Origin of the sequence: Streptomyces sp. NPDC047974 (assembly GCF_040653375.1) — a bacterium.
GTDB lineage: Bacteria > Actinomycetota > Actinomycetes > Streptomycetales > Streptomycetaceae > Streptomyces.
Map to the genome: position 1 here is coordinate 1 of NZ_JBEZNU010000024.1, position 112433 is coordinate 112433.

A 112433-nucleotide genomic window follows, 5' to 3' on the forward strand; every position below is an offset into this window, starting at 1 on the left:
GCCCCGCTCCAGACCCTCGAACTCCCGCCGGTCCCGGACCTGTCCCGCCCGCCGTACGCGCTCCGCGCGTTCCTGCTGGGCGACGGGGCCGGAGCTGTACGCCTCGAAGAACCCGCCCTCACGACCCTGGTGGTGCGCTGACATGACGACGGTGATCTGCCCCTACTGCTTTCACCGCACACAGGCCGCCCGGCTGCCCTACCGCTGCCTGATGGCGCGGACCGGGCTGCGCGGCGGCACGCCCTGCGACCCCGAACGGGACGACGTGTGGGCGGGCTTCACCGGCTCGACCCGCGCCCCCGCCGCGTACATGCGGGGACCGGTCTTCTCCCCGCCGCGCGGCCTCGGCGGGCTGCGCGGGCCCGGACCGCGCGCCGAGTGCCCGCACTGCGGGGTGCCCACCCCGGTCCGGGTCTGCGCCAACTGCCACAGCGACCTGCCCAGCGACTACTGCGAGCAGGACAGCCGGATCATCGCCCTGGTCGGCGCCAAGGCCTCCGGCAAGAGCACCTACGTGTCCGTGCTCGTCAACGAACTGCGCCACCGGGTCGGGCAGGCGTACGGCGCGGCGCTCGCCGCCATGGGCGACGAGAGCCAGCGGCGCGACCGCGAGATGGCCGAGGACCTGTACGACCGGATGCGCCTCCCGGACGCCACCATCCCGTCCGCCGCCGGCTTCAACGACCCGCTGCTGTACCGGCTGAGCCTGCCCCGCAAGGGCTTCGGCCGCGACGGCAGCCGGCACACCGCGCTGGTCTTCTTCGACGCGGCCGGCGAGGACCTCAAGTCCGCCGAGGCGATGAACCTCTACACCCAGTACCTGAGCGCCGCCGACGGTATCGTGCTGCTCGTCGACCCGCTCCAGCTCGGCGCCGTCCGCGACACCGTCGGCGACCGCGGCGGGCCGGTGCCCGCCCGGGACACGCCCGCCCTCCAGATCGCCGCCGAACTCGCCACCCAGCTCCGCTCGCACGGGCGGGCCGGCTCCCGGGGCCGGGTCGCCACCCCGCTGGCCGTCGCCGTCACCAAGACCGACACCGTGCGCGGCCTGCTCGACCCGCACTCCCCGCTGCACGGCAACGCCCCGCACACCGGCGGCCGTTACGACCACGCCGACCGGCTCGCCGTCCACGAGGAGACCCGCTCGCTCCTGGAGGGCTGGGGCTCCGGCTCGCTGTGGCGCCAGCTCGAACGCGACTTCTCCGAGGTGTCGCTCTTCGGGATCTCCGCGCTCGGCGCGCCGCCACCCGACGACTCCCCCGCCGACGCGCCCGCCACCGGCCCCCAGCCCGTGCGCGTCGAGGACCCGCTCCTGTGGCTGCTCGCCCGGCGCGGCCTCGTGCCCGTCGCCAAGCCGCCGCGCGAGAACGGCAAGGGGGTGCCGGTCGCATGAGCCTCCTCCAGATGCACTACACCTCGGCGCCGCCGGGACCCGACGGCTCCGGCTTCCGCTTCACCGCCGTCAGCCCCGGCGTGCCGCACGCGGTGCTGCGCGAGGCCGAACAGCTCGTCGGCTACGAGCCGCCCCGCGACGCCCCGGCCCGGCCGACCGAGGACGAACTCGGCGCCTTCCCCGAGATGTTCGGCTTCACCCGGCTGTCCGACGGCAGCGGCCTGCTGAGCCGCACCGTCTACACCGGCGCCGACTACAGCGGCCGCTGGGGCAACTTCCACGCCCACGCGCTGCTCGTGCCCGCGGGCGAACCGCTCCCCGACGACCTGCCGCCCATCGCGCTGTGGGGCGCCGCCGAGTGGACGGACCGCTCGCCCGAGGGCGGCGCGCCGCCGCCCCTGGAGCGGCTCACCCCGGGGCTGCCGCACGGCCTCGGGCCCACGCTCACCGCCTTCGCCGCCGACGCCGGACCCCGGCTCGCCGCCCTCCTCGCCGACCTGCGGCGCCTCGCCGAGGACCCGCAGGCCCCGCAGGTCGTCATCGCCGAGCAGGACACCCGGGACGTCGCCCACTGGCTGATCGTCGCCTGCGCCGCGCTCCCCCGGGACGTGGCCCGCGACCTCACCTTCACCACCTACACCCGGCGGCCCCAGCACGCCCGCCAGCAGGTCGTCGGGGTCCGCCCCGAGGACGCGCGGGCCGTCACCGGGCAGCCCCACCGGTACGCCGTCCACGACCGCTCCGACCCCCGCGCCGCACCGCCCGCCACCGACGACGTGTGGGCGCTGACCGCCGCCGCCGTCTGGGCCGCCGGGGCCAACGCGCTCTTCAAGTCGGCCCGCGACCTGCCGGACGCCGGGCCCTTCGCCGCCGGTCCGCTCGCCGCGCTCGCGCTCGCCGGGGGCGTGCCCGTCCCGGCCGGCGCGGTCGCCGAGGCCGCCCGGTGGGCCGCCGCCCATCCCCGCGCCCTGGACGAGACCGCCCTGGAGACCTTCCTCCGGGCCGTCTGCGAGGAGGGCCGGCCCGGCGCGCTCGCCCCCGACGCCCTCGCCGGGCTGCTCGCCGCCTTCCGCGACACCGTCCCGCTCGCCGTCACCGCCCCGGTCACCGCCCGGCTCGTCGCCGCCGCCGTCCACGACCGGGCCGCCACGCCCCCGCCGCTGCCGCCCGGCGCGCTCCCGGAGCCGTACCGCACCCGGCTCACCGGCGAACTCGGCGAACCCCTCCGGGCCGGGATCGCCACCCCCACCACGCCGCTGCGGCGGGTGGGCGGCCTCCTCGCCACCGCGCGGGCGCTCGGCGTCGAACACGAGGACCTGCTGCCGGGGCTCGCCGAACGGCTCTGCCGGCGGGTCCTCGACCGGGCCGGCGCCGGCCCCGACTCCGTACGGGACGTGCCGGACGTCCTGGCCGGGTCCGAATCGCTGCGCGTCCGCCTCCTCGACCTCCTGAACACCCGGGCCGCCGACGATCCGACGGCCGTGGCCCGCGCGCTGCGCGCCGTACCGCTCCCGCTCGACGGGCCCGGGGACCGGTCTCACCTGCGACTGTGCGCGGCGGCCGTGGAGCCCAGGCCCAGCACGAAGAACCGGACGGTGGTCCTGCGCGAGCTGCTCCGGGCCGCCGGACTCGACGGCGCCCCGCCCCCGCCGATGGTGCTGCGGACCGCGCTGGCCCTCGTCTGGCCCGACCGCACCCAGACCGCCGCCGAGGCCACCGCCCTCCTCGACGACGGGGCCGCCCTCCACCAGGCCGCCGGCACCTGGAACGACCTGGTGGCCGCGGCCATCGAGGCGCCCGCGACCGACACCGGCGCCCCGCTCCTGGCCAAACGGCTCCTCGCCGAGGGCGTCGAGGCGCTCGGCCGGTCCGTCGTCGCCGACCTGAAGCTGCTCTCCCTCGTCCACGCCCTCCAGCACCCCGACGGCGACCCCAGCGTCCCCCACGGCGGCCTCGTCCACCGGGTCCTCGGCCTCTCCCACAACGCCCGGCCCGCCGTCCAGACGCGGGCCGCGCACGCCCTCGCGCTGCTCCTGCTCAGGCCCCAGCGGCCCGCCGAGGAACTGAAGGCCTTCGCCGAGAGCAACAACCCGACACTCATCGACGCCTACGACAAGGCGGCCCGCTCGCCCGTCCTCACCGACTTCCTCGCCGCGCCGCACCGGCTCGCCGACTGCTACGTCGTCTGGAACTCCCACACCCACGTCGGCCCGCTGTGGGAGCTGACCCGCACGGGCCTCCTCGAAGACGTGCTGCGGCCCGTCGTGCGCCGACTGCCCGACGACCAGATACAGGCGGCGGCCGAGCTCGTCGCCCGGCAGGCGCCGTCACGGCGGGCCGCCTTCGAGGAGTGGTGCCGGCCCGCCGGCGGGATGAAGCAGCTCTTCCGCCGCCTCGGCGGACGCAGGACCGACAAGGCCCAGGAACCCCGCTGGGGCGACGTCCGGCCGCCGCGCGAAGGCGGGAGGTGACCGCGTGGACGGCGGACGACTGACCGAACTGGTCCTCACCCTGCTCGTGGTGCTGTGGGCCGTCACGGCCCTCCTGGTCTGCGTCGGCAACGCGTTCTGGAAACTGCTCGCCGCCGCCACCAAGGCCGTCGTGGTCGAACTCGGCCCCTTCGACGCGGGCCGCTCCGACCAGCGGGTCATCCCCATCGACGCCGAGCCCGCGCACCCCTCCTACTGGGCACGGCAGCTGTGGGTCGACACGGCGGGCGTCCTCGGCGCCGGACTGCGGGCGCCCTGGCGCCGGTGGCGGAGCCACTGGATGGCGACCGTCGCCGCCCGCCTCCTCCAGCGGCGGCGCCCCTCCACCGGCGTGCGCGGCGGCAACCCGATCACCCGGCTGTGGCTGCTGCTCATGGCCCCCGGCACCGCGCTCGGCGCCACCCTCGCCGTCCTGCTCGTCGCCGTCCTGCACGGCGCCGCGCTGCTCCTCTTCGCCCTGCTCGTCACCGCCGTGTGGAGCGGCTGGCTGCTCGCCGTCGGCGTGCTGCGCGGGGCCGAACGGGCCTGGCTGCTGACCTTCCGCATCAGGACCGTGTGCCCGCACCCCGGCTGCCACCGGCCGGTGCCGCTGGCCGCCCACCGCTGCCCCCAGTGCACCAACGAGGTCCACCGGGAGCTGCGGCCCGGACGGTACGGCGTCTACCGGCACGCCTGCCGGTGCGGGGCCAGGCTCCCGTCCTCGCTGTTCACCGGCCGGGCGCTCGTCCCCGCCGAATGCCCCGCCTGCGACCGGCCCCTGCCGCCTTCGCTCGCCACCACCCGGGTGGTGCACGTCCCCCTGATCGGCGCCTCCTCCTCCGGCAAGACCATGCTGATGGCCGCCGTCGTCGCCGGACTGCGCTCCTGGGCCGCGAGCGGGGCGCTCACCCTCGACTACGCCTCCGACGCCGACCGGCACGACGGCGCCCTCCTCGACAAGCGGCTGCGGGACGACGACTGGGCGCTGAAGACCCAGGGCGACCAGCGGGCCTGGATGATCCTCGTCGGCCGGGGCCGGCGGCGCCGGCTGCTCTACCTGTACGACCCGATGGGCGAGGCCCTCCAGGGCGCCGACCGGCTGCGCGAACAGCAGTACCTCGCCCACGCCGACGGGGTCCTCTTCGTCGTCGACGTCCTCGCCGACCGGGAGGTCCGCAAGAAGATCGCCGAGGCCGACGGCGGCACCGTCGCCGACGCCCGGCCCGCCGCCCAGGGACCCGTCGACACCTTCGACGGGCTCAGCGGCGAACTCACCGCGCTCGTCGGACGGAGAGGAAGACTGCCCGTGGCCGTCGTCGTCACCAAACGGGACGTGCTCGACCGGATCCCCTCCCTGCCGCCCGCGGGCGCGCAGGTCGACGGCTGGCTGACCACCATCGGCCTCGGCGGACTCGTCCTCAACTTCACCCACCAGTTCGAGACCGCCCGCTACTGGTCCGTCAGCGCCTACACCGCCACCGGCACCGGCGCCCTCGACCCCGAGGGCCGCCGGGCCGCCGAACCCGTCCTGTGGCTGCTCGCCCGCTCCGGCCTCCGCGTCGACGCGCTGGTCGACGCCCGCCCCGGCGGAACGGGGGCGCGCGGCCGATGACCGTGGTCACCCCGCGGGTCGCCCGCTCCCGGAAGGCCGTACGCGCCCTGCTGACGACGGCCACCGTCGTCGTCCTCGCGGCGGCGGCGCTCGGCGCCGTGTACGGGGCGCCCGGGCTGCTCGACGCGATCCTCCGGCTCGCCGAGTCCGTCCCCGCCTGGTGGGAGGAGCTGACGGCCACCACGCCCTGAACCACTCCCAGACCGTCCCCGAACCACCCACTCCCCGACTCCCCGACTCCCCGACTCCTCTGGAGGAAACCGTGTCCGACCTCCCCGGCGGCGCCATGTCGAACCGCCCGGTGCACTTCATCTGGCTGCTCGACACCTCGTACTCGATGTCCGGCGAGAAGATCGGCCAGCTCAACTACGCGATCCGGGAGGCGATCCCGGAGATGCGCTCGGTGGCCGACGACAACCCGGCCGCCCAGCTCCTGCTGCGCACCATCACCTTCTCCACCACCGCCCGCTGGCACCACAAGGACCCGGTGAAGGTGCACGACTTCACCTGGCAGGACGTGGCACCCGACGGCACCACCAACCTCGGCGAGGCGCTGACCCTGGTCGCCGGGGAGCTGCGCACCCCGCCGATGCCGGAACGGGCCCTCAAGCCCGTGATCGCGCTGGTCTCCGACGGGGCGCCGACCGACGACTGGCGGGCCGGGCTCCGCGCCATCGAGGCGACGCCGTGGGGCCGCAAGGCCGTCCGGGTGGCCATCGCGATCGGCGCGGACGCCGACCGGGGCGTGCTCCAGGAGTTCCTGGCCAACCCGGAGCTGCGGCCGCTGGACGCCAACAGCCCCAAGCAGCTGGCCGCCGCGATCCGCTGGGCGTCGACGGCCGCCGTGAAGGCCGCCTCGCAGCCCGTCGCCGGGGGCAACGGCTCGGGCGACGGCCCGACCAAGCCGGCCGCGCCGTACGCGCCGCCGGTGCTCGCCACCGACGACGACGACGTGTGGTGAGCGCCCTGCCGACCTGGGAAGTACTCGACACGAGCGTCATCGGCTACGGCAAGAAGCTCAACCAGGACTGGGCGGAGACCGGCGGCACGGGAGCTGCGAACGACCCCGTGATCCTGACCGTCGCCGACGGGCACGGCTCCGCCTCCTACCCGCGCAGCGACGTCGGGGCGAAGTTCGCCGCCGCGCTCTTCGCCGCGAAGGGGCGGGAGTTCGGCTCGCTCGTCCGCCCCGGCCGGCTGTCCTGGCTGCGCGACTACGCCCGCTACGAGCTGCCCGAGCAGCTGGTGCGGGACTGGCAGGCCAGGGTGTGGGAGCACTGGGCCCGCCAGCCGGGGCCCGAGGGCGCGGACGCGCCCCGCGAGGAGGTCCTGAGGATGTACGGCTCCACGCTCATCGGAGCCGTACTCGCCCCCGGCCTCTTCGTCGCCTGGCAGCTCGGCGACGGCGAACTGACCGTCGTGGACGCGGACGGGCGGGTACGCCTCCCGCTCGCGCCCGAGCACGCCGAACTCGGCGACGAGACCGCCTCCCTCTGCCTCCGCAAGGCCTGGCACCTGGTCCGCGTCCACTGGGAACCCCTGCCCGAACCGGCCCGGGCCCCCCGGCTTGTCACCCTCTCCACCGACGGCCTCTCGAAGAGCTTCGCCTCGGACGCGGGCTTCACCGAGTTCACGGCCGGCCTCTACGAACGGCTCGCCGCCCGGGGCCTCCCCGGGATCGAGCAGGACGTCCCGCGCTGGCTGGAGGCGGCCTCCCGCCACTCCGGCGACGACACCACGCTGGCGCTGGCCCACCGCGCGGAGCCCGGGGGCGAAGAGGAGCGCGGGGACGCGGAGCCTGAAGGCTCGGAGCCTGAGGGCGGGGAGCGCGGGGGGCGCGGGGGCGCGGAGCCCGGGGGACAGGAGCCTGAGGGACAGGAGCCTGAGGGACAGGAGCCTGAGGGACAGGAGCCTGAGGGACGGGAGCCTGAGGGACGGGTGGCGGGGGCCGACCCGCGGGAGGCGTGGGCGCGGGCTCCGGAGCCGGCGCGGCCCTGGGGGGCCGGGGCGGACGTGGATCCAACATCCGATCTCTCGGATCCAACCTCCGATACATCGGATCCAACATCCAAGCTCCCGGATCCACCGTCCAGCCTTTCGGATCCAACATCCAAGCTCCCGGATCCACCATCCAACCTCTCGGATCCACTATCCGAGAGATCGGATCCAACCGGCGGCACGAGGAACGACGACGAGGAGACCGAACGACCATGAGCGGCATGCTCGACAACGGGGACACGCTGACGACCGGCACCGGGGAGACGCTCGTCGTCGACCGGCTGCTCGGCCAGGGCGGCCAGGGCGAGGTCTACCGGGTGACGCTTCCCGACGGCTCCGCCAAGGCGCTCAAGTGGTACTACCCCGAGAGCGCGACCCCGCAGCAGCGGCGGGTCGTCGAGGACCTGGTGGAACGGGACTTCGACGACGAGCGGTTCCTGTGGCCGACGGCGTTCGTCGACGCGGCACCGGACCGCTTCGGCTATCTGATGGACGTGCGCCCCGACCGCTTCCGGGGTCTGCCCGAGCTGTTCCGGCGGACGGTCACCACCAGCTTCCGGGAGCTGCTGACCGCCTGCCTGTACACGGTGGAGGCGTACCAGGCACTGCACTCGCGCGGCATCGCCTACCGGGACATTTCCTGGGGCAACATCTTCTTCGACCCGGCCACCGGCGACGTCCTGGTCTGCGACAACGACAACGCGGTGGTGGAGGGCGACCAGAGCGGCATCTCCGGCACCATGGGCTTCATGGCCCCGGAGCTGGTGCGCGGCGACCCGGGGGCCATGCCCGGCACCCAGAGCGACCTGCACTCGCTGTCGGTGCTGCTCTTCATGTTCCTGGTGAACCACCACCCCTTCAAGGGGGCCAGGGAGCTGGCGATCCGCTGCCTGGACGAGCACGCGGAGCGCAGGCTGTACGGCAAGGACCCGCTGTTCGTCTTCGACCCGGACGACACCGACAACCGACCGGACCCGGTGGAGCACACGACGGCGCGGGTGCTGTGGCCGCTGGTGCCGCCGTCGCTCCAGAAGCTGTTCACGCAGAACTTCACGGTGGGACTGCGGGAGCCCTCGGCCCGGGTGCGCGAGTCCCAGTGGCGCGACGCCCTGCGGGCGGCCCGTGACGCGATCGTCGAGTGCCCGAACTGCGGCCGGCCGAACATGACCGAGCCGGGCTCGGCGGCGCCCGGGACCTGCTGGAAGGACGGCGCCCCGCTGGTGCTGCCGCCCCGGCTCGTGGTGACCACCCCGCCGCCCCGGTCGGAGCGGCACATCATGCTGGGGCGGGCGGCCCGGATCCACCGCCACCACCTGACGGCGGAGCCGACCCGGCACGACTACTCGGACGGCAGCCTCGTCGCCGAGCTGGTCGAGCACCCGCAGAAGCCGGGCCGGTACGGGCTCGCCAACCGCTCGGCGGAGGCGTGGACCGGCACCCGTTCGGACGGCACCAGCCAGCGGATCGTGCCGGGCCAGACGGTGCCGCTGCGCGCCGGCCTCGCCCTCGAACTCGCCGACGGCGCCCGGGCCGAGGTGCGCGCCCGCTGACCCGGGGCGGCCCCGGCGGCCCCGCCCGCGCCGGCCGCCTCAGCCGCCGAAGAACGCCAGGATCCCCTGGAGCAGGGCCATGCCGCCGCTGCCGACCGTGACGTACGGCTCGACGGCGGCGAGCGCGGTGCGCACCCGGCCCTCGTCGGCGGGGCGGTTCTCCCGCTCGGCGGCGGCGAGTTCGTCCCGTACCGACTCCGCCGGGGCGAGCGCCGTGGTGGCGGCGGGCTGCTCGCGCAGCAGGGTCACCAGCTGCTCGGCGAGGGCGCGGGCGGTGACCGGCTCGGCGGGCTGGTGGTATTGGTTGTTGGTGACGGTGTTGTCGTTGCCGAAGGCGTTGCCGCTCACCGGGCCGTTGAAGTTGAAGGTGTTCACGGGGTCCCCTTTCCTTGTGCCCACTGGCCGCCGGGGCCGGGCTGTCCGCCGCCGGCCCCGGGCTGGCCGGGTGTGTTCTGGACGACGTTCTGGTGGCCGAAGGCGTTGCCCTGCACGATCCCGTTGAAGTTGTACGTCGGGTTCGAGTTGATGATCTGCTTCGTCGAGTCGAAGGACGCGCTGTCGATGTGATGGTCCTTCAGGAAGCGTTCGGTGGCGATGAGGATGCCGCCCTGGAGGCGCTGGAGGTAGTCCTGCGCGTCGGCGGAGTCGCTGAAGAGCATCTGCTCGGGGTCCGAGACGCGTTCGCGGACGCTGTCGGTGGCGCCGTGGTCGTGCAGGGTGTTGCGGCGGGTGATGTCGCGGCGGTCGCGCCGCAGGGCGCGCTCGCGGCCGCGGCGCAGGGAGGCGCGGCGGGCGGTGCGGGACCAGGAGCCGGTGAGGCAGCGCCACCAGATGGAGTTGGTGCCGCCGAAGAGCATCCGGAACCGGTCGAAGCCCTGGGTGGGGAGGGTGGTGACGGTGGAGAAGCGGGCGGCCGGCGGCGGGATCACGAAGATCATGAACTCCCAGGAGAGGCTGGGGGGATGGAGCCGCGCGCGCATGTGGACGGAGACGACGACCCGGCCGCCGTCGCTGATCCGCTCCAGGCTGAGGTAGGTGCGGGTGCCGGCGCCGGGCTTGATCAGGCCGGTGCGGACGAGGTCGGGGGAGATCTGGGGACGGGGGCGGCCGACGCGCGAGTCGAGGAGTTCGCCGACGAGGTACGGGACGTGGTCGCCGGAGACGTACAGGCGGTTCCTGGCGCGCAGCCCCTCCAGGCCGGATATGGTCTCCATCTCGCGGGCGACGAAGGTGTGCAGGTCGACCGCGTCGAAGGGCCGTACGGCGAGTTTCCGTCCGGGGTTGGCGGGGTCGTCGGCGGGCTGGGAGACGTCGACGGGGTGCCAGACGACGTCCTTGACCTTCTCGCCGTGGCCGACGAACGGGTCGTGGTGGCCGGCGGAGGCGGTGTACGGCAGGACGTTGGCGCGGGCGAGGGCCCGCAGCCGGTCCTCGGCGTCGCTCTCGACGGCCGGGGCCTGCTCCTCCGGCCGGGTGTCCTCCTGGAAGACGCGCTGGGCCTCCCGCCAGGAGACGGCGAGGTCGTGGTGGGTGGCCCACCAGCCGCCGAGGAGGGCGGCGAGCCCGATCACGGCACCGGTCCCGCCGAGGAAGGGGTCGACGGCGAGCCCGAGGGGGAGGAGCGCGACGCCCGCCCAGAGCAGGAGGAAGAGCAGCGACAGGGTCCGGTCCCTGGCCCGGACCCTGCGGGCGGCCACCCGCGCGTGCCGCGCGAGCGCCACGAGGTTGACCCCGAGCGGCAGCCCTATGGCGGTCAGCCGGTCGCCGGTGAGCTCGACGTCCATGTCGTGGGCGAAGGCGTCGTCGAGATAGACGTGCGCGCAGAGCTTCCTCGTCACCGCGTCCTTGCGGTAGGTGGGAAGCGGAGCTAAGTTCCGGCCGGCCATGCGGTCCCCCTGAGTCCGTCACCGGACACCCTAGGGGGACCGCGGCGCCGTGTCAGTCGTCCGCCGGCTTCAGCCTCAGCGAGATCGAGTTGATGCAGTAGCGCTGGTCCGTGGGGGTCGGATAGCCCTCGCCCTCGAAGACGTGGCCGAGGTGGGAGCCGCAGCGGGAGCAGCGGACCTCGGTGCGGATCATGCCGTGGGAGGTGTCCGCGATCAGCTCGACGGCCTCGCTGTCCTTCGGGTCGAAGAAGGACGGCCAGCCGCAGTGCGACTCGAACTTCTCGTGCGACGTGAAGAGCTCGGCCCCGCAGGCGCGACAGGAGTAGACGCCCTCTGTCTTCGTGTCCGTGTACTCACCGCGGAAGGCGGGCTCGGTGCCGGCCAGCCGGAGCACCTGGTACTCCGACGGGGTCAGCTGCGCCTGCCACTCCGCGTCCGACTTCTCGACCTCGTACGCCATCGTCCGTCCACTCCCTCAGTTCGCCAGGTGGGCGAGGATCGCCGGACCGAGGTCCGTGACGTCGCCCGCGCCCATGGTCAGAACGAAGTCGCCCGGCCGCGCCATTCCCGCGATCACCTCGGGGACGGTCGTCTTGTCGTGGACGGGGGTGACCTCGGCGCCGGCGGCGCGGGCCGCGTCGAGGATGAGCTCGCTGGTGACGCCGGGGATCGGGTCCTCGCGGGCCGGGTAGATGTCGAGGACGACGGAGCCGTCGGCGAGCGCCAGGGCGTCGCCCATCTCCTTGCCGAGCTCCTGGGTGCGGGAGAAGAGGTGCGGCTGGAAGACGACGAGCAGCCGGGAGTCGCCCGCGGCGCCGCGCATGGCCTCCAGGTCGGCGGTCATCTCGGTGGGGTGGTGGGCGTACGAGTCGATGACCTGGACGCCCGCGGCCTCGCCCTTGAGCTGGAGGCGGCGGCCGACGCCGGTGTAGGCGGTGAGCGCCTGGGCGAGGGCGTCCGGGTCGAGGCCCGCGCGGGCGCCGGCGGCGAGGGCCGCGGCGGCGTTGTGGGCGTAGTGGCGGCCGGGGACGGAGACGGTGAAGGTGTGCTCGGCGCCGTCGAGGGCGACGGTGACCTCGCTCTTCATCCCGTTCGGGACGATCTTGAGGATGTGGGCGTCGGAGCCCTCGCCCTCGCCGACGGTGACGATCTCCAGGTCCTCGCGGCCGGCGGCGGCGACCCGGGCGGCCAGCTCGCGGGCGCCGGAGTGCTCGCCGACGACGAGGGTGCCGCCGGGGCGGAGCTTGGCGGCGAACTTCTCGAAGGACTCGTAGATCTCGTCCATGGAGGCGTAGTTCGCGTGGTGGTCGAGCTCGACGTTGAGGACGATCGCGACCTGGGGGTCGTACTTCTGGAAGCTGCGGTCGCTCTCGTCGGCCTCGGCGACGAAGACCTCGCCGGCGCCGTGCCGGGCGTTGGTGCCGGGGCCCGCGAGGTCGCCGCCGATGGCGTACGAGGGGTCGAGGTCCAGCTCGGTGAGGGCGACGGCCAGCATCGAGGTGGTGGTGGTCTTGCCGTGGGTGCCGGCGACGGCGATCGCGGTGAGGCCGTCCATGAGGGAGGCGAGCGCGTCGGAGCGGTGCACGACGGGGATGCCGAGCTCGGCGGCGCGGGCCAGCTCGGGGTTGTCGGCGCGGATGGCGCTGGAGACGACGACGGCGGAGGCGTCGTCGGCGAGGTGCTCGGCGGCGTGGCCGAGGTGGACGGTGACGCCGTGGGCGCGCAGCGCCTCGGCGGTCGGGGAGTCCTTGGCGTCGCTGCCCGCGACCTTGGCGCCGCGCTGGGCGAGGATCTTCGCGATGCCCGACATTCCGGCACCGCCGATGCCGATGAAGTGCGGCCGTTCCATGGCGGCAGGGATGGCGGGTGCCATGCGGTTCTCTCCCCGGGTGTGCGTGAGACGTGTCGGCTCCAGCCTAGTGGCTGCGGCCGGAGGGCCCGGGGACGCAGCGCGTCCCCGGGCCCTCCGCCCCGCCGTCACTCGCTGTGCGCGAAGAGCTTCAGGACGGGGACGCCCACCTTGTGCCGGGCGCGGGAGGCCCAGTCCCGGTGGAAGAACTCCTCCACGTAGTGGGGGGCGGTCAGGACGATGACCTCGTCCGCCCCGGCCTCCTCGACGACCGCCTTCATCTTGTTCAGGGGGTGGTCCTCGACCACCTGTCCGACCGCCTCGCAGCCCGCCTCTCTCAGGGCCCGGAGCGAGTGCTCCAGGGCCAGCTCGGCCGGTTCTCGGGCGGCCTTGCCCTCCGGTTCGTCCCCCTCCCGGGCCGCCTCCTTGAGTTCGCCCAGCGCGACGTCGTCGATGGCGCGCAGCAGTACGTCGGCCTGATCACCGCGCGGCTGCATCAGCACGATGAAGGACACGCCCTCGTCGCCGTGCAGGGTGGTGACGAATTCCACGTCCACGGACGTCAGGGGCTTCTCGATCATCAGAACGCTTGTGAACACCTCAGGAGCCCTTCTGCGGAAACCATCCTTCCCCGTGACCGCACGGGGACTGCGACTGTGATTGTGCCCAGCAGACGCTAAGCGGAACGGCAAATTCCGCTGATTGTCAGATCCGACGGTAGCGGCTGAAGAGGAAGCCGTCCTGCTCCAGCAGAGAAGCCAGCCCAAAGCGTGTCGGAAGGGCGACCGAAGGCCCGTGGGCGATCCGCTGGGCATCACCCGCTGTCATCGTCGGGGAGAGCGTCAGGCACAGCTCGTCGAGCACCTGTGCGGCGGTGAACTGGCCGAGCAGCCGGGGCCCGCCCTCGGTGAGCTGGCGGCGCAGCCCCCGCCCGGCGAGCAGGGCGACCGCGCGGGCCGGGTCGACGGCGGCCCCCTCGCCGGCGAGGAGCACCTCGACCCCGGCCTCCCGCGCCGCGGCGATCCGCTCGGCGGGCGCCCCGGCGCCGGTCAGGACCAGGGTCGGGACCAGCGGGGCGGCGAAAAGCGGAAGGGTGAGGTCCAGGTCGAGCGAGGCGGTGACGACCGCGATGACGGGGGCGGGGCCCTGGCCCGCGGCGGCCCGGCGCGCGGCGAAGGCCTCCCGGGCGCGGGCGGGCCGGTACCCCTCCTGGCGTACCGTTTCCGCACCCACGACGACCACGTCCGCGAGCCCGCGGAGGGTGCCGAAGACCCGCATGTCGGTGTCGGAGGAGAGCGGCTGCGAGCGGCCCTCGTGCTGTCCGGCGCCGTCGAGCGAGGAGACCATGTTGGCCCGCAGCCAGGTCTCGGCCTCTGCCGGATAGGCATAGGCGTCGGCCAGCTCGTCGAGGGACCACTCCCGGTCCACCGCGTTGACCTGGGCGTTCGGGGCTGTCATGTCCGTCACAGGGAAGAGCTGTCGCATTCTCGCAGTCTGACACGGCCCTTACAGTGGAGAACTGTGTCGACCCGTGCCCTGAACGAAGCCGCCCCCGCAGCGGCGACCCCGCTCTCGCTCTGCTCCCGAGAGCCCCGCGTCCCCGCAGACCGCCTGGTCGCGGAGATGGTCCCGCCGCCGCGCTTCGACTCGGTGCGCTTCGACACCTACCTCCCGGACCCGAACCAGCCGAGCCAGTGCGAGGCCGTCAAGGTCCTCTCCGGCTTCGCCGAGGGCCTCGGCGGGGCGCACGCGACCGGCGCGGGCCGGCGCCGCTGGTTCGCCCGCAAGCCCGCCGCCCCGGCCGGCCCGCGCGGCGTCTACCTCGACGGCGGCTACGGCGTCGGCAAGACCCACCTGCTCGCCTCGCTCTGGCACGCCACCCCCGCCGAGCCCGCGCTGAAGGCCTTCGGCACCTTCGTGGAGCTGACGAACCTGGTCGGCGCGCTCGGCTTCCAGGAGACCGTGCGGACGCTGAGCGGGCACCGCCTCCTGTGCATCGACGAGTTCGAGCTGGACGACCCGGGCGACACCGTCCTCGTCTCCAGCCTGCTCGGCAAGCTGGTCGAGGCCGGCGTGGCGCTCGCCGCCACCTCCAACACGCTCCCGGGCAAGCTCGGCGAGGGCCGCTTCGCCGCCGCCGACTTCCTCCGCGAGATCCAGGGCCTCTCCGCGCACTTCAGGCCGCTGCGGATCGACGGCGAGGACTACCGCCACCGGGGCCTGCCCGAGGCCCCCGCGCCCCACTCCGACCAGGTCGTCACGGAGACCGCGTACCGGACCCCGGGCGCCTCCCTCGACGACTTCCCGCACCTGCTCGAACACCTGGCCAGGGTTCACCCGAGCCGGTACGGCGCCCTCACCGACGACCTGACGGCGGTCTGCCTCACCGACGTCGGCCCGGTACCCGACCAGTCGACGGCGCTGCGGCTCGTCGTCCTCGCCGACCGCCTCTACGACCGCGAGATACCCGTGCTCGCCTCCGGGCTCCCCTTCGACAAGCTGTTCAGTGACGAGATGCTGAACGGCGGCTACAAGAAGAAGTACTTCCGCGCCATCTCCCGGCTCACCGCGCTGGCACGGGACGCAAAGGGGCTCGTGGCGCAGTAGGTTGGGGCCCGCACCCCACCGAAAGGGAACCATCATGGCCACCACCCGTACCGCTCACACCGAGTGGCAGGGCAACCTCCTCGACGGCTCCGGCGTCGTCACCCTCGACTCCTCCGGGCTCGGCTCGTACGACGTCTCCTGGCCCGCCCGCGCCGAGGCGCCGAACGGCAAGACCAGCCCCGAGGAGCTCATCGCGGCCGCGCACTCCTCCTGCTTCTCGATGGCCCTCTCGCACGGCCTGGCCGGCGCGGGCACCCCGCCCCAGAAGCTGGAGACCAAGGCGGACGTCACCTTCCAGCCGGGCGAGGGCATCACCGGCATCCACCTCACCGTGATCGGCACGGTGCCCGGTCTGGACGCCGAGCAGTTCCAGGCGGCCGCCGAGGACGCCAAGAAGAACTGCCCGGTCAGCCAGGCCCTCACCGGCACCACGATCACGCTGACGGCCGAGCTCGCCTGAGACCCCGTCACCCCGGTTCCCGGGGGCGACTTTGCGCCATCCGAGGCGCCGTGGACCCGCGTCATGGCATCACGCACACCACCGCGTGGTACATGAAGCGGGTCCACACCTGTTCCGGCGGGAAGGCCCCCCTCATGGCAGTCACGCGACGTCAGATCCTGGCCGGCACCGGCGCCTCCGTCGCCGGGATCGCCTTCACCGGCATCCTCGCCGACCTCTTCACCGGCACCCCCGCCGTCGCCGAACCGCGCGGCGGCTACGGCCCGCTCCTCCCCGACCCGGCCGGTCTGCTCGACCTCCCGGCCGGTTTCTCCTACCGGGTCCTCTCCCGCGAGGGCGAGCCGCTCCGCTCCGGCGAGGGGCCGGTTCCCGGCCGCTGCGACGGCATGAGCGCCTTCACGGGGCGGCGCGGCGGCGTCCGGCTCGTCCGCAACCACGAGAACCGCCCCGACGCCCGCCATCCCGTCCCGCTCGTCCCCGGCCTGGTCTACGACCGGGGCGGCAAGGGCGGCTGCACCGTCCTCGGCCTCGACGCGGACGGCACGGTCCGCTCCGAGCGCGTCGGCATCGCCGGCACCGCCGTCAACTGCGCGGGCGGCCCGACCCCCTGGGGCACCTGGCTGACCTGCGAGGAGACCGAGGACAAGGCCGGGACCAAGGGGTACGAGAAGGACCACGGCTTCGTCTTCGAGGTCGACCCGGCCGAGCCGCACCGCAGCGGCGCCGTCCCGCTCACCGCCCTCGGCCGCTTCGCCCACGAGGCCGTCGCCGTCGACCCGCACACCGGGATCGTCTACGAGACGGAGGACGCCTTCGACCACCCCTTCGGCCTCTTCTACCGCTTCCTGCCCGAGCGCCCGCACGGCGGACCCGGCTCGCTGCGCGCGGGCGGCACCCTGGAGGCCCTGCGGGTGCCCGGCGTCCCCGACCTGTCGGTGGTGCGGGAGGCCGGGACGGTCTTCGAGGCCGTGGAGTGGGTGCCGGTGCCGGACCCGCAGGCCACCTCGACGCCCATCCGCTTCCAGGACTTCGGGCGCGGCGGCATCACCCACGCGCAGAAGCTGGAGGGCTGCTACTGGGGCGGCCGCGCCGTCCACTTCGTCTCCTCCTTCGCCCGCGCCTCCGACGGCTCCGGCGCCACCCACTTCGGGCAGGTGTGGAAGTACGAGCCGGCCGCCCGGCGCCTCACCCTCTCCGTGGTCTTCGGCCCCGACACCGACGTCCGGCTCCCCGGCGAGTCCCCCGACAACATCTGCCTGGCGCCCACCGGCGGCCTGATGGTCTGCGAGGACGGCGGCGGGGCGCAGCACGTCTACGGCGTGGACCGGCGGGGCGAGGTGTACGCGGTGGCGCGCAACCGGCAGGACGTGGGCGGGCCGGGCGCCCCCGAGTGGGGCGAGTTCGCCGGCGTGACCTTCTCCCCGGACCACTCGACGATGTACGTGAACTGCTACGACCCCGGCACCACCTTCGCCGTCACCGGCCCGTGGCGCTGACCCCGGGCAGGGCCGGAAGGAAGGGACGCACGGTGGCGGAGGAGCACGACGTGACGCGGGACGGGACGGACGGGGGCGGGGGCCGGGCCGCGCCCCTGAGCGCGGCGCTGCGGCTCCCGCCGGGCGGGCGCGTCGACCTCTCCGCGTACGACCCCCGGGCCACCCCCGGCGGTCCGGACGGCGCGGACGGTCCGGGCGGCAAGACGGCCGGGCGCGCCGCCACCGCGCTCCTCGCGCCACGGCTCGCCTCGCTCCAGGAGCGGCTGTTCGCGGCGAGCACGGCGGGCGACCGCAGACGGCTGCTGCTGGTCCTCCAGGGCATGGACACCAGCGGCAAGGGCGGCACGGTCAAGCACGTCATCGGCCACTTCAACCCGTCCGGCTGCCGGATCCGGGCCTTCAAGGCACCCACCGAGGAGGAGCGCGCCCACCCGTTCCTGTGGCGGGTCACCCGGGCGCTGCCGCTGCCCGGCGAGATCGGCATCTTCGACCGCTCCCACTACGAGGACGTCCTCATCGCCCGGGTCAGGGAGCTGGTCCCGCGCGCGGAGGTGGAGCGGCGCTACGAGGAGATCGACCGCTTCGAGCGGGCTCTCGCCGAGGACGGGGTGACGCTCGTGAAGGTCTTCCTGCACCTCTCGTACGAGGAACAGCGCGAGCGGCTCCTGGAGCGCCTGGACAACCCGGAGAAGCACTGGAAGTTCGACCCGGCCGACATCGAGGACCGGACCCGCTGGCCCGCCTACCGGGAGGCGTACGAGCTGGCCCTGGAGCGCTGTTCGTCTCCGGAGGCGCCCTGGTACGTGGTCCCGGCCGACCGGAAGTGGTACCGGAACTGGGCGGTGAGCACGCTGCTCCTGGAGCACCTGGAGGCGCTGGACCCGCGCTATCCGCCGGGCGGCTTCGACGTGGCGGAGTGCCGCAGGCGGCTGCTCGCGACCTGACGGGTGACGGGACGGCGCCCCTCCGGGGGTGTGACGGCGAGCCTCCGAGTTCGATCGGATAGCTTCCGTTCGTGACCATTTCTGTACGTAAAGTGGCGGCGCTCGGTCTGCTGGGCGCCGTACTCGTCGGCTGCGGCGGGGGCGCCGGCACCCCCGCGGCGGGACCGGCGACCACGGCCTCCGCCCCGGCGGCGAAGCCGACCGCCGCCCCGGGCCCGAAGAAGCCCGCACCCGCCGCGCCCCCCACCCTGGCGGCCGGCCCCCAGGGCCGTACCCCCGTGTACGAGCGGCGGACCGGCCGGAGCGCCGAGAAGGTCGTCGCGCTCACCTTCGACGCCGACATGACCGCCGACCAGGGCCCCCGGGCGGCGCGCGGCGAACGCTTCGACAACCCGGAGCTCATCGCCACGCTGCGCCGCCTGAAGGTGGACGCCACGATCTTCATGACGGGCCGCTGGGCGGAGGAGTACCCGGACCAGGCCCGCTCGATCGGCAACGACCCCCGCTTCGAGATCGCCAACCACTCCTACAGCCACTACGCCTTCGCCGAGCCCTGCTACGGCCTGCCGACGGTCGCCGCACCGGACATGGCGGCCGACGTCAAGCGCGCCTTCGACTCCTTCCGGGACGCCGGGGCGGTCCACGTCGTGCCGTACTTCCGCTTCCCCGGCGGCTGCTACGACGACACCGCCCTGCGCTCCCTCGCCCCCGCCCGGGTCACCGCCGTGCAGTGGGACGTGGTCGGCGGCGACGCCTTCGCGAAGGACCCCGACGCGGTGGCCGAGCAGGTCCTCTCCGGCGTCCGCCCGGGCTCCGTGGTCGTCCTCCACTGCACCCGCAGCGCCGCCCCGGCGACCGAGCGGGCCATGCGCCGCGTCGTCCCCGAACTCCGGGCACGCGGCTACCGCTTCGTGAAGGTCTCGGAGCTGATGCGGGAAGGCTGACGGGGCCGTGCCTCAGCCGGAGCAGGCGGTGCGCTGGGCCTCCTGCCATTCGCAGACCGGGCACAGCACGATCCCCTTGACCGACTCCGCGTACTCGGTCGGCTCCAGACACAGCACGCAGCGCGCGTACGGCCCCTCGGTGGCCCTGGGCGGCCGGGGCGCGGGCTCGGGGGCGCAGTACGCGGCGGATTCCGTGGTCATGACACCGAGGCTACTCCGGTACGGCTCCGGCCTCACTCCCGTCGCGCACCGGCCCGGCAGGAAACGGCCGCCGTCACCACGGCCAGGAGCACGGCGGCGGCGCAGGCGGCCCACGGCGGGCGGGCCGCCCCCTCGGCGGCGACCAGGGCGGTGACCGCGTGCTTCGCCGGCGAGCCGGTGGTCACCAGGGCCAGCAGCGAGCCGAGCAGCAGCCCGGCCACCGACCAGCCCGGCGCCCTCACGAACGGCCGGGACGCGAGCGCGCCGACGGCCCCGCCGGTGAGCGCGCAGGCGGTGGTGGCCAGGAGGCCGGCGAGCAGGGCGGCCGGTCCGCCGGTCCCGGCGAGGTCGCCCGTGCCGGTCACCACGAAGGCCGCGACCGCGCCCGCGAGGACGGGCCACCCGGCCCCGGTGAGCAGGGCGGCGAGGTGCGCGCGGGACCGCCCGCCGGCGGCGGCCGTCACGGCCCGCGCGGCGGCCGCCTCCTGCGTCAGACAGATCCGCACCGACCAGGCGGCGACCGGCAGCAGCCCGGCCGCCGCGATACCGAGCGAGCCGAGGACGGGATCCCCGGGCCGGACGCCGACCGCGACCAGCGCCGCGTACAGGAGCAGCGGGGCGAGCCACCGCTGGGAGCGCAGGAACAGGGCGGAGTGGTACCGCAGCAGCGCCGTCACGGGCGTTCCCCCTCCGCCCCGGCCCGGTGGGGTCCGACGCGGTGGACGTGCCAGGCGGCGGCGAGCAGGGCGCGCAGCAGGTCGTCGGAGTGCGACGCGGCGACGCGGAACACCACGGACCCGTCGGCCGCGCACGCCTCCCCGACGGCTCCACCGGGAAGGGGGTCGGGCAGGGGCCGGGCGCCGGAGGCGACGACCCGGACGGCGGCGGGGCCGGGCGGGTACGGGTCCGGGCGGACGCGGCCCTCCGCGAGGGTCGGACCCGCGTCGGGCTCGCCCGCGAGGCCGTGCGGGGCCGGGCGGACGCGGCCCTCCGCCACGGTCAGGGTCGTGCCGGGTTCGCCCGCGAGGCGGCGCGGGTCGTGGTCGACGAAGAGGGTGGTGGCGCCGGCCGCGACGCGCTCGCGGACCGCCGCGTCGAGTTCCGCGCGGGCCTCGGGGTCGAGGCCCGTCCATGCCTCGTCCAGGACGAGGAGCTCGGGCTCCGCGAGCAGCGCCTGGGCGACGGCCACCTTCTGCGCGGTGCCCTTGGAGAGGGCGGCCAGCGGGGTCCCGGCGTACCCGCCCGCGCCGAACCGCTCCAGCCACTCCCCCGCCCCGGCCCGGGCGGGACCGGTCCGCAGTCCCTGGAGGCGCCCCAGGTGCACCAGGTAGTCGAGGGCCGTGAACGGCAGGGCGGGCGGGAAGCGTTCGGGCACGTACGCCGTCCTGGCCGGGCGGCCGGTGATCCGGCCCTCGGCGGGCGCGTCGACCCCGGCCACGAGCCGCAGCAGCGTCGACTTGCCGGTGCCGTTCGCTCCGGTGACCCGGACGAGCCGGCCGGCGGGCAGCTCCGCGTCGACGCCCCGCAGCACCCACGGGCCGCGCGGCCCGTACCGGCGCCCCACCCCCGCGAGCCGCACCGGCTCCCGCGCTCCGACGATCGTGCTCATGGGCGGGATCCTCGCCCGGCCACGGGCCGGGCCGCAAGATCCGGCTCCCGGGGGCCGGTGGCAGACTTGCCGGGTGAGCAGCAACGACACCGATCCCCGCGACGAGAAGCCGCAGTTCGTCCTGCCCCTGGTGGTACGGATCGAGCGCGACGCGCCCCCGGCCCGTACCGACGCCCTGGAGACCGCGGCCCGCGCCGTGCTCCGCCTCCTCACCGACGAGCGGTCGCTCGGCGACGGCGAGTGGGCCGCGGCCGTCGCCGACTGGGAGGACGCCCGCATCCGCAAGGTCGTGCGGCGGGCGCGCGGCGCGGAGTGGCGGCGCGCCGGGGCCCTGCCCGGCATCACCGTGACCGGCGAGACCGCGGAGGTACGCGTCTTCCCGCCGGTCCCCCTGGACGGCTGGCCCAAGGACCTGGCCAAGCTCCAGGTCTCCGGCACCGACCTCGACGACCCGGCCGCGCCGGGACCCGTGCCGGAGGGCGCGGCGGTGCTGTGGACGAACCCGGGCCTCGGCATGTCGGCCGGCAAGGCGATGGCCCAGGCCGGGCACGGCGCCCAGCTGCTGTGGTGGGCGCTGGACGACACCGCCCGCGCGGCCTGGCGGGAGGCGGGCTTCCCACTGGCCGTGCGCACGGCGCCGGAGGCCGAATGGCCCGCGCTCGCCGCGAGCGGCCTGCCGGTGGTCAGGGACGCGGGCTTCACGGAGATCGCGCCGGGCAGCGCCACGGTCGTGTCGGCGTACCCCGGCGTCCTGGCCGTGGCGCCCGGGAACCTCAAATGAAGCTCTGAACCTCTCCCTCCTTGGGTTCGACCGGCTCCGCCGGGGTCATCACGTGGATGACTGAGGACCGAAGGAGGGGGACATGACGGAACTCGGCATCGGCATCGGCTGGCGTCCCGAGATCGCGGACGCGGTCGAGGGGCTGTCCGGGGTCGACTGGGTGGAGGTCGTCGCGGAGAACGTGTGCGCCGACCACCTGCCCGACTCGCTGGCCCGGCTGCGGGCCCGGGGCGTCACGGTCGTGCCGCACGGGGTGTCGCTGGGGCTCGGCGGGGCGGACCGGCCGGACCCGGAGCGGCTGGCCGCACTCGCGGCGAAGGCGGAGGCGCTGGGGGCGCCGCTCGTCACCGAGCACATCGCGTTCGTCCGGGCCGGCGGGCCGCTGACCGCCACCCCGCGCCTGGAGGCCGGGCACCTGCTGCCCGTCCCCCGCACCCGCGACGCCCTGGACGTGCTCTGCGAGAACGTGCGGATCGCGCAGGAGTCGCTGCCGGTGCCGCTGGCCCTGGAGAACATCGCCGCCCTGTTCTCCTGGCCGGACGAGGAGCTGACGGAGGGCCGGTTCCTGGCGGAGCTGGTGGAGCGTACGGGGGTACGGCTCCTGATCGACGTCGCGAACCTCCACACCAACCACGTCAACCGCGGCGAGGACCCGGCGCGGGCGCTCTCCGAACTGCCGGTCGAGGCCATCGCGTACGTCCACGTGGCGGGCGGCCTCGAACGGGACGGCGTCTGGCACGACACCCACGCCCACCCGGTCCCGGAGCCGGTCCTGGACATCCTCGCCGACCTCGCCGGCCGGGTCGCCCCGCCGGGCGTCCTCCTGGAGCGCGACGACCACTTCCCGCCCGCGGCGGAACTCGCCGCGGAGCTCTCCACGATCCGCGCGACGCTGACGACGCCGACCCGCCGACGGCCGGCGCGCCCCGCGCCCGCCGCGGGGGACGCGGCGGACGCGGCGGACGTCGGCGCCGCCGCGGGCGCGGCCGACACCCTCGCCGCCGGGGAGCCGGCGGACATCGACGCCACCGGAGACCCGGCGGACGTCCTCGCCTCCGCGGGCGCGGCCGACACCCTCGCCGCCGGAGACCCGGCGGACACCCACGCCGTCGCGGGCGCGGGCGACGTCCACGCCGTTCCGGTGGCGGGCCCGCTCGCCGCGCGCCACGGCGTCGGCGCCGCCGCGCTGCGCGCGGGCCGTGCCCTCGCGGGCCGCGAGCCGCTCCACATCGGCGCCGGCGCCCGCGTCTCGGGCGGCCCGATGCCGGCCACCCGGCCGAGCGCCCCGGCCCCGGAGCCGGAGCCGGAGGGGTCCGGCCCGGCGGCCGGGCCCGCGACGGCGCGCCTCGACGGCGCGCTGGCCGTCCTCTCCCGCCCCACGGCCGACGCCGTGCCCTCCGCCGTGGCCGGAGACCGTACGCGGGCCGGGGTGGGCGCCCAGGCCCCCGAGGCGGTCGGGGACGTCACCGACGCGGCACGGCAGCGCGTCGGAGTGGGACAGGCCGCGGTGCTGTCCGCGCTGGTCGCGGGGACTCCGGTGCCCGAGGGCTTCGACGTGCGGCGGATGCGGGTGCAGAGCCGGGCGCTCGCCGCCAAGCGGGCCTCCGTCGTGGCGCGGATCGCGCCCGAGCTGCCGGAGATCCTCGGCGACGGCTTCCGGCCCGCGTTCCTCGCGTACGCCAGGACCCGGCCCATGCCGGGGAGCTACCGGCGCGACGCGCTCGACTTCGTCGAGGGGCTGCTCCTGGAGGACCGGCCCGAACGGCGGGAGCTGACCCACTGGTGGCGGGAGCGGGCCGAGAGCCGGCCGGCCGGCGGGGTCGTGGGGCGGCTGGCCCGGCGCCTCCTCGGGGGGCGGTGACCGGCATGAACCCGCTCCTCCTCGTGCTCCACCTCGCCGCCGCCGCCGTGCTGGTCCGTCTCTTCGTGCTGGCCCGCCGCGTCCGGGTCGGTCCGGGCGGGCCGCTCCAGGACGTCTACGAGGCCGCGTTCCTCGGCGGCGGTCCCGGCAGGGTCGCCGACACGGCGCTCGCCGCCATGCACCTGGACGGCCGGATCGTCATCGGCGGCCCCGGGGTCGTCGCGGTCGTCCACCGGATCGCCCACGACCCGGTGGAGCGGGCGGTGCTGGACACCCACGCGACCGCCCCCAGCGGCTCCCTGCGCGCGCTGCGCCTGGGCGTGATGACGCACCCGGCCGTGCAGGAGATCGGCGACGCCCTCGCGGACCGGGGCCTGGTGACCCAGCCGGGCCCGCGCCGCACCCTGCGCCGGTGGTGCGTCGGGCTCGTCGTCGGGTCCTTCCTGCTGTTCCCGCTCGGCATCGTGGTCACCGTCGCCGAGTTCGCGCTGGACGGGCCGACCGTGCCGTTCTTCGTGAAGCTCCTGCCGCTCTTCCTCGTCTGCTTCGTGACGGCGCTGGTCTGCGGCACCACGTACACCCGCCAGGTGAGCGCGGCGGGCCTCGCGTCGCTCTCCGCCTACCGGGGCGCGTACGGCCACGGGGGCGTGAACACGGTCGCGCTCGGCGGGATCCGGGCGCTGCCCGACCGCGAGCTGTGGGAGCGGCTGCGGGACGCGGCCCGGCCCGACGGGCCGGTACGCGGGGGCCGGAGCCGGGACGCGTACCGGGACTCCTCCGACACGAGCGCCGCCGCGGCCGTGGTGATGTGGTGCGCGGGGGCGGCGGAGGGCGGCGGCGACGGCTGGGGCTCCGACTCCGGGTCGGGCGGCTCGTCCTGCGGCTCCTCGTCCTCCTCCTGCGGGTCCTCGTCCTCGTCCTGTGGTTCCTCGTCCTCCTCCTGCGGCTCCTCGTCCTCGTCCTCGTGCGGCTCCTCGTCGTCGTCCTCCTGCGGGTCCAGCGGCTGAGCCGTTCGGGTGGCGGGGCCGGAGGTCCTGGCGTACAACTCGATCATGGTGTGGATCCCGCTGCTCCTCGTCGCCGGCGTCGTGACCGCCCTCGCCTGCGCCCGGCTCTGCCGGGCCTCGATCGCCGCCGGCGGGCCCCCCGCGGGGGCGGGCGGGGGCGGCGAACTGACCCTGGGCGAGGCCGCGTTCCTCGCCGGGGGTCCCGGGCGGGTCGCCGAGCTGACGCTGGTGTCGATGCACCGGGCCCGGCGGCTGCTGCTCGCGCACACCGGCTGGGCCACCGTCGTGGACGACTCGGGCGGCGGGGACGAGCTGGAGCGGGCGGTGCTCGGCGCGATCGGACCCGAGGGGCAGGCGCCGGTGCCGGGGCTGCGTCCGGCGGTCGCCGCCGCCGCGTGCGTACGCCGCATCGAGGAGGGTCTGGTGGAGCGGGGGCTCGCGGTGCCGGCGCCGGGGCGGCGGGAGGTCGCGGCCGGGCTGCGGGCGGTGCGGGGCGCGTTCCTGCTGGCGCTCGCCCTGGGGGCGGTGGCGGTGCCGCTGGTGCCGGAGGCGGAGCGGACGCGGGCGGTGGCCGGGTTCGTGCTGCCGCTGACGGTCTCGGGGCTCTGCCTGCTGATCGGGCGGGCGGAGTCGTATCCGCACAGCCCGTGGGCCTCGCACGCAGGTCAGCGGCTGCTCGCGGGGCTTTCGGCGGAGGACCCGCTCACCGCGCTCGCCACCCGGGGGCCGGCGGTCCTGGAGCCGGAGCTGAGGGCCGCGCTGGGGACCCCGTAAGGAATCCCCGGGAAGGGAAGGGACGCCGGTGCGGCGCGCTCGCGCGCGCCGCACCCGGTGCCGGACCCGGTGTCGCTGGAGCGGCCTGCCATGGCGTGGCGGCCGTCTGATCTTCCGGGTCGAGGGGCGAACGCCCCGGCTGGGAGCCGGGGCGCCGCCAGGTTCACGGGGCGGCCGTCAGGCCAGGCCCGCCACCAGGTCCGCGACGCTCTTGCGGCGGCCGGTGTAGAAGGGGACCTCCTCGCGGACGTGCATCCGGGCCTCGGAGGCGCGCAGGTGGCGCATGAGGTCGACGATGCGGTACAGCTCGTCGGCCTCGAAGGCGAGGATCCACTCGTAGTCGCCGAGCGAGAAGGAGGCGACCGTGTTGGCGCGGACGTCCGGGTAGCCGCGGGCCATCTTGCCGTGGTCGGCGAGCATCCGGCGGCGGTCCTCGTCCGGCAGCAGGTACCAGTCGTAGGAGCGGACGAAGGGGTAGACCGAGACGTAGTCGCGCGGGGTCTCGTCGGCCAGGAAGGCCGGGATGTGCGACTTGTTGAACTCGGCCGGGCGGTGCAGCGCCATGTTCGACCAGACCGGCTCCAGGGCGCGGCCCAGCTTGGTGCGGCGGAAGAGGCTGTACGCCTCCTGGAGCTGGTCGCTCGTCTCGGCGTGCCACCAGATCATGACGTCGGCGTCGGCACGCAGACCGGAGAGGTCGTACGTGCCCCGGATGGTGATGTCCTTCTCCGCGAGCCGGTCGAACAGCTCCTTGACCTCGTCGGCGTAGCCGCTCCGGTCGGCGGGCAGGACGTCGCGCAGCTTGAAGACAGACCACAGGGTGTAGCGGATGACCTCGTTGAGGTCCTTCGCCTTCTTACCGGCGTTCGGGATCTTTTCGGGCGCACTCATACGCCTATTCTCGCCCGTCACGAGGAGTGCCCCGCACCGGGGTGCCCCGTTTCCGACGTGGCGATGATCTCGTCGGCCAGGGCGTCCGCCGCGCGGTGGGCGGAGGCGACGCAGGCGGGGATGCCGACGCCGTCGTAGGCGGCGCCCGCGAGGCGCACTCCGGGCAGGTCCGCGAGGGCGGCGCGGGCCCGGGCGACCCGGTCCAGGTGGCCGACCGGGTACTGCGGCAGGCCGCCGGTCCAGCGGGTCACGGTGGTGGCGACGGGCCGGGCGGCGAGGCCGGTGGCGGCGCCGAGGTCCTTGAGGGAGGCGGCGACCAGGTCCTCGTCGTCGCGGTGGAGCTGGGCCTCCTCGCCGTACCGGCCGACGGAGGTGCGGAGCACGAAGAGCTCGGGGGCGGCCTCGCCGACCCAGCCCCACTTCCGGCTGGAGAAGGTGGAGGCCTTGATGGTGTGGCCGTCGACGGGCGGCACGAGGAAGCCGGAGCCGGGCAGCTCGGGGACCTCGGAGCGGCGGAAGGCGAGGGTGACCAGGGCCATGGAGGCGTACTCGATCGCGCCGAGGAGCGCGGCGGCCCCGGGGGCGTGGCCGCCGAGGAGCGCGGCGGCGACGGGCGCGGGGGCGGCGAGGACGACGGCGTCCGCGTCGAGGGTCCGCTCCGGGGTCTCCACCCGCCAGCCGGTGGCGCCCGCCCGGTGCAGGGCGGTCGCCGGGGTGCCCGTGAGGATCGTGCCGCCGGCGGCGCGGACGGCGTCGGCGACGGCGCCCGGCAGGGTGCCGATGCCGCCGGAGATCCCGGCGAAGACGGACCCGCCGAGGCCGGTGGCGGCGCCCGCGACGTCGGCGGGGACGGTGGCGCCCGCAGCCTGGACGGCGCGGACGGCGGCGGTGAGGCTCGGGTGGCGGCGGGCGGCCTCGAAGAGCGCGGGGACGGCGGCCCTCATCGAGATGCGGTAGGCGTCCCCGGCGTAGACGCCGCCGAGGAGGGGCTCGACGAGCCGGTCCACGACCTCGTGGCCCATGCGCTCGGCGACGTACGCGCCGATGGCGATGTCCTCGCCGATCTCGGTGGGGGGCAGCTCGGGGTCCCGGCCGATCCGGCGCAGGGCCTCCTCGGAGAGGAGCCCGGCGACGGCGCCGGCGTCGCCGGGGACGCCCATGACGTGGCCCTTGGGCATGGGCACGAGCCGGCCCCGGGACCAGACGGAGGCGGTGGTGGTGCCCGGCGCCCGGAGCCGGTCGCCGAGGCCGACGGCCTCGGCGAGGGCGATCGCCTCGGGGCGGCGGGCGAGCAGGGACTCGGCGCCGAGGTCCACGGGGGCGCCGGCGATCTCCCCGGCGAGCAGCTTGCCGCCGAGCCGGCCGCCGGCTTCCAGGAGGGTGACGCGCGCACCGGCGGCGAGCAGCCGGTGGGCGGCGGCGAGGCCGGTGATGCCGCCGCCGACGACGACGGCGTGCGGTCCGGCGTGGGGTCCCGTGGTGTCCGCGTTCATGGGACCACTCTCTCAAATCGCCCGGGCCGCCCCGCCCCGAGGCGGGCCGTAGCGTGGGCGCATGAGCGAACGACTGGTGATCATCGGCGGGGACGCGGCGGGCATGTCCGCCGCCTCGCAGGCGCGCAGGCTCAAGGGGCCCGGGGAGCTGGAGATCACGGCCTTCGAACGGGGCCGCTTCTCCTCGTACTCGGCCTGCGGCATCCCGTACTGGGTCGGCGGCGACGTGGCGGGGCGCGAGGAGCTGATCGCCCGCTCCCCGGAGGAGCACCGGGCGCGCGGGATCGACCTGCGGACGCGGACCGAGGTGACGGAGATCGACCTGGCCGGGCAGCGCGTTCTGGCCAGGGACCTGGCGGTCGGTACGGAGGCGTGGACGGGCTTCGACAAGCTGGTGATCGCGACGGGGGCGCGCCCGGCCCGGCCGGCGGTGCCGGGGATCGACGCGGCGGGCGTGCACGGGGTGCAGACCCTGGAGGACGGGCAGGCGCTGCTCGACTCGCTGGCCGGGACGGCGGGGCGGCGGGCGGTGGTCGTCGGCGCCGGGTACATCGGCGTGGAGATGGCCGAGGCGCTGCTGAACCGGGGCTACGAGGTGACGGTCCTCAACCGGGGCGAGCAGCCGATGGCGACGCTCGACCCCGACATGGGGCGCCTGGTGCACGCGGCGATGGACGGGCTCGGGATCCGTACGGTCGGCGCGTCGCCGGTGACGGGGATCCTCACGGGTGACGACGGCAGGGTCCGGGCGGTGGCCACGGACCGGGACGAGTACCCGGCGGACGTGGTGGTCCTGGGGACGGGTGTGGTGCCGGAGACCTCGCTCGCGGGGGCGGCGGGGCTGCCGCTCGGCGCGCACGGCGGGCTGCTGACGGACCTGTCGATGCGGGTGCGGGGGCAGGAGAACGTGTGGGCGGGCGGGGACTGCGTGGAGGTCCTGGACCTGGTGTCGGGCCGGGAGCGGCACGTGCCGCTGGGGACGCACGCGAACAAGCAGGGGCAGGTCATCGGCTCGAACGCGGGCGGTGACTACGCGACCTTCCCCGGGGTGGTGGGGACGGCGGTGTCGAAGGTCTGCGACCTGGAGATCGCCCGCACCGGGCTGCGGGAGAAGGACGCGCGCGAGGTCGGGCTGCGGTACGTGACGGTGACCGTGGAGTCGACGAGCCGGGCCGGGTACTACCCGGGGGCGGCACCGATGACGGTGAAGATGCTGGCCGAGAGGCGGACCGGGCGGCTGCTCGGGGTGCAGATCGTGGGCCGGGAGGGCGCGGCGAAGCGGGTGGACGTCGCGGCGGTGGCGCTGACGGCCCGGATGACGGTGGAGCAGATGACGGCGCTGGACCTGGGGTACGCGCCGCCGTTCTCCCCGGTGTGGGACCCGGTGCTGATCGCGGCCCGGAAGGCGGTGGCGGCGGTACGGGCGGCGGGCTGACCCCGCCGCCGTACCGCGCGGACCGTCGGGTCAGACGGCGGTGCGCTCGTGGACGTAGGCGACGAGGCGGGTGAGGGCGTCCGGGTCCATGGACGGCATGACGCCGTGGCCCAGGTTGAAGACGTGCCCCTCCAGGTCCTTCGCGGCGGCCAGGACCTCGTCGGTCTTGGCCTCGACGACCTCGGTGGAGGCGAAGAGGACGGCCGGGTCCAGGTTGCCCTGGAGGGCCTTGCCGGGGCCGACGCGGCGGGCGGCCTCGTCGAGCGGGACGCGCCAGTCGACGCCGACGACGTCCGCGCCGGCCTCGCCCATGAGGCCGAGGAGCTCGCCGGTGCCGACGCCGAAGTGGATGCGCGGGACGCCGTAGCCGGCGACCGCGTCGAAGACCTTGGCGGAGGCCGGGAGGATCGAGCGGCGGTAGTCGGCGGGGGCGAGGGCGCCGACCCAGGAGTCGAAGAGCTGGATCGCGGAGGCGCCGGCCTCGATCTGCACCTTCAGGAAGGCGGAGGTGATCTCGGCGAGGCGGTCGAGCAGGTCGGCCCAGAGCTGCGGGTCGCCGTACATGAGCGCCTTGGTGTGCTCGTGGTTGCGGGACGGGCCGCCCTCGACGAGGTAGCTCGCGAGGGTGAAGGGCGCGCCGGCGAAACCGATGAGCGGCGTGTCGCCGAGCTCCTCGGTGAGCATGCCGATGGCCTCGGTGACGTAGTGCACGTCGTCGGGGGTGAGGTCGCGCAGCCGGTCGAGGTCGGCGCGGGTGCGGATCGGGTCGGCGACGACGGGGCCCACGCCGGGCTTGATGTCGAGGTCGACGCCGATGGCCTTGAGCGGGACGACGATGTCGCTGAAGTAGATCGCGGCGTCGACCCGGTGGCGGCGGACGGGCTGGAGGGTGATCTCCTTGACCAGCTCGGGCCGCATGCAGGACTCCAGCATGGGGATGCCCTCGCGGACCTTCAGGTACTCGGGGAGGGAGCGCCCGGCCTGCCGCATGAACCAGACGGGAGTGTGCGGCACGGGCTCGCGCCGGCACGCCTTGAGGAACGCGGAGTCGTACGTCCGCGACTGCTGCTTCGTCTGCTGGCCCGTCGGGCTGTTCATGGCGCTCACGCCCAAATCTTCGCATGTGGCCGGAAGCCGCTCGTGCCGGGCGGGTGTCCCTCCCCGCATGGCGGCCCCGTTCCGCCTACTCTTCCCCGCATGGCTGCGGCTCAGGGACATTTTTCCGATCATTCCGACGGCATTCGAGGGACGGGCGACAAGGCGGAGAGTACGGCGGGGACCCCGGTGCCGGCGGCGTTCCGGAGGGCGGTGGAGGCACTGCGGACGGCACGGCTGCGGTCCGAGATGGAGGTCGAGCCGACCCGGCCGCCGCAGCGGCTCGCGCCGTACGCGTACGCGGTGGAGGCGGCGGTCGTGGACGGCGAGGAGGACCTCGCGGACGGGCGGCTCGTGCTGCTGCACGACCCGGCGGGCCACGAGGCCTGGAAGGGCACCTTCCGCCTGGTGACGCTGGTGCGGGCGGAGCTGGAGCCGGAGATGGCGGCGGACCCGCTGCTGCCGGAGGTGTGCTGGTCCTGGCTGACCGGGGCCCTGGAGGCGCGCGGGCTCGCGTACGGGGAGGCGAGCGGGACGGTCACGATGGCCGGCTCGCACTACTTCGGGGGGCTCGCGGAGCGGCGGCCGGCCACCCAGATCGAGATCCGGGCGTCCTGGACGCCCCGCGAGGGGCTCGGCGGGGTGCCGGACACGGCGGCCCACCTGGCGGCCTGGTCGGATCTCCTCTGCCAGATCGCGGGCCTGCCGCCGGCGCCGGCCGATCCGCCGGGGCCGACGGGTCCCTCGGGGGCGACGGGCCCGGCGGGGACGGTGTCGGGGGCGGGGGTCGTCTCGCTGCCCCAGCGGCGGGGGCCGCAGGGCGCCTGAGCGGTCCGGACAGGTGTGCGGCGGGACGGATGTCCAGGGGGCCCTTCGGGGCCCCCTCGGCGTTCGTACGGGGGGTCCCTCGTGGGGGTGAGGGAGCGGGGGCCGCTCGTAGGATGATCGATCGCGCGTCCGAATTGCCCTAATTGTTACTCACTAAATCGTGATCTTTCCCTAAAGGCGGGCGGCCCTGCTGCCGAAGGAGTCAATGACCCCTTCAGAGCACGGGTTCGCCCCCGGCTTCTTCCCCGAGCCGGCTCCGTCCCGCCCCTTCCCCCAGGAGGCCGAGTGTCCGTTCTGCTCGAGCAGCCCGCTAGCCTGGTCGCCTACCGCCCGAACAAGCCGACGGCCATGGTCGTCGTGGCCGACCCGCGCGTCCGCTCCACCGTCACCCGCCACCTGTGGGCGCTCGGCGTACGGGACGTGATCGAGGCGTCGTCCATCGCGGAGGCCCGTCCCCGCGTCGGCAACCCGCGCGACATCTGCGTGGCCGACGTCCACCTTCCCGACGGCAGCGGCCTCACCCTGCTGTCCGAGACCCGCGCCGCCGGCTGGCCCAACGGCCTCGCGCTCTCGGCCGCCGACGACATCGGCGCGGTGCGCAACGCCCTCGCCGGCGGCGTGAAGGGCTATGTCGTCACCGGCACGAGGACCAATATCGGCCACCCGACGCGTCCCGGCGCCGCGCCCATCGGCGCCGCGGCCGCCCGGCTCGGCCACCGCCGCCCCCCGGGTGCCCCGAGCCACCCGGGCGGCTACCGGGAGCTCTCCGGCCGTGAGGTCGAGGTGCTGCGGCTCGTGGCGGAGGGCCAGTCCAACAAGGCCATCGGCGTCTCCATGGGGCTCTCGGCGCTCACCGTGAAGAGCCACCTCGCCCGGATCGCCCGCAAGCTGGGCACCGGCGACCGGGCCGGCATGGTCGCCGTCGCACTGCGGACCGGGATCATCCACTGAGCCGGTCCTGACGGAAACGCGGCGCCTGCCGACGGAACGTTCCGTCGGCAGGCGCTTGCCGTCGGCGGATACCCTTGACAGGTGACCGACGCCCAAGAGACCGCGGCAGACACCGCACCGCGCACCACCGGGGGCGGCCCCCCGGACGAAAACGTCCCTGCGAACGGGCTTCCGATCCCGCTGCTGGAGCCCCGCGAGGGCATCCCGCCGGTCGTCGCGAGCGACGAGGCCCTCGCCCGGGTGATCGCCGCCTTCGCCGCCGGGCACGGGCCGGTCGCCGTCGACGCCGAGCGGGCCTCCGGCTACCGCTACGGCCAGCGCGCCTACCTCGTCCAGCTCCGCCGCGAGGGCGCGGGCACCGCGCTGATCGACCCGGTCGGCTGCCCGGACCTCTCCGGGCTCGGCGAGGCCCTCGACGGCACCGAGTGGATCCTGCACGCCGCCACCCAGGACCTCCCCTGCCTGCGGGACATAGGCATGCGCCCCTCCTCGCTCTTCGACACCGAGCTGGCCGGCCGGCTCGCGGGCTTCCCGCGCGTCGGCCTCGGCGCCATGGTCGAGTCCGTCCTCGGCTACGCCCTGGAGAAGGGCCACTCGGCGGTCGACTGGTCCAACCGCCCGCTGCCCGAGCCCTGGCTGCGCTACGCGGCCCTGGACGTCGAGCTCCTGGTCGACCTCCGCGACGCGCTGGAGAAGGAGCTGGACCGGCAGGGGAAGCTGGAGTGGGCCCACGAGGAGTTCGAGGCCATCGCCACCGCCCCGCCGGCGCCGCCGCGCAAGGACCCGTGGCGCCGCACCTCCGGCATGCACAAGGTCCGCCGGCGCCGCCAGATGGCGGTCGTACGGGAGCTGTGGACGGCCCGCGACCGGGTGGCCCAGCGGCGTGACGTCTCCCCCGGCAAGGTGCTGAGCGACGCGGCGATCGTCGAGGCGGCGCTCGCCGTCCCGGTGAACGTGGCCGCGCTGACCGCCCTGCCCGGTTTCGGGCACCGCATGGGCCGGCGCCAGCTGGAGCAGTGGCAGGCGGCGATCGACCGGGCCCGGGCCCTCCCCGAGAGCGAGCTGCCGCAGCCCGGGCAGCAGCCGGCCGGACCTCCCCCGCCGCGCGCCTGGGCTGACAAGGACCCGGCGGCCGCCGCCCGGCTCTCCGCCGCCCGCGCCGGGGTCACGGCCCTCGCCGAGGAGCTGCACCTGCCGCAGGAGAACCTGATCACCCCGGACACCGTCCGCCGCGTCTGCTGGGAGCCCCCGGCCCGCGGGGACCGGGACGCCGTCGTGGCCGCCCTCACCGCCTACGGCGCCCGCCGCTGGCAGGTCGGCCTGGTGACCCCGCTCCTGGTGGAGGCCCTCTCCGCGAAGGCGTGACCCGTGTCCCGCCCCGCGCGTCGAAGCCCCCGGCACCCTCCCCGGTGCCGGGGGCTTCCCCGTACGCCGGGGTGTGACCTTCGCCGCTTGGCCCCCAGGGGGTGGGCAGCTTGGTTACCCGCAAGTAGCATGGGGGGAAGCAAGCGCACGCTTAGTGGTGCGCCGCAGCAGTGCCGTCCCGCACCTGGAGGAGAGCCATCGTGCCTCGTACCGTCAGGGACGTCGTCTTCGTCGACGGCGTCCGCACCCCGTTCGGCAAGGCGGGCCCGAAGGGCATCTACCACGAGACCCGCGCCGACGACCTCGTCGTGAAGGCCATCCGGGAGCTGCTGCGCCGCAACCCGGCCCTCGACCCGGCGAAGATCGACGAGGTCGCGATCGCCGCGACGACCCAGATCGGCGACCAGGGCCTCACCCTCGGCCGCACCGCCGGCATCCTCGCGGGCCTCCCGCAGTCCGTGCCCGGCTACTCGATCGACCGCATGTGCGCCGGTGCGCTCACGGCCGTGACGAGCGTCGCCGGCTCCATCGCCTTCGGCGCCTACGACGCCGTCATCGCCGGCGGTGTCGAGCACATGGGGCGTCACCCCATGGGCGAGGGCGTGGACCCGAACCCGCGCTTCGTCAGCGAGAAGCTGGTCGACGAGTCCGCCCTCTTCATGGGCATGACCGCCGAGAACCTGCACGACCGCTACCCGAGCATCACCAAGCAGCGCGCCGACGAGTACGCCGTGCGCTCGCAGGAGAAGGCCGCCAAGGCCTACGCGGACAACAAGATCCAGCCCGACCTGGTGCCGATCTCCGTCCGCCGCACCAACGCCGAGGCGGGCGAGACCGGCTGGGGCCTGGTCACCGCCGACGAGCCGATGCGCCCGGGCACCACGCTGGAGTCGCTGGCCAACCTGAAGACGCCGTTCCGCGTCCACGGCAACGTCACCGCGGGCAACGCGGCCGGCCTGAACGACGGCGCCACCGCCTCGATCATCGCCTCCGAGGACTTCGCCCGGGCGAACGACCTCCCGGTCAAGATGCGCCTCGTCTCGTACGCCTTCGCCGGCGTCGAGCCCGAGGTCATGGGCTACGGCCCGATCCCGGCGACCGAGAAGGCCCTGGCCCAGGCCGGCCTCTCGATCGACGACATCGGTCTCTTCGAGATCAACGAGGCCTTCGCCGTCCAGGTCCTCGCGTTCCTGGAGCACTACGGCATCGCCGACGACGACGCGCGCGTCAACCAGTACGGCGGCGCCATCGCCTACGGTCACCCGCTGGCCTCCTCCGGCGTCCGTCTGATGACGCAGCTGGCGCGCCAGTTCGAGGAGAACCCGCAGGTCCGTTACGGCCTCAACACCATGTGCGTCGGCTTCGGCATGGGCGCGACGGTCATCTGGGAGAACCCCCACTGGGAGGGCAAGTGAGCACCACCGCCGAGCTTCTGAAGGGCGCCGCCGAGCTCTTCCCGGACGAGGTCGTCACCTCGGCCCACGTGCGCCACTTCGAGCTGCCCTTCGGGGCCGGCCGTTTCGCGCTGATCACGCTGGACAACGGCTTCGACCACACCAAGCCGACCACCTTCGGCCCGCAGTCCCTCGCCAACCTGAACACGGCGATCGACCAGGTCGAGGCCGAGGCCGCGAACGGCGAGATCGTCGCCGCCGGCCTCACCGGCAAGCCGTTCATCTTCGCCGTCGGCGCCGACCTCAAGGGCGTCGAGCTGCTGAAGAAGCACGACGAGGCGCTCGCCATCGGCAAGGGCGGCCACGACGTCTTCAAGCGGCTCTCCGCGCTCGCCGTGCCGACCTTCGCGTACTACAACGGCGCGGCCATGGGCGGCGGCGTCGAGGTCGGTCTGCACTGCACCTACCGCACCGTGTCGAAGGCCCTCCCGGCCTTCTCGCTCCCCGAGGTCTTCCTCGGCCTGGTGCCCGGCTGGGGCGGCTGCGCGATCCTCCCGAACCTGATCGGCGCCGAGAAGGCCGTCCAGGTCATCATCGAGAACTCGCTCAACCAGAACCGGCAGCTCAAGGGCAAGCAGGTCTTCGAGCTCGGCATCGCCGACGCGCTCTTCGAGGGCGCCGACTTCCTGGAGCAGTCGCTCATCTGGACCGCCGGCGTGCTGAACGGCTCCGTCGCCGTCGAGCGCCCGGAGATCGACCGGGGCGAGGGCTGGGACGCCGCCGTCGCCAAGGGCCGCGCGGTCGCCGACTCCAAGGTGCACGGCGCCGCCCCGGCCGCCTACCGCGCCCTCGACATCATCGAGGCCGCCAAGGACGGCGACCTGCAGAAGGGCTTCGACGCCGAGGACCAGGCCCTCGCGGACCTGATCATGGGCGGCGAGCTCCGCTCCGGCATCTACGCCTTCAACCTGGTGCAGAAGCGCGGCAAGCGCCCCGCCGGCGCCCCGGACAAGTCCCTGGCGCGCCCGGTCACCAAGGTCGGCGTCGTCGGCGCCGGTCTGATGGCCTCGCAGCTCGCCCTGCTCTTCCTGCGCCGCCTGGAGGTCCCGGTCGTCCTGACCGACATCGACCAGGAGCGCGTCGACAAGGGCGTGGGCTACGTCCACGGCGAGATCGACAAGCTGCTCGGCAAGGGCCGCATCAACCAGGACAAGGCCAACCGTCTCAAGGGCCTGGTCTCCGGTGTCCTCGACAAGGCCGAGGGCTTCGCGGACGCGGACTTCATCATCGAGGCCGTCTTCGAGGAGATGTCCGTCAAGCAGAAGGTGTTCGCGGAGGTCGAGGCGGTCGCCCCGGCGCACGCGATCCTCGCCACCAACACCTCCTCGCTGTCGGTCTCCGAGATGGCGTCCAAGCTCCGGCACCCGGAGCGCGTGGTCGGCTTCCACTTCTTCAACCCGGTCGCGATCCTCCCGCTCCTGGAGATCGTCCGCGGCGAGCAGACGGACGACGCCTCGCTCGCCACCGCCTTCGGCGTGGCGAAGAAGCTGAAGAAGACCGCGGTCCTCACCAAGGACGCCCCGGCGTTCGTCGTGAACCGCATCCTGACCCGCTTCATGGGCGAGATCCAGAACGTCATCGACGAGGGCACCTCGGTCGAGACGGCCGAGAAGGCCATCGAGCCCCTCGGTCTGCCGATGTCCCCGCTGGTCCTCCTGGAGCTCGTGGGCCCGGCCATCGGCCTGCACGTCTCCGAGACCCTGAACCGCGCCTTCCCGGAGCGCTTCACCGTCTCCCCCAACCTGAAGGCGGTCGTCGAGGCCGGCAAGCGCGGCTTCTACGTCTACAAGCCGGAGAACGGCTTCAAGCCGGAGCTCGACCCCGAGGTCGCCGCGCTGCTCAAGCAGGGCGACACCGTCCTCACCGAGCAGCAGGTCCGCGACCGCGTCCTCGACGCGGTGGCGCAGGAGATCGGCCTCATGCTGGAGGAGGGTGTCGTCGCCGAGGCGCAGGACATCGACCTCTGCCTGATCACCGGCGCCGGCTGGCCCTTCCACCTGGGCGGCATCACGCCGTACCTGGACCGCGAGGGCGTCTCCGAGCGCGTCAACGGCAAGCGTTTCCTGGCGCAGGGCGTGGCGAGCGTCCCGGCGTAAGCGGTAGCGCGTACCGAGGTCCGGCATCCCTCCGCGGGGTGCCGGACCTCGGCGTTTCCGGGGGCCGCGGGGGTCAGCGCGGGCCGGTGCGCTCCAGCCGGGCCAGCAGCATCGCGTGGTCCGACTCCGGGAAGTCCCGGACGAGCGTGGTGCCGGAGCCGAAGTGGCGGCGGTCGGCGAAGACGTAGTCGATCTTCCGCCCGTCCGCGGTGGGCGCGTCCGTCCGGTCCGCCTCCAGGAAGCGGGTGCGGAACCGGTCGACGGCGGGCGCGTCGGGCGGCAGGTTGAGGTCGCCGGCGACGATCAGCGGGGTTCCCGCGGGGAAGCGCGACTCGTCGGCGGTCCAGGCCCGGATCTCGTCGAGCTGCCCCGGGACCGCCGCGTAGGTGTGCGCGGTGCAGACGGTCAGGGGGCCGTCGCCGTGCCGGGTCCGCGCGCAGAGCAGGCCCCGGTGGACGGGCTCGGCGCGGCCCGCGTTGCGGTAGGTCTCCCCGCCGGTGTCCGTGAAGGCCCGGAACTCGGGGGCCCCGTCGCGTACCGGCTCACGGCTGAGGACGGCGGTGCCGAAGCCGCCCGAGGGGCCACAGGCGGGCACGTTGGTGAGCCCGCCCTGGAAGGTGCCGTCCATGGGCGCCCCGGCGGCGGCGAGCCGCTCGCGCAGGGCGGTGTACTGGGTGCGGCAGACCTCGTTGAGGGTGATCACGTCCGGCCGGGAGCTCCGGGCCTCGGTGACGATCCGGGCCACCGAGGTGCCCCGGCCCCATCCTCCGGCGTTCCACGGGCAACCGGTCGCCGCGCCGCACATGTTGTAGTGCAGGACGGAGACCTCCCGCGCGCCGTCCCGGTCCCGGCCGGTGTCCCCGGCCGGGCCGGGGACACCCGGGAGCAGGAGGCCGGCGAGCAGCGCCCCGAGGAACACCAGGCCGGAGAGGGGAAGCCAGAGACGGACGTCGCGGAACGGGGGCACGTCCTACCAGTCGCCGGTGAACGGCCGGTGCCCGCAGACCTCGCCGCAGTCGTGGACCCGGGAGCCTCCGGCCGAGCGGATGGGGCTGTCCTCCGGGATGCCGACGACCGTGAAGGTCCGCTCCGCGGGCGCGGACTCCTGCGCGCCGAACAGGGCGATGGCCTGGACCGTGTGGGTGCCGGCCCGCCAGGCGTGGCCGTGGGTGAAGCCCCACTTGCCGTCGTCGCCGACCGCCGTGGCGCCGATGAGGACGCCGTCCTCCATCAGCACGATCTTGGTCGTGCCGGGCTGGGCGGTGCCCGTGAAACGGGGCCGCGGACTCGCGTACGCGCCCGCCTGCGGAGCGGTGATCACCGGCGGCTCGACCTCGGTGCGCACCGTGAACGAGCGCTCGGAGATGGGCGTACAGCCGTCGGCCCGCAGTCCGACGCAGCGGACGAGGTGGGGGCCCGCCTCCCAGTTGACGGCGCGGCGCCAGGTCCACTTTCCGTCGGAACCGACCTGCGCGCCGCCGAGGTAGTGCCCGTACTCGAAGAAGAGCAGGTAGTCGGTGCCGGGCGAGGCGGTGCCGGAGAACTTCAGCATCGGGCCGGTGGTGCCGTCCGGCTCCGGACGGGCGAGGACGGGTGCCTCGCCGCTCCGCTGGGGGTAGTCGAGCGCGGACCGCGGGGAGTTGACCAGGAACTCCTTGGAGACCTCGGGCATCCCGGCAGGGGCCGAGAGCGCCGCGACGTCCACGTCGCTCTGGGGGACGACGCCGTGCCGGCAGAGGCCGGCCACGACCATCCGGGCCACCTCGTAGGCGCCGGCGTCGTTGAAGTGGGTGGAGTCGATGTTGCCCTCGGGGTGCAGGGGGTGCTCGCCCGCGTCCACCCAGCAGAAGTACTGGCGCAGCCGGGTGGGGCCGATCTCGGCCCAGCGCTCCATGGTCGCCCGGTTCAGATCGATGAGCGGGAGGCCCGCCTCGGCGGCGAACTCCCGGGTGGCCTCCGGATACGCACCGAGGGTGTCCACGACGTCGCCCTGCGGTCCGAAGGAGTAGCGCGCCGCGGAGGTGACCACGACCGGCGTGCCGCCGGCGCCCTGGACGTAGGCGGCGAAGAGGCGGAGGAGTTCCTTGTACTCGGGGACGGGCACGTACCGCATCCCGTTGTGGATCATGTGGTCCACGCAGCCGAAGCCGAGCAGCACGATGTCGCCGGGCTTCATGCGGTTGAGGAGGCCGGGCAGCCGCTCGGTGAAGTACTTGCGCGTGGTCATCGCGCTGCGGGCGTAGTTGGCGACCTCGTAGGGGCCCACGAGGAGTTCCTCGATCTTCTGGCCCCAGCCCGCCATCGGGGCCTCCTCCTCCGTGCGAGGAGCGGCGACGGAGTCGCCGAGTACGAATATCGTGCGCTTCACTTCGTTCCAATCCATGGGATGCGCTCCGGTCCGGAGGGGCTAGCGGTCGACCACGTTGACGGCCATGGCTCCCGACACCGAGGTGTAGGGGCGGACGCGCACGGGACGGGAGGGGTGGACGACGACGAAGGGCGAGACCTCGTCGGGCACCGGGACGACCGGGTGGGCATAGGAGCCCTTGACGTCCGGGAAGTCCTCGAAGAGGTGGCAGACGCGCAGCCGGCGGCGGTCCAGGGGGTCGGGCTGGAGCCACCAGTCCCAGTCCTCCCAGCGCTCCAGGCGCACGTCGACGAGCTCGCGCAGGGGGATGTCGACGGTGAACTCGTGGGAGCCGAGCAGCCGCGCCGGCACCGCGATCTCGTCGCGGTGGTGACCGCGGCGCACCATGAGGAACCGGGCGCCGGGGGCGAGCGGCCGCCCGGCGCAGAGGACGCCGCGGGCGGTGACCGAGTCGTCGGTGACGGTGAGCTCGGTGCACTCCACGTGCGCGTCGCGCAGGACGGTACGCAGCATGAGCTTGCCGTTCGGCTGGGCGTACGGGAGGTTCCAGCGGACCGGGCTGTGCTGGGGGTACGCCAGCAGGCGGGCGCGGGCGGTGATGAGGGCGCGGGTGTCCCGGATGCCCGCCTTCATGTGCACGGACTCGCCCTTGGCGGAGACCATCTGGACCCGCCAGCGGCCGTCCCCGAGGTGGTCCAGGGCGGACGGGGGCAGGGTGGCGGTGTAGCGGGTCGCGCCGGTCGGGAGCGGGGCGCGGTCGGTGTCGAGGTCCAGGTCGGGCTGCCGGTCGTCGCCGGTGGCCGCGTGGCGCAGCCGGAAGCTCCAGCGGAGCCGGCCGTCCTCGGGGCCGTCGACGGTGAGCCGCAGCCGGCCCGTCTCGTCGGCGACCGTGTGCACCACGCTGGTCCGGACGGCGGCGGGCGGCGCGTCGCTGCCCGGGCCGCGGCGCAGCGGCTTCCGCTTCGGCGCGCGGTACTTGCCGTCCCTGCCGGCCCGGCGCTCGGCCGCCTCCTCGAAGAGGTCGGTGTACCGGTCGGCGACGACGGCGGGGTCGTACCGGGCGGAGTTGTGCAGGGCGGCCGCGCCCATGGCGGCGCGCAGGGCGTCGTCGGCCATGAGCCGGCGCAGTCCTCCGGCGATCGCGTCGACGTCGCCGTTGGGCACGAGGAGGCCGTCCTCGCCGTCCCGCAGGATCTCCCGGGGGCCGACGGGGCAGTCGGTGGAGACGACGGGGAGGCCGCAGCGCATGGCCTCGACCAGCGTCATGCCGAAGGACTCGGCGCTGGAGGTCACGGCCGCGATGGAGCCCTTGGCCCACTCCGACTCGATCGGGGAGAAGCCGCCCATGAGCAGGGCGCGGCCGGTGAGCCCCAGGTCGGTGACGAGGGCGCGGAGCTTGCCCGCGTCGGCGCCGTCGCCGTAGATGCGCAGCTGCCAGTCGGGGAACTCGTCGGCGATCTGGCCGAAGGCCCGGACCAGCAGGTCGTACCGCTTGATCGGGTGGATGCGGCCGGCGCTGACGACGATCTTGCGGGTTCCGTCGGAGGGGGCGACGACGGGCTGGGGCACGCTGTTGGGGATGCCGGTGACCGGCACGCCGTCGATCGGGGTGTTCTCCCGGAAGGACCGGGCGTCGGCGTCGGTCACCGTGGTGATCGCGTCGAGCCTCGGGTAGACCCGGGCCATCTCCTCGCGGACCGCCGGCGGGATCGCCAGGTGGGTCATGTGCTCCTGGGCGACCCGCAGCGCGGAGTCCCGGGTGAAGCGGGCGACGAAGAGGTTCAGGCTCGGCCGGGTCCCGATGACGACGTCGGCGTCGGTCTTCCGCAGGTACTCGGTGATCCGCTCGTCGGAGAGCCGGCTGTACTGGGCGTAGAACTCCTCCTGGCGGGGGACGACGGACGTCGGCTCGGCGAGCCCGTCCGCGCCCCGGTCGGCGCCGGAGCCGGCCCGCAGGTCGACCAGGGCGCGCACGGTGACCTGCGGGGAGATCTCGAACTTGGTGGTGCCGGCCCGGCGGAAGACCGAGACGATCTCGACCTCGTGGCGGGCGGAGAGCGCCTCGGCGAGGTTGATCACGGTTCGGTTGGTGCCGCCGATGCCGTAGATGTTGTTGATCAGGAAGGAGACCTTCACCGGACCTGAGGTTCCTTCCACTCGAAGGGGCTGGGTATCGGGTAGTAGGCGCGGAGGAACCGCGCCAGCTGGTCGAACTGCCGGGCCACGTCCTGGCCGTCGGAGAGGGTGTCGTTGATGCAGAACGCCTGCCGGTCCCGGCGGGCGAGCAGGATGCCGAAGCGCCGCTCGATCTCGGCGCGGGAGAGGTCCAGGTAGGCGAAGCGGATGTCCGAGGGGACGGCGCGTCCGGTGAAGTAGGCGTAGTAGTGGTACAGCGACGACGGGATGGAGATGTCGGTGGCGCTGCGGAACCGGCTGAAGGTGGTGGCCCGGTGCTGGTCGGCGAAGGCCTGCTCGATCTCCAGGAGCACGCTGCGGCGCAGCGGGTAGGGGGCGTGCCGCATCTTCTGCACGATCGAGGAGCCGAAGCAGGCCTCCAGGATGCGCCGGTTGTTCTTGCCCGCCGCGTCCACCGGGCGGTCGCCGAAGGAGCGTTCCCACTGCGGCACCTTCGACGGCGACAGGAAGATCCGGGTCATGCCGTTGGACAGGAAGAAGTCCTGGGGCGTGACGGGGCTGCCGAGGAACATGTCGTCGTTGAAGTACAGGAAGTGCTCGGAGAGGCCGTCGATGTGGTGCAGCCGGCTCTCGATGGCGTGCGAGTTGAAGGTGGGCAGCGCGGAGGGGTCGTCGAAGATCTCGGTGTGGTCGACGACGCGGATGCGCGGGTGGTCCGGGTCGAGCCAGTGCGGCCGCTGGCGGTCGGTGACCAGGTAGATCCGGCGTATCCAGGGCGCGTTCTGGGCCAGCGACCGCAGGGAGTACCGCAGTTCGTCGCGGCTGATGTAGCGGGCGGCGTTGGCGGACTCGGCGTGGTAGCCGGTGTCGCCGTACCGGGCCCGGCGCTCGCGCCAGGCCGGGTCGTCGCCGTCCACCCAGGTGTAGACGGCGTCCACGGGGAAGAGGACGTCCTCGGGCAGCGGGACGGCGCACGGCTCGATGGTGCGGACGGTACGGGTGCGGCGGCCGTGGAGGGCGGCGAAGCCGGTGAGCCGGCTGATGGGCACGTCGACGCGGGGCGCGCCGGCCGCGACGTCCTCGGTGACGCGGTTGGGCCGGGGTGCGACGAGACGGCCGTCCTCGGGCCGCCAGAACTCGACGTCGCAGCCGTACTCCAGGCCGAGCGGAAGGGTGCCGCCCGGGTCGCGCCAGACCATGCCGACCCGGATCGCCGAGGCACCGGCGGTCGCCTTCCGGCCCCGGCGGTCGCCGGCGAGGGCGGGCCGGCCGTGGGACTCGCCGCCGAGCCACCGGGTCACGTACACCGGGGTCTGCTCCCCGGCGCGGACGAGTGCCTCGCGGACCCGCTCGCGGTCGGCCGCGGAGACGGCGACGCAGGCGCGGAACTCGGAACCGCCCCGGACGGCGAAGTGGTCGACGCCGGCGGCGTCGAGCGCCGAGGCGACGAGTTCGAGATTGGCCTCGCGCAGCCCGAGCGGCGAGGCGGTGGGCCGGACGAGGGCGATGAGCGCGCCCTGGTCGACGAGGGTGGCGAGCCGCTCCCCGCCGGTGAAGAGGTGGGGCCAGCGGCGCCGGGCGCTGCGGGCCCGCAGCGAGCGGAACAGGCCGAGGCCCTGCTGGATCCTCCGGAGCAGGCGCTTCACCAGCGTGCGCAGGCCCATCGGCACCCGGCGGGCGATGGCGCGGCGCAGCGAGGTGGGCAGCAGGGCGCGGTAGATCCCGACGGCGGCGGACGCCTCGGGGTTGAGCGTGGTCATGCGCCGGAGTCCCCCTCCGCGCCCGCGGGCTCCTCGAAGGGGCTCGCGACCGGGAAGTAGCGGCGGAGGAAGCGTACGGCGGTCGCCGTGCCGCCCTGGCCCCGCGCCTCGGCGGTGTCGAGGCCGAAGAGGTGGAACTGCTGGGCGTCCCGGCGGACCAGGAGCCGGTCGAGCCAGCGCCCGAGGCCGGGCATGGCGGCGTGCAGGGCGACGGTCGTCTCGCCGGAGGGGTCCGCGACGCCGGCGCAGCGGGCCGAGTGGTGGACCAGCCCGTCGAGCGGGTGGGTGCCGGGGAGCGCGGGGGTCCGCTGGGTGTCGAGGAGGCTGCCGTCCCGGTCGTAGCCCTGGTCGATCGCGGCGAGGACGTGACGGGTGTACGGCTGCGGGCCGCTGCCGTAGCCGTGGGCGACGGCGCGGGTGGTGAAGGCGAAGGCGGTGCTGGTCCAGGGGGCCGCCGCCTCGGCGGCGGTCCACGGTCCGCGGCGCGGCCGCGTGCCGCCCAGCGGGGTGAAGAAGTCGAAGGAGCGGACCGGGCGGGCGAGGACCGCGCCGGGCCGGAAGAGCAGGAAGTGCTCGGCGAGGTCGGGCAGTTCGTGCAGCCGGGTCTCGGCGTCCGGGGCCCCGCCGTAGGGCGACAGCCGGTCACCGGGGAGGACCCACTCGGGCAGCGGGGCCGAGGCGACGACGTGGACGTGGCGGATCCAGGGGGCGTACTGGTGCAGCGAGCGCAGGGTGGCCCGCAGCAGCGCCTCCGCCCAGTCGCCGGTGTGCTGCAGCAGGACGACGGCGTCGACGGGGAAGGTGATCTCCTCGACCCGGACGATGTCGAAGGCCTCGGGTATCCGGGTCGGCTCGCCGGACGGGACGAGGTCGCTGTAGCCGGTGAGCCGGTGGTGCTCCGCCTCCATGGTGGCGGCGCCGACGGGCACGACCCGCTGCACCCGGTTGGGGCGGGGGCCGACGAGCCGGGCCGTGGGCAGGTCGTTGTTGACGGACCAGAACTCGATCTCGACGCCCTGGTCCTCACCGACCGGCAGGGAGCCGGTGGGGTCGGTGCGCAGCCAGACAAGGCGGATGACCCGGGCCTTGGCGTACGACTTCCACGCCTTCAGGTGGCTTCCGGGCATGTTCAGGCCCGAGGGGTCCGCGGGGGACACCGAGCAGACGTAGCCGGTCTGCTCCTCCAGGACGGCGCGCAGCACCCGGCGTACGGCGGGCTTGTGCTCCTTCGGCACGGCGAGGGCGGTACGGCGGTCGTCCAGCGCGGGGACCGCGAACCAGGGGATGCCCGCCATGTCGAGGGCGGACGTCACCAGGTCGTGGTCGATGCGGCGGGCGAGGTCGGCCGTCAGTCCGGCGTGGACGTGGACGACGCGCCCCTCCGCGTCCGTGACGCGGCCCTCGGGCCGCGAGGCGAGGCCGGCGTCCCGCAGCTGCCTGAGGCTGCGCCGGTGCAGCCGGGACTCGCGCTCGGCGAGGGTGCGCGCGAGCTGGGACTTCACCTTGCGGCGGACCCTCGGCGGCACGCTGGTGGCGGCGGCGGCGCGCAGCGGCTGCGGGACGTAGTTCTTGTAGATGCTCGCGGCCGAGCCCATGGACCCCGGTTCAGACATGACGACGGCTCCTGTTCACCGTTCGTAGGGGCTGGGGGTCGGGAAGTAGGCGTTGAGGAAGCCGTCGAGGAGTTCCTGCTGCGCCTCCAGGTCCTCCGGGGTGGAGAAGGCGTCGTTGAGGCAGAAGGAGTCCTGGTCGCGGCCGTCGAGCAGCCGCTGGAGCCGGTCGGCGAGGTCCGGGACGGCCAGCTGGAGGTAGGTGAAGGGCATCGAGCCCGGCTGCGCGCGGCCGGTGAGGGCCGCGTAGTACAGCGCGAAGGACGAGGTCGGCGAGAGGTCCGTCATCGCCCGGAAGCGGCTGGCGGAGGTGCGGGCCCAGGCCTCGGGGAACTCGGCCTCCGCCTCGTCCATGGCGCTGCGCCGCAGGGCGTACGGGATGTGCTCCATGGGCTGGGTGATGACCCGGCCGAAGCGGGCGCGCAGCAGCGCGCGGTTGTTCTTGCAGGCCGCGTCGACGGGGGAGTCGGTCTCGACGACCGGGCCCTGCGGGATGCGGTTCCTGGACGGGAAGTAGCGGGCGGTGCCGGTGGGGGTGAAGAAGGCGTGGGGCGCCACCGGCCGGCCGATGAACATGTCGTCGTTGAAGTAGAGGAAGTGCTCGGCGAGGCCGTCGATGTGGTGCAGCTGGCTCTCGATGGAGTGCGAGTTGAACGTCGGCAGGTCGGCCGGGTTCCGGAAGACCTCGCGGTGGCTGACGACGCGGATGCCGGGCAGGTCCTCGCGCAGCCACGGCGGGACCTGGTCGTCGGTGACGATGTAGACCGTGCGGATCCAGGGCGCGAAGAGGTGCAGCGACCTGACCGAGTAGCGGAGCTCGTCGCGGCTGATGAAGCGGGCGTCGCTCGCCGACTCGGCGTGGTACGCCTCGCCCTTCGCGGCGGCCTTGCGGCGGGCCCAGGCGGGGTCCTGGCCGTCGACCCAGGTGTAGACGGCGTCGACGGGGAAGGAGATGTCCTCGGCGGAGGGCACGAGGAACTCCGGCCTGGTGAACAGGGGCGGGGCGTCGTCCTCCGGGGTGTGGTCGGAGACGAAGCGGCTGAACAGCCGGGCGGCGCCGCCGACCCGGACGCCGTGGGCGGCGACGGACCAGGTGGTGCGGTTGGGGCGGGGAGCGAGGAGACGGTCGCCCTGGCGGGTCCAGAACTCGATCGTGGCGCCGTACTCGTGGCCGAGGACGAGGTGGCCGCCCGGGTCGGTCTGGAGCCAGCTGATCCGGATGGCGACGGCGGCGCGCACGTCCCGCCAGGCACGGGGGTCCTTGGCGGGCAGCGGGCCCGTGGGCCTGGCGGGCTCGCGGCGGTACACGGTGAGGTGGCCCGGGTACTCGCCCAGGTGCTGGAAGAGGCCGCCGAGCACCCGCTCGCGGTCCTCCTCGGCCACCGCGACGACGGTGCCGTGGTCGGAGGTGCCGCGGACCGCGAAGTAGTCGACCCCGAGGTGGTCCAGGAGCTCGGCGACGGCCACCCGGTTCATCTCGCGGGCGGCGAGCGGACGGGCCTGCTCATGGACGTACGCCCACTCGCCCGCGTCGCCGACCGGCATCATGCGCGGCGGCTCCTGCGGTACGACGGCGCGGTCCCCGCTCACGAGGCCGTCCACGGTCGGTGCCGTGTGCACGGGCGCGGTCATCCGCCCCTCCCCTCCCTGCTCCTGCCGAGCGGTCCGGCGCACCGGACCGTCCCGTGGCACGCCACGGGAAAAACACTGCTGATGGATCGACGTGATCGGGCCGATCGGGCTCCGTCGCACCGATCCGCGCCCAGCCGGCGGCGGCCCTCCCCTGCCGCGCCCGCTCGCTGCCCACCCCCCTGTCCGACGGGGGCGGTCGAACCGCCCCCGAGAGACGTCCCCGAGTTCACAGACTTCTCACGCTACACATACTTTAAGGTCTGTTTCTGTTCGGGTGGGAACCAATCTTGAGTGATAAGCGTCCCGTCCCGTGATCGAAACATTTGTCTATAGTGCGGGGTCAGCCTGTTGATCCTGTGGACCGGCCTTCCCCCCACCCGAGTCCCCACGTCTGCCCGCACTGGGCCCACGAGCATTGGACTCGCGCACACATGACCGACACAGCCACGCGTTCCCGCAAGGCACCCCGCAAGCGCCGCAGGACAGGCCGCATCGTCCTGATCACCTTCCTGGTCCTGCTCCTCGCCGCGGGCGGCGGGCTGTACTGGATGTACAGCAGCATCGACGGCAACATCAAGGCCGTCGACATCGACAAGGCGCTCGGCGACGACCGGCCGGAGAAGCTCCCCACCAGCGGGCAGAACCTGCTGGTCCTGGGCTCGGACTCGCGCGCCGGCGACAACGGGGACCTGGCCGGCGGTGCGGTCGGCGGCGGCCGCTCCGACACCACGCTCGTGGTGCACATACCCGAGGGCCGCACCGAGGCCGTCGCCGTCAGCATCCCCCGCGACACCCTGGTCACCCGGCCCGAGTGCACGGGCCGCGACGGCGCCACCGCCCCCTCCAAGAAGCGTGTGATGTTCAACTCCGTGTACGCGCAGTACGGCCCCGCCTGCGTCGCCAAGACCGTGGAGGCGATGTCCGGCGTCCGCCTCGACCACTTCATGGAGATCGACTTCGCCGGCTTCAAGGACCTGGTCGACACCATCGGCGGCGTCACCGTCGACGTGAAGGAGCCGATCGACGACAAGCAGTCCGGCCTCCACCTCGAAGCCGGCCGGCAGAAGCTCGACGGCACCCAGTCCCTCGCCTTCGTCCGCACCCGCCACGGCGTCGGCGACGGCTCCGACCTGGGCCGCATCTCCCTCCAGCAGCAGTTCCTCACGGCGCTGCTCACCGAGGTGAAGAACCAGGACCTGCTGAGCAGCCCCGCGAAGTCCTACAAGATCGCCGACTCGGCGACCAAGGCGCTCACCACCGACTCCGAGCTCGCCTCGCTCACGGCGCTCGGCGACTTCGGCCGCAGCCTCAACGGCGTCGACCCGCAGAACATGGAGACGATCATGCTGCCGGTCGCCTACGACAAGATCGACCCCAACCGCGTGGTCGCCTACGAGCCCAACGCCTCCCAGCTGTGGAAGGCGATCCGCGAGGACGCGGAGATCCCGGCCGCCGCGAAGAAGTCCCCCGCGACGGGCGGCTGACCCGCCCGCCCCTCCCCCGGACACACCGGTGCCCCGGGCCCCTCACGAGAGGGGGCCGGGGCACCGGTCCGTCTACAGGCGGGTCCAGGGCGTCAGGGCGAGACCCTGCTCCTCGGGCTTCTGCCGGGTGACGACCACGCCCCCGTCGGGCGTCAGGGCGGCGAGGGCCACCCCGCCGTCGAGGCCGGTCGTCAGGGTGGGCGGGGCCGCCAGCGGCGGGCCCGAGGGGCTCCAGTACAGGCCCATGTCCTCGCGCTCCGCCATGAAGGCCCCGAGCGAGGTGACACCCGACGCGTCGCACTGGGCGACGAGGGTGCACTCGTACCCGTCGATCAGGCAGGGGGTGGCCGTCAGCGGACCGGCGCCGACCGCCTGGGCGACGGGCGTCGGCGCCAGGCCCCGGCCCGGCGACCAGAGGCAGACCCGGCCGTGGCCGTCCGCGTAGTAGACGGTCACGTGTCCGGACGGGCCCGTCACGGCCGCGAGCGTGCCCTGGACCACCGCGGTCGGCACCAGGTCCTCCGCGACCGGCTTCGCCCCCGGGTCGTGCTGGACGTAGCGCCGCAGCCCGCGGTCCGTGGAGGTGTACAGCTCGACGAGCCCCTTCCCGGTGACCGCGGCCACCGGGTTCTGGTCCGAGCGGCCGCCCCGCAGGTCCCACCAGGGGTGCCAGCCGCCGGCGTCCTTCTGGATGCGCGCGCTGACGCCGCCGCCGCGATTGCGGACGAAGACGTGCAGCCGGCCCTGGGCGTCCACGGCCACGGCCGGGTTGCCGAACCACTCGGCGTGGTTGTTGGAGTGCCCGATGGACTTCCACTCCACGTTGGGCCGGCCGGTCTGGTACTGGATGCTGTGCACCAGCTCCACGTGCCGCTCCCCCGACTCCTCGCCGGTGGCCGTGGGGCGGATGCCGATCAGGTGGACGTACCGGTCCGGGCCCTGCGCGACCGCCAGGAAGGGCAGCAGTCCGCCGCCGCCGATCTCGACCGGGCCGGTGAAGCGGTGCCCGTCGTCCTCGGTCCAGCGGACCACCTCGCCGCCCCGGGGGACGTACAGGCTGAATCGTCCCTCCGTGCCCCTGGCCAGCCAGTCGCCGTGCATTCTCGGGGCCTGCGGGGAGCCGTGGGCGGGGGCGGGGGCCTGGGGTCGGTTCACCATGGAAGGAATCCAGCACTCCGGGTCGTGGGGACGGATACGGATCCGACTGTATCCGGCCCGCCCCGACGGCCACTCCCCGCCGTCCGACTTCGCTCAGGAACGGACCCGCTCGCCCTCCCGCCCGAGCCGGCTGTGTCCGCGCCCGTAGGCGAAGTACACGACGATGCCCAGCGCCATCCAGACCGCGAAGCGGAACCAGGTCTCGCCCGGCAGGTTGAGCATCAGCCAGAGCGAGGCGGCGATGGAGATGATCGGGAGGACCGGCACCCACGGGGTGCGGAAGGCCCGGTGCAGGTCGGGACGGGTGCGGCGGAGGATGATGACGCCGACGGCGACCATCACGAAGGCGAAGAGGGTGCCGATGTTCACCAGCGTCGCCAGCTCGTTGATGCTGGTGAAGCCCGCCACGATCGCGATGACCACGCCGAGCAGGACGGTCGGCCGGTACGGGGTCTTGAAGCGCGGGTGCGTGACCGAGAAGAAGCGGGGCAGCAGCCCGTCGCGGCTCATCGCGAAGAAGACGCGGGTCTGGCCGAGCAGCAGGATCAGACAGACCGTGGTGAGGCCGACGGCGGCGCCGAAACTGATCACGCCCGCGAAGAAGGGATGCCCTGCGGCCTTGAACGCGTCGGCGAGCGGGGCGCTCACGGACAGCTCGGTGTAGTGCTGCATGCCGGTCACGACCAGGGCGACCGCCACGTACAGCACCGTGCAGATGAGCAGCGAGCCGAGGATGCCGCGGGGCATGTCGCGCTGGGGCAGCTTGGTCTCCTCGGCGGCGGTGGCGACCACGTCGAAGCCGATGAAGGCGAAGAAGACGATGGAGGCGGCCGTGAAGATGCCCATGACGCCGAAGTTGGTGGGCTCGTAGCCGAAGAGGAGCTGGACGAGCGGGGAGTCCCAGTTGGAGCCGCCGCCCTCCGGGGTCACGGCGGGCGGGATGAACGGCGAGTAGTTGTCGCCGACGATGAAGAAGAGGCCCGCGACGATCACGATCATGACGACCGTGACCTTGATCGCCACCACGACGGCGGTGATCCGGGCGGAGAGCTTCATGCCGATGACCAGGATCGCGGTGAGGACCAGGACGAGCAGGAAGGCGAGGATGTCGAAGGTGCCGCCCGGCGCGTCCGGGCCTTCGAGCGAGGCCGGTAGGTGCCAGCCGATGTTGTCCATCAGCGAGCGGACGTAGCCGGACCAGCCGACCGCCACCACCGCCGTGCCGAGCGCGAACTCCAGGACCAGGTCCCAGCCGATGATCCAGGCCGGCAGCTCGCCGATGGAGGCGTACGCGAAGGTGTACGCGGATCCCGCCACGGGCACCGTGGACGCGAACTCGGCGTAGCAGAGGGCGGCCAGGGCGCAGACGATGCCGGCCGCGACGAAGGCGAGGGCGGTGGCCGGGCCGGCGTTCTCCTTGGCGACCTTGCCGGTCAGCACGAAGATGCCGGTGCCGATGATGACGCCGACGCCGAAGACCGTGAGGTCCCAGGCGGAGAGGGACTTCCGGAGTCCGTGCTCCGGCTCCTCCGTGTCCCTGATGGACTGTTCGACCGACTTCGTCCGGAAAATTCCGGAGTTGGCCCGTGGGGGGCGTTGGTCCGTGCTCACCGTCGTACCTCCGCGTCGTGCGTGACGTCGGGTCTCGTGGCCCCGCGGACGGGGGTCGAGGGGACGCTGCCCGCGGTGAAGCCAGGATGCACGCGAAAGGGCCGGTCGGCACCCGGGAGGGTGAACCGACCGGCCCAATGGTGACGCGGAGTGACCGCCTCCGGGACCTCCGGGAGGAGGGGGGGTCAGTCGCGGGCGGGCTCCACGGCCTGCCGGGGCGCCTCGTACCGTCCGTCCAGGCGCGAGACCAGACCGGTGACCTGGCGCGCGATGTCCGGCGCGGTCAGGCCGATCTCGGCCAGGACCTCGCCGCGGGAGGCGTGGTCGAGGAAGACCGGCGGGATGCCGAAGTCACGCAGCGGTACGTCGACGCCCGCGTCGCGCAGCGCCTGGGCGACGGCCGAGCCGACGCCGCCGACCCGGCTGTTGTCCTCGACGGTGACGACGACCCGGTGCTCGGCGGCGAGCGGCGCGAGGGCCTCGTCGACCGGCTTGACCCAGCGGGGGTCGACCACGGTGGTGGAGATGCCGTGCCGGTCCAGGAGGTCGGCGACCTCCAGGCACATGGGCGCCAGGGCGCCCACGGAGACCAGGAGGACGTCCGGCGTGTCGCTGCCGGGCTCGCGGAGCACGTCCATGCCGCCGACCCGCCGCAGGGCCGGGACGGCGGGGCCGACCGCGCCCTTGGAGAAGCGGACCACGGTGGGCGCGTCGGTGACCTCGACGGCCTCCCTCAGCTGCGCGCGGACCTGGTCGGCGTCGCGCGGGGCGGCGAGCCGCAGGCCGGGCACGACCTGCAGGATCGACATGTCCCACATGCCGTTGTGGGAGGCGCCGTCGGTGCCGGTGACACCGGCCCGGTCGAGGACGAAGGTGACGCCGCACCGGTGCAGGGCCACGTCCATCAGGACCTGGTCGAAGGCGCGGTTGAGGAAGGTCGCGTAGACGGCGAAGACCGGGTGGAGGCCGCCGGTGGCGAGGCCCGCCGCGGAGACCGCGCCGTGCTGCTCGGCGATGCCGACGTCGAAGACCCGCTCGGGGAAGGCCTTCGCGAACTTGTCGAGCCCGACGGGCTGGAGCATGGCCGCGGTGATCGCGACGATGTCCTCGCGCTCCTTGCCGAGCGCGACCATCTCCTCGCCGAAGACGCTGGTCCAGTCGGCGCCGGAGGAGGCGATGGGCAGACCGGTGTCGGGGTGGATCTTGCCGACGGCGTGGAAGCGGTCGGCCTCGTCCTGGAGGGCCGGCTGGTAGCCGCGGCCCTTCTCGGTGAGGCAGTGGACGATCACCGGGCCGCCGAAGCGCTTGGCACGGGTGAGCGCGGACTCCAGGGCCTCGATGTCGTGGCCGTCGATCGGGCCGACGTACTTCAGGCCCAGGTCCTCGAACATGCCCTGGGGGGCGATGAAGTCCTTGAGGCCCTTCTTGGCGCCGTGCAGGGTCTCGTACAGCGGCTTCCCGACGACCGGGGTGCGCTCCAGGATGTCCTTGCCGCGGGCGAGGAAGCGCTCGTAGCCGTCCGTGGTGCGCAGGGTGGCCAGGTGGTTGGCGAGGCCGCCGATGGTGGGCGCGTAGGAGCGCTCGTTGTCGTTGACGACGATGACGAGCGGGCGGTCCTTCGCGGCGGCGATGTTGTTGAGCGCCTCCCAGGCCATGCCGCCGGTGAGCGCGCCGTCGCCGATGACGGCGACGACGTGGTCGTCCTTCTTGAGGACCTGGTTCGCCTTGGCGAGGCCGTCGGCCCAGCCGAGGACGGTCGAGGCGTGCGAGTTCTCGATGACGTCGTGCTCGGACTCGGCCTGCGAGGGGTAGCCGGAGAGGCCGCCCTTCATCTTGAGCTTCGAGAAGTCCTGGCGGCCGGTGAGCAGCTTGTGCACGTAGCTCTGGTGGCCGGTGTCCCAGAGGACCTTGTCCTTCGGGGAGTCGAAGACCCGGTGCAGGGCGATGGTCAGTTCGACCACACCGAGGTTGGGGCCGAGGTGTCCACCGGTCTTGGAGACGGCGTCGACGAGGAAGGTCCGGACCTCCGCGGCCAGCTGGTCCAGCTGTTCCGGGGAGAGCCGGTCCAGGTCGCGCGGTGTCCTGATACGGGTCAGCAGGGCCACCCGTGCCTCCTTGCGTTCTGAGCTGGTCGAGCTTGCCGATTTTGCCGAGTCTAATGTTCCGTCTTGGATCGTGGGCATCGGGCCAGCCGGAGCGGCATCACCCTCATGGGGGATGTACTGCTCCGGACGCGACGGTGCCCGGCACCGGTTTCCCGGTGCCGGGCGGATGTGGCCCGTGCCTCAGGCGCGCCCCTCGGGGCGGCGCGCCGGGCGCGTCAGGCGCGTCCCGCGGACTTCTGGGTCTTGCGGGAGACGGAGTCGATGATCACCGCGATGAGCAGCACCGCGCCGGTGATCATGTACTGGATCGCGTTGGACTCCAGGTTGAGCTGGTTGAGGCCCTGGACGATCGACTGGAGCACCAGGATGCCCAGGAGCGCCGACCAGACCTTGCCGCGGCCGCCGAAGAGCGAGGTGCCGCCGATGACCGCCGCGGCGATGCACATCATGAGCTGGTTGCCGCCGCCGAGGGAGCGGTCGGCGCCGCCGGTGGCGGAGGCGAGGAAGAGGCCGCCGATGGCACCGAGCGTGCCGGAGATCATGAAGACGGAGATCCGGATCCAGGCGACGTTGATGCCGGCCCGGCGGGCCGCCTCGATGCCGCCGCCGACCGCGAAGACCTGCCGGCCGTAGGTGGTGCGGCGCAGCACGAAGTCGGTGACCAGCAGGATCACCAGGAAGATCACCAGGGAGAGCGGGAGGCCCTTCTCCTGGTTGAAGCCGTACGCGGCGACCAGGACGAGGACCGCGAGGACGCCGGTGCGCAGCAGGATCTCGCTGTGCGGGCGGTGCGGGAGCTCGGCGGCCTTGCGGCGGGCGGAGTCGCGCAGCTGGGCGAGGTAGAAGGCGGCGATCACCACGGCGGCGAGGCCGTAGGCGGCGGCGACGTCGGAGAAGTAGTACTTGGTGAGGTCGCCGACGAAGCTGCCGATGGGGGTCGGGATGGTGGACCGCTCGCCCATCACCCAGGTCTGCAGGCCGGCCCAGCCGAGGAAGCCGGCGAGGGTGACGACGAAGGCGGGCACGCCGATCTTGGCGAAGACCAGGCCGTGGAAGGCGCCGAGCAGGGTGCCGGAGAGGATGCCGAGGAGGATCGCGAGGGAGTCCGGCATGTCGGTGGCGAGGACGCCCCAGACGGAGCCCGCGAGGCCGGCGACGGAGCCGACGGCGAGGTCGATCTCGCCGAGCAGGAGCACGAAGACGATGCCGACGGCCATGATGCCGGGGCCGGCCGCGTACAGCGTGATCTGGTCGAGGTTGTACGAGGTGATGAAGTTGCCGGTCAGCGCCTGGAAGACGATGCCGATGACGATGAGGCCGACGACGACCGGGAGGGAGCCGATCTCGCCGGAGCGGATCTTGCGCTTGAACTCGTCGACGTAGCCCTTGAGGCCCTGCTCGCGGACGAGGAGGCGGGGGTCGACGGCGGGGATCGCGGCGGCCTCGGGGGTGCGGGGCTCGGGGACCTCGGCCTTCTCGGTGGCCTGGGGGGTCGTGCTCACTGGGCTGCCTCCGCGGTGCGGGCCTGCCGACGGGTCACGGCGTTGTCCGTGGCGCCGGTGATCGCGGCGATGATCTCTTCGTGCGTGGTGGTGGCGACCGGGAAGGTGCCGTTGTTGCGGCCGAGGCGCAGCACGGCGACGGTGTCGGCGACGGCCTTCACGTCGGCCATGTTGTGGCTGATGAGGATGACGCCGAGGCCCTGCTCGCGCAGCCGCTCGACGAGGTCGAGGACCTGGGCGGTCTGCTCGACGCCGAGGGCGGCGGTGGGCTCGTCCAGGATCACGATCTTGGGGTCGCCGACCAGGGCGCGGGCGATGGCGACGACCTGCCGCTGACCTCCGGAGAGGGCGGCGACGGGGATGCGGACGCTGGGGATCCGGATGGAGAGGGTGGACAGGAGGTCCTTGGCGCGCTTCTCCATGGCGACCTCGTCGAGGACGCCGCCCTTCTTGAGCTCGCGGCCGAGGAAGAGGTTGGCGACGACGTCGAGGTTGTCGCACAGGGCGAGGTCCTGGTAGACGGTGGCCACGCCGAGGGCCTGCGAGTCCTGCGGGCGGGAGATCCCGACCGGGCTGCCCTCCCACTCGATGACGCCCTCGTCGATGGGGTGGACGCCGGCGATCGTCTTGACCAGCGTGGACTTTCCGGCGCCGTTGTCGCCGACCAGGGCGACGACTTCGCCCGCGTGGACTTCGAGGTCGACACCGGAGAGGACCTGGACCGCTCCGAATCGCTTGAAGATCCCGCGCAACGCCAGGACAGGCGTCTGGGACACGTGAACCAACTCCTTCGCCGCCCGTGCGGAGGGCGGCGGCATGTCGCGCCGTACGGCGGCGCCGAGTTCGAGGGGGGCTGTGCTCGTCCGGCCCCGGACCGACAGCGGGGTCTGGGTCGGCCGGGGCCGGACGGGTCTGGGGGCGGCGGCGGCCGCGTCGCGGGGACGGGCGCCTGCCGCGTCCTGCCGGGGCTGACGGTCCGGCAGGGAGGGTGCGGGGCCCGGGAGGTCCGGGCCCCGGCGCCTGCCCTGGCGGGCAGGCCCTCGGGGGCTTACTTGATGCCCAGCTCGGCGCACTTGGCGGCGAGGTCCGCGGAGCAGATGTCGGCGGCGGCGTAGATGCCGTCCTTGATCACCGTGGACTGGATGTTGGTCTTGTCGACGACCACCGGGGCGAAGAGGGTGGACTTCACGCCGTCGGTCTCGCCCTGGGCGCCGAGGTCCTGGCCCTTGAGCAGGTTGACCGAGAACTTGGCGGCCTCGGGGGCCAGCTGCAGCGGGCTCTTGTAGATGGTGAAGGTCTGGGTGCCGGCGACGATGCGCTGGATGCCCGCGACCTCGGCGTCCTGGCCGCCGACCGGGATGCCCTTGATGCCGGCGTTCTCCAGGGAGGTGACGATGCCGCCCGCCATGCCGTCGTTGGCGGAGTAGACGGCGCCGATCTTGTCCTTGCCGAGGGAGGAGATGGCGGCGGCCATCTTCTCGCCCGCGACCTTCGGGTCCCACTCGCCGGAGGCCTCGTAGGCGATCTTGCCGACCTTGCCGTCGAGCGCGGTGTGGGCGCCCTTCTTGAAGAGACCGGCGTTCGGGTCCTTCTCGTCGCCGTTGATCATGACGATCTGGGCGGTGGCGGCCTTGTCGCCGAGGGCCGTGAGCAGGGCCTGGCCCTGGAGCTCGCCGACCTTGTTGTTGTCGTGGCTGACGTAGGCGTCGGCGCCCTCGATCGCGCGGTCGTACGCGACGACCTTGACGCCCTTGCCCTGCGCCTCCTTGACCCAGGCGGCGGCCTTGGCGGAGTCGACCGGGTCGAGCGCGATGACCTTCACGCCGTCGGCGATGAGCTGGTCGAACTGCTGCTTCTGCTTCACGACGTCGGAGACGGCGTTGTTGTAGACGACCTCGCAGTCGCCGCAGGCGGCCTTGACGGCCTTCTCGAACTGCGGCTTGTCCAGCGACTCGTACCGCGCGGTCTTGTTCTCCGGGAGGAGCAGACCGATCTTGGTCGAGCTGCCCTTCTCCTCGCTGTCACCACCGCCGGCCTGGCCGCAGGCGGAGAGCGCGAGGGCCATCGAGACCGCGGCCGAGCCTATGACGACGCGACGAGTCATTGCGTTCATGTGGGGTTGCCTCCCTGACGAGGCCGCGACGGTGCGGCCGAGGTGTCACGAAGTCAACTCGGCTGCAACACCGTCGTCAAGAAGTGAAAACTTAACGAGATGACAACGGTGGTTACCGTTCTCTAAGTGAACGCGGGGACGGAGGCCGGAGCATGGGCCTGAAATGCCCCTTCCGCCCCGTTGAGGAGTGTCGAGTCGCCCATCTCGCTCAGCACCAGGGCCAGCGCCCCCAGCACCTCGGCGCGGCCGCCCAGCGCGCCCTGGACCAGGGAAAGCCTGCGTGCGGCGCTCGGGATCGCATACCGGCCGACCGAGTCCCGGATCGGGGCGAGCACCAGCTCGCCCGCCTCGGCGAGATCACCGCCGAGCACGACCCGGCTCGGGTTCAAGAGATTGCAAAGGTTGGCGACACCGCTGCCGATGTGACGCCCCACGTCGGCGATGACGCGCCGGCAGCCCGGGTCGCCCTCGCGCGCCAGCTGCACCACCCGCTCCATGGTGAGGTCCGGCCCGTGGCTCGGCTGGAGCAGCGGCAGCACGTACCGGGCGGCGGTGAAGGTCTCCAGGCAGCCGCGGTTGCCGCAGCGGCAGACCGGGCCCGACTCGTCGAGGGTGATGTGGCCGATCTCGCCGGCCGTGCCGCCCGGGCCCCGGTAGACCCGGCCGTCGATCACCAGGCCGGCGCCGACACCGCTCGCCACCTTGATGTACGCCAGGTCCTTCACGCCCCGGCCGCTCCCCCACACCAGCTCGCCGAGCGCGCCCAGGTTGGCGTCGTTGTCGACGTGGACGGGGACCCCGAGCCGCGCGGACAGCTCCTCGGCGGGGTTGATCCCGCTCCACCCCGGCAGGATCGAGGTCGAGCCGAGCGTGCCGGAGGCGACGTCGATGGGGCCGGGCACGCCGAGACCGACGCCGATCACCTTGTCCCGGCCGATGCCGGTGGCCTCGATCAGCCGGTTGACCAGCTGCTCCGCCCGGTCGAAGCCCTCCGCGGCGGAGGCGTCCACGTCGAGCGGCTCGGCCTCCTCGGCGAGCACCTGGTGGGCGAGGTTGCCCACCGCGACCCTGAGGTGGGTGTGGCCGAAGTCGACGCCGATGACGATGCCGGCGTCGCCGGAGAGCGAGACGCTGCGGGCCCGCCGGCCGCCCGCCGAGGTGGGCGTCACCTCGACCGTGCCGCCGTCCTTCAGCTCCCGGACGATGTTGGAGACCGTCGCCGCCGACAGCCCCGTCGCCCGGGCGATCTCCGCCTGGGTCAGCGATCCGGCCATCCGCACGGCGCGCACGACCCGCTCCAGATTGGCCCTGTGCAGCGACGTCTGCGACCCCGGAGTCTCCATCGACTCTCTCACTCCCACCGTTATCTCCAACATGTGAACTCTAAGGGGACGCTTTCGCCTTCGCTTCCGTCAAGACCCGGAACAGCCGTAGGCCCCCGCACGCGGACGCGTGCGGGGGCCTACGGGGGGGGCGTGGGAGCGCTGCTCCTTTCCGGCCGCTACTTCACGGCTCCGGCGGTGAGACCGGCCACCACCTGCCGCTGGAAGACGATGTACGCGGCGAGCACCGGCAGCATCGCCATCACCAGGCCGGCGAAGAGCCCGGACCAGTCGCCCTTGTAGCCCTGACTGACCGCGAGCTGCACCAGTCCCTGCGAGAGGACCTTCTGCTCGGGGTCGGTGTTGAGCACCGTCGGCAGCAGGTACTGGTTCCACTGGCCGAGGAAGTTGAAGATGCCGACGCTGATCAGGCCCGGCTTGGCCATCGGCACCATCACCTGGAAGAACGTCCGCGTGTGCGAGGCCCCGTCGATGAAGGCCGCCTCCGCCACCGAGGTCGGCAGCGTCCGGAAGAAGGCGGTCAGGAAGAAGACGGTGAAGGGCAGCGAGTACGCGATGTAGACCAGGATCAGGCCGTGGATCGTGTTCAGCAGCGCCATGTTCTGCATCACGTAGAACAGCGGCACGAGCGCCAGGATGATCGGGAAGCTCATCCCGCCGATGAACAGGAAGTAGAGGAAGCGGTTCCCGGGGAACTCGAAGCGGGCCAGCACGTACGCCGCCATCGAGCCGAACAGCAGGGTGCCGACGAGCGAGCCGCCGACCACCAGGATCGTGTTCAGGAAGTACTCGCTCATGTGCGCCTGGGTCCAGGCACGCGACCAGTTCTCGAAGTGCAGCGCGTCCGGCAGCGACCACGGCGAGGTGAAGATCGCCCGGTCGGTCTTGAAGGAGGTCATCACCGCCCAGAGCAGCGGCAGCGCCACCATGATCGCCCAGATGATCAGCACGCCGTGCGAGAAGACGTTGAGGACGCCGCCCTCGCGCTTCGTCCCGGCCGGGGCCGCGGTCTTGCGGACGACGGGCACCTGGTCCGTACGGATGGCGGGGATCCGCTCGTCGCCCGCGGGCGGGGTGTCGGTGGTCTTCATCAGAACTCCAGCCGCTCGCGCCGGCCCAGCTTCATCACGACGGCCGCGAAGGCGAGCGTGACGAGGAGGAGCGCGACGCCGATGGTCGTGGCGTAGGCGGCCTGACCGTCCCGGAACGCCTTCTGGTACACGTACAGCGGCATCACGATGGTCGAGTAGTCGGGCCCGCCGCCGCTGGGGCCGACGGTCATGATCTGCACGACCGCGAAGGACTCCGCGCCGAGCGCGAGGATGCCCATGTAGATCCACCCCGACTGCACGGTGTCCCAGAGCAGCGGCAGGGTGATCTTGAAGAACGTGGTGAAGCGGTTGGCGCCGTCGAGCAGCGCGGCCTCGTAGAAGTCGCGAGGAATGGACGCCATGCCCGCCGAGAAGAGCACCACGAAGAAGCCGACCGTCGACCAGACGAGGACGATCATCACGCAGATCAGGGCGAGGTCGGGATCACCGAGCCAGTCCGGCTGGACGGCGCCGAGGCCGACCGCCCTGAGGAACGAATTGATGGCCCCGCTGTTCGGGTTGTACGCGAACTGGAAGAGCAGCGCCACGATCACGATCGACAGCACCTGCGGGAAGAAATAGACGATCTTGTAGAAGGAGGAGCCGCGGACGCCCGTGACCGCCGCGCCCTTCCGCCGCCGGCCCCCGACATTCAGCATGAACGCCAGGAAGAGCGCGAATCCGACCGTCACCAGGGGAAGGACGACCGCGAAGGTCAGACTGTGCTGGAGCGATTTCCAGAAGATCTCGTCGTCGAGCAGTCTCGTGTAGTTGTCGAGACCGACGAACCCGAATTCGGGACTCAGACCGCTCCAGTCCGTGAGCGAGTAGTAGATGGACTGGATGAACGGCCAGATGACGAAGAGCGCGTAGAGCGCCAGGGGGACCGCCAGGAACCCCACGATGAAACGGTACTTGCCGTGCTGCATTCCGAACCGACCCCGATCTCCGGCGAAGGACGCGCGCCGCGGCGCCGCGCGCCGAGGGGCCGGGGCCCGCTCCCGGTCGGCGGGAAGGGGCCCCGGCACTGCTCACTGGTGCTTGTAGTGCTTGATGTTCGGGTCCTTGGCCGCCTCGTCGGCGAACTTCTGGATCTTCTTGATCGTCTCGGCCGGGGTGGCGCGGCCCGCCATCATCTCGCCGATGCCGGCGACGCCGATCTTCTCCTTCTGGAGCGCCACGTACCAGTCCTGCAGGCGGGGGTTGACCACGTTGGTGCCGGCCTTCTCCAGCGCCGCCACACCGGACTTGAGGCCCGGGGACAGCTCGATGCCGCTGGTGCCGCCGTTGAGCGCGCTGAGCGACTTCACGGACTGGGTGAAGCTCTTGGAGGAGGCCTCGCTGAGCATGATGCGCAGCTGCTCCATGGCGGCCTCGGGGTTCTTCGCCTTCGCCGGGACGATGAAGGGCTCGCCGCCGGCCGCCCAGAGGGTGCCGAACGGCAGCTTGTCGGAGGAGTCCAGGCCGGTCGGGGCGGAGACGGCGAGACCGAAGTCGGCCGGCATGGTCTTCGCGGCCTCGTTCTCGACCCAGGAGCCGTTCGGGAGGAAGAGGGCCTTGCCCTCGGTCCAGGCGGTCTGCGACTGGATGTGGTCGAGGCCGGGGGTGCCCTGGAGGATGTAGCCCTTCTTGAAGAGCTCGTAGTACGCCTCGAAGCAGGCCTTGACGGCCGGGTGCTCCCAGGCCTTCGGCTCCAGGTTGTCGATGGCGTCCAGGACCTCGCGGCCGCCGACCTTGCCGATCATCGGGTAGAGCGAGAAGGGGAGGTAGTACGGGTGCTTGCCCGCGTACGTCCAGGGCGCGATGTTCTTCTTCTTGGCCTTCTCGCAGACGGCCAGCATCTCGTCCCACGTCTCGGGGTACGTGGCGTCGAGCGAGTCGAGCGCCTTCTGCGAGTACCACACGCCGTAGACGGTGTAGGCGTAGTTGATCATCCAGCAGGGCTCGCCGTCGAACTGGCCCATCTCGACGATGCCGGGGCGCAGGGTGTCGCGGACCTTCTTGCTCGGGTCGTCGATCGAGGGCGCGTCGAGGAGCGGGGTCAGGTCGGTCAGCTGCTTCTGGCCGACGAGGACGCCCATGTCCATCTGCTCGGCGCCCGAGTTGTCGATCAGGTCCGGCGGGGTGCCGCCGTTGAACCGCGGCTGGAGCTCGGTGGTGATCTTCTGCGTCGGGGTGAACTTGACCTTCGCCTTGGGGTAGTTGGTCTCGAAGAGCTTGATCGCGTCCTTGGCGTACTGCTGGCCGAAACCGCCGTCGAAGAGGACGAAGTCGAGCTCGGCGGACTCGTTGACCCCGAGCGGGTTCTTCTCGGACTTGACGCCCTTCTCGACCTGGTCGTTGCTCTCGCCGCCACCGCTGGCGCACGCGGAGAGGAAGCCCATGGCCGGGACGGAGATCAGACCGACAGCGGCGGAACGCTTGATCAGGTCGCGACGGCCGAGGCCGCCCTCGTTCGACTGGGCGGAGGTGGATCCCATGCTCAAGTCCTCGCCTTCATTCAGGACTCAGGCGGTGTACCGGTCGCCCGTACTTCGTCTCGCCCACGGGCGAAGGGCCCCGCCACCGCGGTCATTTGCAGCTGGGTCGTGCAGGCGTCGGGCCGTCGCCGGAGGATTCCGACGGGCTGGACGCCGACAGGTATAGTCCACTTCCCTCGGCGGGAGCAAGATCGAAAGCAGCATTCGTCAGGCATCTTTCCCGAGTTGAGACCTCGGGGTTTTCCCGCGGCCCTCCCCTCGGACACACTGCCCCGACCGAGCTGACGACACCCCTCCGCCACGCGTTCACAACCTGAATGGTCCATTCGAATTCCCCCGCGGGCGACAGGGCGCGAAAAGAAGGTGCGACATGGCCGGAACCGGAGGGGCACCAGGGTCGTCTTCCTGTCATGTACGGAGCCACTGCCGGGCAGGCGGAAACGGGGGAAATCCCGCCGAACCGGGCTGAGTTCGGTAGTGCTTCGTGCCCTTCTGTTCCCGAATCTGATCTGGAGATCACGTGGCCAAGACTTCTGGCCTGAACCGCACGGGTGTGCTCGCCCGTGTCACGGTCGCCTCGGTGACCGCCGCCCTGGTGGGCACCACGACCGCCGCGGTGGCGGCGGAGCCGGCTCCGGCCTACAAGCCCGCATCCACGCAGCAGTCGGACCGGGTCTCCTCCTACGCGGCGGCCGCGGCGGCCGCGACCACCGGAGCCCCGCTCAACAACCTGTACGGCGTGAACAGCGCCGGCACCGTCTGGGGGTACACCCCCGTCAGCGGTGGCGGCATCCAGCGGCTCGCCGACCCCTCCGGCACCAACTGGACCTCGTACAAGCACTTCAACCAGTCCGACGTGGACGCCCAGGTCGACCAGTACGGCTTCAAGCACTCCGACGGCTGGTACGCCGTCCGCAGCGACGGCCGGCTGAACTACACCGACGGCGGTCCGCTCCGTGACCTCGGCGGCGGCTGGAACATCTACAACAAGATCGTCTCGGCGGGCAACACCGGCGGCGGCGCGCCCGAGGACATCCTGGCGCGCGACAGCGCGGGCGTCCTGTGGCACTACCTGGGTTACAGCAACGCGGCGCTGACCCAGCGCATCCGCATCGGCGGCGGCTGGAACTCCTACACCCAGATCGCCGGCAAGGGCGACGTCACCGGCGACGGCCGGGCCGACCTCGTGGCCCGCGACCGCGACGGCGTGCTGTGGCTCTACAAGGGCACCGGCGTCAACAACGCCCCCTTCACCGCCCGCACCCGGATCGGCGGCGGCTGGAACGGCTACAACTCGATCGTCTCCTCCGGCGACCTGACCGGTGACGGGCGCGCGGACCTGGTGGCCCGCGACAGCAGCGGCGCGCTGTGGCTGTACAAGGGCCGGGGCAGCTCCACCACCCCGTACACGACCCGCGTGAAGATCGGCACCTCGGGCTGGAACGGCTTCCGCGCCATGTTCTGACCGACCCGGTGAACGCCGGAAGGGCCCCGCTCCTCGTGACGAGGAGCGGGGCCCTTCCCGTTGCCACCTGACCCTTAGCCGCGGATCAGGTTGCGCAGCACGTACTGCATGATGCCGCCGTTGCGGTAGTAGTCCGCCTCACCGGGGGTGTCGATGCGGACGACCGCGTCGAACTCGACACCGGTGTCGGTGGTGACCTTCACCGTGCTGGGGGTCGTGCCCTCGTTCAGCTCGGTGATGCCGGCGATGGAGAAGGTCTCCTCGCCGGTCAGGCCCAGCGAGTCGGCCGACTGGCCGGCCGGGAACTGGAGCGGGAGGACGCCCATGCCGATGAGGTTCGAGCGGTGGATGCGCTCGTACGACTCGGTGATGACGGCCTTGACGCCGAGGAGCGCGGTGCCCTTGGCGGCCCAGTCGCGGGACGAGCCGGAGCCGTACTCCTTGCCGCCCAGGATGACCAGCGGGGTGCCGGCGGCCTGGTAGTTCTGCGAGGCGTCGTAGATGAACGACACCGGACCGTCGGCCTGCGTGAAGTCGCGGGTGAAGCCGCCCTCGGTGCCCGGCGCGATCTGGTTGCGCAGGCGGATGTTGGCGAAGGTGCCGCGGATCATGACCTCGTGGTTGCCACGGCGCGAGCCGTAGGAGTTGAAGTCGCGACGCTCCACACCGTGCTCGGTGAGGTACTTGCCGGCCGGGGTATCGGCCTTGATGGCACCGGCCGGGGAGATGTGGTCGGTGGTGACCGAGTCGCCGAGCTTCGCGAGCACGCGGGCGCCCGTGATGTCGGTGACCGGGGTGGTCTCCATCGTCATGCCCTCGAAGTACGGGGGCTTGCGGACGTAGGTCGACTCGGCGTCCCACTCGAAGGTGTTGCCGGTCGGGATCGACAGCGCCTGCCACTGGGCGTCGCCGGCGAAGACGTCCTGGTAGGACTTGGCGAACATGTCCTCGCCGATCGCGTTGGCGACGACGTCGTTGACCTCGGACTCCGACGGCCAGATGTCCTTGAGGAAGACCGGGTTGCCCTCGGTGTCGACACCGAGCGCGTCCTTGGTGATGTCCACCTTCATGGAGCCCGCGAGGGCGTACGCGACGACCAGCGGCGGGGAGGCCAGGTAGTTCATCTTGACGTCGGGGTTGATGCGGCCCTCGAAGTTGCGGTTGCCCGAGAGGACCGAGGTCACGGCGAGGTCGTGCTCGTTGACGGCCTTGGAGACCTCCTCCGGCAGCGGGCCGGAGTTGCCGATGCAGGTGGTGCAGCCGTAGCCGACGAGGTTGAAGCCGACCTTGTCGAGGTACGGGGTGAGACCGGCCTTGTCGAAGTAGTCGGTGACGACCTTCGAGCCCGGGGCGAGGGTGGTCTTGACCCACGGCTTGCGGGTGAGGCCCTTCTCCACGGCCTTCTTCGCGACGAGCGCGGCGGCGACCATGACGTACGGGTTCGACGTGTTGGTGCAGGAGGTGATGGCCGCGACCGTCACCGCACCGTGGTCGAGGGTGTAGGTGGTGCCGTCGGGGGCGGTCACCTCGACCGGGTTCGACGGGACGCTGCCCGAGACGGCCGGGGCGTCGGAGGCCGGGAAGGACTCCTCGCCGGCCTCGTCGGCGGTGGAGACGTAGTTGCGCACGTCCTGGGCGAACTGCTCGGCGGCGTTCGCGAGGACGATGCGGTCCTGCGGGCGCTTCGGGCCGGCGATCGACGGGACGACGGTGGAGAGGTCGAGCTCCAGCTTCTCGGAGAAGTCGGGCTCGGCGGCCGGGTCGAGCCAGAGGCCCTGCTCCTTGGCGTACGCCTCGACGAGCGCGACCTGCTGCTCGGAGCGGCCGGTGAGCTTGAGGTAGTTCAGGGTCTCGTCGTCGATCGGGAAGACCGCGGCGGTGGAGCCGAACTCGGGCGACATGTTGCCGATGGTGGCGCGGTTCGCGAGCGAGGTGGCGGCGACGCCCTCACCGTAGAACTCGACGAACTTGCCGACGACGCCGTGCTTGCGCAGCATCTCGGTGATCGTGAGCACCAGGTCGGTGGCGGTGGTGCCGGTGGGCAGCTCGCCGGTCAGCTTGAAGCCGACGACGCGCGGGATGAGCATGGAGACCGGCTGGCCGAGCATGGCGGCCTCGGCCTCGATGCCGCCGACGCCCCAGCCGAGCACACCGAGGCCGTTGACCATGGTGGTGTGGGAGTCGGTGCCGACGAGGGTGTCGGGGTACGCCTGGCCGTTGCGGACCATGACCGTGCGGGCCAGGTGCTCGATGTTCACCTGGTGGACGATGCCGGTGCCCGGGGGGACGACCTTGAAGTCGTCGAAGGCGGTCTGGCCCCAGCGCAGGAACTGGTAGCGCTCCTTGTTGCGGCCGTACTCCAGCTCGACGTTCTGCGCGAAGGCGTCGTTGGTGCCGAACTTGTCGGCGATGACGGAGTGGTCGATGACCATCTCGGCCGGGGAGAGCGGGTTGATCTTCGCCGGGTCGCCGCCGAGCGCGGCGACGGCCTCGCGCATGGTGGCGAGGTCGACGACACAGGGGACACCGGTGAAGTCCTGCATGATCACGCGCGCCGGCGTGAACTGGATCTCCTGGCTCGGCTGGGCCTGCGAGTCCCAGTTGCCGAGGGCCCGGATGTGGTCGGCGGTGATGTTCGCGCCGTCCTCGGTGCGGAGCAGGTTCTCCAGGAGGACCTTCAGGCTGTAAGGGAGGCGCGCGGAGCCCTCGACCTTGTCCAGCTTGAAGATCTCGTACGACTCGTCGCCCACGCGCAGCGTGCTGCGGGCGTCGAAGCTGTTCGCCGACACGACAGTCTCCTTCATCAATGTGCGCGTACTACCGTCATGCTGCCGCCACGGCATCTCGCCGATCCGCTAAGGTAAGGCTAAGTTAGGTAACCCTTACCGGGGAGGCGGCCGCAGTGCGCCGTCAGCAGTTATCTCGATGTCGAGATAACTCTAGTGCATCCCCGGCCGTCGGTCATGCCCGGACCACCCCCGATCTCGCGTGGCGCTCGACGGCGGGACGAGGCCGCCCCACCCGTCCGGACGCGCCCGCGTTGCCGGACCACCCGGCCGCGCCGACGATCGGCACATGTTCAGCGGCGCGCACATCACCCTCTACAGCCGGGACACGGAGGCCGACCGGGCCTTCCTCAGGGACGTCCTCGGCTTCCCGCACGTGGACGCGGGGCGGGGGTGGCTGATCTTCCGGCTGCCGCCCGCCGAGATCGCGGTCCACCCCGCCGAGGAGGGCGGGGGCAGACCCGAGGTCTACCTGATGTGCGAGGACCTCACCCGCACCCTCGCCGACCTGGACGACAAGGGCGTCGAGATCTCACGGGCCGTCACCGACGAGCAGTGGGGACGGCTCGCGGCGGTACGCCTCCCCAGCGGCACCGAGCTGCCGCTCTACGAGCCGCGACACCCCACGGCTCTCGGACATCCCGACTGACCCGAATCGGTCATATAACCTCATACGTAACGACACGTCACTCGAATGCCTCACCCCGATGATCGCCACATCTCATATCTGAGATAACGTGACGGCATGGCAGACGACTACCTCGTACGCATCGGCAAGCTCATCCGTGACGCCCGGCAGCACCGCGGCTGGACCCAGACGCAGCTCGCCGAAGCCCTGGCCACCAGTCAGAGCGCCGTCAACCGGATCGAACGCGGCAACCAGAACATCAGCCTTGAGATGATCGCCCGCATCGGCGAGGCGCTCGACAGCGAGATCGTGTCCCTGGGCTACGCCGGCCCCATGCACCTCCGCGTCGTCGGCCGCCGCCGGCTCTCCGGCTCCATCGACGTCAAGACCAGCAAGAACGCCTGCGTCGCGCTGCTCTGCGCCACCCTCCTCAACAAGGGCCGCACGGTGCTGCGCCGGGTGGCGCGGATCGAGGAGGTCTTCCGGCTCCTCGAAGTCCTCAACTCCATCGGCGTCCGCACCCGCTGGATCAACGACGGCGTGGACCTGGAGATCGTGCCGCCGGCCGAGCTGGACATGGAGTCCATCGACGCCGAGGCCGCCATCCGCACCCGCTCCATCATCATGTTCCTCGGCCCGCTCCTGCACCGCCTGGACCGCTTCCGGCTGCCGTACGCCGGCGGCTGCGACCTCGGTACGCGCACGATCGAGCCGCACATGATCGCGCTGCGCCGCTTCGGCCTGGACATCACCGCCACCGAGGGCCTCTACCACGCGCAGGTCGAGCGGGCCGTCTCCCCCGACCGCCCGATCGTCCTGACCGAGCGCGGCGACACCGTCACCGAGAACGCGCTCCTGGCCGCCGCCCGCCACGACGGCGTCACCGTCATCCGCAACGCCTCCTCCAACTACATGGTCCAGGACCTGTGCTTCTTCCTGGAGGCGCTGGGCGTGCGGGTCGACGGCGTCGGCACCACCACCCTCACCGTGCACGGCGTCCCGGAGATCGACGTCGACGTCGACTACTCCCCCTCCGAGGACCCGGTCGAGGCGATGAGCCTCCTCGCCGCGGCCGTCGTCACCGAGTCCGAGCTGACGATCCGCCGGGTCCCGATCGAGTTCCTGGAGATCGAGCTCGCGGTCCTGGAGGAGATGGGCCTCGACCACGACCGCTCCGCCGAGTACCCCGCCGACAACGGCCGCACCCGCCTGGTCGACCTGACGGTCCGCCCCTCCAAGCTGGAGGCGCCGATCGACAAGATCCACCCGATGCCCTTCCCGGGCCTCAACATCGACAACGTCCCCTTCTTCGCGGCCATCGCGGCCACGGCCCAGGGCCAGACCCTCATCCACGACTGGGTCTACGACAACCGCGCCATCTACCTCACCGACCTCAACCGCCTCGGCGGCCGCCTCCAGCTCCTCGACCCCCACCGCGTCCTGGTCGAGGGTCCCACCCGCTGGCGCGCCGCCGAGATGATGTGCCCGCCCGCCCTCCGCCCCGCCGTCGTCGTCCTCCTCGCGATGATGGCCGCCGAAGGCACCTCGGTCCTGCGCAACGTGTACGTCATCAACCGCGGCTACGAGGACCTGGCGGAGCGGCTGAACTCGATCGGGGCGCAGATCGAGATCTTCAGGGACATCTAGGGACTCGGACAGATCGGCATCAAGCAGGACAATGCTCCGAGAGTCGAGAATCGGTCCGTGACCTGCGGAAACGCCTTCCAATACCTGTCGACACCTTCCGGCATCTTTCAGTGCCTTGTGCAGGGACTGTGCAGGGTCAGCCGAGTTCACTGACGAAGCGTCAGGCATGAAGGTGCCGAAACGAGGCCCCGAAACCCTCACTCAGGGCGACGGGGCCTCAGTCTTTTCTTCCTGATTTGATGCGAAAAGCCCAGGCCAAAGCCGTCGGCAGAGTTCTGACGGAGTGTTTGACCTCACTCCGCGTGCGGCCTTAACGTCACGTCCGTAGTCGCGCGGGCGTCCCTTGCAGGGGGCGATCGGGCTGCTGCGCGACGTCTTCGCCTGCCCCGGCTGGCCCGGCGTCGGAGAAACGACGCCCAAGGTCGCGAAACGAGAAGAGGCCCGCTCCACAAGGGACGGTTGCAGCCGTCCCGTCCATGGTGGATCGGACCTCTTGGTGGAGCGACCTCCACCTTGCTTCCTCCGCCCTGCCAGGGGCTCGGGAGGCTGCCCACGGAAGAGACCCGTGACCGCGCTTAGTTTGCCATGCCCTGATACAGCATGGCCACCCAGACGTCCCCTCCGGGATCCGGTTTTCGCCGCTGCGGCCGAACGGATCGGCCTTCTGGCCGCGCTGCCTCCCCTGTCTCGACGTATGACCGCGCTCCTAGTCGACGGCGACACCACCGACACCTACGCCACCTGGTCCCGCCAGCGGGGCGGCAAGGACTCCGCGGCTGCCGATCACGCCTGGACCGCCACCCGCGCCATCGCCGCCGCTGCGGCCCGCGCCGGGTGGAAGCGTTCCGACTTCTTCCAGGTCATGCTCGACGGCCCGTACAAGGCCGGTGCGCACGCCCGCCTGATCGCCCACCGTCGCGGCCACGACCGTGCGGTGCAGTGGCTGAGCCGGGCCTGGGAGGGCGCCTCCGAACACGTCGCGGCCACCGACGCCATCGCCTCGCGCACTGACTTCCACGCCTCCCTCGCCGAGCTGCGCGCCCAGATCGAGACGACACCGTGGCGGGGGATCGCGGGCAAGACCGACATGAAGAACCTGGTGGCCCGGCTCGACATCTGCGCCGAGGCCGGCGGCTGGGACCACACCGTTTCCGAGCGGGATCTGGCCGAGCGGATCGGGTGTAGCCGGGAGACCGCGCGGAAGTCGAACGGGCGTCTCGTGGAGCGGGGTCTTCTCCGCCAGCTCGATCACGGCTCAGCGACCGAGGCCGCCCGCTGGATGCTGATCAAGCCCGTGGAGAACCGTTCGTCTCAGCGCTGGGCCACTACCCAGGGGCCGAAGGCTGGGGGGGTCCTGAGTGGCCCAACCGTGAGACAGGCCGAGGCGGACATCAGCTCCCGCGCCGCCGCCCGGGTCATGCCCGAGGACGCGTTCGCTCACTTCGGCCTCGGGGGCAGTGGCCTCGCGGTCGTCGCCGCGCTCGCGGAAAACCCGGGCCAGACGATCGAGCAGCTCCAGGGCACGGCTTCCATCTCCCGCCCCACCGCGTACCGCGCCGTCGGCAAGCTCACCGGCCTCGGCCTGGTGGTGAAGGACGGGGAGACCTACCGGCTTTCCCAGCAGGCCCTCGACGGCATCGGCGAGCAGACCGAGGAGTCCGCGGAGCCTGTGCGGTCCTGGGACGAGGCCGCCGAGCGCCTCGGCGTCGCCGGGGCCGGTGAGCGGCGCAGGACCCGCCACGCCGCCCAGCGCGAGCACTGGGAGCGCCTCCAGGCCCGTCGCGCCGAGAACCGCCGTGCCGATCGCCCTTCGCGCCATCTGCACGCCGTGGACATGGATCTGGTCTGTGAGGACGGCGTGGTGGTCGATCCGGCGTCCGGCGAAGTGATCGAGGGCCTGCACGTCGCCACGGATGGCGGATGGATCTGGCACGAGACCGAGCCCGACCACGCCGAGCTCCTCGCCCGCGCCCGAGCCGCTGAGGAGGCGTGGATGGCCGCCTGACCTGTGCTGTCTCACGACTAGACCACCCCCCACTACCCAAGGAGCAACCCGTGTTCAGGACAGCAAGAAGCCCCCGCCGAAGCGAGGGCCTGGAAGTTGCTGGTTCAGGATTCGGCGGCCGGCGGTTCGGCTCCCGGCTCGCCGATGGCGGCCACGGCCTTCTCGTACCAGTCGATCGGGACCATCGCGGCCACCGGAGTCTTGTACTTCCGGATGCGCACCCCGCGCGGTCGCCACTTCATCGACTCGATCAGCTCGCCCCAGCCCTTGCGAGCGGCCTCGACCGTCATCTCCTCGTCCATGCCGCGAATCGTACGGATTCACGAGGTCTTGAGGAACCCAAGATCCCAAAAATCTCAAGACTCTTGAGACCTCCAGACTTTCCCGCTACGGTCTGAACTCGCACAACAACCGCCCGCAATGGAGCGGAAGTTGAACGCCTGAGCCATGCCTGACCAGCAAAAACAGCGCCCGGAAGCGGTAGCCAACCCGTCGGATGGAAGCGCACGAGGTCTTGAGAACTGCATAGGCACCGCCCACACCCCGGCCGAAGGGAGGGACATCGGGGACGGCGGAGACATGCCCAAGGGCGGCCCTCAGCAGGGCCTCCGCGGAGGCGAGGGTGCGAACCCCTCCCCGCCCACGCACCAACGACAAAGCCCCGACCGACGCGGACACGTCAGCCGGGGCAGCCGAACTCCTAGACCTGAACAGGGAGAACGACATGAAGACCTTACCCACCATCCCGCCCGTAGACAGGGCCACGGGCCGCAAGGGTGCCGAGAGGATCGCGAAGGGGTGGACGAAGTGACCGCGTATTCGCCCGAGCGCTTCGCCGAACTCCAGGAAGACGCCCTGGCCCGGCTGCTCGAATTCCTCTCGGCCGCCGGCGACCTCGGCGCCGACATCCAGATCAAGCTTCACGCCCCGGTCCCGGCCGAGCTCATGCAGTGCGTCCGCGAGGCGATCGAGGCCCCCGGCTTCCGCTTCGAGGGCCGCCTGACCGAGGCCGTCGGCCACTCCGGCACGAGCACCGTCTCCGTGATGGCGGAGGTGCGCTGATGACCGCGATCCAGCTCAAGTTGCCGTCCCTCACCGTGACGCTCGACCAGCGCCGCATCCGCGCCGCCCGAATCAGGGCCGACCGCAAGCGCCGCGCCGACGCGAGGCAGTGGCACCAGATCGCGGCCGACTTCTTCGGGGGTGGCCAGTGAAGCCGCAGAAGGAAGCGGGGTGCGGCGCAGTGCTCCTCAACCTCGCCGTCGTCCTGGCCCTCGTCGTCCTCGCGCTGAAAGCGGGGACCCAGTGACCTCTCGCATCCCGCTGTCCCAGCGCTACCGCTCCCTGGCCGCGTTCTTCTACGGGGCCCGTAAGGCACGACACGAAAGGAGGCCGCGGTGACCGACCCGCGCACGGGCCTCGCCCAGCTCACCGGAGCCCGCAAGAAACTCGCCGTCGCCGTCGGGGCCGGCGCGCTCGTCATCGCCTCCATCGGCTTCGCCGGGTCCTACGGGGCCGTCGTGGACCTCGCAGTCGAAAAGGACTTCGGCAACTTCGCCCACGTCTTCCCGATCGGGATCGACGCCGGTATCGCCGTCCTCCTGGCGCTCGACCTGCTCCTCACCTGGATCAGGATTCCCTTCCCCGTCCTCCGCCACATGGCGTGGCTGCTGACGGCCGCGACGATCGCCTTCAACGCCGCCGCCGCGTGGCCCGACCCGATCGCGGTCGGGATGCACGCCACGATGCCCATGCTGTTCGTCGTCGTGGTCGAAGCCGTACGCCATGCCGTCGGCCGCCTCGCGGACATCACCGCCGACAAGCACATGGACGGCGTCCGCTTCTGGCGCTGGTTCCTGTCCCCGGCCCCCACGTTCCGGCTGTGGCGCCGGATGAAGCTGTGGGAGCTGCGTTCCTACGACCAGACGGTGCGGCTCGAACAGGACCGCCTGATCTACCAGGCCCAGCTCCAGGCGAAGTACGGCCGCAGGTGGCGGCGCAGGGCCCCCGTCGAAGCCGTCATGCCGCTCCGCCTGGCCAAGCTCGGCGTCCCGCTCGCCGAGACCGCCCCCGCCGGCCTCGCGGCGGCGGACATCTTGATCGAGTGGCGGCCGGTCCCCAGCCCGGTCATCGCACCGGCCCCCGCGTTCGAGGAGCACGCCCTGGCCGCGATCGAGGTCGTCGGCATCCCGGTGCACGAGTACGCGGACACACCGAGCACGCCCGCGCCCGGCCACGCCGATCACGACGCGGAGGAGCCTCCCTCTCTGCGTGCCGCGCGGGTGCCTGTCCTCGCCGCAAACACGCCGCGTCAGGAAGTCCGCGTGCGCATCCCCGTGCGCGACCGGACGGAGCCCGAGGAGACCGGACAGGCCGAGGCCGGACAGGCGGAGAAGCCGTCAGTCGCGCCCGCCCCGGAAGGACCGGACACACAGGCGAACGGCTCTGACGATGAGTCGACAAACCCGCAGGTGCCGCCCGTCAGTCCGGAGCCGAAGAACCCGCTCGCCGCCCGCAACGCGCGGGCATCTGAAGCAGCGGCCAAGCGGTACACCGGCTACGCCGAAGGCTGGGCGCAGGCCCAGAAGGACACGCCGGACGTCACGTTCGCCGAGTACGCCGAGCAGCTCGGCGTGTCCGCCCGGACACTCCGGCGCGCGCTCGCGGACAAGACGACCGCCTGACCCCGCACACGAACAGACCGGCGGCCCCGGATAACCGCCTAGACAACGAAACCGGGGCCGCCTTCACCTCAGAGAGGCAGTACCAGCATGACGTACATAGAGCCCGAACCCGACCACATCCCGACCCTCGCGCCGAACTCCCACCACACCGTCGACTGGGACCGCGTCCGCGCCGCCGTCCGCGCCCTGCGGCCTGTCCGCTCCCTCACCCTCCTCGCGCTCGCCACCGCCCCCGCGTTCCTGTGGGCCGAGCACGTGGCCACGCCGGTCTCCCAGGACATGGGCGTCGACACCGCGTTCGCCGCCGCGTTCCTCACCTCCGGCATCTGCGCCGTCGGCATCGCAACCGGCGGGCGCATCCGCCGCTTCCTCTTCGCCGCGCTGCTCGTCGCCGCCGTCGGCGGAACGCTCCTCGCCGACCCGACCCGCAACCTCATCTCAACCTGGATCGTGGGGGCCTGACCGTGGACTTCATCGAAATCACGCACGTCGTCACCCGCGCCGGCGCCGCGTTTGGGTTCTGCCTCATGGTCGTCACCGGGGCCGTCATCTTCTACAGCAACGGCCGCACGTTCAAGGCGCTCAAGAAGCGGAAGTTCTGGCTGCCCTGGGCCGCCTCCTTCCTCGTCATGGTCCTCTCCTCCGCCGTCGTCGGCGGCATCGTCGGCAACGTCGCCGGAGGCTTCACCGGCACCGGCAACAAGCTCGGCCAGGAGATCGGCAACGCGGCCATCGGCCAGTCCGGCGCCGGAGCCGTCCCGATCGCGACCGGCGAAGTCCTCGGCTACTCCGGGAGCTGGATCGCGTTCACGCTCGTCATCCTGCTCGGCCTGTTCATCTGGTTCGCCAAGGGCTGGGGCGAGCGGGCCCTCGCGATCTCCGGCGCCCTGACGGGGTCAACGTGGGGCATCGCCTCCTCCCTCGGGGGAGTGGCCTCCATGATCGGCGTCCCGCTCATGACGTGGATCGGGGAGGGGATGATCGGGTGAGGACCAAGCCCGGACCCCTGATCGTCCGCACCACCCGGGGCGCGGGGAACATCGCGGTGCTCCTCGCGCACTGGGCTGGTGGCCACACCATAGGCGAGGAGGAGCTCCTCCGGCGCATCATCAAGTCTCGCGCCGACGCGCACGCCGAGGCGGTCGACGAGCACCAGCGCGAGGCCCGCCGCGCCCATAAACGCGCGACGAAGCTCCGCCGGATCGCCGCCGAAGACGGCGGCCTCGTCCCCGCCGCCCAGTCCGACCTCGCCCAGGCCGAACACGAGGGCCGCCGCCACGACGCCGCCCTCGAAGCCCTCGGCGACTTCGAGATCCGCGACATCGACCCCGGGCAGGTCGGACACCTCCGCAAGAAGATCGCCGCCGTCCGCTGCGCGGTGCTGACGCTCCCCGTCGCGGGCGTCGTCGCCGGGACGTGGCTGCTCGACGGCGTGGTACTGATCGTCTCCGCGCTAGGCACCGCCGCCGCCTGCTTCGCCCGGGGCCACCACCCCTTCGAGCTCAGCGTGCGACCGGTCCCCGCCGAGCTCCTCGCCGCCACCGCCCGCCTGGAACTGGGGGTCGGGGAAGAAGAAGCGGAAGAGGAACCGGAGGCGATTGAGACCGGAGACCTCGGGGCCTGGCGCCACACCCTGCGCCTCTTCGTCGAGCACGCCGTGGCCGAGGCACACCTGGCGCGCAAGGGCGGCGTCCTGGCGGTCGACCTCCTCCAACGGCTCCAGGCGTCCGGCCTGTTCCTCTACAAGACCCCCGACATGTTCCCCGCTGTCCTGCGATCCGCGGACATCCCCGTCAAGAAGATCAGCGTCAACGGGGAGAAGGCCCTCGGCGTCCAGTACACGGAGCTGACCTCAGCACTGGGACGCCTGCCCCGCCTCCCCACCCACCTGGTCCCCGATCTGACCCGCACCGAGCCCCTCCCCCGCGAGGGGGCCTAGCCCCGCTTCCCAACGGTTCTCGCAGGTCAGATGGGACCGGGTACCGCAGGTACCGCTCTCCGCCGCGTCCCAGGGGAGGGGCTGCGCAACCACTCGACCGGTCACCTGGCCGTGCCTCTCAGCTCCGGCTGAGGGGCCGCGGAGGCCGCCCGGCACCCACCACAACCGAAGGAGACACCCCAGCGTGTTCGGCAACCACGACGCCGAGATAGCCCGCCTCCGCGCCCAGCTCGACGACCGGCGTGGCGTGATCAAAGACTTCCCCGAAGGCCACCCGGCCCGGGTCCTGTACGAGACCGAGGCCGCCGCCATAGCCGCCGAGATCGAGCGCCTCAAGGGGGCCGGCTGCGGCGTCCCCGTCTCGCTCGTCCTTTCCGCGCTCGTCTTCTTCGCGCTGCTCGCCTACGCCGGACTCGGCCGCTAACTGGAACCACGTCTGACAAGGAATCCCGTCATGCCCAAGCCCGACCCCGCCAAGGCCGCCATCGCCGCTGCCGAGGCCGTACGCAAGATCAACCATGCGAGCCTCGATGGCCAGCTCACCGCCCCGCAGATCTCCAGCACGGTCCAGGGCCTCGCCACCGCCGTCGACCGGATGCCACAGGCCCTCGCCCAGCTCGCCGCTCAGCTCCGCCGCCGCCAGGACCAGGCGCAGATCCGCATGGACGACGGCTCGGAGTCCGGCGAAGAGGTCCGCGCGGTGCTGGCCTACCTCGACGACGCCGTGGGCGACCTGGCGGCCCTTTCTCTCTCCCTGCACAACGCTGCCTCGCCGCTCTTCCGCATGGCGCACACCTTCACGAAGGAGACCTCCGCATGACGAAATGGATCGAGGACCCGTCCCTGGACGCCCCCGACGGGCACCGCTGGATGCGCCCGGCTCCTCAGGACTGCCCGTCGTGCCCCTGCCACACCAAACGCACATGCAACGGCCGACTGTGGCACCTCAGCGGCCCAGTGACCTACCCGGATGGGACGCCGTACACCGAGCCCTGCCCGTGCGAGGAGACAGCCGCTACACCACGGGCCGACGAGTGAAATGTCGTGCTCTCGATCACAGCGCCATCACCAGCAGGGCGACGGTGTCAGTCGCGAGCGGTAACGTTCACAGTCCAGGGGGAGACTCCCAGGAGGAGAGGAGGAAGACGATGGCGACCGTGCACGACGTGGCTGCGTACGTGCTGGACAAGCACGGCCCCATGACCGCGATGAAGATGCAGAAGCTCTGCTTCTTCGCGTACGGCTATCACCGCGTGTGGTCGGACGAACAGCTTTTCCCGTTCGACTTCGAGGCGTGGGCGAACGGGCCGGTCAGCCCCGCCCTCTACGCGGACCACCGCGGCCGGTACAACCTCGCCAAGGGCGAGATCCCCGGCGACGCGTCCCGGCTCACCGACGATCAGCGCGAATCCATCGATCTCGTCTGCCAGGAGCTGGGCCGGTACACCGCGCACCAGCTCTCCGAGATGACACATCAGGGTTCCCCGTGGATCGCCGCCAGACAGCGCGCCGGCGCCGGTCCGCTCGACCGCTCGACCGAGCCGCTTCTGGACGAAGAGGTCTTCGAGTACTTCTCCGCGCTCGTGTCCTCGGGCTCTGAGGAGTAGCCGGAGTGGGGGCGAAGAAGAAGCTGGGCAGTCTACCGAAGGCTGCTCGGGGGAAGCCCGTAGTCGTCCCGACCCAGGGGCGTCTCCCCGATGCGCACACCTCGGAGCAGCGGCTTGCCTGGCGTTTCTCCCACGTCGACCACGACGGCCGCTGGGGGCTCGACAAGATCGACCAGCAGACGTTCGGGGAGCTCCTGGAGAAACTCCGCGACTTCGAGCGGTTCACGCTGAACGAGCTGCGCAACACCTCCGGCACCTTCACGACGTATGGCCTGCCGGACGCTCCACTGTGCAAGGAGGCGTACACCCGCCTGGCAGCGATGCGTCGCGACGACATGACCGAGATCCACCGTCTGCGACTCCAGGGGAAGCAGCGCCTGTACGGCTTCCTCAACGGCAACGTCTTCCACGTCGTGTGGTGGGACCCGGAACACGAGGTCTATCCCGTCAGCAAGCGCAACACCTGACCCACCACGAGGCCCCCGCCCCGGAGCGATCCGGACGGGGGCTTCGTCGCGTCTAGTAGACGTCGAGCCCCTGCGGCCAGCGCTTGAGCCGCCTGAGCTGACCGCTGTTCTGGTGCCGGTACACGGCGAGCGTGCCGTTGACGTTGCGGAGCACCACGTACTTCTTCCCCTCGTCGGTGACGGGTCCGGAGTCGACGGAGGAAGGGATGGTGGTGTCGCCGGCGCGGTAGTAGGCGCGCAAGGCGCGACTGGTGAGATCGTCCATGCCGGAGACCCTACTTGGCCAAGTAGGACCCTAGGGCATATTCGATCTAATTGCACCCGATCGCACTAAAACCCTCGCCGCGGAGTAATCCGGACCAGCGGGAGTTTCGTCGTTTCTGGGACCGGTCAGCTCATCGGTGCGGTCCTCACGCGCACCGGACAGCCCTTGGTGGTCACCCCTCCAACTGCGCGAGCATACGGTCAAGGTTCTGGCGACCGCCTTCGGTCAGAACCTCGCCCTTCTTCTCTCCGATGTCGACCAGGAGAAGCACCACCCGACGCGACAGCGTCTTGAAGACCTTCGTACGCTCAACCAGGCTCTCGCCGAGCTTCACGACGTTGTCCCGGTCGTACACGTTGGCGGCGTTGTCGAGCCAGAAGTTGTGCGCGAGGTGGTTCCTGCTGTCCTTCGCCTCCTCCAGCTTCTTCGCGAGAGCGGCGTCGTGGGGAACGACCTTCTTGATGTTGTCCGCCATGTTGCCGCTGCCGCCATACAACCCCCTCGACAGGTTGAAGCCCTGCGCGATGAGTTCTCGCCGACGCTCGGCGTCGACTGCGTGCAGCAACTTCTCCAGCAGCGAGGCGTAGTACATGGCCTGTCCGTACGCCAGGAACAGCGACGGCATCCACAGTTCGCGTTCTTCGTCGTTCGCCATCCCGCGAGGGTACGGATGCCAGCCCGCAAGGGCCACGGTCGCGCGTGAACTCTCCGGAACACCGGAGCCTTTCGTCGTTTTCGGGGTTGATCAAGGCTCCGCTCGGGACGATCACATGAAGTCCTACCGTGCAGTAGTGACACGGAATGCCACCCGTCTAAGCTGTGCGCGCTCACCCCCCGCTTTCCCAGGAGTTTCGCGTGTCCACGCCCCCGCAGCAGCCCGGCTTCGGTCACCCTCAGCAGTCCCCGCAGTGGGGTCCGCCTCCGCCGCAGAAGCAGCGCAACGGCTGGAAGATCGCCACCTTCGTCCTCGGCGGCCTGTTCTTCGTCTCCTGCACCGCCAACGTCGTCAACTCCTCCGACCGCGACGAGAGCGCCGACGCCAAGCCGAAGGCCACCCAGTCCGCCGAGGCCAAGGCCGCCGTCCCGACGAGCGCGCCGGCCGCGAAGCCGAAGGCCGCCGAAAAGCCGAAGCCGGAGGTCACCGAGGAGTTGCCGGTCACCATCACCGCGGCCAAAGCCCCCTTCAAGAAGACCGTCTTCCACGACAGCGACAACTACACGTCGCTCAAGGTCACCGTCACCAACAACACCGACGAGAAGATCTCCGTCAACCCGCTGTACTTCGAGGTCAAGGACGCCGACGGCGTGAAGTACACCACCGAGGTCTTCGGCGGGGAGACCGACCTGCGCGCCGTCGACCTGTTCAAGGGCGAGAAGGCCAGCGGCACGATCACCGTCAAGGGCAAGGTCGACGCGGTGAAGGTCTACTACCGCAAGGACGGCTTCGGCACCTCCTACAGCGCCCCCGTGAAGTAGGGGCGACCCGGTGGCCAAGAAGCACTGGAGCGAACAGCTTCCCGAGGAACTGAGCTGCGTCTTCGTCCTCGTCGTCATCGCCTTCATCGTGGCCATCCCCATCGCGATCATCAGAGCGATCTTCCAGTTCGTCACCGGCCTGTTCTGACCCGAGACAGCCCAAGGCCCCCGTGCACACCCCTTCCGCGCGGGGGCCTCGCCGTTTTCGGGAGCGGTCTGAACCCGCCAATCACTCCGCTCGGTCTTGACCGCCAGATCCGACTGAGGGAGCGTCACCGCAAGACTCCGCAACTGGTTTGGTGTTGGAGGGAATCATGGCTCTAGAGTTCTTCGGGAAAGACCCGAACTCGCCCAACGGCGGCTCGCCCACGGTGTGGGTCGAAGACGAGGCGGCCGAGATCGTCGTCCAGGGCTGGCTCCCGGGCCTGGAGATGTACGCGAAGATCAACGAGACCGAGTGGGTGCCGGGCCACCCCAAGGGCGTGCCCGACCACGAGGGCGTGGTACGCATCCCGGCCCGGATGATCCCGATCCTGAGGAAGGCGTGCGATGCAGCAGAACGTGCCGGACTTCACCGCCCTGCTGAGGAGCGCTAAGCACTCGGCCGTTCACCTGGAGATGCGCGACTCCTACATGGCCGACTCGCTGTTCGACGCGTGGCGGGAGGGACGCGACGTCGAGCTGCCCGAGGAATATCGTCAGTGGCAAGCGCTGGTGAAGGAGACGGTGGCCCGCGGCGTGACGCTGCGCCGGGCTAGGATCGTCTCGGAGCCGGTGACCGACTACATCCGGTGGGAGCACTCGCTGACCGCCCGCCACAACATCGCGGCTGGCGAGATCGTGCGCTGGTTGCCCCGACGACTTTCCTCCGACCTTTCGCTGCCGGGCAATGACCTCTGGCTGATCGACGAGGAGCGGGTGCTCTTCCACTGGTTCACCGGCGACGGCGAGTGGGCCGGGCACGAGTTCAACGAGGATTCCGCCACGGTGAAGATGGTCGTCACCTCGTTCGAGGCCCTGTGGGACCGGTCCATCCCTCACGAGGAGTTCGTGGTCTAGAGCCGCCGTCTCACCTTCACCGGGCAGTCAGCATGTCGTCGTCCCCTTCGTCGAGCGTCGTCGAGGCGCGCAAAGCCCTCGCGCGCCGCCTGATCAATATCCGCAAGGACGCTGGTCTCACCGGGGACGAGCTGTCTCTCCGGTGCAGGTGGGACGCCGCCAAGACCAGCCGCATCCAGAGCGGGAAGAAGGCTCCCTCCGAGTCCGACATCAGGGCTTGGTGCATGGCGTGCGGCGCGGAAGAGCAGATCCCCGACTTGATCGCCGCCGCCCGCGCGGTGGAGTCGATGTACACCGAGTGGCGGCAGATGGAGCGCACCGGGCTCCGGGCAGCTCAGGAATCCGTCGCCAGCCTCTACGAACGCACCGGCCTGTTCCGCGTCTACTCCAGCCGTGTCCTACCCGGCATGGTGCAGACGGCCGAGTACACCGCCGCCGTGCTGCGCGCGATCCAGCGTGAGCGCGTCGCTGTCGACGATGTGGACGAAGCAGTGCAGGCCCGCGTGGAGCGCCAGGAGGCACTCTTCTCCGGCCGGCACCGGTTCGGCCTGCTGGTCGAGGAATACGTGCTGCGCGCCGCCGTATGCGATCAACGCGCCATGGCCGCCCAACTCCACCATTTGATCGCGATCGGGTCCAAGCCGTTCGTCAGCCTCGGCATCATCCCCATCGGCACCGACCGCGCTCATCTGCCCGCCGAGGACTTCTACATGTTCGACGAGGCCGAGGTCGCCGTCGAGCTGACATCCGGCTACCTCCGCATCACCCAGCCCCGCGAGATCTCCGATTACACACGCGCCTTCACCGACATGGCGAGCATGGCCGTCCACGGCGCCCAGGCCCACACCCTGATCAAGGCCGCGATCAACGCACTTGGGTGAAGCCCGCGCAAGAAGTCGCAACTTCGTTGGAGGGGCCCCTCCACACTCCCTAGCGTGTGGAATGCCGCTCGGGGGCTTGAAGGACCTCCCGGGCGGCTCCCCCGAAGCAGCGGCCCGTACCGCGCCCGTCCGTAGTGCGGGCCGCTGCGCCAACCTCACCCGCAGGAGTGCGCGATGGCAACGCCCCTCGCCGCCGACGAGCAGCCGGAGTACGGCGTCCCGAGTCCGGCGCTCACCGCCCGCGCGGCCGACGGGTTCGCGCGGTTCCTCGCGCAGGCCGGCGACGATCAGACCGAGGAGGGGATTGAGCAGTGAACCCGATCGGCGCCGACGGGTACGAGGACCACCCGCTCCTGAACAAGACCGTCCGCGACATCGCCTCACGCGGGGAAGGTGTGCTCACGGCCGTCACGCACGAGCTCCACAACCACGGCACCGTACGCCTCGCGCACATCCGCCCCGCCTCCGGGATCGAGTGGACGACGGCCGCGGACAACATCCAACTGGTGCCGTGAGACAGCGCTTAGCGGTCCTCGCGTACGTCGTCCTCGCCTCCGCCGCCGTTCTCGCCCTGGCCATCGCCGGCACGCCCGGCTGATAGCCCACCGACTTCCGCCCCGCCGGATCACTGGCCCGGGGCGGACGCACCACCAGGCACCACCAGGCACCACTCGAAACACCGTCGAGAGGAGCACCACCATGAGCACCACCACTATCGAGCGCCGCGAGCTCGGCCGCTTCCTGGCTGTCGCCGGGAAGCAGTTCGCCGACGGCAAGGGCCCCGCCGAGATGTTCTCCCGGGCCGTGGACGCCGCCTGGCACCAGATGCTCGGCACCCCCGAGTACGTGGCGTTCAGCACCGAGCACGCCGGGACCGTCCTGGGTCACCGAGAGATGAGCGGCTCCGGCCCGATCGCCTGGGTGGCCGCGTACGAGGAGGCGTACGGGCCGCTGCCCGAGATCTGGTTCACCGACGCCGACGGCGTCTTCGACGATGGCGCGCTCGCCCGGTACAAGGAGACGGGCAAGGTCGTGGCCGAGTGGGACTGCGGCCCCACCACTGGGGACGGCGACGACGCCGCGCCGGGCAGCCGGTGACCCTCACACGTATCGACGGAGCGTCCCGGCCTACCGCTGGGGCGCTCCGCCTCGTTGAGGCCAGCACCGCCAGGCCGACGTCCATGGACATCAGCGGGTACGTGGAGCGGATGACGGCCCACTGCCCCTACCTCACCCCCTCTGTCGAGCGAGGGTCGACCACCTGGACCGTCTACCGCGCCGAGGGCGACCAGGACGCCGTGGAAGCCGAGCTGTTCCATGCCGGTGCGCAGGCCGCCGAGTGGCTGCGGCCTCTCATCCACCGGCCGCAGGGGTTCCTGCGGTGCGAGAACATCGTCATCCTGGGTGAAGTCCCCAAAGTCCGGCACCGCGATGTGATGGCGTGGCCGCACTGGGTCCTCAAGAACCTGTACGGGCCCGTCGGGATCATGTTCGGCAAGTTCTACGCTGGCGAGGAGGAGGACACACGGGCCGGCGCACGCATCCCGGTCGCCCCGGTCTCGTTCCTCCCTGTGAGAGCCGCGATCCGCCGGCGCGACCCGCAGTTCCTCCGCGCGACCCCCGACCTGGCCGCCGCGGTCGCCGTCGCCGACGACGACGGCCGCGATGTCTTCGAGCACACCCCTGACGACTGGACGGAGATCCGCACATGGGCGAAACGCTTCCTCCCCCCGGTGCAGCCCTCGACCGCCTCAAGGACCACGTCGGCGCCCCCTTCACAACCCGGCTCCTGAGCGACCGGCGCGGCTCGCGCGCCTGGATGATCGAGGGCCCCAAGGGCACCGTCGCGTTGAAGGCCAACACCCCCGACGATGACACCGCCCGGGACAAGGCAGCCGAGATGGCGCAGGAGGATGACCACCTCGTCCGCCTCACCGACGCGGGCGCGCTCTCCCCCGGGTACCGGGTCGGCGCCGGAGCCTGGGACGGCGGCCGGTGGCTTGCGGTGCGCTGGTTCGACGGCACCCCCGTGTGGCGGGCGTTCGCCCTCGCTCGCGGACCCGAAGGCGACCGTCCATCCGTACGCCCCTGGCTCCTCGGCGTCGCCCGGACATGGGCCGAACGCCTCGCACAGATGCACACCGCAGGATGGGCCCACGCGGACGTCCAGCCCACCAACACCCTGATCACGAACGAGGGCACCGCGGCGGTCATCGACTACGCCCTCGCCTGCGGCCCCGGCGACCGCCCCCGCCTCCCCTACCGAGGCGCGCTCACCCACACCACCGCGCCCGAGATCGCGGACGCCATCCTCTCCACCGCCCCGGACACCCACCTCCAGGCGGAGCCGCCGGCCGACATCTGGGGACTGGGCGCGTCGCTGTTCTGGTGCTGGACGGGACACCGGCCGGTCGCCTACGAGGACGACGCCCCACGCGAGGACAAGCTCAAGGCCATCGCGACCGGGGCCACGCTCCCGCTCGACGACGTGAGGCCCTGGCCCTTCACCGGCTTCGAGGACGTGATCCGCGCGTGCCTCGCCGCGGACCCCGCCGACAGGCCCACCGCCCAAGAGGTGGCCGCCGCATGGTGAACCTTCGAGAGCTGACCCTCGACGACGTCCCGGCCATCCAACGCGTCGACAGCGGCGCCTCCGTCCGCTACACCACCAGACGAGCCGCCACCCTCGCCGAGGCACACGACAAGGTCCACACGGCCCTCACGCGTGCCGCCAAAGAGCCTCGCCAGCAGTGGACCTGGGGAATCACCGTCGACGACGACCTGATCGGCCGTATCGCCATGCGCCGCAGGGACCCGGGCACGGCCAGCCTCAGCTACATCCTTCGCGAAGACACATGGGGCAACGGCTACGCCACACAGGCCGTGCAGTACGTCGCACGGTTCGCCTTCACCGCCGTGGGCCTCGACACCCTCGACGCGAAACACCACCCCGACAACCTGGCCTCGGGCCGTGTCCTGGAGAAGGCCGGCTTCACGCGGCTCAGGATGCAGGACGGGCTGATCGAGTACCACCTGACCCGACGGACCTACGCCGAGGAGCCCGCCGCGTGAGCCCGCAGTGGCTGCCACCCGAGCAGTACATCGAGACCATCGCCCGTGCCACGTCCTACGCCTGCCTCTACTTCACCGACACCGCCGGCCGCCCTGTACAGCTTCGCTCCACCTTGAAGGCTGAGATCTGGCAGTGGCCCGGCGGGAACATGGACCTGGGCGAGACCCCGTGGGAGTGCGCGCTTCGTGAGTGCCGGGAGGAGACCGGCATCGTCTTCGAAGGCGAGAAGAAGCTCCTGGGCACGCAGTTCCTCACCCACGGAGACGGCTGGCCCGTCAATCACATCGGCTTCATCTTCGACGGCGAAACGCTCACGGACGAGCAGATCAACGCCATCGTGCTCGACCCGGAGGAGCACACGGAGGTTCGCGTGCGGACGCTGGAGGAATGGGAGCGGGAGATGACACCCCTGAACTTCGCCCGGCTCCACGCTATCGACACTGCCCGCCGGGCCGGAACCGTCGCCTACCTCGAACGCTGACCGCCACACCGCTCTGCCCCGCCGGGAGAGGGAGCAGAGCGGTGTCCACGGCCTACTCCAGCCACCACGGCGCCCAGCAGCATTCGACCTCCGGCAGCTCCGGCTCCGCGATCGTCTTCGGCATCGGCCGCCTGTTCCAAGGTTCCGTGAGCCCGCGTTCCTGGCGCTGCTTTACGGTCAGGCGGTTCGCGGGGTGGTTGATCACGCTCATAGGCGTGTTCCGGCTGAACGGCGCCGGGCCCGCCCAGTCCGGCCGCTCCTCGTCCTCCTGCGTCTCGCGGCTTCGGAGCCGGTCCAGGACGCTCTCTTTCTTCAGCTCGTACGCGGCCTTCCCTCGACGGGTCGTCCACGCCTCGTAGGGGGCCTCGTCCATCCAGTACACGGGACTGTCCGTCGATGGATCGAGGACCGGCACAGGGCTGATCATCCACGCGGGCGGCTCCGGGCTGTACGGGGCCGTGGGGGACTCCGGAGGCGGCTCGGCCAGAATCGCCTCCGCGTACTCCCGCCGCGCGGACTTCCCGAGCACCGGCACATGCCGCAGCGCTCGCCGGGCCGCCTTACGCCGCCTACCCACGTCCGCCCTCCTTCCGCACGATCTGAACGAGCATGTAGTCGTCCCGGCGCCGTCGTGGTGGTGGTGGCGGGGCTTCCGGTCGGGTGAAGTCGACGAACCGCTTCTCGGGGCGCTCCTCGACCTGGCGCATCAACGCGTACTCGCGCCGCGCCTCAGGGGTAGTCGTGTCAATGACCAGCTCGATGTCGAATCGACGCCGGCGAAGGGAGTCGGGGAGAACCATCACGTCTCCTTGAACAGCACTGGCGTGGCTCGACGTCCACACCAGCATGGTGGGCAGCAACATCAGAGTGGTCCGCGGCGGGCTGTCGGGGGGTGGGGAACGAGGGGGTAGCTCAGCGCTCTCAACTCCCCAAGGACGACCGGTCCCATAGGAGCCCGCCCCGCGCACCCCGCCAGCGGGGTCTTCACGCGTCTCGCACGTTCAGCTCGGCGGCCACGTCATGCCACGGCCCGGCCGGAATGAGGATCGCCCGCCAGGGCCGGTTGCGGCCGTCTCGCAGGAGCCGCAGCGGCGTCCACGACGTCAGCGTCTCCACGTCCCGGCTGAGCGAGCTCGACGGCAGGGCAACCCCGTTCAGCTCGCGTCCGCTGGGGAGGTAGAGGTCGACGACTGCGGCCCGGAGCCATCGGCTTCCGTTGTGGCCACGATCGAACCGGTCGAACCGAAGGAGCGCGTTGCCCTGCACGACCTTCCACCACAGGGTTCCCGACGCCCAGAAGCACCCGTCCGGGGCCTCGGCGTACACCTTGACGCCCGGCATGACGCGGGCCGCCGGCCCGGCGCTCGGCGGAGGGACGAACGCGTCGTGCACGTAGCGGTAGGCCGTCGCCCATTGCGGCGGCGGTGCGGTGGTCACCAGACGTCCGAGTACGCCGAGGAGGGACGCTCGGCCGCCCACGCCGACGCTCGATCGGGGTTCTGCTCGACGGCGGCGAGGGCTCCGCGGGTGCAGCGCCAGCCGGTGTTGAGGTACCGCTGGACGGCGTACTCGTGGCTGGCGGCGCGAACGTGGTCGAGGTTGAGGTAGCTCATGCCCGCGCTGGCGGCCCGGTTGCGCTCGTTCTTCGCACGCCGCACCTCCACCCACGAAGCCGTGCTCCCGCCCAACACGGGGTAGTTCGGCCGCAGACTCTCCGACGCCGCCTGCGCCTCGGCCGCCTGCTGCCGCTCCGCGTAAGCGCGGCTCGCGTTAATCCAGAAGTCGCTCATCACGTTCTCCTTTCCGATTCCCCCTTTGGCGTTGTCCATCCTGACCTGGGAATACCATGCAGCGATAATCGCGCCGGAGAATGGGGGAAATCGAAGGAGGATTCCATGGAATACCGCCAGACTCGCGCCCGCGTTCCGCTCGATGACGCAAAGCGCCGGGCACAGAAGTCGGTCAACAGGGACACCGCACTACAGGAGAACCCGATCACCGCGGAACTCCGCGACATGACGGAGGACGGGTACAGGCCCGGCGCTTTCACGAGCGAACCATCGCTCCACCCGGACATCGCCCGCCCCGACGGCTGGCGTCCCGCAGGCTCCTTCTCCATCAGCGCCATCAACGACGACACCCCGGGGAAGAAGACGAACGCCTGGACTCGGCGAATGGTCGTGGACGACTGGTCCGATCACGACTCGATGGGCTCTTACGCGGACCCCACACACGCCTCGCGCTTCTACCGCAGCGGCCAGCCCAAGCTGGGCGGGGCCGTGGTCCACGAGTTCGGCGAAGGCGTCGAGGCCGGATACGAGGAGCCCCGCGGACGGTGAGCAGCACGAAGCCCTCCCTACGTACGACGGGGGTGCGGGGAGGGCTTCCAGTCGGGCTGCTGACTGCTACGTTCGGGCTCATGTCTGCCAAGAAGCACACCTGCGCCCTGTGCTCGGCGCCGGTGCGGAAGGCCACCGGCGAACACGCTGTACCCCAGCAGCTCCTCCAGCACCTGAACTTCGCCAATGACGTCATGCTGGGCGAGAACGCGTACAACATGTACGCCATGACGCGTCAGGGGTCCACGGAAAAGGAAGTCAAGAAGCTGGAAAACCGGCAGAGCGCCATCCGGCTCCCGTGCTGCGTTCCCTGTAATCAGTGGCTGAACGAGACGTTCGAGAAGCCCGCCGCTGAGCACCTTCCGAAGCTGCTTGAGGGGCGGGAGATCTTCACTTCAACTCAGGAAGAACTCGCGCCGCTGTCTCGCTGGATCGTCAAGACGGTCTTGATGAGCAACCATCCGCAGGTCCACTACACAGGGATGACGCACAGGGCGAAGGTCGGCATTCCGTACCCTGCCGCGGTCCCGGGACTCCTGAACCAGTTGAGGCTGGCCGGCGATGCACCTCATTCCCTTTCACTCTGGGCGGTATTCGCCACTGCGGCCGACCACGCTTCACTCAGCCCCGAACGGGGAGCAACGCTCTCCATGGGCATCAACACCATAAGGCCCGACGGTGTTCTTAGGCTCATCGTGACGGATTCCAAGGGGATGACCTTGGCACGCGTAGATGGCACGGAGCCAGCGTTTCGCAAGCTGTGGCCGGTTCACGGGAGCGGTTGCGCTTCCTGCTCCTGACGACATCCGCAGGGGCTCCACTGCACCCAGCGAGCGAGGCTTTGGCCAAGACTCCTTCCGTCATCCGCCCTCCCTCTACGATGCGCCCAGCCGACATGGAGGGGACCAGGATGAGCGCTACTCAGAACACGATGTCTGGGGACGACTGGATCGGAGAGAGCCGTCACTCGTTCTGCGTCAGGTTCGCCCTGGACTTGCAGCGCAGGCACGTCGAGGCCCTTGCCGCAGGCGACCCGGTCGAGGCCGATAAATGCGAGAGCATGGGACGATACTGGCTCCAGGACACTCTGAACTGGCGGACTGGGGAGCCCAAGCACATCGTCTCCGACGAGGAGGCCGCGCGACTGCGTGCCGAAGAGGATGAGCGCAAGGAGGCTGAGGAAGCGGCCAAGCACCTGGCGGAAGTCCGTAAGCGCCTCGAACCCCGCGCCAACGCCAGCGCCTTCCGACCGTACTCCGGCGGCTTGCCCACGCTGGGCCGCGGGCACCGCTGAGCGGGGGCTTCACACTGGCGTTCCCGGTCGAAATTTTCGCCGAAATCGGGGTGCCAATTAGCTTCCTACGACGAGTACCGCAGAGACAAGTGTGTCGTCGCTGACGCTGGCTCCGCTCCCGCGCTTGCTCCTGCTAGAGCCACTCCCTTGAATCTGCTGGAGCCACGCGCTTGTTCCTGCTAGAGCCAGGAGGGGCGGGCGGCGCTCGGCGTCGGAATTTCAGGCAGTGCCCTGGCAGTAAATAGCCCGACCTGCACGTTTCCCGGACCCGGGAAAGCTGGCGCCGACAGCAGGAAGCCCCCGCCGGAGTAATTCCGCGGGGGTTCTGCACATCATTTCCGCACGCGCGGGGATTTAGATCGGCCGGGCGCTGAACGGTACGAGCTCGCTGGCCCGCATGATGGGCGCGGTGACGTGCTGGCCGCAGGCGACGTACGGCTCGACGTCGCGTTCCGGCGTGACCTCCCACACGACCGCGCTCTTGCAGGGGTCACCGGACAGGGTGGGGATGGTGCAGATATCGGTGTTCAAGTCGGTCATGTTTTCCCCTCGAAAATGTCGCGCCTGGTGGAGTATAGGTAACGGAGGTCAGGTGACCTTGCCGAGGACGCGCTGAGCCCTGGTGCGCTTGGCCGCTTCCTTTTTCTGCTGGCGAATGCGGGTGTTGGTCTCGTTGGTGCGCTGGCGGTATTCGTCATCGAGAAGCCGGGCGACGGTGGCCTTGTGCCATGTGGTGCCGCCTCTCTTCGTCTTGAACCCCTCTTCTTCGAGTTTCTGGCCGATGGCGGCGTAGGAGAGCCCCTCGGTGCGGAGCTCCTTCGCGCGAGCACGGCCGGCCTGCTCGGTGTCGAGCTCGCCGAGCTCGTTGTCCTTGGTGGCTTCCCAGCCGTACTGAGGGGCTCCGTAGGCGTATCCGCCCTTCTCGCCCTTGGTCTTGCGGCCGTCGCGGAGCCGCTTGACGATGAGGCCGCGTTCGAGCTGGGCGGCGGCGCCCATGACCTGGCGGACGAAGGTGCGCATGGGGTCGCTGGGGTCGTCCTGCTCGATCTCGCCGCGGTCGGCGGTGAAGGCGCGTCCGCCGTGGGCCCAGATGACGCTCAGGGTGGCTTCCTGAACGGTGAGTTCGCGGGCGATGCGGTCCATGTTGGGGAAGAGGATGCCGTCGATGTCGCCCGCAGCGAGTTCGATAAGAAGTTTCGTCAGTTCGGGGCGCTCGTCCTCCGTGCCGGAGACGGCCTTGTCCTCGACGATGTGGGACTCGGGGAGTCGCACGCCGTTGACGCGGGCCCAACGCTTGACGTCCTTTCGCTGGGCGGGAAGTCCGTAGCCGTCGACCTGGCCGGCGGTGCTGACGCGCAGGCACGCCTTCAACCTCAGCCGCGAGAGCGGCGTCAAGGTGACCTCGGTCACTCGAATACCTCCATTCGGATCAAGATCACGGTAGCATCTATGAGCATAAGTGTTACCTCCCTGTTCAGAGAGTGGACGCACTTTTTGTCTTTTTCATCCGGTTCGCGAATCGGGGTCTTGGAACTCGACCTCGACCACGGGCACCAGGAGACCGGCTCGACCCTCGACCGCCGGCGCCGACGACATGAACCTCGAATTCGAATCCGCGGGCAGTGCCGTTGCGGAGCCGTCCTCGCCTTCCCCGTCCAGGAAGTTGCCGCGCCGTCCGCGGCCGGCCACGCGAAAACGAGACGCGAGTGGGGGCGCCGTCCCTGCGCGCCGCCAGACGCAGGGAGCGCCCTTCGGGTTCGGCGGGGAGAGTGCGGGGCCCGTCGCACTCTCCTCCGCGTCACCCCTGAGCGGCTGGGTACCTCAGCCGCCGTCGGGTCGGTCGCACTGCCCGGCTACCGCGTGGGCCGGATCGAGTTGAGCGACTCCGCCCAGGCCGCCGCCCAGAACACTCCCCAGCTCGCCGCGACCGTCCAGGACGCCGCCCTCCTGCGCCCGGCCGGGACCGGCACCGGCTCCCATTCGACGTCTTCGACGAGCTCCTCGCGTACGGCCCGCGTCGTCCCTGCCCGGGGGCCAGAGGCACCGTCACGGGAACACCCATCGCCCCGCGCGCCATGCGCTCCAGGACGGCGCTCTCCGCCTGCTCCATCTCGGCGAGCTGCCGTTCCGCCTCGCGTACGACCCGCATGGCCTCGGCCACGACCAGGGCCCCCGCCTCGCCAAGCACCGCGTCCAGCTCAGCGGACCACCGTTCGAAGTCGGCCCGCTCCCGCGCGATCTCCCTGCGCAGTTCGGCGATCGGGTCGACGACCGGCGGCGCGATCACGTAATCGTCATCGTCGTAGTGCGCGGGTCGCTTCGGCGCGGCCGGGGCGATCAGGTAGTCGTCATCGGCGTAGAAGTCGGGCTTCACATACGGCTTCGGCTCGGTGCCCTCCACCCACAGCAGTCGGGGGCTGACGTAGTCGGTGCCGTTGGGGGCGTCGTCCCACACGACCCGTACGCCGTCGAAGGTGCTGTAGCGCGTCACTCCGGCCCTGCCGTTCAGCGTCACCCGCTGTCCCGGTTCCCAGTACGCGCGGTCGTGGTCGGGCTGCGGTGCCTGGTAGGGGGTGGCGAAGGTGCGGGCGGGGGGCTGGTACGGCGTGGCGATCGGCGTGCGCTGCCCGGCCGTCAGTTCGGCGCGGACGGGCGCGGCCTCCAGGACCGGCGAGGGCTCACCCGCAGCGATCCGCCACGCTGCCCGCCGCTGCTCCCGAGTGAGCGGCCCCTGATACTGCGGCTGCTCCTCCTCGACGTCCGGGAACGCAGGGTCGGCGGTGGCCTCGATCGGGGTCCAGTCGGGTCCGACGTGCTTCTCCAGGAGCGCGGCCATGAATCCCGGCTCGCCGGGCTTGGGTGCTGCGGCCGGCGTGGGCTGGGGGTGCTTTTTCCGTCCGTGGGCGCGCATCGCCAGGACCGCTTCGGCGTCGTAGTCGACGGACGTGAACACCCTGCCCTTGCACGTCGCGTGCAGGCAGCGCACGGAGATCGTCCACCCGTTGTTGCCCTTGGGGCTCTCCCCGTGGAAACGGTGCTTGTCGCCGAGGTCGTTGCTCTTCGTACGGAACCGGCCCTCGGCGATCTGCCAGTCGTACGCCATGCGCTCGAAGTGGTGGCCGTAGCCGTCATCGCTGGCACCCGCGTAGGTGACGTTCTCGCCCTCGGTGAGCTTGGCGCCCGGGGTGGCCGCCGCCTTCTCCGCCCGCTCCTTCGCCTGCGCCTTGCGCCATGCCACCTCATCCCGCCCGCACGGCCACGCGTGCCGACAGGGCTCGGGGAAGGAGCCGCATCCCGGGCGCGGGTCGCGCTCGTTCTCGTACGACCACTCCTCAGCGGACTCCGTGTCGGCGGGCTCGTTTTCCTGCTCCTGGACCTCGACGGACTCGCCGGCCGGAACGTCCAGGTTTTCTCCCGCGTCCGCGCCGTGCGCCTGCGGGTACTGCTCGGCGAGGTAGGCCATAAGACGCGGCACCCACTCGATGCCCAGCGCCGCGCCCAGGAGGGCCGCTGCGACGACCGGGGCCACCACGTCGCCGATCTGCTGGCAGACGCTCGTACGAGAACCCTGGACCGGGTAGTCGTGCGGCATCGTGATGAGGGAGAGGATCTGCCGGATCGTGAACCGGCCGCCCTTCTCGGCGACGTCCACGGAACGGATGCGGGACGTGAAGGCGGTGTACGGCTTGGCATCGCTGACCACGACGACGTTGCCCCCGCCGCTGCGCTTGCCCACGCCCCGCGTGAAGACCTCCGTGCCCTCCGGCAGACCTGTCGCACTCGCCGCGCCCGTGCGCAGCCCCGGAGCCTCCATGCTCACGCCGGAGTCGCCGTCGCGCCGCGCCACCAGGAGTGCCCGCACACGCTGGGTGGGGCTGCCGTAGTCGGCGGCGTCCGCAACGGCCCATTCCGCCATGCCCCAGCCGGAGAGCTGGAAGTCCGCAGCGATCTCGCCGCGCAGCTCCTTAGGGAGCTTGGACGACTGCTCGACGGCCACCCACTCCAGCGGAGCCCCGGCAGCCTGCAACCCGAGGGACCACACGGCCACTTCGAGCATCAGGTGACCCGTCGCCCCGCTGTACTCGCCCATCTCCGCGCGGACGTGCGCCCACGACTCCCCGTTGGGAGCCTTGTGGCTGATCTCCTTGCCGAACTCCGGGGACTCGCCCATGTCCCCGAACGGCATGAACCCGGCCACGCGCCGCGCGAGGTCGAAGCCCTCTTCGAGGATCTCGATGTTCTCGGGCAGCAGACCGGCCCGCTTGCCGCTGTCGGTGTAGTCCGTGCACGGCGGGGTCACGATCACCCCGCGCACCTCACGGAACACCGGGTCGGCGGGGTCCAGGCTGGTCACGTCCGCCTGAATCGCGAGGAACCCGGCGGCCTTGAGCGTCTTCACACAGTCGGCGTCGTTGTCCACGTTGATGATCTCGACGTCGCGGCCGAGCTCCTGGCGCAGCACGTCCCGCAGCCCCACGACCGCGCCGCCCGGCCCGGAGAACAAGTTCAACACCAACATGGGCGCGTCGTTCCCGCGCGGCTCCAGGAACTGGGCGAGCTCGGGGAACCGCTTCACCGCCTCACTCTCGGCCGCCCCCAGCACCGGCGACGTCTCGTCCGTCTCCGGCGTCCAGCACTCACACGCCCCCTCGCACTCGTCGCACTCCTCCGGCTCCGGCTGCTCCTCGACGACCGGCTGACCCTCACCCCGGGCCACCGCGTCCGCGAGGATCGCGCGCTTCACGGCGGGCAGATTCGGGAACATGTCCCCGCCCGTCCGGCAGACGCCCTTCTTGTCCTCGCCCTCGAAGATCAGGTGCGCCCCGTCCGCGTGCTCGTGGAGAGCCGAGAAGGACCCCGCGAGCTTGCGCACCACGTAGCGGTGGCCGTGCAGCTCAGCCACACACGGGAAGCTCTTCTTGTCGCTGAACTCGATGTCGCCGACCTTCGGCTCCGCCGCCTTGCGCTTCGGTGCCAGGCCACGCCGACCCATCGTCTCCCCGCCCTTGCTCGTCGTCTTGCGCTTCCCCTTGGCCTCTAGCCGCTCCGCCGCCGTCACCGGCTCGGGCCCGGTCCCGCCGACCCATGCGGCGTACTCCACGCACGCGGTCTGCTCCATGTCCGGGCTGAGCCCGTCGGTGTACGCGCCGGGGATGATCCCGGCGAACGAGGAGTGGAAGCCGCCCAGGCAGACGGCCGCTTCGTGCTGGCCGATGCGTACGCGGGCCTTCGGCTTCTTGCCCCGCCCCCACTGCCACCCCGGCTCGCAGGAGTCACATCGAACCTGCGTCTCCTCGTGCAGCCCGAGCAACACCGCCGCGCGCGCGACCTGAGCGAACGCCCCGCAGTGGATCACCGTGTTGAGCGCGTGATCACGGGTGACGTCGCACGCGTGATCCGGTCCCCACCCGGCGTGGTAGACCTCGACGACGCGCCCGCGCTCGGTCCGCATCCGGTACTCCTGGCCCCACTGAATGACCCGCTCATATCCCGGCTCAAGCTCCGTGATCTGCTGCTCCGGCGAGAAAGGCAACGGGCCAACCAATGCCGCGTGCCGCTCCCACGGGGTCGACGGCTCCGGGGTCTCTGCGATCTCCTCGGCAACCGGCACGTCTTCCCCCATGGCGATCTGATCGGCGCACTCATGGCGCACGGCGTTTTCGGTCTGGCCGGAAATCTGCTTACGGCCCCGGGCAACGGCGTCCGCGTCGACTACCGGGCCACCGTTGTTGGCGAGCACTGCGGACACGGTGTCGCGCACACAGGTGCACTCGAATTCGCCGCAGTAGTCACAGGCGTACTCGTGGATGACCTCTCCGGACCACGCCTTGAGAACGTCTGCGGGGGTCTTGATCTGCTTCGGCGCGGTGCGCGGCTTGAGCTGGATCTGACCCTTGCCGAACGGCTTCCACTCGGGCTTGCCCTTGTCGCGCTTGGCCACGTGCTTAGCCATGGCGGTACGCGTCTTCTCGTGCTTGGCCCGAATCTCCGGCGACGTACAGTCATCCGGAATACGGAAAAGGGAGAACGACAAACCGCCGTCTTCCGACGTGAACGCTTCCCGCACGTCGTCCGACTCGAAAGGCGTGCGGCGCGGCTCGTGCCCGGACGTCTGCTCTTCCTTGCGCTCCGGCAGACCGTTCCACTGCGCCGCAGTCTTCACCGGCTCCGGGGTCGGCTCCGACTCCGGCGCGGTTTCGACCTTGACCGGGGCAGGCTCGGGAACGGCAACCGGCTCCGGGGCGGGACGGCCCTCCAGTGCGGCGCGTCCGGCCTCGGTCACCCGGACCACACTGGCGCGGAACGGGCGCGAGAGGATGCCCTCTCGAATGAGCTTGTCCACGCTGTCCCTACGGACTGCACCGCGCCGCTCACCCTTGATTCCGGTGATACGGACGTTCACCTCACGCGAATATGCGCGGACCAAATCCGACTCGGTTCCGGGCGTGTACGACTCATAGTCCACGCGGAGCAGTCCCCAGGCAGCGCGCTGCACAATGGCACGCTGTGCAGGTGTCAGGGCATACGGGGGCCTTGTGTCCGTGGATTTCATGGGCGAGTTTCCTCCGAGAGTGGCTCACTGGCGGTCGGCCGGGGGTCGAATTCCGGCGCTTGAACTCCCCCAGAATATCGGGAAGCCAGGGAGAATAACACAGGGAAAGGAAAATTCCGGGGTGACTAATATCGCCATCCGGAATTCGAGATTTTCGCGAGAAAAATTGCAATACGATGCGCGTCCTGGATGCCTGCGTTTTTGCGGCATCCCTGCCTATATCACGATATCCAGCCCACCCCCACTCTTTAGCCGCACGCTGGGGCAAACGGGGGCCTGGCCTGTCGCACGCGGCACGGGTATTCACGCACGGGCAGTATCAGAATAGCCGGAGACAGTGGCCGCCGGCCCGGGACTCCAGGAAATAGCCGAGGCAGTCTCAGAAAATGAGCGGGGGTCGAATACCCGCTCCTCATGCGGTACGCTCGGACTCGTTCCTCCCTCACTGGCGGAACACTCGGCGCTCTCCCAGGGTCGAACCGGCTTGCCGGACTGGGGAGCGCCTTTCTCATGCTCCAGCGCGGGGCCGGCGGTGAGCTGGTGGTGTTCTTCTACGGGGTAGAAGTGACCAGACCTTCGGTCCCCCGCAAAAACGGCGCCGGGCATGACGGAGCCCCGCCCACCAAGGCGAGCGGGGCCGGTCCTACGCCTTGGTGCCGTTGCCGACGGGGCGGGTGCGGTGGTGGCGGGCGAACGCTTGAAGCAGCCTGCTCTCGTGATACCAGGCACCACGGCCAGGTTCCGGCGACTCGGCATAGAGGCAGACCCCGCCACGAGCGAGGACCCATTCATAGGCAGGATGGGCCGGGTAGCGCGCGTGGGTAGCCGCATTGCGGTCGTCCATGCAAGCGTCGATGTTCCGCCAGTGCGTCATGAGCCTTCCACGGAGCCCGCGTTGAGACTCGGCCTTGCCCACGTACGCCAGTGCGGACTCTCCGACGGGGTAAGCGATGGCGGGGCCGGCCACCAGAAAGACGTAGACCCCCTGCGTGACAGGGAGGTGGTCAGGGCGACCCGCAAGCAGGTCGTAGGCGTGGGACAACGGTGGCCATCCCAGCGGGGCGAGAACGGTCTCGTTGAGCATGATGACGGTCTCGTCGTGGACGTCGTTCATCCCGCCAACGCTACGGCCCGGCACTGACAACGCCTGTCGGCCGCGGGCCGCCCCGTCCCGTACCCCGGCGAGACCGGCTCCGGGACGGGCTTTCGAGACATGGTCGGCTCCTGGGCCGCCGACGCCTACTGACCCGGCATCACTTACGATCCCCCTCGGCGCGGCACGAGGAAGAGGGGACGCCTGTGGAGGCGTGGGTCATGAAGTACGTGAAGTTCATGGCGAAGCACCGTGTGGTGCACAAGGAGGCATCGGAGCCCTAGCTCGGGCACCAGCCGCAAGGTGCCCTAGCTACCCGTGTCTTCGACCACCGAAAGGCCCATCCCATGCGTGCCCGCGCCGCCTGCGCCGCCGTCGCCCTCCTCGCGCTCGCCCTCACCGCCTGCACCGACAAGACCCCGCCCCCGGTGGACACCGGAGGGGTCAAGGTCGGACGCCTCACCGGCGAAGAGAAGCTGTACATCGCCGCCCTGGTCAAGGCCGCCGTGGACAACGGCATCACCGAAGAACTGACCGCCCTGGAATCGCTCTCCGAGACCGAGTTGCAGTCCGAGATAAACCTGCTCCGCAACCGGTGCAGCTTCCTCGTGACCGACACCTCGGAGGAAGAGATCCAGGACCAGATCGACACCTTGGAGGCCCCGGAGGAGAACGTCCGGAACTGGATCAGGGTGAAGAACACCGCGATCGACGCCTACATCTGCCCGTAGCGCCGCCACGGTCGCCGGGTGCGATGCGGTTGTGCGGGGTGGCCCGGAGACGCAGTGCTGGCCGTCCTGCGGTTCGCTCCCTCGGCGGTTGCCATCGCGACGAACTGAACGGCGCGCCCGCACTGTCGGTGGCGTAGGCCATTCTGGGGACATGAGCCGTCATGAGCGCGCCCGTTGCCCCCAGTGCGGCAAGGAAGCCGCCGTATCGCCGATCACGCGTCATCTGGCCCGGCACGACGCGCCGGGCGGCCAGGACCGCCGTCACGGCCTCCCGCCCGTCTCCTGCGCCGCGTCGGGCCGATTCATCCCGCAGGGGTCGGATCTGCTGCTGCCGCTGTGGGTTGAACCGGCGCCGACCGAGAAGAACGAGCTGCTGCTGTTCTAGGCGCCGTCCAGTTCATCGATCAGCTTGAGGAAGGCGTCTCCGGCTGCCCTGTTCGGCGCGTGGAGGGCGAGCTGGCGGGCGCCCTCCATGTCGACGCAGACCCGCATCTCTCCGTCGATCTCGATCAGCTTGGTCGTGATGCCCAGGCGCGTGCACAGCGCCTTCGCGTCTGCTTCGGTCATGTCGTCGTCCGGCTCGCAGCTCACGTTCTTCTCCTCGGGTTGTCGTACATGCGGCCGGCGTCCTCGATCCGGCAGCGCAGGCAGCGGCAGGTGATCGCGTGGGGGCGGGTTTCGGGACCGGCGCCGGGGACGCGTCGCACCGCGTTGGGGGTCCGCCGGGCGCGGCGGGTCATGGCGTGGCCTTCGTCCACTCCGTCGCCATGAGCCACTCCCAGGTCCGGCTCGGGTCCTCGGCACGGGCGCGGGCGAGGCGGATGATCGCTTCCCCGGCGATGGCTGAGGTCTCGACGAGTACCGACGCGATGCAGTGGGGGTCACCGCTGCCCACGATGGCGCGCCCGATGGCTTGGTAGGCAGGCGTAGGCGGGATGTTGGGGAAGCTAACCGTGAGGACGTCCTCCATCTCGACGCGGAACCAGGGCGCGGGCCTGGCCAGCCGGCCCTGGTTCCGCGTCGAGCAGTGCCAGCTCAGAGGCCACCAGGGTGTGTAGGGCAGTGTTGTCGGTCATGCGCTTCTCCTGGTTCGGGGATCTCGGTGGTTGTTGACGCGGACCGTGAGGCCGCGTTCGCAGGCCCAGCAGCCGCACCGGATGCAGTGGTAGGTCTCCCAGATGTCCGGCGCCGCCGGGGTGCGTGAGGGCGTTCTGGACGACGACGGCGGGGCATGGCTCCTCCTTGCTGCGGGGAACTGAGGCGCGGCCCGTGATCACAAACGTACGAAACGGAAAAATCGCCGCATAGCGGCTATCCGTGGGAACCTCCGGCGGCCCAACCGGCGGAGCGCTACGGCGATACGAGGGAACGTTCACCCGCCGTCAGAGCGAATAAAAATACTGGAAATCAGTCCGAGTGACGGCCGTTCGGGCAGTGGCCGGCGGAGAACCGGCACCGGGCGCGCTCGTTGTGCCCGAGGTGATGCAGCGGTACACGGTCGCGGCCGTGCGTGAGATACATCCCGGGCCCGGCTACGCGGTGCTGTACGAGGCGTACGGCCTCGATCCGGCCCCCGGGGGCTACGGGCTGCTCCTGATGCGGGAGAAGGGCGGCGAGGGCCGCAGGACGCTGGTGTCACCGGACGTGGAGCTGTGCCGGATGGTGGCGGACGCGATCCGGCCGGGCTTCCTGCCGGGCGAGGTGATCGAGCTGGCGACCGGAGGCTTCACGGCGGTGCCGGGGTGGGTCGTGCACGCGGGCTGAGTGCGCGCCCGGGTCACCCGGTTGGGCCTCGCCGTTGGCCTCGGCGCCGGGGACCCTGGAGATCATGGAGATCACGGAACAGACTTTCTGCCCCTTGTTCGAGATTCCCCGGGACGGGGGAACGCGTCTCGCGCTCCTGGTCCCCGAGTTCGAGATCCTGCCGGTCCTGGTGGTGTCTTTCCGTCCGGGCCAGGAGTTGCCGGAATCGTCGGTCACGATGACGCCGGGCGGGGACCTCCACGACGTCATGCTCCTCGGCACGCCGTGTGCGGGGACGATCTACCTGCGGGACGATGCCATGCGTCAGCAGGTGCTCGCCGACCGCGTCGTCTATTTCGGCTTCACCACCGACGCCCTGCCGCCGACGCTGGCGACGGTCCGCGAGCACACGGAGTGGTTCGACAGCCGGCCCGAGCGGCTGTTGTCGCGCGTGCCGGTCGTCGTCGCGCGGTAGTCCTACTGCCACCCCGCAGAGGTCATGAGCTGGACGGAGAGGCCGACGGCCGCCCGTACGGGCACCATGCGCTGGGTGAAGTGAGTGTAGGTGATGTTGATGCTGCTGATGTAGCCGAAGTAGCTCATGCGGCTCATGTTCGGCAGGGATCTGAACGTGGTCGACCGCGGGTTCATGAAGTGAATCCAGACGGGGTGCATCTGCATGACGCCGATGGCGGCCCTGGAGTCGGAGGCGGCGGTGGACGTGGACAGCGTCTCGCGGATCTTCGCCACGATGTCGCCGAGGAACGTGCCGTCGCTGCTCTCCGCACCCCACGGCCCGACGGGGAGGTTCATCCCGACCATGTTGTACAGGACGTGGATGTCGTGGAGGACGCCGAGATCGCCGACGAACGTGCCCTGCTGCGTGGCGTCGCTCGTCTCGTAGGAGCGGTCGAAGAGCAGGCTGAACGTGAGCTGACCCCCGCCCGCGACGAGCGGCGTTCCCGTATCGAGGTCGGACCGCGTATACGACGGCATCGGAGCGTTCGCCATGTCCAGGGAGTGCGACACGTTGATCACGGACGGGTTGTAGTGGAAGAGCAGCGAGTAGGGGCCCTTGTCGTCGTACGGCTTGCCCTGCGACGACCGCGCGTTCGTGATGTACCCCCGGTAGAGGGACTGCTCGGCGAACCCGTCCTGCTGAATGAACGGAATGGACGAGAACCTGCGGTCGACTACCTGATTGACGGTGACGTCGCGCCACCGCTCCGCGACCTGGCCGGCGGAGCCGCGAGCGTTGCCTTCTTTGCTGGTCGGTGTGGTCATCTGCTACGCCCTCGGTCTCGTCGATGCGGGTGTGACACGGGCACACACTGAGTTGACGTCCGAGTGAGACCTGAGGGTGATCCGATGAGGTGTCCGGCCTCAGCGTAGGCCGGGGCGAAATTGGCCTGCTAGCTGCGGAAGAAAGTCGGCCAGCTCGCGCATTATCGGATCTTTTGTGCGATGCGGTATGGGTCTTCAAAGATGATCAGGCGCCGGGACCTCGTCTCGGCCAGACGCAAGGACTATGGCGTGAGCACTGTGACTCAGGAGCCGACCCCTGCGGCGTACGAGGAACTCCTTCTCTCCGGGGGTGATGCCGAATATCCCGCCCTCCAGATGGACGACCAGGGACGGACGTTGATCCCCCGCGTTCCCACCTGGCGCCCCGGCGTCCACCTCAACGAGTACGTGGCGATTTGGCCGATGTGCATGACGCCTCGCACGCGATCTCATCGCCACGGCCGTCTCGTCGCCCACATCCGCATCGTCGTCGGCGGGAAGGTGATCGACCTCGGCCTTCGTCGCATCGAGCTGGTGCATTGGATCATCGCGTTGGCCGGTTCCATCGGCCGCGGTTGGGTCGTTGGGCAAGTCGCACCCATGAAGGGGCACGGCGCCCAGCTCACAGGAATTCCGCGCCGGCGGGAGTGATCGATCCGGTCGAAAGCGTCTGGCGAGTCCAACCTCCGCGACATCTGCGGTTGATCCCGACTCGTCGGAAGACCGCTTCGCACAGCATCACCCGGCTCACGACGCAGGTGGGGGTAAGTCTGTTTCGCCGATCAGGTTCTCCTCGCTTCTCCTGTCGCTCGCTGTTTGTCCGGCTGTAGCGACACCCCTAAAGAGGGGGTGTTGTCGCGTTACATGTGCCCCAGATGTAACTTCCAAGCGAAAGTGACAGAAAGTTACACGTTACAAACCCGCTTCCTCTGGACCCACGGAGGGCTCGGAGGTGGCCATCACCCAAGGGCTCTCTCGAACTACCAGACCCGCTTTGACCAGCACGTTCACGGCACTATTGATGTTCTGGCGGGCCTTCCCGAAGGTCTGCGCGAGCTCAGCGATCCTGCGCTTTCCGTCCTCCCGCAGTGTCACGTAGATGTCACGTTGGAGGCTCGTCAGACCGAGCGTCTCCCACGTCTGCGGAGCATCCCCAGAGTTACATCCAGAGTTACAGTTGGCCATCGCCCCGCGGGTTACGACGAGACTCCGGCCCGCCTTATCCAGCGGCAGCTTCATCGGCTCCCCTTGCTCGGCGTCCTTCTGCTTCGTGACCTCCAGCTTCACAGGGCCCTTCCCGCTGCGAGTGACCTTGATCAAGGTGTCGGCAGCGCCGTCGATCGCGGAGAAGCCCCGCGGGTTCCTCCCGGCACGGTCGCCGTGGTGGAGCGTCAGGACGCAGGCGCCGCCGGCTGCCGTACGGATCAGATCCAGCGCCGCGATCAACTTCGTCATCGGCACCGAAAGGTTCTCGTCGTGCCCGACCATGCAGCGCGACTGCGTGTCCACCACCACCAGCGCCGGCCGCACCTCGGCCACGAGCATCAGGAACGCAGCAACCTGGGCATCGTTGAGGAACTGGAGCGGGTGGTGGAAGAACAACACGTCCTCCATGGGACGGTCGTGATACTCCTCCCACGCCTCGATCCGGTCCGGATACCCCCCTCCGCCCTCGGCCACGACGTAGATCACCGGCCCCTGCTTCACCGGGCGCCCCTGCCACTCCAGCCCCGCGCCAACGTGCGCGGAGATGTCCTGCGCGAGGAACGACTTTCCTTGCCCAGGAGGGCCCCAGAACCACGCGAGCGAGTCCGTCGCAAGCAGCCCCTCGACCAGCGCCTGCGACCTCGGAATCCTTCGCATCTGCGTCGCGTCAAACAGCAGCGACCGGAACGTTTCGACGAGCGGCGCGCCTCCACCCGCCTCCTCCCGGCTGGCATAGGCCGCCGCCCCCTCAGCCGATGCCCGCTCTCGGCTCGCCATCACCGCCCCCGCAAGGACGGGCCGCCGATGTACACGATGTCGGCGAATGCCTGGTACAGGAAGTCCGCGACGCCCTCGCCGTAGCGCCCCTTCCACTCGTCCGGCTCCAAGTTGGACGTGATGATCGTCGGCTTACCTGCGAGATACCGGCCGCGGATGACGTCCTCAATGACGCCGGCCGCGAATTCGGACGCCTTGCCCCGGCCCACATCGTCCAGGAGCAGCAGGTCCGTCTCGCGCACTCCCTTGACGATGTCGTGCGCCCGCTCGATGTCGGACACGTCTTCGAGACCGTCGGGGCGGATGTACGACTGCTGCGGACGGTTGGCTTCGAGCAGATCCACGAAGCGAACGAACATCACCTTCGTCCGGCCGTTGAACCAGCTCGACAGCAACACCGCCGCCGCGAGGGTGGTCTTCCCGGTGCCGTACGGCCCGGACAGCAGCAACCCCTGTCCGTACCCCTCCCGGTCGACGGGAACGTAGTCCTTGAGCGCCTGTCGCTCCGGAAGGCCCCGCCACCACGACGCGGCCCGCTCATATGCCTCACGGGTGTGGTCCGTCGGGGTGTACGACTCCAAGTCGTCAGGCCAGTAGACCAACGGCAGCGACGCGGGCGGCTTCGCGCGGCGATGGGCCTCACGCTTCGCCCGAGATTCTTCGCGGGACAAGACGACATGCTCCATGGCGATATATCCTTTTTCGTGGAAGGGTTGATCGGGCTTTGGTGAGGCCGGTCGCTGGCGAGGGCCCTGCGGGAAGCGCGGGGCCTTTCGCATGTTCGGGATCACGCTGCGGTCGGCTCGACAGCGGCTTCCATGCAGACACAGGGGCGGATGTCGGCGAGGGCCTGGAGGACCGGGTCGTCCGGGTCGGGCGCGAAGAGGTCGGCGGCACCGACACCCAAGGCCAGGGCGAGGAGTCCGACGACGTGTGGCGGCGGGGTAGCGCGACCCGTCTCGTACGTGAAGATCGCGTTGCCGGTCTTGCCGATCCGCTTACCGAGCTCCGGCTGGGTCAGGCCGCGAACGATTCGCGCGGCAGTCAGGCGGGCTGGGGCGAAGGTGGGCATGGCTGTGCCTCCCGATTCACATGAGTGCGGATGAATTGAATAACAGTAGGCATAAGTGATTTTTAGAGTGTTAATGCTTCACACGCATGGGTGTATGACGCCGCCTCACGACACGTCCCGCTCACTCCGCCCTCGCGTACTCACTGATCGCATCAGCATGTGATGGGATGAACGCGAGGTCGAACAGTCCGGCACTGCCGGAAGCGTCGCCTGGCCGAGGTCATTGCCCTCATCGCCCGCAATGGGGCCAGAGCGGACGGAGTCCGCACGTGACGCAACACGCCTTTCAGACAGTCGGGTTGAATTCCCGACTGACGTACATGATGCTGCTCTCGGGCTGGAAGCGGTGACCGCTTCCCCGCCGCAGCGATCCGCGCGGCGTCCAAAGGCCACGGCCAAAGAGGTGTCCGCCTTCCTCCAGGTGCCCGTCACCACGCTGTACCAGTGGCGGCATCGCCAGGAGGGACCTCCGGCTGTCCGTGTCGGCCGACACCTCCGCTACGACTGGGACGACGTCGAAGCCTGGTGGGCCGCCCAAAAGGCCGAGCAGAACCCGTAACCCTCAGCCGGGCCCTCTCTCCCTCCCTTCGCGTCACGAGGAGAATTTGCGTTGCCTTACGACAACTGGCACTGGAGCCGACCGCCTCAGTCTGCTCTCGACTGCCCCCACACTGCCCCCGAGGATTGCCAGGAACGCCACCCCGAGGCGCTCGTCTGCCGCCAGCACAAGGGCAAGTTCCAGTCGAAGGCCCACGGCAAAGGCAAACGCTGGCAGGCCCGTTGGCGCGACCCGGAGGGCATCCAGCAGTCCGAGCTGTGCCGGACCGAGACCGAAGCCAAGGCTTACGAGAACAAGATGCGCGCGGAGGTTGACGCCAACACGTACATCAACCCGGCTGACGGCGAAGTCCGGGTCAGCGAATGGGTGCAGACCTGGATGTCGGGCCTGCGATTCGACAACCCGCGAACCCTCCAGCGCTACGAGCAGCGAATGCGGCTCCACGTGATCGGCACGCCACTGGGAAAGCTGAAACTCAAGGATGTGAGCGCGACCGCGATCCGGGACTGGCTGGCCGGCCGCCGGGAGTTGCTGGAGGATTCCACGCTGCGCCTCGTCTTCGCGAACCTCCAGTCCGCCTTCGACCTGGCCGTGGACGACGACCGCATCCGCAAGAATCCGTGCCTGGCTAGGTCGGTGCAGGCGGTGAGGCCGAAGCGGGGCAGTACGTCAGCGAAGGAGCTGACGATCAATTGGAACGAATCGGAGAAGGTGCGCGCGGAGCTGCCCGAGCGCTACAAGGCCCTCGTCGACTCGGGGAGGGGGCTTGGGATGCGCCAGGGTGAGTGCTTCGGCTTCGGCCCCGACGACATCGACTGGGAGCACGAGGACGGCCCCATGGTCCACATTCGGCGCCAGGTCGCCCACGACGGTCCCGTGCTGGTCTTCGACAACCCGAAGGGGGGCACCGAGGACGACCCGAAGGACCGGTGGGTCGAGCTCGGCGAGGACGTGGCCGAGGCCATCCTGGAGCACTCCGAGAAGTTCCCGCCGATCGAGGTCACCCTCCCCTGGCGCACGAGGGTTGGCGAGCCCGTGACGGCGAAGCTGTTCTTCTACGGCAGAGAGAAGAAGCCGATCCAGTCCAACTGGTTCAACAGCTATGTCTGGAAGCCAGCGCTGGCCGCCGTCGGGCTCATCAAGCCTCTCGACTCGGAGAGCCCCGGCCGGCGGTGGGAGAAGTCCCGCGACAAGATGATGCACGCGCTGAGGCACCTGTACGCGTCGATGATGCTGGACGGCGGGGTGGACATTTACACCCTCGCGGACCGCCTGGGACACGCCGATCCGGCGTTCACTTTGCGTAACTACGTCCACAGGGTCGCCGGGGCAGGCGACAAGGTCCGGCGGGCCGTCCGATCCATGTACGGCCGTGCCGCGTGAGACGCTCGCGGACGCGCTGTGCAGCATTTGTGCAAGATGATCTTGCGCGCGAGGCGAACCAGCAGGTCAGGCTGCATGTATAGGAGTTCAGGGACATCTGACGCGCGGACCCGGTTGGCAGGATCGTGCACGGCGCGGAGGCAGGAGCGTGCCAACCGGGGGTCTGTGGGGGGCGGGGGAACGCTGGGATGCTTCCGGAGGGGTCGGGGATCCCGTCCCGGCACTTCCGAGGAGTCGGCGCCCGCGCGCCGAGGAGGGAAGAACCATGATGCGTACCGTCATCGGCAGGGCCGCCCTGGGGATCGCGGCGGCGGTGCTGACCGTGTCCGCGACCGGGGGTGCGGTCGGCGCACTCGCGGGGAACGGTACGCCGGCCGGCGGTGGTGTCGTCCTGGCGGACGACCGCTGTCTCGGCGCCCCGGACGTCTGCGGGCCGGTCAACGGCTGGCAGGAGACGCCGGACGACTGATCCCGGGCCGCGCGCCCGGGGCGGGCCCGGTGGTCCGGGGGGCGAGCGCCGCGCCCGGACCACCGCCTCTCCATACTCGTCACCGACCGACTGTGGAGCGCCACCGATGCACCCCATGCAGTTCCTGGGAGTCACCCCCGCGGAGGAGGAGACGTACCGCCATCTGTTGCGGCATCCCGGCAGCAGTGCCGAGGACGTCGTCGCCGCGCCGTGGCACCCGCACGGGACCGGCGCGGCCGTCGTGCGGCGGCTCAAGGACCTCGGGGCCGTCGTCGAGGACGACGGCGTGCTGTGGCCGGAGAAGCCGGAGCTGGTGGTGGGGCGGCTGGCGGAGAAGCTGCTGACCGAGTTGCACACCATCACCCGGGGGCTCGCCCAGGTCTATCCGATGGTGCGTTCCCTGCAGGACGAGGCCGCCGCCGGGGGACGGGGCGAAGAGGTCGACCCGCCGGCGGCGGACGGCAGGACGGTGGAGCGGATCACCGATCCCGCCGCGGTGCGCGCCCGGGTGGAGGAGCTCGCCCTGGGCGCCCGCTCCGAGGTCCTCGCGGGCGGGCTCTGCGAGGAGACCGAGCTCGGGACCCCGTGGGTGACGGTGCCGCTGTGCCTGGGGATGCTGGAGCGCGGGGTCGACGTGCGGCTCCTGGTGTGGCGGTCCGCGCTCGCCGCCCCGGCGGTCGTGGCGCAGCTGCGCCGGCTGGCCGAGGCGGGCGCGCGGGTGCGGGTGCTGCCCTCCTCCGAGGGCCCGATGGTGGTGTACGACGGCCGGACCGTGCTGGTTCCGGTGGTGCCCTCGGACATCGGCAGGGGCGCGTTCGTGACGGGGGAACCCGGCATGGTGGGCATGGTCGTCAACCACTTCGAGCGGCTGTGGGCGGACGCCCGGGAGTTCGGGGACGGTTGACGGCCTGGGCGGCCGACCGTCGTCAGACCCAGCCTCGTTCGCGGGCCAGGAGTGCCGCGTGGGCGCGGTTCTCCGCGCCCAGGATCCGCATCAGCTCCGATATGTGGCGGCGGTAGGTGCGCAGTGCGGCGCCCACCTGGCGGGCGCCGGTCTCGTCCTTGGCGACCGTGCACATCGCCCGGAGCACCTGCACCTGAAGGTCGGTCAGCCGGGGCTCGTCCGGGGCGCCGTCCCCCTGTCCGGCCGCGCCGGCGAACTCGGCGGCGCCCGCCCACAGCCGCTCGAAGTTGTTGACGACGGCGGTGACGATCCCCTCCTCGCTGGAGCAGAGGGCCCCTCGGGAGGTGACCTTGGGGTCGACCGGGACCAGCGCGGTGTGGCGGTCGTAGACGATCATCAGCTCGCTCAGGTCGTCGAGGACCCGGATCCGGGCCCCGGCATCGGTCAGCTCCTGGAGGTAGGCCCGCGTGGTGTCGTCCGCCACGGCGGAGGCGCGGACCAGGCTGCGCAGGACGACGCCGCGGCGCAGGCAGCGCAGGTCCAGCTCGCGGGAGCGCTCGATGTTCTCCGGGGTGAGCGCGTCGTAGGGCTCGGAGGACATGACTTCCGTACGAGCGAAGAACGCCAGTTCGTCCAGGCGTTCGCGGATGGCCGGCAGCCCCATCAGCCTTTCCACCGGGGCCTGTTCGGAGTGCGTACCGCGGTCGTGCGCCTCGCGCCTCAGCGCGTCCACGAGCGGGTTCAGGTCGGAGAGCGTGCGGATGGTGCTGTAGAACTCGTCCAGGCGCTGCTGGGCCAGCCTGTTGACCACCAGCTCCGGTTTGTGCGGCCACGCCCTGCCGTCGTCCTCGCGGATGACCTGCAGCTCCCGCAGGCGGTGCACCGCCGCCGCCGAGACGAGCGGGTCCTGCCGTAACAGGACGTGCACGTCGTCGAGTTCGACCCCCGGATTGCGCAACAGGTGCCGGTAGATCTCCTCTTCCGCCGCACTGAGACCAAGGACCGCCATGTGGTACACGATCAAGAGGCACTCCGCGGGAGAAGGCAGGGGGAGGGTCTGGCCAACGCGTGCTTGTCCGGATTGTAGAAGGTGCGTGCTCGAAGGGTAAAGGTTTCCCCATGGGCCACCAGGGGCCACCGCGCGAGATCCGCAGGAAAAGGCCGAACGGGCCGGATGCTGCACCGGGTTGGCCGGATGCGGCCAACGGGCCTGGTTCCTCCCCGCCTGAGGCACTGCCATATTCGGCCCCGAGGGAGGAGTGGTGCCGATCACACCGCCAGGGCACACGATGCCGTCGGCGGCGTTCCCCGCTGGCCCGGGGCCGGTCCACGCCTCAGCACCCCACACGAGAGGTGACGGAGCCCGAATGCTTTTCCGACTGCTGGGTCCTGTGAGAATCGCGGGCGGTGCCGAGATGCAGTCGGCCGCCCGCCGCGCCCTGCTCACCGCGCTGCTGCTGCGCCGGGGACAGTTCGTCGGCATGGGCGAGCTGACCGAGCTGCTGTGGGACGAGCCGCCGAGCTCCGCCGTGGCCAACATCAGGAGCCATCTCACCGGGCTCCGCCGCGGCCTGGACTCCGCGCAGCCGGGGCTGAGCAAGCGGCTGACGACCAGCCGGGGCGCGGAGACCGGCTACGCCCTCACCGTCGACGCCGACGAGCTCGACCTGTCGCGCTTCCTGGCGCTCGCCCGGCAGGGCCGGGAACGGCTGGCCGCGGGCGACCACCAGGCGGCGGTCCGCGTCCTGGACGAGGCCCTCGCCCTGTGGCGCGGCCCCTTCGGCCAGCGGCTTCCGGCCACCCGGTGGTTCCACGCCCACACCGTGGGCCTCGGCAACACCCGCTTCGAGGCCTGCCAGGACTTCTTCACCGCCTGTCTGCTGACCCACCGGACCGAGATGCTGGCGTACCGCATCGAGACGGTCCTCGCCGAGGCCCCCTACCGGCAGAGGCTGTGGCAGCTGCTCGCCGCCACCTACTGCGCGCAGGGCGACGTGGCCGGGGCGCTGGGCGTGGTCGAGCGATGTCAGGCCGTCTTCGCCGACGAGCTGGGCCTGGACGTCCCTCCCGGCGTCGAGGCCATCCGGGCCGCCGCGCTCTCCTGGGACACCGAGCGGGCGCACCGCCTGGTGGCCGAGATGGCGCGCCGGTGACGGCGGGCCTCCGGCGGCGGCTGCGGTCGCTCGCGGTGGGGGAACTGGTCAACGTCCCCCTGCAGGCGGCCGTCTGGTTCGGGGTGGCCGGCGTGCCGGCGACCGCCGCCAACCTCCTCGGGTTCGCGCTGGTCGTCCTGCTGCTCCTGGAGGGCGCCGCGTACTGGACGGCCAAACTCCGCGCCCTGGCCGCCGGCGGCGGGGCGCCGCTGCCGGCGGCGGCCTGGTTCGCCGCCGCCCGGGTGGTCAACGTGGTGGTGCTCGGGCTCGGTGTGCCGCTGACCGCGCTGGCGGTGGCCGACGATCCGGGGACCGGGAGCGTCCCGGGCCTGCTGTTCGCCCTCTTCGCCGTCCTGGAGCACGTCAACTACTTCCACACCCAGCTGATGTACAGCACCCCCGAGGACCGGCGCAGCCGCCGCGTGAACGGCCGGCGCCGGGCCCATCTGGCCCGCGACCTGGACCGGGCCCGCGGGGGGACCCGTCAGGGCGCGGCCTTCAGGAGCTCGTAGAGGTCGGACGCGGCGGCCCGGGGCCCGTGCAGCGCGGCGACCCCGGTGACGTTGAGGACCACCTCGTCCACGCCGAGCGCCCGGTAGGCGTCCAGCTTCCGGTGGATCTCCTCGGCCGTCCCGTAGAGGAAGATCCCGCCGTCCACCAGGGCGCGGACGTCGTCGGCCCCGCCGTCGCCGGTGATCCGGATCCCGGCCCGCCGCAGGGCGGCCTGGTAGTGGGGGAAGCGGATGTGGCCCCCGACGGTCGACCGCAGCAGTTCCGCCATGTCCCGGTCGGGGCCGGCCAGCGCCACCGGGACGTACGCGGTGACCTTGGCCGGCTCCTCCGGGCGCCGCTCCTTCGCGCCCCGCAGCGCCGGGATCAGGAACTCCTCCAGGTAGGCCGCCGAGGCCATCCAGGTGATGGCCACGTCGGCCAGTTCGCCGGCGAGCCGGGCCATCCGCTCCCGCAGCACGCCCAGGCCCAGCGACACCTCCGGCTTGTGGAACGGCATGAGCTGCGCCTTGGCGGAGAAGATCTCCCCCTCGCGGTCGCTGATCCCGCCGTCGAGGAGGTCCCGGACGATGGTGAGGTACTCCCGGCAGGCGGTGAGCTGGCTGGGGTAGGGGCGGCCCATGGCGCAGGTCTGCGCGGCGAGGGAGCCCGGGCCGTAGCCGGCCACCACCTCGTGCCCGGTGGCCAGCGCCACCGACCGGGCCTCGACCGCCGCGTTGTACGGCGAGCGGTAGGGCATCAGGGAGACGCCGAACCCGGCGGGCACCCTGATGCCGGCGCCGGCCAGCCAGTTCACGATCTGGTGGCTCTCCAGTACGAGGCCCTGCCCCTGCCACAGCCGGGCCGCGCCGCCCCATTTGACGAGGTTGGCGAAGGGGATCACCTGCTCGGGACGGGTGGCGTTGACGGGGAGGAGGATCGAGTGCCGCATCCCGGCAGCCCTTTCGACGAGTGGGAACGGAGGACAGGCGGGCGGTCAGCGCCGGGAGGGCGCGGACAGCTCCAGCGGGAGGCGCAGACCGGCCGGGTCGGCGCCGCCGAGGAGGGCGTCGACCATCAGGTCGGTGTCGCCCACGCCGGCCCAGCCGAGCATGTAGCCGATCAGCGAGGTGCGGCCGGCCGCGCCGGTGAACCAGCCGTCCTCGCGGATCCGGTCGAGGACCTCGCCCTGGTGGGCGGCGGCCCGCTCGAAGAGGTCCGGGCGTCCCAGGGTGCGGCCCGCGCCGATGAGGCACTGGACGACGCCGCTGCTGCCGTGGCAGGCGGAGAGGTCCACCGCGCGGCCGGCCGGCAGGGCGGTCGCCCGGCCGAGCAGCTCGGCCAGCCGGGGCTCGGTCAGCCAGTCCGCCCGGCCCGCCGCGGCGAGGATCTCCGAGCCGGCCAGCAGGAGGCCGGAGGCGCCCTTGCACCAGCCGTGCTCGGCCGGGAGGCCGTCCCGCTCCCAGCGGCCGATCAGCCAGTCCGCGGCCTCCTTGGCGGTGCGTTCGAGGCCCAGGACGGAGCCGGTGCGGGCGGCCGCCCAGCGCAGTCCGAGCTCGCCGTGGGCGAGGTCCGACCAGTGGGCCTCCCGCTCCCGGCCCAGGTGGGACAGGGCCAGGTCGGTCAGCCGCTCGACGGCCGGGGTGTCGGCGGGGAGGGCGGAGCCGTCGCGGCGGAGGCGGTCGAGGAGGACCATCAGCAGTCCGGCCGGGCCGTTGGAGAGGTCGGTCTCCACCTCGCCTTCCGCCTCGCGCTCCTCCAGGGCCCGGAGCAGCCCGGCCATCCGGTCGGCCTCGGTCGCCGGGTCCTCGGGGCGGACCAGGAGCAGCGAGGCGGCGCCCGTGAACACCGACTCGGGGCGCTGCAGCAGCGCCTCGCCGTACCTGGCGAGCAGGGTGGTGAGGCCGCGGCCGGCGCTGCCGGCGGGGCCGGCGAGGCGCTCGTCGCGGGCGGCGGCGCGGCCCAGGAAGGCGGCCACGCCGGCCGTGTCGTGGAAGGAGACGAAGTTGCCCGGGGTGATGGTGGAGGCGTCGCGGTCGGGGCCGATGCCGCCGACCCAGCCGCACTCCTCGCGGCCGTCGGGACCGGTGGCCGGGACCCGTACCTCGGCGATCCGCTCGGCGATCCCGCGCCACCAGCCGCCGGGGCGGGCCCCGGTCAGCAGCGGACCGCCGAAGACGCCGGAGGCGGAGAGCCCGCCGGGGGTGTCCTCGCCGCACAGCTCGCCGAAGCACTCCTCCAGGAGGAAGTGGTGGTACGCGTCGCTGCGGGCCGCGTTGTGGGCGACGCCGCGCCGGGCGAAGCCGGAGGCGGTCGCGGCGTACACGCCGGGCGTCGAGCCGTCGAGGGTGCCGAGGGCGTCGGAGTCGCCGCGGGTGACGAAGTAGGGCACGTTGCCGACGCGCAGCGAGGCGCGTTCCTGCTCCGCCGCGAAGCGCTCCGCCTCCGGGGACAGGTAGTCCTGGTGCATCTTGAGGAGACCGAACAGCCGCTCGGCCTCCTCGGGGTCGGCCAGGTACTTCGGGTGCGTGGAGGCGTCGATGAACCGTCCGTAGATCATCGTGGAGCGCAGCAGGAGCCGTACCGGCACCTCGGGGTGCGCGTCGACGACGCGGGTGACGGCGCCGTCCCGCAGGGCGCCCAGGGCCGCGCGGCAGCCGGCCAGGATGGCGTCGAACCAGTCGGTGGCGACCAGGTGCCGCTCGCCGAGCCGGGGCACGTTGTCGCCCTGCCGGTAGCTGAACGGCTCCCGTGACACCGCGATGGCGTCCGTTCCGGGGTCGCGGATCACGGCGCTGGTCATGGCGGACTGCTGGTCGCCGGCGACTCCGACGCCCGCCATGATGAAGTCGACCGGCGAGGTCGGGTTCACCATCGGCACGAGCATGGTGGAGGCGACGGACAGCTTGGTGTGGTTCATCAGCACGTCGGGGAGCTCGTCGTCACCGACCCCGGCGTCCGGCCGGAGCATGGTCTCGGTGTCGATGACGCACGGGTGCTCGCCGCGGGCCAGCAGGTTCTCGTCGTGCAGGTCCGTGGCGCCGATGGCGCCGAACAGCACCGCGAGCGCCCCGATCCGGTAGAAGTAGCGGCCGGGCTGGTCCGCCTCCTCCATGGGGGCCGGCACGGTGAACTCCTGCCAGCCGTGCGCGCCCACGGTGAGCGACCGGGGGACGCAGCGGGCCAGCGCGTGCTCCAGGTACGGGTCGACGGCCCGGTACACGTCGCGGACGAAGTCGTCCGCGGTGAGCGGCCGCGGCTTGAACACCAGCCGGGTCCCGTTGGCCAGGTGGAGGATGTGCACCTGGCGGTTGTCGTTGTGCAGGTCGGAGCCGCTGGGCGAGATCGCGGACAGCAGGCGGCCGTCACCCTCGCCGCCCGCGCCGCCGTCGGGCCCGAGGAGGCCGGCCTCCGCGAGGAGCGGCCGGTCGTCGGCGAAGGCGGTGAGGAACTCGCGGTGGGCGTCGAGGGAGTTCGACAGCATCGTGGTCAACCGCGCCCGCAGCACCGGGTACTTCTCCAGCAGGGCGGCCGGGACGCCGGGCTCCTCCAGGTGGGCGGTGAAGCGGCGCAGGGCGGTGTCGGTGCCGGATTCCATCGGCAGGCCGAGGCCTTCGCGGAAGGTGTGGAACGCGCCGATGAGCGCCCGGTAGGACTGGGTCTCCACCATCCGCAGCAGGGCGTCGTGGGCCTGGTCCACCACGCTGTCGCGGCGGTCCGGGGCGGCGGCCCGCAGCAGTGGGGCGCGGAGCTCGCGGGCGACCGCGGAGCGGGGCGCCACATGGGTGTAGAAGGGGAGGAAGGCCTGGACGGCCACCGCGCTCTCGCTCATGCCCCGGCACCTCCCGCCAGCAGTTCGGCCGTCCGGCCGTCGTCCTCGGCCGTCGCCGCGTAGAGATCCCGGTACACGCTGCCTCCGTCCATCAGTTCTGAATGTGTTCCCTGCTCGACGATCCGGCCCTGGTCGAACACGTAGATGAGGTCGGCGGACTCGACGGTCGACAGACGGTGCGCGATGACGATCTGGGTGGCGCCGATGCTCTCGATCAGCCGGGTCACCCGGCGTTCGTTGACGGTGTCCAGGGAGGCCGTCGCCTCGTCCATGACGAGGATGGTCGGCCGCTGGAGCAGGGTCCGTACGATGGCGAGCCGCTGCCGCTGCCCGCCGGAGAAGTTGGAGCCCATCTCGGCGACCAGGGTGTGCAGGCCCATCGGCAGGTCGTCGAGGAAGTCCAGGATGCCGACCTCGCGGCAGAACTCCCGGACCGTCTCCTCGGGGATGTCCTGGCCCAGGGTGAGGTTCTCCAGGATCGACCGGTTGTGCAGGTGGACCTCCTGCGGGATGTAGCCGATCACCCGGCGCAGGGAGTCCCGGTCGTACGCGGCGGCCTCCCGGCCGCCGAAGCGCACCGAGCCGGAGGTGGGTTCGTGCAGCCCGCAGACGATCCGGGCGAGGGTGCTCTTGCCCGAACCGGACGCT

114 protein-coding genes (1 of these 114 running past the window's edge) are annotated in these 112433 nt (G+C 71.5%); 63 read left to right on the forward strand and 51 right to left on the reverse strand.

Going from position 1 to position 112433, the window contains the following annotated elements; all coding sequences use genetic code 11:
* The first annotated feature begins 142 nt into the window (after nt 1–142).
* The 7 genes from AB0E19_RS28375 to AB0E19_RS28405 all read left to right on the forward strand — a co-directional run bounded on the left by AB0E19_RS28375 (nt 143) and on the right by AB0E19_RS28405 (nt 9021).
* Nucleotides 143–1393 (forward strand): hypothetical protein, encoded by a 1251-nt coding sequence (locus tag AB0E19_RS28375; protein ID WP_362185031.1) that lies wholly within the window; start codon nt 143–145, stop codon nt 1391–1393.
* Nucleotides 1390–3864 carry a GTPase-associated protein 1-related protein gene (locus AB0E19_RS28380; protein WP_362185032.1) on the forward strand — a complete coding sequence of 825 codons (2475 nt, stop codon included), beginning with the start codon at nt 1390–1392 and terminating at the stop codon, nt 3862–3864. The genes AB0E19_RS28375 and AB0E19_RS28380 overlap by 4 nt, the downstream gene beginning before the upstream one ends.
* Before the next feature lie 4 nt (nt 3865–3868).
* A complete protein-coding gene (locus AB0E19_RS28385; protein ID WP_362185033.1) occupies nt 3869–5473 on the forward strand; it encodes a hypothetical protein in 1605 nt (534 codons plus the stop codon).
* Nucleotides 5470–5664 (forward strand): hypothetical protein, encoded by a 195-nt coding sequence (locus AB0E19_RS28390; protein ID WP_362185034.1) that lies wholly within the window; start codon nt 5470–5472, stop codon nt 5662–5664. The genes AB0E19_RS28385 and AB0E19_RS28390 overlap by 4 nt, the downstream gene beginning before the upstream one ends.
* A 95-nt stretch (nt 5665–5759) precedes the next feature.
* Nucleotides 5760–6434 (forward strand): VWA domain-containing protein, encoded by a 675-nt coding sequence (locus tag AB0E19_RS28395; protein WP_362185148.1) that lies wholly within the window; start codon nt 5760–5762, stop codon nt 6432–6434.
* Nucleotides 6431–7687: a protein phosphatase 2C domain-containing protein gene (locus AB0E19_RS28400; RefSeq protein WP_362185035.1), complete on the forward strand. Its 1257-nt coding sequence runs from the start codon at nt 6431–6433 to the stop codon at nt 7685–7687. Before AB0E19_RS28395 ends, AB0E19_RS28400 begins: the two co-directional genes overlap by 4 nt.
* A complete protein-coding gene (locus AB0E19_RS28405; protein ID WP_360604862.1) occupies nt 7684–9021 on the forward strand; it encodes a protein kinase in 1338 nt (445 codons plus the stop codon). The genes AB0E19_RS28400 and AB0E19_RS28405 overlap by 4 nt, the downstream gene beginning before the upstream one ends.
* 39 nt (nt 9022–9060) lie before the next feature.
* On the opposite strand, the gene AB0E19_RS28410 is transcribed toward AB0E19_RS28405, so the two are convergent.
* From AB0E19_RS28410 to AB0E19_RS28435, 6 genes are all read right to left on the reverse strand, one after another.
* Nucleotides 9061–9396 (reverse strand): hypothetical protein, encoded by a 336-nt coding sequence (locus tag AB0E19_RS28410; protein ID WP_362185036.1) that lies wholly within the window; start codon nt 9394–9396, stop codon nt 9061–9063.
* Nucleotides 9393–10907: a hypothetical protein gene (locus AB0E19_RS28415; protein WP_362185037.1), complete on the reverse strand. Its 1515-nt coding sequence runs from the start codon at nt 10905–10907 to the stop codon at nt 9393–9395. The genes AB0E19_RS28410 and AB0E19_RS28415 overlap by 4 nt, the downstream gene beginning before the upstream one ends.
* A gap of 52 nt (nt 10908–10959) precedes the next feature.
* On the reverse strand, nt 10960–11367 hold the full coding sequence (gene msrB, locus AB0E19_RS28420; protein WP_362185038.1) for a peptide-methionine (R)-S-oxide reductase MsrB: 408 nt from the start codon (nt 11365–11367) through the stop codon (nt 10960–10962).
* 15 nt (nt 11368–11382) lie between these two features.
* On the reverse strand, nt 11383–12780 hold the full coding sequence (gene murC / locus AB0E19_RS28425) for a UDP-N-acetylmuramate--L-alanine ligase (protein ID WP_362185039.1): 1398 nt from the start codon (nt 12778–12780) through the stop codon (nt 11383–11385).
* Between the two features lie 104 nt (nt 12781–12884).
* Nucleotides 12885–13355 (reverse strand): indole-3-glycerol phosphate synthase, encoded by a 471-nt coding sequence (locus AB0E19_RS28430; protein ID WP_169089252.1) that lies wholly within the window; start codon nt 13353–13355, stop codon nt 12885–12887.
* A 106-nt stretch (nt 13356–13461) separates the two neighbouring features.
* Complete coding sequence (locus AB0E19_RS28435) at nt 13462–14241, reverse strand: pyrimidine reductase family protein (RefSeq protein WP_362185040.1); 780 nt, start codon at nt 14239–14241, stop codon at nt 13462–13464.
* A gap of 36 nt (nt 14242–14277) precedes the next feature.
* On the opposite strand from AB0E19_RS28435, the gene zapE reads away from it, so the two are divergent.
* The 5 genes from zapE to AB0E19_RS28460 all read left to right on the forward strand — a co-directional run bounded on the left by zapE (nt 14278) and on the right by AB0E19_RS28460 (nt 19207).
* Entirely contained in the window at nt 14278–15363 is a 1086-nt protein-coding gene (zapE, locus tag AB0E19_RS28440; protein ID WP_362185041.1) for a cell division protein ZapE, read from the forward strand.
* A 34-nt stretch (nt 15364–15397) separates the two neighbouring features.
* Nucleotides 15398–15823 (forward strand): OsmC family protein, encoded by a 426-nt coding sequence (locus AB0E19_RS28445; protein WP_362185042.1) that lies wholly within the window; start codon nt 15398–15400, stop codon nt 15821–15823.
* A 134-nt stretch (nt 15824–15957) separates the two neighbouring features.
* Entirely contained in the window at nt 15958–17319 is a 1362-nt protein-coding gene (locus tag AB0E19_RS28450) for an alkaline phosphatase PhoX (RefSeq protein WP_362185043.1), read from the forward strand.
* A 50-nt stretch (nt 17320–17369) separates the two neighbouring features.
* Nucleotides 17370–18263 (forward strand): PPK2 family polyphosphate kinase, encoded by an 894-nt coding sequence (locus tag AB0E19_RS28455; RefSeq protein WP_362185149.1) that lies wholly within the window; start codon nt 17370–17372, stop codon nt 18261–18263.
* Nucleotides 18264–18334: 71 nt separating this feature from the next.
* Entirely contained in the window at nt 18335–19207 is an 873-nt protein-coding gene (locus AB0E19_RS28460) for a polysaccharide deacetylase family protein (RefSeq protein ID WP_362185044.1), read from the forward strand.
* Between the two features lie 12 nt (nt 19208–19219).
* On the opposite strand, the gene AB0E19_RS28465 is transcribed toward AB0E19_RS28460, so the two are convergent.
* From AB0E19_RS28465 to AB0E19_RS28475, 3 genes are read right to left on the reverse strand one after another with little or no spacing between them, the layout of a single operon-like run.
* Entirely contained in the window at nt 19220–19408 is a 189-nt protein-coding gene (locus tag AB0E19_RS28465; protein ID WP_362185045.1) for a hypothetical protein, read from the reverse strand.
* Nucleotides 19409–19440: 32 nt separating this feature from the next.
* Nucleotides 19441–20085 (reverse strand): ABC transporter, encoded by a 645-nt coding sequence (locus AB0E19_RS28470; RefSeq protein ID WP_362185046.1) that lies wholly within the window; start codon nt 20083–20085, stop codon nt 19441–19443.
* Complete coding sequence (locus AB0E19_RS28475) at nt 20082–21017, reverse strand: ABC transporter ATP-binding protein (protein ID WP_362185047.1); 936 nt, start codon at nt 21015–21017, stop codon at nt 20082–20084. The genes AB0E19_RS28470 and AB0E19_RS28475 overlap by 4 nt, the downstream gene beginning before the upstream one ends.
* Nucleotides 21018–21090: 73 nt before the next feature.
* Between AB0E19_RS28475 and AB0E19_RS28480 the strand changes: the two genes are divergently transcribed.
* The 4 genes from AB0E19_RS28480 (at nt 21091) to AB0E19_RS28495 (ending at nt 25440) form a co-directional block, all read left to right on the forward strand.
* On the forward strand, nt 21091–21798 hold the full coding sequence (locus AB0E19_RS28480) for an aminoacyl-tRNA hydrolase (protein ID WP_362185048.1): 708 nt from the start codon (nt 21091–21093) through the stop codon (nt 21796–21798).
* An 82-nt stretch (nt 21799–21880) separates the two neighbouring features.
* Nucleotides 21881–23659, forward strand: a complete 1779-nt coding sequence (locus AB0E19_RS28485) for a DUF692 domain-containing protein (RefSeq protein ID WP_362185049.1) — start codon at nt 21881–21883, stop codon at nt 23657–23659.
* A gap of 5 nt (nt 23660–23664) precedes the next feature.
* Nucleotides 23665–24666: a TIGR04222 domain-containing membrane protein gene (locus AB0E19_RS28490; protein WP_362185050.1), complete on the forward strand. Its 1002-nt coding sequence runs from the start codon at nt 23665–23667 to the stop codon at nt 24664–24666.
* Between the two features lie 45 nt (nt 24667–24711).
* Complete coding sequence (locus tag AB0E19_RS28495; protein WP_362185051.1) at nt 24712–25440, forward strand: TIGR04222 domain-containing membrane protein; 729 nt, start codon at nt 24712–24714, stop codon at nt 25438–25440.
* A gap of 177 nt (nt 25441–25617) precedes the next feature.
* On the opposite strand, the gene hemQ is transcribed toward AB0E19_RS28495, so the two are convergent.
* Nucleotides 25618–26331, reverse strand: coding sequence for a hydrogen peroxide-dependent heme synthase (gene hemQ / locus AB0E19_RS28500; protein ID WP_362185052.1), 714 nt, complete (start codon nt 26329–26331; stop codon nt 25618–25620).
* 17 nt (nt 26332–26348) lie between these two features.
* On the reverse strand, nt 26349–27824 hold the full coding sequence (hemG, locus tag AB0E19_RS28505; RefSeq protein WP_362185053.1) for a protoporphyrinogen oxidase: 1476 nt from the start codon (nt 27822–27824) through the stop codon (nt 26349–26351).
* A 61-nt stretch (nt 27825–27885) separates the two neighbouring features.
* Between hemG and AB0E19_RS28510 the strand changes: the two genes are divergently transcribed.
* A complete protein-coding gene (locus AB0E19_RS28510; RefSeq protein WP_362185054.1) occupies nt 27886–29259 on the forward strand; it encodes an FAD-dependent oxidoreductase in 1374 nt (457 codons plus the stop codon).
* Between the two features lie 30 nt (nt 29260–29289).
* Here the strand turns inward: AB0E19_RS28510 and hemE are convergent, their stop codons facing one another.
* Nucleotides 29290–30366 carry a uroporphyrinogen decarboxylase gene (hemE, locus tag AB0E19_RS28515; protein WP_362185055.1) on the reverse strand — a complete coding sequence of 359 codons (1077 nt, stop codon included), beginning with the start codon at nt 30364–30366 and terminating at the stop codon, nt 29290–29292.
* 90 nt (nt 30367–30456) lie between these two features.
* Between hemE and AB0E19_RS28520 the strand changes: the two genes are divergently transcribed.
* From AB0E19_RS28520 to AB0E19_RS28540, 5 genes are all read left to right on the forward strand, one after another.
* Nucleotides 30457–31182, forward strand: coding sequence for a DUF3000 domain-containing protein (locus AB0E19_RS28520; RefSeq protein WP_362185056.1), 726 nt, complete (start codon nt 30457–30459; stop codon nt 31180–31182).
* A gap of 285 nt (nt 31183–31467) precedes the next feature.
* A complete protein-coding gene (locus tag AB0E19_RS28525; RefSeq protein WP_015037008.1) occupies nt 31468–32133 on the forward strand; it encodes a response regulator transcription factor in 666 nt (221 codons plus the stop codon).
* 81 nt (nt 32134–32214) lie between these two features.
* Nucleotides 32215–33498 (forward strand): ribonuclease D, encoded by a 1284-nt coding sequence (locus AB0E19_RS28530; protein WP_362185057.1) that lies wholly within the window; start codon nt 32215–32217, stop codon nt 33496–33498.
* Nucleotides 33499–33698: 200 nt separating this feature from the next.
* Nucleotides 33699–34913: an acetyl-CoA C-acyltransferase gene (locus AB0E19_RS28535; RefSeq protein WP_362185058.1), complete on the forward strand. Its 1215-nt coding sequence runs from the start codon at nt 33699–33701 to the stop codon at nt 34911–34913.
* Complete coding sequence (locus tag AB0E19_RS28540; RefSeq protein ID WP_362185059.1) at nt 34910–37048, forward strand: 3-hydroxyacyl-CoA dehydrogenase NAD-binding domain-containing protein; 2139 nt, start codon at nt 34910–34912, stop codon at nt 37046–37048. Before AB0E19_RS28535 ends, AB0E19_RS28540 begins: the two co-directional genes overlap by 4 nt.
* Nucleotides 37049–37121: 73 nt before the next feature.
* On the opposite strand, the gene AB0E19_RS28545 is transcribed toward AB0E19_RS28540, so the two are convergent.
* Genes AB0E19_RS28545 through AB0E19_RS28570 form a run of 6 tightly spaced genes read right to left on the reverse strand, consistent with a single transcriptional unit; the run spans nt 37122 to nt 46554 of the window.
* Nucleotides 37122–38015 carry an endonuclease/exonuclease/phosphatase family protein gene (locus tag AB0E19_RS28545; RefSeq protein ID WP_362185060.1) on the reverse strand — a complete coding sequence of 298 codons (894 nt, stop codon included), beginning with the start codon at nt 38013–38015 and terminating at the stop codon, nt 37122–37124.
* Nucleotides 38016–38018: 3 nt separating this feature from the next.
* A complete protein-coding gene (locus AB0E19_RS28550; protein ID WP_362185061.1) occupies nt 38019–39416 on the reverse strand; it encodes a GDSL-type esterase/lipase family protein in 1398 nt (465 codons plus the stop codon).
* A 39-nt stretch (nt 39417–39455) separates the two neighbouring features.
* Nucleotides 39456–41552, reverse strand: coding sequence for a glycosyltransferase family 4 protein (locus AB0E19_RS28555; protein ID WP_362185062.1), 2097 nt, complete (start codon nt 41550–41552; stop codon nt 39456–39458).
* Nucleotides 41549–43312 carry a stealth family protein gene (locus tag AB0E19_RS28560; RefSeq protein ID WP_362185063.1) on the reverse strand — a complete coding sequence of 588 codons (1764 nt, stop codon included), beginning with the start codon at nt 43310–43312 and terminating at the stop codon, nt 41549–41551. Before AB0E19_RS28560 ends, AB0E19_RS28555 begins: the two co-directional genes overlap by 4 nt.
* On the reverse strand, nt 43309–44925 hold the full coding sequence (locus tag AB0E19_RS28565; protein ID WP_362185064.1) for a sugar phosphotransferase: 1617 nt from the start codon (nt 44923–44925) through the stop codon (nt 43309–43311). The genes AB0E19_RS28560 and AB0E19_RS28565 overlap by 4 nt, the downstream gene beginning before the upstream one ends.
* Nucleotides 44926–44940: 15 nt before the next feature.
* Nucleotides 44941–46554 carry a stealth family protein gene (locus tag AB0E19_RS28570; protein WP_362185065.1) on the reverse strand — a complete coding sequence of 538 codons (1614 nt, stop codon included), beginning with the start codon at nt 46552–46554 and terminating at the stop codon, nt 44941–44943.
* A 431-nt stretch (nt 46555–46985) separates the two neighbouring features.
* On the opposite strand from AB0E19_RS28570, the gene AB0E19_RS28575 reads away from it, so the two are divergent.
* Nucleotides 46986–48038 carry an LCP family protein gene (locus AB0E19_RS28575; RefSeq protein WP_362185066.1) on the forward strand — a complete coding sequence of 351 codons (1053 nt, stop codon included), beginning with the start codon at nt 46986–46988 and terminating at the stop codon, nt 48036–48038.
* 72 nt (nt 48039–48110) lie between these two features.
* On the opposite strand, the gene AB0E19_RS28580 is transcribed toward AB0E19_RS28575, so the two are convergent.
* The 10 genes from AB0E19_RS28580 to ngcE all read right to left on the reverse strand — a co-directional run bounded on the left by AB0E19_RS28580 (nt 48111) and on the right by ngcE (nt 61441).
* Nucleotides 48111–49196 (reverse strand): hypothetical protein, encoded by a 1086-nt coding sequence (locus AB0E19_RS28580; RefSeq protein ID WP_362185067.1) that lies wholly within the window; start codon nt 49194–49196, stop codon nt 48111–48113.
* 93 nt (nt 49197–49289) lie between these two features.
* Nucleotides 49290–50807 (reverse strand): amino acid permease, encoded by a 1518-nt coding sequence (locus AB0E19_RS28585; RefSeq protein ID WP_362185068.1) that lies wholly within the window; start codon nt 50805–50807, stop codon nt 49290–49292.
* A gap of 185 nt (nt 50808–50992) precedes the next feature.
* A complete protein-coding gene (gene dxs, locus AB0E19_RS28590; protein WP_362185069.1) occupies nt 50993–52912 on the reverse strand; it encodes a 1-deoxy-D-xylulose-5-phosphate synthase in 1920 nt (639 codons plus the stop codon).
* A gap of 215 nt (nt 52913–53127) precedes the next feature.
* On the reverse strand, nt 53128–54414 hold the full coding sequence (locus AB0E19_RS28595) for a sugar ABC transporter permease (RefSeq protein ID WP_362185070.1): 1287 nt from the start codon (nt 54412–54414) through the stop codon (nt 53128–53130).
* Nucleotides 54411–55190 (reverse strand): ATP-binding cassette domain-containing protein, encoded by a 780-nt coding sequence (locus AB0E19_RS28600; protein WP_362185071.1) that lies wholly within the window; start codon nt 55188–55190, stop codon nt 54411–54413. The genes AB0E19_RS28595 and AB0E19_RS28600 overlap by 4 nt, the downstream gene beginning before the upstream one ends.
* A gap of 272 nt (nt 55191–55462) precedes the next feature.
* Nucleotides 55463–56527 (reverse strand): substrate-binding domain-containing protein, encoded by a 1065-nt coding sequence (locus AB0E19_RS28605; protein WP_362185072.1) that lies wholly within the window; start codon nt 56525–56527, stop codon nt 55463–55465.
* A 122-nt stretch (nt 56528–56649) separates the two neighbouring features.
* A complete protein-coding gene (locus AB0E19_RS28610; RefSeq protein WP_362185073.1) occupies nt 56650–57870 on the reverse strand; it encodes an ROK family transcriptional regulator in 1221 nt (406 codons plus the stop codon).
* Between the two features lie 158 nt (nt 57871–58028).
* The gene (locus AB0E19_RS28615) at nt 58029–58961 is read right to left on the reverse strand and encodes a carbohydrate ABC transporter permease (RefSeq protein WP_362185074.1); all 933 of its coding nucleotides are present in this window, start codon (nt 58959–58961) and stop codon (nt 58029–58031) included.
* Nucleotides 58961–59890: a sugar ABC transporter permease gene (locus AB0E19_RS28620; RefSeq protein WP_362185075.1), complete on the reverse strand. Its 930-nt coding sequence runs from the start codon at nt 59888–59890 to the stop codon at nt 58961–58963. Before AB0E19_RS28620 ends, AB0E19_RS28615 begins: the two co-directional genes overlap by 1 nt.
* Nucleotides 59891–59992: 102 nt before the next feature.
* Complete coding sequence (gene ngcE / locus AB0E19_RS28625) at nt 59993–61441, reverse strand: N-acetylglucosamine/diacetylchitobiose ABC transporter substrate-binding protein (RefSeq protein ID WP_362185076.1); 1449 nt, start codon at nt 61439–61441, stop codon at nt 59993–59995.
* Nucleotides 61442–61961: 520 nt separating this feature from the next.
* Here ngcE and AB0E19_RS28630 point away from each other — a divergent pair.
* Complete coding sequence (locus AB0E19_RS28630) at nt 61962–62906, forward strand: VCBS repeat-containing protein (protein ID WP_362185077.1); 945 nt, start codon at nt 61962–61964, stop codon at nt 62904–62906.
* 74 nt (nt 62907–62980) lie between these two features.
* Here the strand turns inward: AB0E19_RS28630 and acnA are convergent, their stop codons facing one another.
* Nucleotides 62981–65695 carry an aconitate hydratase AcnA gene (acnA, locus tag AB0E19_RS28635; RefSeq protein ID WP_360604965.1) on the reverse strand — a complete coding sequence of 905 codons (2715 nt, stop codon included), beginning with the start codon at nt 65693–65695 and terminating at the stop codon, nt 62981–62983.
* A 286-nt stretch (nt 65696–65981) separates the two neighbouring features.
* Here acnA and AB0E19_RS28640 point away from each other — a divergent pair, with 286 nt between their 5' ends.
* The 3 genes from AB0E19_RS28640 (at nt 65982) to AB0E19_RS28650 (ending at nt 69972) form a co-directional block, all read left to right on the forward strand.
* On the forward strand, nt 65982–66341 hold the full coding sequence (locus AB0E19_RS28640; RefSeq protein WP_362185078.1) for a VOC family protein: 360 nt from the start codon (nt 65982–65984) through the stop codon (nt 66339–66341).
* Nucleotides 66342–66437: 96 nt separating this feature from the next.
* Nucleotides 66438–67967 (forward strand): UDP-N-acetylglucosamine 1-carboxyvinyltransferase, encoded by a 1530-nt coding sequence (locus AB0E19_RS28645; RefSeq protein ID WP_362185079.1) that lies wholly within the window; start codon nt 66438–66440, stop codon nt 67965–67967.
* Nucleotides 67968–68661: 694 nt separating this feature from the next.
* Entirely contained in the window at nt 68662–69972 is a 1311-nt protein-coding gene (locus AB0E19_RS28650; RefSeq protein ID WP_362185080.1) for a helix-turn-helix domain-containing protein, read from the forward strand.
* Between the two features lie 104 nt (nt 69973–70076).
* Here the strand turns inward: AB0E19_RS28650 and AB0E19_RS28655 are convergent, their stop codons facing one another.
* Entirely contained in the window at nt 70077–70274 is a 198-nt protein-coding gene (locus AB0E19_RS28655) for a hypothetical protein (protein ID WP_362185081.1), read from the reverse strand.
* Between the two features lie 505 nt (nt 70275–70779).
* Here AB0E19_RS28655 and AB0E19_RS28660 point away from each other — a divergent pair.
* The 10 genes from AB0E19_RS28660 to AB0E19_RS28705 all read left to right on the forward strand — a co-directional run bounded on the left by AB0E19_RS28660 (nt 70780) and on the right by AB0E19_RS28705 (nt 76669).
* On the forward strand, nt 70780–71034 hold the full coding sequence (locus tag AB0E19_RS28660; RefSeq protein WP_362185082.1) for a hypothetical protein: 255 nt from the start codon (nt 70780–70782) through the stop codon (nt 71032–71034).
* Entirely contained in the window at nt 71034–71186 is a 153-nt protein-coding gene (locus AB0E19_RS28665; RefSeq protein ID WP_362185083.1) for a hypothetical protein, read from the forward strand. The genes AB0E19_RS28660 and AB0E19_RS28665 overlap by 1 nt, the downstream gene beginning before the upstream one ends.
* 183 nt (nt 71187–71369) lie before the next feature.
* Nucleotides 71370–72656: a DUF2637 domain-containing protein gene (locus tag AB0E19_RS28670; RefSeq protein WP_362185084.1), complete on the forward strand. Its 1287-nt coding sequence runs from the start codon at nt 71370–71372 to the stop codon at nt 72654–72656.
* Between the two features lie 87 nt (nt 72657–72743).
* Nucleotides 72744–73118 carry a hypothetical protein gene (locus AB0E19_RS28675; protein ID WP_362185085.1) on the forward strand — a complete coding sequence of 125 codons (375 nt, stop codon included), beginning with the start codon at nt 72744–72746 and terminating at the stop codon, nt 73116–73118.
* 2 nt (nt 73119–73120) lie between these two features.
* On the forward strand, nt 73121–73645 hold the full coding sequence (locus AB0E19_RS28680; protein WP_362185086.1) for a hypothetical protein: 525 nt from the start codon (nt 73121–73123) through the stop codon (nt 73643–73645).
* A complete protein-coding gene (locus tag AB0E19_RS28685; RefSeq protein WP_362185087.1) occupies nt 73642–74595 on the forward strand; it encodes a hypothetical protein in 954 nt (317 codons plus the stop codon). Before AB0E19_RS28680 ends, AB0E19_RS28685 begins: the two co-directional genes overlap by 4 nt.
* 184 nt (nt 74596–74779) lie before the next feature.
* Nucleotides 74780–75019, forward strand: coding sequence for a hypothetical protein (locus AB0E19_RS28690; RefSeq protein ID WP_362185088.1), 240 nt, complete (start codon nt 74780–74782; stop codon nt 75017–75019).
* A gap of 30 nt (nt 75020–75049) precedes the next feature.
* The gene (locus AB0E19_RS28695) at nt 75050–75415 is read left to right on the forward strand and encodes a hypothetical protein (protein WP_362185089.1); all 366 of its coding nucleotides are present in this window, start codon (nt 75050–75052) and stop codon (nt 75413–75415) included.
* Between the two features lie 328 nt (nt 75416–75743).
* Entirely contained in the window at nt 75744–76202 is a 459-nt protein-coding gene (locus AB0E19_RS28700) for a type II toxin-antitoxin system antitoxin SocA domain-containing protein (protein ID WP_362185090.1), read from the forward strand.
* Nucleotides 76203–76207: 5 nt separating this feature from the next.
* Nucleotides 76208–76669: a hypothetical protein gene (locus AB0E19_RS28705; RefSeq protein WP_362185091.1), complete on the forward strand. Its 462-nt coding sequence runs from the start codon at nt 76208–76210 to the stop codon at nt 76667–76669.
* Between the two features lie 52 nt (nt 76670–76721).
* Here AB0E19_RS28705 and AB0E19_RS28710 read toward each other — a convergent pair whose 3' ends face one another.
* Both AB0E19_RS28710 and AB0E19_RS28715 read right to left on the reverse strand, forming a co-directional pair.
* On the reverse strand, nt 76722–76934 hold the full coding sequence (locus AB0E19_RS28710; RefSeq protein WP_362185092.1) for a hypothetical protein: 213 nt from the start codon (nt 76932–76934) through the stop codon (nt 76722–76724).
* A 172-nt stretch (nt 76935–77106) separates the two neighbouring features.
* Entirely contained in the window at nt 77107–77589 is a 483-nt protein-coding gene (locus AB0E19_RS28715; RefSeq protein ID WP_362185093.1) for a hypothetical protein, read from the reverse strand.
* 200 nt (nt 77590–77789) lie between these two features.
* Here AB0E19_RS28715 and AB0E19_RS28720 point away from each other — a divergent pair, with 200 nt between their 5' ends.
* The 12 genes from AB0E19_RS28720 to AB0E19_RS28775 all read left to right on the forward strand — a co-directional run bounded on the left by AB0E19_RS28720 (nt 77790) and on the right by AB0E19_RS28775 (nt 83904).
* On the forward strand, nt 77790–78410 hold the full coding sequence (locus AB0E19_RS28720; RefSeq protein WP_362185094.1) for a DUF4352 domain-containing protein: 621 nt from the start codon (nt 77790–77792) through the stop codon (nt 78408–78410).
* Nucleotides 78411–78420: 10 nt separating this feature from the next.
* The gene (locus tag AB0E19_RS28725; protein WP_362185095.1) at nt 78421–78558 is read left to right on the forward strand and encodes a hypothetical protein; all 138 of its coding nucleotides are present in this window, start codon (nt 78421–78423) and stop codon (nt 78556–78558) included.
* Between the two features lie 166 nt (nt 78559–78724).
* Complete coding sequence (locus AB0E19_RS28730; RefSeq protein ID WP_362185096.1) at nt 78725–79006, forward strand: hypothetical protein; 282 nt, start codon at nt 78725–78727, stop codon at nt 79004–79006.
* Entirely contained in the window at nt 78960–79469 is a 510-nt protein-coding gene (locus AB0E19_RS28735) for a DUF6879 family protein (RefSeq protein ID WP_362185097.1), read from the forward strand. Before AB0E19_RS28730 ends, AB0E19_RS28735 begins: the two co-directional genes overlap by 47 nt.
* A gap of 32 nt (nt 79470–79501) precedes the next feature.
* Nucleotides 79502–80350 carry a helix-turn-helix transcriptional regulator gene (locus tag AB0E19_RS28740; protein ID WP_362185098.1) on the forward strand — a complete coding sequence of 283 codons (849 nt, stop codon included), beginning with the start codon at nt 79502–79504 and terminating at the stop codon, nt 80348–80350.
* A 174-nt stretch (nt 80351–80524) separates the two neighbouring features.
* The gene (locus AB0E19_RS28745; RefSeq protein WP_362185099.1) at nt 80525–80665 is read left to right on the forward strand and encodes a hypothetical protein; all 141 of its coding nucleotides are present in this window, start codon (nt 80525–80527) and stop codon (nt 80663–80665) included.
* The gene (locus tag AB0E19_RS28750) at nt 80662–80865 is read left to right on the forward strand and encodes a hypothetical protein (protein WP_362185100.1); all 204 of its coding nucleotides are present in this window, start codon (nt 80662–80664) and stop codon (nt 80863–80865) included. Before AB0E19_RS28745 ends, AB0E19_RS28750 begins: the two co-directional genes overlap by 4 nt.
* 184 nt (nt 80866–81049) lie before the next feature.
* Nucleotides 81050–81448, forward strand: a complete 399-nt coding sequence (locus tag AB0E19_RS28755; protein ID WP_362185101.1) for a hypothetical protein — start codon at nt 81050–81052, stop codon at nt 81446–81448.
* Between the two features lie 83 nt (nt 81449–81531).
* Entirely contained in the window at nt 81532–82143 is a 612-nt protein-coding gene (locus AB0E19_RS28760) for a DUF6875 domain-containing protein (RefSeq protein WP_362185102.1), read from the forward strand.
* On the forward strand, nt 82059–82943 hold the full coding sequence (locus AB0E19_RS28765; RefSeq protein WP_362185103.1) for a hypothetical protein: 885 nt from the start codon (nt 82059–82061) through the stop codon (nt 82941–82943). Before AB0E19_RS28760 ends, AB0E19_RS28765 begins: the two co-directional genes overlap by 85 nt.
* The gene (locus AB0E19_RS28770; RefSeq protein WP_362185104.1) at nt 82937–83422 is read left to right on the forward strand and encodes a GNAT family N-acetyltransferase; all 486 of its coding nucleotides are present in this window, start codon (nt 82937–82939) and stop codon (nt 83420–83422) included. The genes AB0E19_RS28765 and AB0E19_RS28770 overlap by 7 nt, the downstream gene beginning before the upstream one ends.
* Nucleotides 83419–83904, forward strand: a complete 486-nt coding sequence (locus tag AB0E19_RS28775) for an NUDIX hydrolase (protein WP_362185105.1) — start codon at nt 83419–83421, stop codon at nt 83902–83904. The genes AB0E19_RS28770 and AB0E19_RS28775 overlap by 4 nt, the downstream gene beginning before the upstream one ends.
* Before the next feature lie 52 nt (nt 83905–83956).
* Here AB0E19_RS28775 and AB0E19_RS28780 read toward each other — a convergent pair whose 3' ends face one another.
* From AB0E19_RS28780 to AB0E19_RS28795, 4 genes are all read right to left on the reverse strand, one after another.
* Nucleotides 83957–84481: a hypothetical protein gene (locus AB0E19_RS28780; RefSeq protein ID WP_362185106.1), complete on the reverse strand. Its 525-nt coding sequence runs from the start codon at nt 84479–84481 to the stop codon at nt 83957–83959.
* Nucleotides 84474–84767, reverse strand: coding sequence for a hypothetical protein (locus AB0E19_RS28785; RefSeq protein ID WP_362185107.1), 294 nt, complete (start codon nt 84765–84767; stop codon nt 84474–84476). Before AB0E19_RS28785 ends, AB0E19_RS28780 begins: the two co-directional genes overlap by 8 nt.
* A gap of 121 nt (nt 84768–84888) precedes the next feature.
* Entirely contained in the window at nt 84889–85341 is a 453-nt protein-coding gene (locus AB0E19_RS28790) for a hypothetical protein (RefSeq protein ID WP_362185108.1), read from the reverse strand.
* Complete coding sequence (locus AB0E19_RS28795; protein ID WP_362185109.1) at nt 85338–85694, reverse strand: hypothetical protein; 357 nt, start codon at nt 85692–85694, stop codon at nt 85338–85340. The genes AB0E19_RS28790 and AB0E19_RS28795 overlap by 4 nt, the downstream gene beginning before the upstream one ends.
* A 105-nt stretch (nt 85695–85799) precedes the next feature.
* On the opposite strand from AB0E19_RS28795, the gene AB0E19_RS28800 reads away from it, so the two are divergent.
* From AB0E19_RS28800 to AB0E19_RS28810, 3 genes are all read left to right on the forward strand, one after another.
* Complete coding sequence (locus tag AB0E19_RS28800; protein ID WP_362185110.1) at nt 85800–86243, forward strand: hypothetical protein; 444 nt, start codon at nt 85800–85802, stop codon at nt 86241–86243.
* 80 nt (nt 86244–86323) lie between these two features.
* Nucleotides 86324–87043, forward strand: a complete 720-nt coding sequence (locus AB0E19_RS28805) for a hypothetical protein (protein ID WP_362185111.1) — start codon at nt 86324–86326, stop codon at nt 87041–87043.
* A gap of 110 nt (nt 87044–87153) precedes the next feature.
* Nucleotides 87154–87537 carry a hypothetical protein gene (locus tag AB0E19_RS28810; RefSeq protein ID WP_362185112.1) on the forward strand — a complete coding sequence of 128 codons (384 nt, stop codon included), beginning with the start codon at nt 87154–87156 and terminating at the stop codon, nt 87535–87537.
* Nucleotides 87538–87891: 354 nt separating this feature from the next.
* Here the strand turns inward: AB0E19_RS28810 and AB0E19_RS28815 are convergent, their stop codons facing one another.
* The 4 genes from AB0E19_RS28815 to AB0E19_RS28830 all read right to left on the reverse strand — a co-directional run bounded on the left by AB0E19_RS28815 (nt 87892) and on the right by AB0E19_RS28830 (nt 95204).
* Entirely contained in the window at nt 87892–88077 is a 186-nt protein-coding gene (locus AB0E19_RS28815) for a hypothetical protein (RefSeq protein WP_362185113.1), read from the reverse strand.
* 48 nt (nt 88078–88125) lie between these two features.
* A complete protein-coding gene (locus AB0E19_RS28820; RefSeq protein WP_362185114.1) occupies nt 88126–88947 on the reverse strand; it encodes a recombinase family protein in 822 nt (273 codons plus the stop codon).
* Between the two features lie 388 nt (nt 88948–89335).
* Entirely contained in the window at nt 89336–94090 is a 4755-nt protein-coding gene (locus AB0E19_RS28825) for a hypothetical protein (protein WP_362185115.1), read from the reverse strand.
* Between the two features lie 643 nt (nt 94091–94733).
* Nucleotides 94734–95204: a hypothetical protein gene (locus AB0E19_RS28830; protein WP_362185116.1), complete on the reverse strand. Its 471-nt coding sequence runs from the start codon at nt 95202–95204 to the stop codon at nt 94734–94736.
* Nucleotides 95205–95530: 326 nt separating this feature from the next.
* Here AB0E19_RS28830 and AB0E19_RS28835 point away from each other — a divergent pair, with 326 nt between their 5' ends.
* Both AB0E19_RS28835 and AB0E19_RS28840 read left to right on the forward strand, forming a co-directional pair.
* Entirely contained in the window at nt 95531–95914 is a 384-nt protein-coding gene (locus AB0E19_RS28835; RefSeq protein ID WP_362185117.1) for a hypothetical protein, read from the forward strand.
* Between the two features lie 151 nt (nt 95915–96065).
* A complete protein-coding gene (locus AB0E19_RS28840) occupies nt 96066–96299 on the forward strand; it encodes a hypothetical protein (RefSeq protein WP_362185118.1) in 234 nt (77 codons plus the stop codon).
* On the opposite strand, the gene AB0E19_RS28845 is transcribed toward AB0E19_RS28840, so the two are convergent.
* The 3 genes from AB0E19_RS28845 to AB0E19_RS28855 are packed head-to-tail and all read right to left on the reverse strand — an operon-like array spanning nt 96296 to nt 96809.
* Nucleotides 96296–96505: a hypothetical protein gene (locus AB0E19_RS28845; RefSeq protein WP_362185119.1), complete on the reverse strand. Its 210-nt coding sequence runs from the start codon at nt 96503–96505 to the stop codon at nt 96296–96298. The two genes, AB0E19_RS28840 and AB0E19_RS28845, sit on opposite strands and share 4 nt — an antisense overlap.
* Complete coding sequence (locus AB0E19_RS28850) at nt 96502–96654, reverse strand: hypothetical protein (protein WP_362185120.1); 153 nt, start codon at nt 96652–96654, stop codon at nt 96502–96504. The genes AB0E19_RS28845 and AB0E19_RS28850 overlap by 4 nt, the downstream gene beginning before the upstream one ends.
* The gene (locus tag AB0E19_RS28855) at nt 96651–96809 is read right to left on the reverse strand and encodes a hypothetical protein (RefSeq protein ID WP_362185121.1); all 159 of its coding nucleotides are present in this window, start codon (nt 96807–96809) and stop codon (nt 96651–96653) included. Before AB0E19_RS28855 ends, AB0E19_RS28850 begins: the two co-directional genes overlap by 4 nt.
* Before the next feature lie 611 nt (nt 96810–97420).
* On the opposite strand from AB0E19_RS28855, the gene AB0E19_RS28860 reads away from it, so the two are divergent.
* A complete protein-coding gene (locus tag AB0E19_RS28860; protein WP_362185122.1) occupies nt 97421–97678 on the forward strand; it encodes a hypothetical protein in 258 nt (85 codons plus the stop codon).
* A gap of 64 nt (nt 97679–97742) precedes the next feature.
* Entirely contained in the window at nt 97743–98132 is a 390-nt protein-coding gene (locus tag AB0E19_RS28865; RefSeq protein ID WP_362185123.1) for a hypothetical protein, read from the forward strand.
* Nucleotides 98133–98134: 2 nt separating this feature from the next.
* On the opposite strand, the gene AB0E19_RS28870 is transcribed toward AB0E19_RS28865, so the two are convergent.
* Nucleotides 98135–98941, reverse strand: coding sequence for a hypothetical protein (locus AB0E19_RS28870; RefSeq protein ID WP_362185124.1), 807 nt, complete (start codon nt 98939–98941; stop codon nt 98135–98137).
* A gap of 249 nt (nt 98942–99190) precedes the next feature.
* Between AB0E19_RS28870 and AB0E19_RS28875 the strand changes: the two genes are divergently transcribed.
* Nucleotides 99191–99592 carry a hypothetical protein gene (locus AB0E19_RS28875; RefSeq protein WP_362185125.1) on the forward strand — a complete coding sequence of 134 codons (402 nt, stop codon included), beginning with the start codon at nt 99191–99193 and terminating at the stop codon, nt 99590–99592.
* Nucleotides 99593–99853: 261 nt separating this feature from the next.
* On the opposite strand, the gene AB0E19_RS28880 is transcribed toward AB0E19_RS28875, so the two are convergent.
* From AB0E19_RS28880 to AB0E19_RS28890, 3 genes are all read right to left on the reverse strand, one after another.
* Nucleotides 99854–100924 (reverse strand): AAA family ATPase, encoded by a 1071-nt coding sequence (locus tag AB0E19_RS28880; RefSeq protein ID WP_362185126.1) that lies wholly within the window; start codon nt 100922–100924, stop codon nt 99854–99856.
* Entirely contained in the window at nt 100924–101610 is a 687-nt protein-coding gene (locus AB0E19_RS28885) for an ATP-binding protein (RefSeq protein ID WP_362185127.1), read from the reverse strand. Before AB0E19_RS28885 ends, AB0E19_RS28880 begins: the two co-directional genes overlap by 1 nt.
* 101 nt (nt 101611–101711) lie before the next feature.
* Entirely contained in the window at nt 101712–101996 is a 285-nt protein-coding gene (locus tag AB0E19_RS28890; RefSeq protein ID WP_362185128.1) for a helix-turn-helix transcriptional regulator, read from the reverse strand.
* A 241-nt stretch (nt 101997–102237) separates the two neighbouring features.
* Here AB0E19_RS28890 and AB0E19_RS28895 point away from each other — a divergent pair, with 241 nt between their 5' ends.
* The 4 genes from AB0E19_RS28895 to AB0E19_RS28910 all read left to right on the forward strand — a co-directional run bounded on the left by AB0E19_RS28895 (nt 102238) and on the right by AB0E19_RS28910 (nt 105311).
* On the forward strand, nt 102238–102555 hold the full coding sequence (locus tag AB0E19_RS28895) for a helix-turn-helix domain-containing protein (protein WP_362185129.1): 318 nt from the start codon (nt 102238–102240) through the stop codon (nt 102553–102555).
* Between the two features lie 51 nt (nt 102556–102606).
* Nucleotides 102607–103938: a tyrosine-type recombinase/integrase gene (locus AB0E19_RS28900; RefSeq protein ID WP_362185130.1), complete on the forward strand. Its 1332-nt coding sequence runs from the start codon at nt 102607–102609 to the stop codon at nt 103936–103938.
* Nucleotides 103939–104203: 265 nt separating this feature from the next.
* Nucleotides 104204–104407 (forward strand): hypothetical protein, encoded by a 204-nt coding sequence (locus AB0E19_RS28905; RefSeq protein ID WP_362185131.1) that lies wholly within the window; start codon nt 104204–104206, stop codon nt 104405–104407.
* A gap of 106 nt (nt 104408–104513) precedes the next feature.
* On the forward strand, nt 104514–105311 hold the full coding sequence (locus AB0E19_RS28910; RefSeq protein WP_362185132.1) for a helix-turn-helix transcriptional regulator: 798 nt from the start codon (nt 104514–104516) through the stop codon (nt 105309–105311).
* A 22-nt stretch (nt 105312–105333) separates the two neighbouring features.
* Here AB0E19_RS28910 and AB0E19_RS28915 read toward each other — a convergent pair whose 3' ends face one another.
* Nucleotides 105334–106320, reverse strand: coding sequence for a helix-turn-helix transcriptional regulator (locus tag AB0E19_RS28915; RefSeq protein WP_362185133.1), 987 nt, complete (start codon nt 106318–106320; stop codon nt 105334–105336).
* 358 nt (nt 106321–106678) lie between these two features.
* Here AB0E19_RS28915 and AB0E19_RS28920 point away from each other — a divergent pair, with 358 nt between their 5' ends.
* Together AB0E19_RS28920 and AB0E19_RS28925 are read left to right on the forward strand one after the other, a co-directional pair.
* Nucleotides 106679–107464: a BTAD domain-containing putative transcriptional regulator gene (locus tag AB0E19_RS28920; RefSeq protein ID WP_362185134.1), complete on the forward strand. Its 786-nt coding sequence runs from the start codon at nt 106679–106681 to the stop codon at nt 107462–107464.
* Nucleotides 107461–107976, forward strand: coding sequence for a hypothetical protein (locus tag AB0E19_RS28925; RefSeq protein WP_362185135.1), 516 nt, complete (start codon nt 107461–107463; stop codon nt 107974–107976). Before AB0E19_RS28920 ends, AB0E19_RS28925 begins: the two co-directional genes overlap by 4 nt.
* Here AB0E19_RS28925 and AB0E19_RS28930 read toward each other — a convergent pair.
* The 3 genes in view from AB0E19_RS28930 to AB0E19_RS28940 are tightly spaced (at most 45 nt apart) and all read right to left on the reverse strand, a layout consistent with a single transcriptional unit that may run on beyond the window.
* Nucleotides 107949–108905, reverse strand: coding sequence for an LLM class flavin-dependent oxidoreductase (locus AB0E19_RS28930; protein ID WP_362185136.1), 957 nt, complete (start codon nt 108903–108905; stop codon nt 107949–107951). The two genes, AB0E19_RS28925 and AB0E19_RS28930, sit on opposite strands and share 28 nt — an antisense overlap.
* A 45-nt stretch (nt 108906–108950) precedes the next feature.
* On the reverse strand, nt 108951–111785 hold the full coding sequence (locus tag AB0E19_RS28935; RefSeq protein ID WP_362185137.1) for a DUF4135 domain-containing protein: 2835 nt from the start codon (nt 111783–111785) through the stop codon (nt 108951–108953).
* Nucleotides 111782–112433, reverse strand: partial view of a peptidase domain-containing ABC transporter gene (locus AB0E19_RS28940; protein WP_362185138.1) — the final stretch only. The gene runs 1514 nt beyond the window's last position; 652 of the gene's 2166 nt are visible here — the last part of the coding sequence; the start codon falls outside the window, past its right edge; the stop codon is at nt 111782–111784. The genes AB0E19_RS28935 and AB0E19_RS28940 overlap by 4 nt, the downstream gene beginning before the upstream one ends.

Excerpts from the sequence above, each read along its gene's own strand:
- AB0E19_RS28375 (WP_362185031.1), top strand. The coding sequence starts at position 143 with ATGACGACGGTGATCTGCCCCTACTGCTTTCACCGCACACAGGCCGCC.
- AB0E19_RS28380 (WP_362185032.1), top strand. The coding sequence starts at position 1,390 with ATGAGCCTCCTCCAGATGCACTACACCTCGGCGCCGCCGGGACCCGAC.
- AB0E19_RS28390 (WP_362185034.1), top strand. The coding sequence starts at position 5,470 with ATGACCGTGGTCACCCCGCGGGTCGCCCGCTCCCGGAAGGCCGTACGC.
- AB0E19_RS28395 (WP_362185148.1), top strand. The coding sequence starts at position 5,760 with ATGTCGAACCGCCCGGTGCACTTCATCTGGCTGCTCGACACCTCGTAC.
- AB0E19_RS28405 (WP_360604862.1), top strand. The coding sequence starts at position 7,684 with ATGAGCGGCATGCTCGACAACGGGGACACGCTGACGACCGGCACCGGG.
- AB0E19_RS28415 (WP_362185037.1), bottom strand. The coding sequence starts at position 10,907 with ATGGCCGGCCGGAACTTAGCTCCGCTTCCCACCTACCGCAAGGACGCG.
- msrB (WP_362185038.1), bottom strand. The coding sequence starts at position 11,367 with ATGGCGTACGAGGTCGAGAAGTCGGACGCGGAGTGGCAGGCGCAGCTG.
- murC (WP_362185039.1), bottom strand. The coding sequence starts at position 12,780 with ATGGCACCCGCCATCCCTGCCGCCATGGAACGGCCGCACTTCATCGGC.
- AB0E19_RS28435 (WP_362185040.1), bottom strand. The coding sequence starts at position 14,241 with ATGCGACAGCTCTTCCCTGTGACGGACATGACAGCCCCGAACGCCCAG.
- AB0E19_RS28445 (WP_362185042.1), top strand. The coding sequence starts at position 15,398 with ATGGCCACCACCCGTACCGCTCACACCGAGTGGCAGGGCAACCTCCTC.
- AB0E19_RS28450 (WP_362185043.1), top strand. The coding sequence starts at position 15,958 with ATGGCAGTCACGCGACGTCAGATCCTGGCCGGCACCGGCGCCTCCGTC.
- AB0E19_RS28465 (WP_362185045.1), bottom strand. The coding sequence starts at position 19,408 with ATGACCACGGAATCCGCCGCGTACTGCGCCCCCGAGCCCGCGCCCCGG.
- AB0E19_RS28475 (WP_362185047.1), bottom strand. The coding sequence starts at position 21,017 with ATGAGCACGATCGTCGGAGCGCGGGAGCCGGTGCGGCTCGCGGGGGTG.
- AB0E19_RS28485 (WP_362185049.1), top strand. The coding sequence starts at position 21,881 with ATGACGGAACTCGGCATCGGCATCGGCTGGCGTCCCGAGATCGCGGAC.
- AB0E19_RS28490 (WP_362185050.1), top strand. The coding sequence starts at position 23,665 with ATGAACCCGCTCCTCCTCGTGCTCCACCTCGCCGCCGCCGCCGTGCTG.
- AB0E19_RS28495 (WP_362185051.1), top strand. The coding sequence starts at position 24,712 with ATGGTGTGGATCCCGCTGCTCCTCGTCGCCGGCGTCGTGACCGCCCTC.
- hemQ (WP_362185052.1), bottom strand. The coding sequence starts at position 26,331 with ATGAGTGCGCCCGAAAAGATCCCGAACGCCGGTAAGAAGGCGAAGGAC.
- hemG (WP_362185053.1), bottom strand. The coding sequence starts at position 27,824 with ATGAACGCGGACACCACGGGACCCCACGCCGGACCGCACGCCGTCGTC.
- AB0E19_RS28510 (WP_362185054.1), top strand. The coding sequence starts at position 27,886 with ATGAGCGAACGACTGGTGATCATCGGCGGGGACGCGGCGGGCATGTCC.
- AB0E19_RS28520 (WP_362185056.1), top strand. The coding sequence starts at position 30,457 with ATGGCTGCGGCTCAGGGACATTTTTCCGATCATTCCGACGGCATTCGA.
- AB0E19_RS28560 (WP_362185063.1), bottom strand. The coding sequence starts at position 43,312 with ATGACCACGCTCAACCCCGAGGCGTCCGCCGCCGTCGGGATCTACCGC.
- AB0E19_RS28565 (WP_362185064.1), bottom strand. The coding sequence starts at position 44,925 with ATGTCTGAACCGGGGTCCATGGGCTCGGCCGCGAGCATCTACAAGAAC.
- AB0E19_RS28570 (WP_362185065.1), bottom strand. The coding sequence starts at position 46,554 with ATGACCGCGCCCGTGCACACGGCACCGACCGTGGACGGCCTCGTGAGC.
- AB0E19_RS28575 (WP_362185066.1), top strand. The coding sequence starts at position 46,986 with ATGACCGACACAGCCACGCGTTCCCGCAAGGCACCCCGCAAGCGCCGC.
- AB0E19_RS28580 (WP_362185067.1), bottom strand. The coding sequence starts at position 49,196 with ATGGTGAACCGACCCCAGGCCCCCGCCCCCGCCCACGGCTCCCCGCAG.
- AB0E19_RS28605 (WP_362185072.1), bottom strand. The coding sequence starts at position 56,527 with ATGAACGCAATGACTCGTCGCGTCGTCATAGGCTCGGCCGCGGTCTCG.
- AB0E19_RS28610 (WP_362185073.1), bottom strand. The coding sequence starts at position 57,870 with ATGGAGACTCCGGGGTCGCAGACGTCGCTGCACAGGGCCAATCTGGAG.
- AB0E19_RS28615 (WP_362185074.1), bottom strand. The coding sequence starts at position 58,961 with ATGAAGACCACCGACACCCCGCCCGCGGGCGACGAGCGGATCCCCGCC.
- AB0E19_RS28620 (WP_362185075.1), bottom strand. The coding sequence starts at position 59,890 with ATGCAGCACGGCAAGTACCGTTTCATCGTGGGGTTCCTGGCGGTCCCC.
- ngcE (WP_362185076.1), bottom strand. The coding sequence starts at position 61,441 with ATGGGATCCACCTCCGCCCAGTCGAACGAGGGCGGCCTCGGCCGTCGC.
- AB0E19_RS28640 (WP_362185078.1), top strand. The coding sequence starts at position 65,982 with ATGTTCAGCGGCGCGCACATCACCCTCTACAGCCGGGACACGGAGGCC.
- AB0E19_RS28645 (WP_362185079.1), top strand. The coding sequence starts at position 66,438 with ATGGCAGACGACTACCTCGTACGCATCGGCAAGCTCATCCGTGACGCC.
- AB0E19_RS28650 (WP_362185080.1), top strand. The coding sequence starts at position 68,662 with ATGACCGCGCTCCTAGTCGACGGCGACACCACCGACACCTACGCCACC.
- AB0E19_RS28655 (WP_362185081.1), bottom strand. The coding sequence starts at position 70,274 with ATGGACGAGGAGATGACGGTCGAGGCCGCTCGCAAGGGCTGGGGCGAG.
- AB0E19_RS28665 (WP_362185083.1), top strand. The coding sequence starts at position 71,034 with ATGACCGCGATCCAGCTCAAGTTGCCGTCCCTCACCGTGACGCTCGAC.
- AB0E19_RS28675 (WP_362185085.1), top strand. The coding sequence starts at position 72,744 with ATGACGTACATAGAGCCCGAACCCGACCACATCCCGACCCTCGCGCCG.
- AB0E19_RS28695 (WP_362185089.1), top strand. The coding sequence starts at position 75,050 with ATGCCCAAGCCCGACCCCGCCAAGGCCGCCATCGCCGCTGCCGAGGCC.
- AB0E19_RS28700 (WP_362185090.1), top strand. The coding sequence starts at position 75,744 with ATGGCGACCGTGCACGACGTGGCTGCGTACGTGCTGGACAAGCACGGC.
- AB0E19_RS28710 (WP_362185092.1), bottom strand. The coding sequence starts at position 76,934 with ATGGACGATCTCACCAGTCGCGCCTTGCGCGCCTACTACCGCGCCGGC.
- AB0E19_RS28715 (WP_362185093.1), bottom strand. The coding sequence starts at position 77,589 with ATGGCGAACGACGAAGAACGCGAACTGTGGATGCCGTCGCTGTTCCTG.
- AB0E19_RS28730 (WP_362185096.1), top strand. The coding sequence starts at position 78,725 with ATGGCTCTAGAGTTCTTCGGGAAAGACCCGAACTCGCCCAACGGCGGC.
- AB0E19_RS28735 (WP_362185097.1), top strand. The coding sequence starts at position 78,960 with ATGCAGCAGAACGTGCCGGACTTCACCGCCCTGCTGAGGAGCGCTAAG.
- AB0E19_RS28740 (WP_362185098.1), top strand. The coding sequence starts at position 79,502 with ATGTCGTCGTCCCCTTCGTCGAGCGTCGTCGAGGCGCGCAAAGCCCTC.
- AB0E19_RS28745 (WP_362185099.1), top strand. The coding sequence starts at position 80,525 with ATGGCAACGCCCCTCGCCGCCGACGAGCAGCCGGAGTACGGCGTCCCG.
- AB0E19_RS28755 (WP_362185101.1), top strand. The coding sequence starts at position 81,050 with ATGAGCACCACCACTATCGAGCGCCGCGAGCTCGGCCGCTTCCTGGCT.
- AB0E19_RS28760 (WP_362185102.1), top strand. The coding sequence starts at position 81,532 with ATGGACATCAGCGGGTACGTGGAGCGGATGACGGCCCACTGCCCCTAC.
- AB0E19_RS28765 (WP_362185103.1), top strand. The coding sequence starts at position 82,059 with ATGGGCGAAACGCTTCCTCCCCCCGGTGCAGCCCTCGACCGCCTCAAG.
- AB0E19_RS28770 (WP_362185104.1), top strand. The coding sequence starts at position 82,937 with ATGGTGAACCTTCGAGAGCTGACCCTCGACGACGTCCCGGCCATCCAA.
- AB0E19_RS28785 (WP_362185107.1), bottom strand. The coding sequence starts at position 84,767 with ATGTTGCTGCCCACCATGCTGGTGTGGACGTCGAGCCACGCCAGTGCT.
- AB0E19_RS28795 (WP_362185109.1), bottom strand. The coding sequence starts at position 85,694 with ATGAGCGACTTCTGGATTAACGCGAGCCGCGCTTACGCGGAGCGGCAG.
- AB0E19_RS28800 (WP_362185110.1), top strand. The coding sequence starts at position 85,800 with ATGGAATACCGCCAGACTCGCGCCCGCGTTCCGCTCGATGACGCAAAG.
- AB0E19_RS28805 (WP_362185111.1), top strand. The coding sequence starts at position 86,324 with ATGTCTGCCAAGAAGCACACCTGCGCCCTGTGCTCGGCGCCGGTGCGG.
- AB0E19_RS28810 (WP_362185112.1), top strand. The coding sequence starts at position 87,154 with ATGAGCGCTACTCAGAACACGATGTCTGGGGACGACTGGATCGGAGAG.
- AB0E19_RS28815 (WP_362185113.1), bottom strand. The coding sequence starts at position 88,077 with ATGACCGACTTGAACACCGATATCTGCACCATCCCCACCCTGTCCGGT.
- AB0E19_RS28825 (WP_362185115.1), bottom strand. The coding sequence starts at position 94,090 with ATGAAATCCACGGACACAAGGCCCCCGTATGCCCTGACACCTGCACAG.
- AB0E19_RS28830 (WP_362185116.1), bottom strand. The coding sequence starts at position 95,204 with ATGAACGACGTCCACGACGAGACCGTCATCATGCTCAACGAGACCGTT.
- AB0E19_RS28835 (WP_362185117.1), top strand. The coding sequence starts at position 95,531 with ATGCGTGCCCGCGCCGCCTGCGCCGCCGTCGCCCTCCTCGCGCTCGCC.
- AB0E19_RS28840 (WP_362185118.1), top strand. The coding sequence starts at position 96,066 with ATGAGCCGTCATGAGCGCGCCCGTTGCCCCCAGTGCGGCAAGGAAGCC.
- AB0E19_RS28850 (WP_362185120.1), bottom strand. The coding sequence starts at position 96,654 with ATGACCCGCCGCGCCCGGCGGACCCCCAACGCGGTGCGACGCGTCCCC.
- AB0E19_RS28865 (WP_362185123.1), top strand. The coding sequence starts at position 97,743 with ATGGAGATCACGGAACAGACTTTCTGCCCCTTGTTCGAGATTCCCCGG.
- AB0E19_RS28870 (WP_362185124.1), bottom strand. The coding sequence starts at position 98,941 with ATGACCACACCGACCAGCAAAGAAGGCAACGCTCGCGGCTCCGCCGGC.
- AB0E19_RS28880 (WP_362185126.1), bottom strand. The coding sequence starts at position 100,924 with ATGGCGAGCCGAGAGCGGGCATCGGCTGAGGGGGCGGCGGCCTATGCC.
- AB0E19_RS28885 (WP_362185127.1), bottom strand. The coding sequence starts at position 101,610 with ATGGAGCATGTCGTCTTGTCCCGCGAAGAATCTCGGGCGAAGCGTGAG.
- AB0E19_RS28890 (WP_362185128.1), bottom strand. The coding sequence starts at position 101,996 with ATGCCCACCTTCGCCCCAGCCCGCCTGACTGCCGCGCGAATCGTTCGC.
- AB0E19_RS28895 (WP_362185129.1), top strand. The coding sequence starts at position 102,238 with ATGGGGCCAGAGCGGACGGAGTCCGCACGTGACGCAACACGCCTTTCA.
- AB0E19_RS28905 (WP_362185131.1), top strand. The coding sequence starts at position 104,204 with ATGATGCGTACCGTCATCGGCAGGGCCGCCCTGGGGATCGCGGCGGCG.
- AB0E19_RS28910 (WP_362185132.1), top strand. The coding sequence starts at position 104,514 with ATGCACCCCATGCAGTTCCTGGGAGTCACCCCCGCGGAGGAGGAGACG.
- AB0E19_RS28915 (WP_362185133.1), bottom strand. The coding sequence starts at position 106,320 with ATGGCGGTCCTTGGTCTCAGTGCGGCGGAAGAGGAGATCTACCGGCAC.
- AB0E19_RS28920 (WP_362185134.1), top strand. The coding sequence starts at position 106,679 with ATGCTTTTCCGACTGCTGGGTCCTGTGAGAATCGCGGGCGGTGCCGAG.
- AB0E19_RS28930 (WP_362185136.1), bottom strand. The coding sequence starts at position 108,905 with ATGCGGCACTCGATCCTCCTCCCCGTCAACGCCACCCGTCCCGAGCAG.
- AB0E19_RS28935 (WP_362185137.1), bottom strand. The coding sequence starts at position 111,785 with ATGAGCGAGAGCGCGGTGGCCGTCCAGGCCTTCCTCCCCTTCTACACC.